The 113978-nt window shown below is 71.0% G+C and carries 109 protein-coding genes and 1 pseudogene (1 of these 110 running past the window's edge); 74 read left to right on the forward strand and 36 right to left on the reverse strand.

Annotated elements, in window-relative coordinates:
• The first annotated feature begins 1151 nt into the window (after window positions 1-1151).
• From H7X46_RS07705 to H7X46_RS07715, 3 genes are all read left to right on the forward strand, one after another.
• Window positions 1152-1808, forward strand: a complete 657-nt coding sequence (locus tag H7X46_RS07705) for a GAF and ANTAR domain-containing protein (RefSeq protein ID WP_370588652.1) — start codon at window positions 1152-1154, stop codon at window positions 1806-1808.
• Between the two features lie 171 nt (window positions 1809-1979).
• Window positions 1980-2618, forward strand: coding sequence for a GAF and ANTAR domain-containing protein (locus H7X46_RS07710; protein WP_186358747.1), 639 nt, complete (start codon window positions 1980-1982; stop codon window positions 2616-2618).
• A gap of 431 nt (window positions 2619-3049) precedes the next feature.
• Window positions 3050-3931, forward strand: coding sequence for a thermonuclease family protein (locus H7X46_RS07715; protein ID WP_186358748.1), 882 nt, complete (start codon window positions 3050-3052; stop codon window positions 3929-3931).
• 372 nt (window positions 3932-4303) lie between these two features.
• Here H7X46_RS07715 and H7X46_RS07720 read toward each other — a convergent pair whose 3' ends face one another.
• The 4 genes from H7X46_RS07720 to H7X46_RS29450 form a co-directional block, all read right to left on the reverse strand.
• A complete protein-coding gene (locus tag H7X46_RS07720) occupies window positions 4304-4483 on the reverse strand; it encodes a hypothetical protein (protein WP_186358749.1) in 180 nt (59 codons plus the stop codon).
• 119 nt (window positions 4484-4602) lie between these two features.
• Complete coding sequence (locus H7X46_RS07725) at window positions 4603-5436, reverse strand: GAF domain-containing protein (RefSeq protein WP_186358750.1); 834 nt, start codon at window positions 5434-5436, stop codon at window positions 4603-4605.
• Between the two features lie 821 nt (window positions 5437-6257).
• Window positions 6258-6653: an STAS domain-containing protein gene (locus tag H7X46_RS07730; protein WP_186358751.1), complete on the reverse strand. Its 396-nt coding sequence runs from the start codon at window positions 6651-6653 to the stop codon at window positions 6258-6260.
• A gap of 126 nt (window positions 6654-6779) precedes the next feature.
• Window positions 6780-6905 (reverse strand): hypothetical protein, encoded by a 126-nt coding sequence (locus tag H7X46_RS29450; protein ID WP_255426093.1) that lies wholly within the window; start codon window positions 6903-6905, stop codon window positions 6780-6782.
• 1006 nt (window positions 6906-7911) lie between these two features.
• Here H7X46_RS29450 and H7X46_RS07735 point away from each other — a divergent pair.
• Window positions 7912-8397, forward strand: coding sequence for an SPW repeat protein (locus H7X46_RS07735; protein ID WP_186358752.1), 486 nt, complete (start codon window positions 7912-7914; stop codon window positions 8395-8397).
• A gap of 161 nt (window positions 8398-8558) precedes the next feature.
• Here H7X46_RS07735 and H7X46_RS07740 read toward each other — a convergent pair whose 3' ends face one another.
• Window positions 8559-10133 carry a DUF6777 domain-containing protein gene (locus tag H7X46_RS07740; protein WP_186358753.1) on the reverse strand — a complete coding sequence of 525 codons (1575 nt, stop codon included), beginning with the start codon at window positions 10131-10133 and terminating at the stop codon, window positions 8559-8561.
• A gap of 613 nt (window positions 10134-10746) precedes the next feature.
• Between H7X46_RS07740 and H7X46_RS07745 the strand changes: the two genes are divergently transcribed.
• The 5 genes from H7X46_RS07745 (at window position 10747) to H7X46_RS07765 (ending at window position 16366) form a co-directional block, all read left to right on the forward strand.
• Window positions 10747-11523: a GAF and ANTAR domain-containing protein gene (locus H7X46_RS07745; protein ID WP_186358754.1), complete on the forward strand. Its 777-nt coding sequence runs from the start codon at window positions 10747-10749 to the stop codon at window positions 11521-11523.
• Between the two features lie 1315 nt (window positions 11524-12838).
• The gene (locus H7X46_RS07750) at window positions 12839-14407 is read left to right on the forward strand and encodes a S8 family serine peptidase (protein WP_186358755.1); all 1569 of its coding nucleotides are present in this window, start codon (window positions 12839-12841) and stop codon (window positions 14405-14407) included.
• A gap of 30 nt (window positions 14408-14437) precedes the next feature.
• The gene (locus H7X46_RS07755; protein WP_186358756.1) at window positions 14438-14842 is read left to right on the forward strand and encodes a hypothetical protein; all 405 of its coding nucleotides are present in this window, start codon (window positions 14438-14440) and stop codon (window positions 14840-14842) included.
• Complete coding sequence (locus tag H7X46_RS07760) at window positions 14826-15452, forward strand: hypothetical protein (RefSeq protein ID WP_186358757.1); 627 nt, start codon at window positions 14826-14828, stop codon at window positions 15450-15452. Before H7X46_RS07755 ends, H7X46_RS07760 begins: the two co-directional genes overlap by 17 nt.
• Window positions 15453-16180: 728 nt before the next feature.
• Window positions 16181-16366 carry a hypothetical protein gene (locus H7X46_RS07765; RefSeq protein ID WP_186358758.1) on the forward strand — a complete coding sequence of 62 codons (186 nt, stop codon included), beginning with the start codon at window positions 16181-16183 and terminating at the stop codon, window positions 16364-16366.
• A 376-nt stretch (window positions 16367-16742) separates the two neighbouring features.
• Here the strand turns inward: H7X46_RS07765 and H7X46_RS07770 are convergent, their stop codons facing one another.
• The 6 genes from H7X46_RS07770 to H7X46_RS07790 all read right to left on the reverse strand — a co-directional run bounded on the left by H7X46_RS07770 (window position 16743) and on the right by H7X46_RS07790 (window position 20489).
• Window positions 16743-17234 (reverse strand): hypothetical protein, encoded by a 492-nt coding sequence (locus tag H7X46_RS07770; RefSeq protein WP_222131228.1) that lies wholly within the window; start codon window positions 17232-17234, stop codon window positions 16743-16745.
• The gene (locus H7X46_RS29455; RefSeq protein WP_255426094.1) at window positions 17231-17365 is read right to left on the reverse strand and encodes a hypothetical protein; all 135 of its coding nucleotides are present in this window, start codon (window positions 17363-17365) and stop codon (window positions 17231-17233) included. The genes H7X46_RS07770 and H7X46_RS29455 overlap by 4 nt, the downstream gene beginning before the upstream one ends.
• The gene (locus H7X46_RS07775) at window positions 17362-18603 is read right to left on the reverse strand and encodes an RNA polymerase sigma factor (protein ID WP_186358760.1); all 1242 of its coding nucleotides are present in this window, start codon (window positions 18601-18603) and stop codon (window positions 17362-17364) included. Before H7X46_RS07775 ends, H7X46_RS29455 begins: the two co-directional genes overlap by 4 nt.
• A 21-nt stretch (window positions 18604-18624) precedes the next feature.
• Window positions 18625-19002 carry a YciI family protein gene (locus H7X46_RS07780; protein WP_186358761.1) on the reverse strand — a complete coding sequence of 126 codons (378 nt, stop codon included), beginning with the start codon at window positions 19000-19002 and terminating at the stop codon, window positions 18625-18627.
• 488 nt (window positions 19003-19490) lie between these two features.
• Window positions 19491-19889, reverse strand: coding sequence for an Lsr2 family protein (locus H7X46_RS07785; protein WP_186358762.1), 399 nt, complete (start codon window positions 19887-19889; stop codon window positions 19491-19493).
• A gap of 258 nt (window positions 19890-20147) precedes the next feature.
• Window positions 20148-20489, reverse strand: a complete 342-nt coding sequence (locus H7X46_RS07790; RefSeq protein WP_186358763.1) for a hypothetical protein — start codon at window positions 20487-20489, stop codon at window positions 20148-20150.
• 510 nt (window positions 20490-20999) lie between these two features.
• Between H7X46_RS07790 and H7X46_RS07795 the strand changes: the two genes are divergently transcribed.
• The 4 genes from H7X46_RS07795 (at window position 21000) to H7X46_RS07815 (ending at window position 22699) form a co-directional block, all read left to right on the forward strand.
• The gene (locus tag H7X46_RS07795) at window positions 21000-21401 is read left to right on the forward strand and encodes a MerR family transcriptional regulator (RefSeq protein WP_186358764.1); all 402 of its coding nucleotides are present in this window, start codon (window positions 21000-21002) and stop codon (window positions 21399-21401) included.
• Window positions 21401-21640, forward strand: a complete 240-nt coding sequence (locus tag H7X46_RS07800; protein WP_186358765.1) for a hypothetical protein — start codon at window positions 21401-21403, stop codon at window positions 21638-21640. Before H7X46_RS07795 ends, H7X46_RS07800 begins: the two co-directional genes overlap by 1 nt.
• 12 nt (window positions 21641-21652) lie before the next feature.
• Complete coding sequence (gene merB / locus H7X46_RS30560; RefSeq protein WP_222131229.1) at window positions 21653-22201, forward strand: organomercurial lyase; 549 nt, start codon at window positions 21653-21655, stop codon at window positions 22199-22201.
• A 63-nt stretch (window positions 22202-22264) separates the two neighbouring features.
• Complete coding sequence (locus tag H7X46_RS07815; RefSeq protein WP_186358766.1) at window positions 22265-22699, forward strand: CBS domain-containing protein; 435 nt, start codon at window positions 22265-22267, stop codon at window positions 22697-22699.
• 504 nt (window positions 22700-23203) lie between these two features.
• Here H7X46_RS07815 and H7X46_RS07820 read toward each other — a convergent pair.
• Window positions 23204-24196 (reverse strand): IS481 family transposase, encoded by a 993-nt coding sequence (locus tag H7X46_RS07820; RefSeq protein WP_186358767.1) that lies wholly within the window; start codon window positions 24194-24196, stop codon window positions 23204-23206.
• A gap of 431 nt (window positions 24197-24627) precedes the next feature.
• On the opposite strand from H7X46_RS07820, the gene H7X46_RS07825 reads away from it, so the two are divergent.
• From H7X46_RS07825 to H7X46_RS07835, 3 genes are read left to right on the forward strand one after another with little or no spacing between them, the layout of a single operon-like run.
• Window positions 24628-25011 (forward strand): hypothetical protein, encoded by a 384-nt coding sequence (locus H7X46_RS07825; protein WP_370588653.1) that lies wholly within the window; start codon window positions 24628-24630, stop codon window positions 25009-25011.
• Entirely contained in the window at window positions 25008-25292 is a 285-nt protein-coding gene (locus H7X46_RS07830) for a hypothetical protein (protein ID WP_222131230.1), read from the forward strand. The genes H7X46_RS07825 and H7X46_RS07830 overlap by 4 nt, the downstream gene beginning before the upstream one ends.
• Window positions 25293-25320: 28 nt before the next feature.
• Entirely contained in the window at window positions 25321-26061 is a 741-nt protein-coding gene (locus tag H7X46_RS07835; protein WP_222131231.1) for a Crp/Fnr family transcriptional regulator, read from the forward strand.
• Between the two features lie 970 nt (window positions 26062-27031).
• Here H7X46_RS07835 and H7X46_RS07840 read toward each other — a convergent pair.
• Together H7X46_RS07840 and istA are read right to left on the reverse strand one after the other, a co-directional pair.
• Entirely contained in the window at window positions 27032-27871 is an 840-nt protein-coding gene (locus H7X46_RS07840; RefSeq protein WP_186357474.1) for an ATP-binding protein, read from the reverse strand.
• Complete coding sequence (gene istA / locus H7X46_RS07845; RefSeq protein ID WP_186357473.1) at window positions 27868-29484, reverse strand: IS21 family transposase; 1617 nt, start codon at window positions 29482-29484, stop codon at window positions 27868-27870. The genes H7X46_RS07840 and istA overlap by 4 nt, the downstream gene beginning before the upstream one ends.
• 916 nt (window positions 29485-30400) lie before the next feature.
• Here istA and H7X46_RS07850 point away from each other — a divergent pair.
• Together H7X46_RS07850 and H7X46_RS07855 are read left to right on the forward strand one after the other, a co-directional pair.
• Window positions 30401-31030: a hypothetical protein gene (locus H7X46_RS07850; RefSeq protein ID WP_186358769.1), complete on the forward strand. Its 630-nt coding sequence runs from the start codon at window positions 30401-30403 to the stop codon at window positions 31028-31030.
• Between the two features lie 24 nt (window positions 31031-31054).
• Window positions 31055-32287: a cupin domain-containing protein gene (locus H7X46_RS07855; protein WP_186358770.1), complete on the forward strand. Its 1233-nt coding sequence runs from the start codon at window positions 31055-31057 to the stop codon at window positions 32285-32287.
• A 50-nt stretch (window positions 32288-32337) separates the two neighbouring features.
• Here the strand turns inward: H7X46_RS07855 and H7X46_RS07860 are convergent, their stop codons facing one another.
• The 3 genes and pseudogenes from H7X46_RS07860 to H7X46_RS07870 all read right to left on the reverse strand — a co-directional run bounded on the left by H7X46_RS07860 (window position 32338) and on the right by H7X46_RS07870 (window position 33921).
• A complete protein-coding gene (locus tag H7X46_RS07860; RefSeq protein ID WP_186358771.1) occupies window positions 32338-32724 on the reverse strand; it encodes a VOC family protein in 387 nt (128 codons plus the stop codon).
• 112 nt (window positions 32725-32836) lie between these two features.
• Window positions 32837-32995, reverse strand: a pseudogene (locus H7X46_RS07865) (sigma factor-like helix-turn-helix DNA-binding protein); the annotation flags it as partial.
• A 728-nt stretch (window positions 32996-33723) separates the two neighbouring features.
• The gene (locus H7X46_RS07870) at window positions 33724-33921 is read right to left on the reverse strand and encodes a hypothetical protein (RefSeq protein ID WP_186358772.1); all 198 of its coding nucleotides are present in this window, start codon (window positions 33919-33921) and stop codon (window positions 33724-33726) included.
• 196 nt (window positions 33922-34117) lie between these two features.
• Between H7X46_RS07870 and H7X46_RS07875 the strand changes: the two genes are divergently transcribed.
• The gene (locus H7X46_RS07875; RefSeq protein ID WP_370588654.1) at window positions 34118-34756 is read left to right on the forward strand and encodes a LysE family translocator; all 639 of its coding nucleotides are present in this window, start codon (window positions 34118-34120) and stop codon (window positions 34754-34756) included.
• A 20-nt stretch (window positions 34757-34776) separates the two neighbouring features.
• On the opposite strand, the gene H7X46_RS30565 is transcribed toward H7X46_RS07875, so the two are convergent.
• On the reverse strand, window positions 34777-35139 hold the full coding sequence (locus H7X46_RS30565) for a gamma-glutamyl-gamma-aminobutyrate hydrolase family protein (protein ID WP_186362517.1): 363 nt from the start codon (window positions 35137-35139) through the stop codon (window positions 34777-34779).
• A 1151-nt stretch (window positions 35140-36290) separates the two neighbouring features.
• On the opposite strand from H7X46_RS30565, the gene H7X46_RS29470 reads away from it, so the two are divergent.
• The 9 genes from H7X46_RS29470 (at window position 36291) to H7X46_RS29475 (ending at window position 41356) form a co-directional block, all read left to right on the forward strand.
• A complete protein-coding gene (locus H7X46_RS29470; RefSeq protein ID WP_255426095.1) occupies window positions 36291-36431 on the forward strand; it encodes a hypothetical protein in 141 nt (46 codons plus the stop codon).
• A 1259-nt stretch (window positions 36432-37690) separates the two neighbouring features.
• Window positions 37691-38233 (forward strand): hypothetical protein, encoded by a 543-nt coding sequence (locus H7X46_RS07890; RefSeq protein ID WP_186358775.1) that lies wholly within the window; start codon window positions 37691-37693, stop codon window positions 38231-38233.
• 68 nt (window positions 38234-38301) lie between these two features.
• Complete coding sequence (locus H7X46_RS07895; RefSeq protein WP_186358776.1) at window positions 38302-38574, forward strand: hypothetical protein; 273 nt, start codon at window positions 38302-38304, stop codon at window positions 38572-38574.
• Window positions 38575-38859: 285 nt separating this feature from the next.
• Window positions 38860-39249 carry a hypothetical protein gene (locus tag H7X46_RS07900; RefSeq protein ID WP_186358777.1) on the forward strand — a complete coding sequence of 130 codons (390 nt, stop codon included), beginning with the start codon at window positions 38860-38862 and terminating at the stop codon, window positions 39247-39249.
• A 44-nt stretch (window positions 39250-39293) separates the two neighbouring features.
• Window positions 39294-39611 (forward strand): HD domain-containing protein, encoded by a 318-nt coding sequence (locus tag H7X46_RS07905; protein WP_186358778.1) that lies wholly within the window; start codon window positions 39294-39296, stop codon window positions 39609-39611.
• Between the two features lie 47 nt (window positions 39612-39658).
• A complete protein-coding gene (locus H7X46_RS07910; RefSeq protein ID WP_186358779.1) occupies window positions 39659-39868 on the forward strand; it encodes a hypothetical protein in 210 nt (69 codons plus the stop codon).
• Window positions 39869-40186: 318 nt separating this feature from the next.
• On the forward strand, window positions 40187-40573 hold the full coding sequence (locus H7X46_RS07915; RefSeq protein ID WP_186358780.1) for a PASTA domain-containing protein: 387 nt from the start codon (window positions 40187-40189) through the stop codon (window positions 40571-40573).
• Window positions 40574-40577: 4 nt separating this feature from the next.
• Window positions 40578-41090, forward strand: coding sequence for a hypothetical protein (locus tag H7X46_RS07920; RefSeq protein WP_186358781.1), 513 nt, complete (start codon window positions 40578-40580; stop codon window positions 41088-41090).
• A 143-nt stretch (window positions 41091-41233) separates the two neighbouring features.
• On the forward strand, window positions 41234-41356 hold the full coding sequence (locus tag H7X46_RS29475) for a hypothetical protein (protein ID WP_255426096.1): 123 nt from the start codon (window positions 41234-41236) through the stop codon (window positions 41354-41356).
• Window positions 41357-41532: 176 nt separating this feature from the next.
• On the opposite strand, the gene H7X46_RS29040 is transcribed toward H7X46_RS29475, so the two are convergent.
• Complete coding sequence (locus tag H7X46_RS29040; RefSeq protein ID WP_222131233.1) at window positions 41533-41676, reverse strand: holin; 144 nt, start codon at window positions 41674-41676, stop codon at window positions 41533-41535.
• Between the two features lie 277 nt (window positions 41677-41953).
• On the opposite strand from H7X46_RS29040, the gene H7X46_RS07930 reads away from it, so the two are divergent.
• The 4 genes from H7X46_RS07930 (at window position 41954) to H7X46_RS07945 (ending at window position 45616) form a co-directional block, all read left to right on the forward strand.
• Window positions 41954-42826, forward strand: coding sequence for a thermonuclease family protein (locus H7X46_RS07930; RefSeq protein ID WP_186358782.1), 873 nt, complete (start codon window positions 41954-41956; stop codon window positions 42824-42826).
• Window positions 42827-43143: 317 nt separating this feature from the next.
• Window positions 43144-43560: a hypothetical protein gene (locus H7X46_RS07935; protein WP_186358783.1), complete on the forward strand. Its 417-nt coding sequence runs from the start codon at window positions 43144-43146 to the stop codon at window positions 43558-43560.
• A gap of 53 nt (window positions 43561-43613) precedes the next feature.
• On the forward strand, window positions 43614-44006 hold the full coding sequence (locus H7X46_RS07940; RefSeq protein ID WP_186358784.1) for a hypothetical protein: 393 nt from the start codon (window positions 43614-43616) through the stop codon (window positions 44004-44006).
• The gene (locus H7X46_RS07945; protein WP_186358785.1) at window positions 44003-45616 is read left to right on the forward strand and encodes a hypothetical protein; all 1614 of its coding nucleotides are present in this window, start codon (window positions 44003-44005) and stop codon (window positions 45614-45616) included. The genes H7X46_RS07940 and H7X46_RS07945 overlap by 4 nt, the downstream gene beginning before the upstream one ends.
• A gap of 1128 nt (window positions 45617-46744) precedes the next feature.
• On the opposite strand, the gene H7X46_RS07950 is transcribed toward H7X46_RS07945, so the two are convergent.
• Together H7X46_RS07950 and H7X46_RS07955 are read right to left on the reverse strand one after the other, a co-directional pair.
• Window positions 46745-47602: a hypothetical protein gene (locus H7X46_RS07950; RefSeq protein ID WP_186358786.1), complete on the reverse strand. Its 858-nt coding sequence runs from the start codon at window positions 47600-47602 to the stop codon at window positions 46745-46747.
• 71 nt (window positions 47603-47673) lie between these two features.
• Window positions 47674-47916, reverse strand: a complete 243-nt coding sequence (locus H7X46_RS07955; protein WP_186358787.1) for a hypothetical protein — start codon at window positions 47914-47916, stop codon at window positions 47674-47676.
• A 92-nt stretch (window positions 47917-48008) separates the two neighbouring features.
• Here H7X46_RS07955 and H7X46_RS07960 point away from each other — a divergent pair, with 92 nt between their 5' ends.
• On the forward strand, window positions 48009-50867 hold the full coding sequence (locus H7X46_RS07960) for a LuxR family transcriptional regulator (RefSeq protein ID WP_186358788.1): 2859 nt from the start codon (window positions 48009-48011) through the stop codon (window positions 50865-50867).
• Window positions 50868-52039: 1172 nt separating this feature from the next.
• On the opposite strand, the gene H7X46_RS07965 is transcribed toward H7X46_RS07960, so the two are convergent.
• The 3 genes from H7X46_RS07965 to H7X46_RS07975 form a co-directional block, all read right to left on the reverse strand.
• Window positions 52040-52768: a hypothetical protein gene (locus H7X46_RS07965; protein ID WP_186358789.1), complete on the reverse strand. Its 729-nt coding sequence runs from the start codon at window positions 52766-52768 to the stop codon at window positions 52040-52042.
• Window positions 52769-53990: 1222 nt separating this feature from the next.
• Window positions 53991-55583 carry a DUF6777 domain-containing protein gene (locus H7X46_RS07970; RefSeq protein WP_186358790.1) on the reverse strand — a complete coding sequence of 531 codons (1593 nt, stop codon included), beginning with the start codon at window positions 55581-55583 and terminating at the stop codon, window positions 53991-53993.
• Between the two features lie 450 nt (window positions 55584-56033).
• Window positions 56034-56696, reverse strand: coding sequence for a TetR/AcrR family transcriptional regulator (locus H7X46_RS07975; protein WP_186358791.1), 663 nt, complete (start codon window positions 56694-56696; stop codon window positions 56034-56036).
• A 141-nt stretch (window positions 56697-56837) separates the two neighbouring features.
• Between H7X46_RS07975 and H7X46_RS07980 the strand changes: the two genes are divergently transcribed.
• From H7X46_RS07980 to H7X46_RS07995, 4 genes are read left to right on the forward strand one after another with little or no spacing between them, the layout of a single operon-like run.
• Window positions 56838-57986: a saccharopine dehydrogenase family protein gene (locus H7X46_RS07980; protein ID WP_370589059.1), complete on the forward strand. Its 1149-nt coding sequence runs from the start codon at window positions 56838-56840 to the stop codon at window positions 57984-57986.
• Between the two features lie 2 nt (window positions 57987-57988).
• The gene (locus H7X46_RS07985) at window positions 57989-59512 is read left to right on the forward strand and encodes a class I adenylate-forming enzyme family protein (protein ID WP_186358793.1); all 1524 of its coding nucleotides are present in this window, start codon (window positions 57989-57991) and stop codon (window positions 59510-59512) included.
• A 15-nt stretch (window positions 59513-59527) separates the two neighbouring features.
• Window positions 59528-61603, forward strand: coding sequence for a hydantoinase/oxoprolinase family protein (locus H7X46_RS07990; protein ID WP_186358794.1), 2076 nt, complete (start codon window positions 59528-59530; stop codon window positions 61601-61603).
• Entirely contained in the window at window positions 61600-63375 is a 1776-nt protein-coding gene (locus H7X46_RS07995) for a hydantoinase B/oxoprolinase family protein (RefSeq protein WP_186358795.1), read from the forward strand. The genes H7X46_RS07990 and H7X46_RS07995 overlap by 4 nt, the downstream gene beginning before the upstream one ends.
• Window positions 63376-63946: 571 nt before the next feature.
• Here H7X46_RS07995 and H7X46_RS08000 read toward each other — a convergent pair.
• On the reverse strand, window positions 63947-64870 hold the full coding sequence (locus tag H7X46_RS08000; protein ID WP_186358796.1) for a sugar phosphate isomerase/epimerase: 924 nt from the start codon (window positions 64868-64870) through the stop codon (window positions 63947-63949).
• 181 nt (window positions 64871-65051) lie between these two features.
• Here H7X46_RS08000 and H7X46_RS08005 point away from each other — a divergent pair, with 181 nt between their 5' ends.
• From H7X46_RS08005 to H7X46_RS08035, 8 genes are all read left to right on the forward strand, one after another.
• Complete coding sequence (locus H7X46_RS08005; protein WP_186358797.1) at window positions 65052-65489, forward strand: ChaB family protein; 438 nt, start codon at window positions 65052-65054, stop codon at window positions 65487-65489.
• A gap of 172 nt (window positions 65490-65661) precedes the next feature.
• Window positions 65662-65829 (forward strand): hypothetical protein, encoded by a 168-nt coding sequence (locus H7X46_RS08010; protein WP_186358798.1) that lies wholly within the window; start codon window positions 65662-65664, stop codon window positions 65827-65829.
• A gap of 320 nt (window positions 65830-66149) precedes the next feature.
• The gene (locus H7X46_RS08015; RefSeq protein WP_186358799.1) at window positions 66150-66290 is read left to right on the forward strand and encodes a hypothetical protein; all 141 of its coding nucleotides are present in this window, start codon (window positions 66150-66152) and stop codon (window positions 66288-66290) included.
• Window positions 66287-66409, forward strand: a complete 123-nt coding sequence (locus H7X46_RS29480) for a hypothetical protein (RefSeq protein WP_255426097.1) — start codon at window positions 66287-66289, stop codon at window positions 66407-66409. Before H7X46_RS08015 ends, H7X46_RS29480 begins: the two co-directional genes overlap by 4 nt.
• 116 nt (window positions 66410-66525) lie before the next feature.
• Window positions 66526-66804 (forward strand): hypothetical protein, encoded by a 279-nt coding sequence (locus tag H7X46_RS08020; protein ID WP_186358800.1) that lies wholly within the window; start codon window positions 66526-66528, stop codon window positions 66802-66804.
• Between the two features lie 334 nt (window positions 66805-67138).
• Complete coding sequence (gene alc, locus H7X46_RS08025) at window positions 67139-68347, forward strand: allantoicase (protein WP_186358801.1); 1209 nt, start codon at window positions 67139-67141, stop codon at window positions 68345-68347.
• A gap of 29 nt (window positions 68348-68376) precedes the next feature.
• Window positions 68377-69732, forward strand: a complete 1356-nt coding sequence (gene dctA, locus H7X46_RS08030; protein ID WP_186358802.1) for a C4-dicarboxylate transporter DctA — start codon at window positions 68377-68379, stop codon at window positions 69730-69732.
• Window positions 69733-69963: 231 nt separating this feature from the next.
• Complete coding sequence (locus H7X46_RS08035; RefSeq protein ID WP_186358803.1) at window positions 69964-70641, forward strand: GntR family transcriptional regulator; 678 nt, start codon at window positions 69964-69966, stop codon at window positions 70639-70641.
• 110 nt (window positions 70642-70751) lie between these two features.
• On the opposite strand, the gene H7X46_RS29485 is transcribed toward H7X46_RS08035, so the two are convergent.
• Window positions 70752-70886, reverse strand: a complete 135-nt coding sequence (locus H7X46_RS29485; RefSeq protein WP_255426988.1) for a hypothetical protein — start codon at window positions 70884-70886, stop codon at window positions 70752-70754.
• 834 nt (window positions 70887-71720) lie between these two features.
• On the opposite strand from H7X46_RS29485, the gene H7X46_RS08040 reads away from it, so the two are divergent.
• The 3 genes from H7X46_RS08040 (at window position 71721) to H7X46_RS08045 (ending at window position 74345) form a co-directional block, all read left to right on the forward strand.
• Window positions 71721-73388: a sodium:solute symporter family protein gene (locus H7X46_RS08040; RefSeq protein ID WP_186358804.1), complete on the forward strand. Its 1668-nt coding sequence runs from the start codon at window positions 71721-71723 to the stop codon at window positions 73386-73388.
• 44 nt (window positions 73389-73432) lie between these two features.
• A complete protein-coding gene (locus tag H7X46_RS29045) occupies window positions 73433-73564 on the forward strand; it encodes a putative transporter small subunit (RefSeq protein ID WP_222131235.1) in 132 nt (43 codons plus the stop codon).
• Window positions 73565-73727: 163 nt separating this feature from the next.
• Window positions 73728-74345, forward strand: coding sequence for a sigma-70 family RNA polymerase sigma factor (locus H7X46_RS08045; RefSeq protein WP_186358805.1), 618 nt, complete (start codon window positions 73728-73730; stop codon window positions 74343-74345).
• Window positions 74346-74394: 49 nt separating this feature from the next.
• Here H7X46_RS08045 and H7X46_RS08050 read toward each other — a convergent pair whose 3' ends face one another.
• The gene (locus H7X46_RS08050) at window positions 74395-74856 is read right to left on the reverse strand and encodes an ArsI/CadI family heavy metal resistance metalloenzyme (RefSeq protein ID WP_186358806.1); all 462 of its coding nucleotides are present in this window, start codon (window positions 74854-74856) and stop codon (window positions 74395-74397) included.
• A 149-nt stretch (window positions 74857-75005) separates the two neighbouring features.
• On the opposite strand from H7X46_RS08050, the gene H7X46_RS08055 reads away from it, so the two are divergent.
• From H7X46_RS08055 to H7X46_RS08075, 5 genes are all read left to right on the forward strand, one after another.
• Window positions 75006-75851, forward strand: a complete 846-nt coding sequence (locus tag H7X46_RS08055) for a class I SAM-dependent methyltransferase (protein ID WP_186358807.1) — start codon at window positions 75006-75008, stop codon at window positions 75849-75851.
• Between the two features lie 3 nt (window positions 75852-75854).
• Window positions 75855-76580: an AzlC family ABC transporter permease gene (locus H7X46_RS08060; RefSeq protein WP_186358808.1), complete on the forward strand. Its 726-nt coding sequence runs from the start codon at window positions 75855-75857 to the stop codon at window positions 76578-76580.
• Window positions 76573-76890, forward strand: coding sequence for an AzlD domain-containing protein (locus H7X46_RS08065; protein WP_186358809.1), 318 nt, complete (start codon window positions 76573-76575; stop codon window positions 76888-76890). Before H7X46_RS08060 ends, H7X46_RS08065 begins: the two co-directional genes overlap by 8 nt.
• 64 nt (window positions 76891-76954) lie before the next feature.
• Window positions 76955-77695 (forward strand): PIG-L deacetylase family protein, encoded by a 741-nt coding sequence (locus H7X46_RS08070; protein ID WP_186358810.1) that lies wholly within the window; start codon window positions 76955-76957, stop codon window positions 77693-77695.
• A 16-nt stretch (window positions 77696-77711) separates the two neighbouring features.
• Entirely contained in the window at window positions 77712-78278 is a 567-nt protein-coding gene (locus H7X46_RS08075) for a GNAT family N-acetyltransferase (protein ID WP_186358811.1), read from the forward strand.
• A 135-nt stretch (window positions 78279-78413) separates the two neighbouring features.
• Here the strand turns inward: H7X46_RS08075 and H7X46_RS08080 are convergent, their stop codons facing one another.
• Entirely contained in the window at window positions 78414-79553 is a 1140-nt protein-coding gene (locus tag H7X46_RS08080) for a restriction endonuclease (RefSeq protein WP_370588655.1), read from the reverse strand.
• A gap of 179 nt (window positions 79554-79732) precedes the next feature.
• Between H7X46_RS08080 and H7X46_RS08085 the strand changes: the two genes are divergently transcribed.
• The 3 genes from H7X46_RS08085 to H7X46_RS08095 all read left to right on the forward strand — a co-directional run bounded on the left by H7X46_RS08085 (window position 79733) and on the right by H7X46_RS08095 (window position 82180).
• Window positions 79733-80521: an isocitrate lyase/phosphoenolpyruvate mutase family protein gene (locus tag H7X46_RS08085; RefSeq protein ID WP_186358812.1), complete on the forward strand. Its 789-nt coding sequence runs from the start codon at window positions 79733-79735 to the stop codon at window positions 80519-80521.
• Window positions 80522-80607: 86 nt separating this feature from the next.
• A complete protein-coding gene (locus H7X46_RS08090) occupies window positions 80608-81711 on the forward strand; it encodes a DUF2235 domain-containing protein (protein WP_186358813.1) in 1104 nt (367 codons plus the stop codon).
• 76 nt (window positions 81712-81787) lie between these two features.
• Window positions 81788-82180, forward strand: coding sequence for a J domain-containing protein (locus H7X46_RS08095; protein WP_186358814.1), 393 nt, complete (start codon window positions 81788-81790; stop codon window positions 82178-82180).
• A gap of 89 nt (window positions 82181-82269) precedes the next feature.
• On the opposite strand, the gene H7X46_RS08100 is transcribed toward H7X46_RS08095, so the two are convergent.
• Window positions 82270-83625 (reverse strand): MFS transporter, encoded by a 1356-nt coding sequence (locus H7X46_RS08100; protein WP_186358815.1) that lies wholly within the window; start codon window positions 83623-83625, stop codon window positions 82270-82272.
• A gap of 118 nt (window positions 83626-83743) precedes the next feature.
• A complete protein-coding gene (locus H7X46_RS08105) occupies window positions 83744-84361 on the reverse strand; it encodes a TetR/AcrR family transcriptional regulator (protein WP_186358816.1) in 618 nt (205 codons plus the stop codon).
• 159 nt (window positions 84362-84520) lie between these two features.
• Between H7X46_RS08105 and H7X46_RS08110 the strand changes: the two genes are divergently transcribed.
• From H7X46_RS08110 to H7X46_RS08155, 10 genes are all read left to right on the forward strand, one after another.
• The gene (locus H7X46_RS08110) at window positions 84521-85417 is read left to right on the forward strand and encodes a hotdog domain-containing protein (RefSeq protein ID WP_186358817.1); all 897 of its coding nucleotides are present in this window, start codon (window positions 84521-84523) and stop codon (window positions 85415-85417) included.
• Complete coding sequence (locus H7X46_RS08115; RefSeq protein ID WP_186358818.1) at window positions 85414-86235, forward strand: alpha/beta fold hydrolase; 822 nt, start codon at window positions 85414-85416, stop codon at window positions 86233-86235. The genes H7X46_RS08110 and H7X46_RS08115 overlap by 4 nt, the downstream gene beginning before the upstream one ends.
• Window positions 86232-87869: an AMP-binding protein gene (locus H7X46_RS08120; protein ID WP_186358819.1), complete on the forward strand. Its 1638-nt coding sequence runs from the start codon at window positions 86232-86234 to the stop codon at window positions 87867-87869. The genes H7X46_RS08115 and H7X46_RS08120 overlap by 4 nt, the downstream gene beginning before the upstream one ends.
• 5 nt (window positions 87870-87874) lie before the next feature.
• The gene (locus H7X46_RS08125; RefSeq protein ID WP_186362519.1) at window positions 87875-89092 is read left to right on the forward strand and encodes an acetyl-CoA C-acetyltransferase; all 1218 of its coding nucleotides are present in this window, start codon (window positions 87875-87877) and stop codon (window positions 89090-89092) included.
• On the forward strand, window positions 89089-89895 hold the full coding sequence (locus tag H7X46_RS08130) for an NAD(P)H-dependent oxidoreductase (protein WP_186358820.1): 807 nt from the start codon (window positions 89089-89091) through the stop codon (window positions 89893-89895). Before H7X46_RS08125 ends, H7X46_RS08130 begins: the two co-directional genes overlap by 4 nt.
• Window positions 89882-91057 (forward strand): acyl-CoA dehydrogenase family protein, encoded by a 1176-nt coding sequence (locus H7X46_RS08135; RefSeq protein ID WP_186358821.1) that lies wholly within the window; start codon window positions 89882-89884, stop codon window positions 91055-91057. The genes H7X46_RS08130 and H7X46_RS08135 overlap by 14 nt, the downstream gene beginning before the upstream one ends.
• Window positions 91058-91152: 95 nt before the next feature.
• A complete protein-coding gene (locus H7X46_RS08140) occupies window positions 91153-92043 on the forward strand; it encodes a LysR family transcriptional regulator (RefSeq protein ID WP_186358822.1) in 891 nt (296 codons plus the stop codon).
• A 204-nt stretch (window positions 92044-92247) separates the two neighbouring features.
• Window positions 92248-93513, forward strand: coding sequence for an MFS transporter (locus tag H7X46_RS08145; protein WP_186362520.1), 1266 nt, complete (start codon window positions 92248-92250; stop codon window positions 93511-93513).
• Window positions 93510-95297 (forward strand): acyl-CoA dehydrogenase family protein, encoded by a 1788-nt coding sequence (locus tag H7X46_RS08150; RefSeq protein WP_186358823.1) that lies wholly within the window; start codon window positions 93510-93512, stop codon window positions 95295-95297. Before H7X46_RS08145 ends, H7X46_RS08150 begins: the two co-directional genes overlap by 4 nt.
• The gene (locus H7X46_RS08155) at window positions 95290-96465 is read left to right on the forward strand and encodes a CoA transferase (RefSeq protein WP_186358824.1); all 1176 of its coding nucleotides are present in this window, start codon (window positions 95290-95292) and stop codon (window positions 96463-96465) included. Before H7X46_RS08150 ends, H7X46_RS08155 begins: the two co-directional genes overlap by 8 nt.
• A 143-nt stretch (window positions 96466-96608) precedes the next feature.
• Here H7X46_RS08155 and H7X46_RS08160 read toward each other — a convergent pair whose 3' ends face one another.
• Window positions 96609-97331: a hypothetical protein gene (locus tag H7X46_RS08160; protein ID WP_186358825.1), complete on the reverse strand. Its 723-nt coding sequence runs from the start codon at window positions 97329-97331 to the stop codon at window positions 96609-96611.
• Between the two features lie 503 nt (window positions 97332-97834).
• Between H7X46_RS08160 and H7X46_RS08165 the strand changes: the two genes are divergently transcribed.
• On the forward strand, window positions 97835-98182 hold the full coding sequence (locus tag H7X46_RS08165) for a DoxX family protein (RefSeq protein ID WP_186358826.1): 348 nt from the start codon (window positions 97835-97837) through the stop codon (window positions 98180-98182).
• Between the two features lie 39 nt (window positions 98183-98221).
• Here H7X46_RS08165 and H7X46_RS08170 read toward each other — a convergent pair whose 3' ends face one another.
• The 3 genes from H7X46_RS08170 to H7X46_RS08180 form a co-directional block, all read right to left on the reverse strand.
• The gene (locus tag H7X46_RS08170; RefSeq protein WP_186358827.1) at window positions 98222-99847 is read right to left on the reverse strand and encodes an AMP-binding protein; all 1626 of its coding nucleotides are present in this window, start codon (window positions 99845-99847) and stop codon (window positions 98222-98224) included.
• A gap of 296 nt (window positions 99848-100143) precedes the next feature.
• Window positions 100144-101091 (reverse strand): PDR/VanB family oxidoreductase, encoded by a 948-nt coding sequence (locus H7X46_RS08175; RefSeq protein WP_186358828.1) that lies wholly within the window; start codon window positions 101089-101091, stop codon window positions 100144-100146.
• Between the two features lie 32 nt (window positions 101092-101123).
• Entirely contained in the window at window positions 101124-101813 is a 690-nt protein-coding gene (locus tag H7X46_RS08180) for a hypothetical protein (protein WP_186358829.1), read from the reverse strand.
• A 202-nt stretch (window positions 101814-102015) separates the two neighbouring features.
• On the opposite strand from H7X46_RS08180, the gene H7X46_RS08185 reads away from it, so the two are divergent.
• From H7X46_RS08185 to H7X46_RS08215, 7 genes are all read left to right on the forward strand, one after another.
• Window positions 102016-102744, forward strand: a complete 729-nt coding sequence (locus H7X46_RS08185) for a GntR family transcriptional regulator (protein ID WP_186358830.1) — start codon at window positions 102016-102018, stop codon at window positions 102742-102744.
• 34 nt (window positions 102745-102778) lie between these two features.
• Window positions 102779-103741, forward strand: coding sequence for a LysR family transcriptional regulator (locus H7X46_RS08190; protein ID WP_186358831.1), 963 nt, complete (start codon window positions 102779-102781; stop codon window positions 103739-103741).
• Window positions 103742-103926: 185 nt separating this feature from the next.
• On the forward strand, window positions 103927-105333 hold the full coding sequence (locus H7X46_RS08195; RefSeq protein WP_186358832.1) for an MFS transporter: 1407 nt from the start codon (window positions 103927-103929) through the stop codon (window positions 105331-105333).
• Window positions 105334-105547: 214 nt separating this feature from the next.
• Window positions 105548-106888 (forward strand): NAD(P)/FAD-dependent oxidoreductase, encoded by a 1341-nt coding sequence (locus H7X46_RS08200; protein ID WP_186358833.1) that lies wholly within the window; start codon window positions 105548-105550, stop codon window positions 106886-106888.
• Window positions 106888-107310 carry a RidA family protein gene (locus H7X46_RS08205; protein WP_186358834.1) on the forward strand — a complete coding sequence of 141 codons (423 nt, stop codon included), beginning with the start codon at window positions 106888-106890 and terminating at the stop codon, window positions 107308-107310. Before H7X46_RS08200 ends, H7X46_RS08205 begins: the two co-directional genes overlap by 1 nt.
• Window positions 107307-107972 carry a DUF1028 domain-containing protein gene (locus H7X46_RS08210; RefSeq protein ID WP_186358835.1) on the forward strand — a complete coding sequence of 222 codons (666 nt, stop codon included), beginning with the start codon at window positions 107307-107309 and terminating at the stop codon, window positions 107970-107972. Before H7X46_RS08205 ends, H7X46_RS08210 begins: the two co-directional genes overlap by 4 nt.
• Complete coding sequence (locus tag H7X46_RS08215) at window positions 107969-109108, forward strand: M20 family metallopeptidase (RefSeq protein ID WP_186358836.1); 1140 nt, start codon at window positions 107969-107971, stop codon at window positions 109106-109108. The genes H7X46_RS08210 and H7X46_RS08215 overlap by 4 nt, the downstream gene beginning before the upstream one ends.
• Before the next feature lie 33 nt (window positions 109109-109141).
• Here the strand turns inward: H7X46_RS08215 and H7X46_RS08220 are convergent, their stop codons facing one another.
• Window positions 109142-112252: a DUF3427 domain-containing protein gene (locus H7X46_RS08220; protein ID WP_186358837.1), complete on the reverse strand. Its 3111-nt coding sequence runs from the start codon at window positions 112250-112252 to the stop codon at window positions 109142-109144.
• 25 nt (window positions 112253-112277) lie between these two features.
• Window positions 112278-113978, reverse strand: partial view of an AMP-binding protein gene (locus H7X46_RS08225; RefSeq protein ID WP_186358838.1) — the 3' portion only. Its footprint extends 834 nt past the window's final position; 1701 of the gene's 2535 nt are visible here — the last part of the coding sequence; its start codon lies beyond the right edge, outside the window — the gene reads right to left on this strand; the stop codon is at window positions 112278-112280.

Below are 113978 nucleotides of genomic sequence, written 5' to 3' on the forward strand. Positions count from 1 at the left end.
TGGGACCGGGGACGGGTCTGCCGCTGGGCTGCTGGTGAGTGATCACCGGCGGACTGGCGGGAGGCCCGGGTGTTGTCCTGGGAGGCTGATGTGGAAGCGCACGCGTGTCGGGAGCAGGGCTGAACGAACCATCAACATCTGGGCCGACCAGCGCAGCATCCACCTACTCATCAACTGCGAGGTCCTGCGCGCCGTCGCCTCACGGCTGCGCCCCGAAGACCTGCGCGATTGGGCATGCGTGCTGCCCGCCCAGCCGGTCCTCCACCCGCTCGCGGCGCCCTGCGGCGTCGACGCAACGGGCCCCCGGCGCCGCTCGAGCCGGGCGCTGCTGTCGAGGTCGACAGAACGGTGACCAAGGACGGCCGGATTCCCTCGCCGGGGCCACCCATCTGATCGGGTTCGCTTACGCCGGGCGCCGGGTCACGCTGCGGCTGGACGGCCACCTCATGCACGCCGTCATCGACAACGCGCTCGATCGACAACGCGCTCGCTGGGACCTGGCCTGCCCCATTTCACCGCCCGGCTCGCCGCGCTGCAGGGAGCCGGCCCAGCCTCGACCGCCCTGCCTCCGCCTCCACTGCCCGCCGGCTCGCTCCAGGCCATGTGCAGAGTCCACGCCAGCGGCCGGATCATGGTCGCCGGCCAGCGGATCAAGCTTGGGCCCCGCCACGCCGGGAAGCTCGTCACCGTGGTCATCGAGGACCCACCTCCGCATCCTGCACGACGGCGAAGAGCTCGCCGTCCGGCCACGACGCCGCCGCGCGCCGATCACCCGACTCCACATCACCGGCGCCGGAGTGCGCACCACGGTCGCCGGTCAAGCATCAGCTGAGAACGATCGGACAAGTCTCACCTGAGACCCCACAGCGACAGATGCGGGCCGGTCGACCGCCATTCGGCCCCAGCCCGGGTCGGGTCTGCGTCACACCCATCCTGTACTGGGCAGTAGGCGGTGACCCGGGGCGTCGCGCCGCCCTACGGTGTGTCGCCATACGGTCCCCGGGGTCGGCCGCCGTCCGGCCCAACCCCCTCGAGTACCGAGCACGGAAGGACGCATGGACCCACAGCAGGTATGGCCGCCGGATCGGACCGGTGAGCTGGCCGAGTTGTTCGTCGAGTGCGCCGACACCCTGGTGGCCGGGTTCGATCTCGTGGAGTTCCTGATCCGGCTGTGTGACCACTGTGTGCGCGTGCTCGGCGTCGACGCGGCCGGATTGTTGCTGGCCGATCCGCAGGACCGGCTGCAGGTGATGGCCGCCAGCAGCACACAGGTCTGGCAGCTCGAAGTGCTGCAGACCGAGATCGGACAGGGCCCGTGCCTGGACTGTCACCGCGCCGGCGTCGCGGTGGTCACTACCGATCTTGCCGCGGACGGCGAGCGCTGGCCGCGGTTCAGCCCGGCCTGTCGGCAGGCCGGGTTCGCCGCGGTCCACGCGCTGCCGATGCGCTACCACGACCAGGTCATCGGGGCGATGAACCTGTTCGCCCACAGCCCCGGCCCGCTGCACCCGGACTCGGTGCGAATCGCCCAAGCCCTGACCGACGTGGCCACCATCGGGCTGCTACACCATCGCGAACGCGCCGACCAGGCCACGCTGATCGGCCAGCTGCACACCGCGGTGAGTAGCCGGGTGGTCATCGAGCAGGCCAACGGGATGCTGGCCGAGCGGTTCGGCCTGACCCCTGACCAGGCGTTTCGGCTGCTGCGACAGTATGCCCGCGATCACAACCGTCGCCTCACCGACCTTGCCGCTGCCGTCGTCACCGGCCGCGAGGACCTGTACCGGCCCGAGCCCGGCAGCCGCTGACGGGACTGCTGCAGTCCCGCCGGCGTCGCCGGAGCAGCGGGACCGGCCGGCCCACTCCACCGGTGCAGCCCGACCCACGAAACTGAGCGGCGACTGCCACATATGCGCGCTGTCGTTACCCTATCCTTAGCCTCCTGACGAGTCCTTGACGCGACAAAGGGTGGCTGGGGTGTGACCGCCGATCGGTTGGTGCAGGCCTGCGTCGACACGCTGGGAGTCGACGGGGTCGCGCTGACCGCACGCGGCGACCGCGGCGAGTTCGTGCACCTGGCCGCCACCGGCCCGGCCACCGGGATCGCAGAACTGCAGCTGACCACCGGCACCGGCCCGTGCTGGGAGGCCGACGACTCCCACCGTCCCGTGCACGGGCCCGACCTGACCCGCCCGACCGAACGGGCCCGCTGGCCCGGGTTCGCCGACGCCGCCGTCGAGCACGGGGTGCGGGCGGTGTTCGCGTTCCCGCTGCTGGCCGGCGCGGTCTGCTGCGGCACCCTGCTGCTGTGCCGGCATCGTCGCGGCCCACTGACCGCCGGGCAGCTGCGGGACGGGCTGTGGTTCGCCGCCGCCGGGCTGGGGACGCTGCTCGACCTGCGCGCCGGGATCCCCACCGGCCAGCCCACCGATCCGTTCGGTGCCGGACAGGCCCAGATTTTCCAGGCCAGTGGCATGATCGCCGCCCAGATCGACGGGGGCGTCGACGAGGCCCTGGCCCGGCTGCGTGCCCATGCCTGGGCCGCGAACCGCTCCGTGGCCGAGGCCGCCGCCGACGTCCTGGCCCACCGCCTGCGGTTCGCCCCCGACTCCACCTGAACACCTCGACGGTCGGTCGGTGACGCTCGAGGTCAAGCGGTTCGGTGCCGCCCTGGCCGTGCACCACCGCTGCGCGGCGGCATGATTTGGGCTGGACGATCTCGGCGATCGCCCGGCATCTGGGGTGATCACTCACCAGCAGCCCAGCGGCAGACCCGTCCCCGGTCCCGACGCCACGCCGGAACCCGTGCTCACCTGGGGAAATTGATCTAGCAGGACCGGGGAGACTCAGTTAGCGCCATCATCCGAGCAGCATGTCGGGTCCCGAGAGATCGTTGGCGGTCCGTTCTCGGGAGATCGTCGCACGCGGCCGCCGAAGTGGTCGTTGATCCGCAGTTGTGGCGACGCGAGCAGCGATCGCGCATCCCTACCCTGGCCCCGGGAGTAGCACGCCATCACCCGACCGCTCGGACTCGGAAAGACGGTGCCCCATGGCCGACATCGCGCTCGGTTTCCAGCCTGAGACTCGCCGGGTCTACGACGCGCCGCTGCTGCGCGGGGTCGACGGCGACACGGTCAACATCGACCAGTCCGTGCGCATGGTCTCGATCGACACTCCGGAATCCCACTTCGGGGGTGCCGCGCCGACCGCGCAGGCCACCTTGAACCGGGCCCGGGAACGCCTCGAGGCCGGCGACTACGACGCGATCGGCCCGCAGCTGCGCGACTACCAGATCGCCCGGCTCACCCCGACCGCCGCCGAGCGGCACCTGAGCGCCGGTGCCCGCGCCGCGGCGGAGTTCGCCAGGATGCGCGCCGAGCGCTTGGTGATCGACCCGGTCAGCGGGGTCGGCAAGGTCGGGATCCTGGTCACCGGCGAGGTGATCGAGGAGAACGGGCGCCTGCTGGCGTACGTGACCCCATGGCTGAACAAGCCGCTCCCGCCACCGAACGACCCGCGGCGGCGCACGTTCAACCTGCAGCTGGTCGAGACCGGGTGGGCCGCGCTGTTCCTGATCTACCCGTCCCTGCCCCGGGACTCCGACCTGCGCCGAGCCGTGACCGCCGCCGAGACCGCGTGGGAGAACAAGCTCGGGGCCTGGCACGAGTTCGGCGAGGACCTGCTGCTCGGCTACGAGTACCGAGCCGGCATCAAGCTTGGCGAAGCCGACAAACCAGACCAACCCCCGGTCCCGCCCGGCGAGCGGATCGACGCTGCGTTCCGGCGGGTCTGCGTCGACCTGCGCACCCGCGAGATCCTGGGCCGCTTCGGCTACCACAAGATCGAGCCGCCATTCCGGCTCTGGTTCTGGCAGAAGGACCTCGACACGGCCCGCGAGATGTTCCAGCTCGTCGACCCCGCCATCCCCTGACCAGAACTGCCGTAGCCGCGGTTCGCGCTGGCCCGGGGCCCGCGTCGTTCGCCGCGCGGCCGGCGAATCCGGGCATCGTCGACAACTTGCTGTGGCCGCGCAGTCGACATCGCGCCCGACGATGTGCGCCGATCGAATAGTCGGCTCAGCTCCGGAGACCACGCACCGTGGGACCGTCGGTGTCGGACGCCGAGCACGGCGGTAGCCACCTCCCGCTGAGTGCGGACGGCGGGACGCCGCTCGGCGGGGCCGAGACCAGCACGGCCGGTCGGGTGGGATCCCGTCCAGGCCGAGCCGGGCCCGGGTGGCTTCGTCCCACCACGGCCCTGCCGGATCCGCGGAACGGAGCATCGTGGTTCGAGCTGGACGGGCTCACTCGGCCCGGTGTGCTGGGGTGGCGTGGTTGCGGCGGGCGAGCTCGGCCAGGTCGGCGGCGACCTCTTCACCGGCCTGGCGCCACGCGTTCGCCCGGGCGCGGGCGAAGTAGCCGCCCGGGTCGGTCAAGATCGCATCGATCTGGTCTTGGGCATCGGGGAATCTGAACCGGATCATGCTAGAACCGTCCGCTCGTGCCCGCACCATGGTCGACAGTTTCCCACGTCCCACCCGGGTGGGCAGCCCGTCCGACCGCTGAATGGGTACGGGTTGTGGCCGGCGGTACCGCGGGTGGGTCACATGATCAGTGCGGTGGCCAACAGCGTGGCCAGCACCCGGACCAGTGCCACGTCGATTCCGTCGAGCTCGCCGGGGCCGGGGGCGTCCATGCTGATCAGCCCGACCACCGTGTCCGGGGTGGCGACCGGGCCGATCAGCACGCTGCGGTAGGCCCGCTCGTCGTCCCACCAGCACGGCGGCGGCTGAACCGCGGTATCTGGGAAGTACAGCCAGGCCCCGCCGTGCGCGATGCCCAGTGCCGCCGCACCGGCGGTGGTCTCCTCGCTGAATTCCGCGGTCGGGGCTCCCGCGCGTCCGGCGAACCGTTCCGGGCGCAGCCGGGGTGGATCGTGATCGAGCGCGAAGAAGCACACTCGGGCCCGGTGCTCGCCGCCCAACCCGGCCAGTGTGGTCACCACCAGCGAGATCGCCTCGCCACGCAGCTGGGTCTTGGCCGCGCCGCGCGCCACCGTCAGCCGGCCCAGCAGGTGCACCAACGGGTCCAGGGTGTCGGACAACGCCACGCGCAGCGCCGCGCGGGCCGCTCGCGCGGCCACCGTCGCGTCGGCGCGGGCGGCGTTGGCCCGGCGGCGTTGCCACAACGGCAGCCCCACCGACACCGCGGTCAGCACCGCCCCGGACACCACCAGCACCGCCTGCAGCCGCACGCCGGACACCAGCCCCGACACCGCGGCCGCCACCCAGGCCAACACCGCCGTGACGACCACGATCGCGGCCAGGAAACGACCCTGGCCGTCCGCCCAGCCCGCGCGCCACCCCGGCCGGGCGGCGCGAGCGAGCCCGGCGTCGCCCTCACCGCCGGTCACGGCATCGTCCCGCAGCGTCACCACCAGCCCAGCATGCTCTCATCAGCCCAGACCTAGCACCCCAAAGAGCGCCTGGACTACACACAGAACGCCCGATTGGCCTAGATACGAACTCTGGACGGGCGGACATACCGGAGACGGCCGCATGCTGCACGAGCGTGGCCACCGCTTCTGCAGTGCTCGGGCCGGTTCTCACCGGTTCCAGCACGAACACCCGTCCCAGGCGAGTCCGGCCTGCTCGGCTGGTCCCCACGATGGTCGACACGCTGATGTCGGCCGGTCTATGACCTGGTCGCGGCTGTGGCGACGGACCGGGATCGACGTCGACCCGCCCTGGTGCAGCTCGCGCCTACGCCACCGTGCTGCTGCGCGCGGGCTCCCCGGTGGAGGTCGGGAACAAGGCTGCTCGGGCACGCCTCGGTGACCACCACCGGTCGCGGTCTACCGAGACCGGGGCACGCGTCGTGGCAGGCTCTCGCCGCGGGCCCCGGGTCGGTCTCCCCGGGCGCGCCGCTCGGGCCCGATCCCGCACAGCCGGCGCCCTCCGGGGCTCATCTCCTCCCGATGTCGTCGATACAGCCCGGGCACACCGGACCGGACAGCCGCCCCCCGGGTGTCGACAGCCTCCCCTGCACCGGCGCGCGGGCCGGCTCGTCGGCCGTGGCGGGCTCCCCGCCCCGCAGCGGGTCGTCCCCGCAGCGCACGCACACCGCGTCGTCGACCGCGCCGGCGGGCACCCCGCCCGCCCGGACCGCAACCCCAGCGGGCCCTGCCGGGCCGCGCGCAACCAGATCATCGCCACCTCCGCCCGTGCCAGCGGATGCGGTGCCTGCCCGAGACCACGATCAGGGCACCGGCTCCGCCGACCCGGCCCGGGCCGGCGGTACGACGACCGGGTCCGGGATGCCGGCCGGCGTGGCCTCCGCGTCGGACACAGGCGGGGCGAGCGGGGTGGGGCGTAGCCCCCGGATCCGCAGCAGGTGTCGGGTCCGGCCCAGGTGGCGCTGGGTGCGCCCGAGCACATCGAGCAGGCTCGGGTGGTAGCTGTCGACGTCGCGGCCATCGACGGTGATGTCCTCGATCCCGGCCGCCAGGACGTCGCCGATGTGCAGGCGCACCCGTCCGACCGCGGCGGCGTCGAGGTCACCGCGCAGCACGATCACCGCCTGGTCGGGGGCGTCGAAGAACGAGCCGATGAAGCTCGCCGCCCCCGGCCTGAAGTCCGCGTGGCTGTGTGCCATCGCGTCATCGCCTCCCGGAACACACTGATCGAGCAGTGGGTCGCCGGGGTCTGGGGCGACTACCTATCCGGAATGCTAGGTGATCCACATCACTGCGGTCGAGGAGGGGTGGGCGCGCACCCTGGATCAGCCCGGCAGCCATCCCAGACCCAGAAGGACCAGGATGACCAGCGCTACCAGTCCCGCCTCGATTCCCCAGCCCAGCCGGTCGATCAGCGCCGGCGGCGACGGTGGTCGCTGGTGCATCATCACGGTGGTGTCCTCGCGGCAGGCCCCGTTTCAGTTACTCCCAGCCGCCGACCGCACCAGCGCGCCGCGACCGACCCGGGCCGATGGTGCGCCCCGACCGGTCGCCCCGTACGGACGCGCTCGACGAACTGTCTGCGCGTTCGGTCTCCATGGCCATCCAGCGCGGGCCTCCGCCGCCATCCGGCCCGAGCCCCACGGTCCCGCCTCCAAGTCGAACCGCCGCCGCGTCCACCGGGCGGGGCGCCCCGGGCCGCGCTCAGGAACTGGGGTGGCGGCGTGACGCCGCGCCGCAGCGACGGTCGCGTGGCATGGACGGGGTATCAGTGAGTTCCGGTGTAGACGCCGTTCTTGTAGAAATCGACGTACCCGTCCCCGCCCTCGTCTTTGTACACGCACTGGGAATGACGCGCCCGCCGATGACGTCCGTGGAGTAGCTGCCGCCAGCGGCCTTGCACTCGCTTTTGATCGCCTACTCCGGAATTTCCTCCTCGGCGCTGGCCACTGATGCGCTCACGGTCAAAGCGGCCACCGTCATGGCGGTGGCGACGAGGATGGAACGAAGCCGCGGCATGATCATGACCACTCATTTCTCAAGGCGACCGAACGATGATTATTGGAAGGACGGCCGTTGCGGCTTCCGGCGCACAGGGGGCAGCCCCTTCCGGGCGTGAGAGTAAACCCGACACCCGCCCGCGGTGCGTGCCCGTTTGTGGGGTGGCACCGTGGCTCGATCCCCCAAGGGCATGTGGTCGGGAACGGCCACGGTGCCGGAGGTCCACGTCGTTGTGGCTCTCGACGGCGTTCGGTCAGGGGCGGCGCGAGGGAACCGTCGTCGTGATCCGCCGGGGCCGAGCCGCGGCAGCCGCGGTCGTCGCACTCGGCCCAGCGGCAGCCCGGCCAGCAACCGCCAGACCGGTCAACCATCCTCAGGAATTAGCCTCTGTCCCGCCGACATGAACAGGTCGACAATGGCTCGACCGACAGCGGTCCTCCCACGGAGGTGAGCAACATGTCCACCCCTCAGAACCCCCCGATGGCCGAACACCCCGACTTCGCCGAGGTCGCGCGGGGCCATGAGCTGCAAGAGGTCCGGATGCGCTACGAGCGCGCGGCCGAGACGGTCACCGGGCAGGTCATCGAGGGCGTGATCCTGCTGGCCGGGCTCTACCTGGCGCTGTCCGGGTGGATCGTCGGGTTCACCGGCCCCCTGCAGACCCACAACCTGATCATCGGGTTGGCGATCGCGGTGCTCGGCTTCGGGTTCGGCGCAGCCTATGGCAGTACCCACCGGCTGGCCTGGGTCTGTCCGGTGCTCGGGGTCTGGACAATCGTCGCGCTGTGGGCGGTCAGCGGCGCCGCGGGTGGCATCGGCGCGATGCTGACCAACATCCTCGCCGGGGCCGTGGTGCTGTTGGCCGGGCTCGCGCTGCTCGGCGCCCCCCGGATGGGCGGCGGAACGATACTGCGCACACGGGAGGGGCACCGCACTCGCTGACTGCAACCAGGCAACGTAGAGAAGGGCCCCTCGACCATCCCCGGTGGGAAACGGGGATGGTCGAGGGGCCCGCCTGCTGCTCGTAGCTCCCGACGCAAGTCGTGTGAGGCCTTCTTACGGCGTGCTGTCCGGGTTCGTCGGTGTCATTACGCCCTCCTTGGTCATTGTCCGTTGCCGCCGGCTGGCTGTTCCAGGCCCGCCTGGGCGCCGTCGGGCTGCTGCTCGGCACCGGGCTGCTGGTCGGGCTGCTCACCACCGGGCTGCTGCTCACCGCCGGGCTGCTGCTGGCCGTCGGGCTGCAGCTCGGCACCGGGCTGCTGGTCCGGCTGCTGCTGGACGTCGGGCTGCTGTTCGCCGTCGAGCGGCTGCTCGCCGGCGGGCTGGGCGCCGTCGGGCTGCTCGTCACCGGGCTGCAGTTCCGCCTCGGGCTGCTCGCCGGCGGGTAGCTCGTCGGGCTGCGGTGCGCCGTCGGGCTGTACGGCCAGTTGCTGGTCGCCGCCGGGCTGCTCCTCGGGCTGCGGTGCGTCGAGCTGCTGGGCACCACGTGGCTGCGGCGGTGGGGGCGAGGGCAGTCCTGCCTTCTTCTCCTTCTCCCGGGCCAGCCGGTCGAGCTCGGCGGCTTCGGCGTCGGCCTTGGTCTTGTCGGCGTCGGCCTTGTCCTTGTTCTGCGCGGCCGCACCGGCGTCCTTGATCGCGGCGACGATGCGGCTGCTCAGCCCGGTGGGGCTCGCGTCGTTGAGCTGGGCCTGGGCGGCCAGGCGCTCGAAGAAGGGCCTGGTCGGATCGTTCGCGATCGCGATGAGCCGATCCCGTTCGGCCGTGAGGTTGTCGAGACGCTGCTTGGCCTCCCGCAGCCCGGTGTCGGCGATCCGGGCCGCGGTGGCCGCGTCAGCGGCCCGCTCCTTGGCGGCGTCGGCGTCGATCCGGGCCAGCACGGCCGCCTTCACCAGCGCCGGGTCCACCTTGGTGGGCCCGGGGTTCGGGCCGGGCTTGGGCCCGGGGTTCGGGTTGGGGCCGGGGATGGGCTTGGGGTCCGGCTTGCCGGGCACCGTGATCGTCGTGCCGCCGGTGGTCAGGTTGACGAAGGTGTTGGTGACGATCTGCCTGCTGGCGGGGGTGATGACGGTGACCGCGGGATCGCGGCTGGTGCCCTGGGTCAGCGGGTTGCCGTTGTAGCACTTCACCGTGGGCTCGCCGTAGCTGTTGATGAACACCGCGGTTCCCGCTGCGAGGACCGCCGGGCGGGCGATGAACGTGCCGTCGCGGTAGCCGTGGTCGATGACCGCGGTGTTCGCCCGCAGCACGACCGGGGTGAGGCTGTCCACGAAGGCGGGGATGCCCGCCGGGGCCACTCCGAGGACCTGTGCCCACGCGGCGGCCTTGGCCGGGTCGGCCTGCAAGTTCTCGATCAACGCTGCGGCGTCGCAGGCGGGCCGGGCCGGGTCCTGCGCGTACAGGCCGGCCAGGCCACCGGACTGGGGACCGCCCGCACCCGGCACCGGGGTGATCTCCGGCTGGTCGGTGCCGACCGGGGTCATGAACGGGTTGTCTCCGGCGTAGGAGACGGCCTGGTACTCATCGCCACCGGACCAGGCAGGCAACAGGGTGGCCCCGCCGGCCGCGGCCAGCACCAGCGCGGCGACACCGGACACGATCTTGCTGCGGGTGCTGAATCCCCGCCGCGGCGGCGGGTGACCCGTCGGCATCTCGGCGGGGCCGGCGAGAAACTGATTCATCTGGTGAGTACCTTTCTCGGTGCTGAGTGAAATCGTGCGGGCCCGCGTTGCTCCGGGAGTGACCACCTCTGACGGGGGTTCCATTCGCCGAAACTCGTCGAGGACCACAACTGTTCGGCACTGATGTCGTGAAAGCCATCGGGTCACCCCCAAGGCTCCGGGTGTCGGCCCCACTTCCGGCGGTGGGTGCTCCCTACCGCCATTTGCAAAGCGGCCGCCGGAACTCGATCCGTCCTGTTTGGTTGGCCGAGATCACGGCAGCGCTGGCCGTGGCGAGGTGGTGACGGACAGTCGGGTCTCGAGGGTCGGCTCGGCTGGCGTCGCCGGCCGGTGCGGCCTTCGTGTCCCGGCGCGGCCACCCCGCGCCAGGGTCACCACGCTGTCCGCGACCACCGCCACCGGATCTGGCCGGGCCGCGGCTCTCGCGCTCTGGCCCGAAGCTGGTCGGGGAGGGCCGTGCCGGGCCTCGAATCCTCCGGTGCCGAACCGCCGGCGGCCGGGAGTGGCGGGAGGGCGGGGCCGGTGGCTAGCGTCGGGCGCGCAACCCCGTGCCCTGGTCGCGGAGAGGGGGTCTCGCGGACCGACGATCGACCACTGACAGGAGTCCGCCCGAATGCCGTCCGCCCCCTACGACAGCCTGGTCTCGGCGCTGCGGGCCGCTGCCCAGAACCTGATCTCCGACCGCGCCGTGGAACACCGCCCGGATGGGGGGATGGGCCAGATCCTGGCGGCCGCGGTCGCCACCGTCCCGGGCGCCGACGTCGGCGGTATCTCCATCACCGAGCACGGGGTGATCGACTCACCGGCGGTCACCCATGACGACGTCCGGCTGCTCAACGAGCTCCAGACCCGGCTGCACGAAGGCCCGTGCTTCACCGCCCTCGAGACCCCACCACCCGACGGGGTCATCGATGCCCAGGATCTGACCCGGGCTCCGGATGCGACCCGCTGGCCGCGGTACGCTGCGCAGGCCGTCGAGCACGGCTACCGGTCGCTGCTATCCACCGAGCTGTCGCTGCGCGGGCGCCACCGGGTCGGGATGACGCTGTATGCCCGCGAGCCAGGGGTCTTCGACGACACCGCACGCACGCTCGCCGGGCTGTCCGCGGTACAGGCCGCCCTGGTGGTCAACGGCGCCGATCGGGCCGCACACCTGCGGCGCGCCGTCGACTCCCGTGACCTGATCGGCCAGGCCAAGGGCATCCTGATGGAACGCTTCATGATCGACGCCGAGGAAGCCTTCCGGATGCTCGTGCGCGCCTCGCAGGAGACCAACGTGCGGCTCGTCGACGTGGCCCACCTGCTCACCGAGGGCGCCCTCTCCGTTCCACGCAACTCTGTGAGGAACCCGGAGAAGCCCGGCCCCAGGCGCAGTCCCGACCCGAACTGAGGTCGCGAGGATCGCACGTGGACCGGTGCGGAACCGGCCACGCTTCACGTAGGCTGCGCGGCGCGGTCGGGACCTGTCGAGCAGCTGCTCCGGTGCCCGACCGTCCAACGCCGGCGACGGCGGGGCGGGCTGGCCATCTCAACCCGCCCCGCCTCGACCGCGAGACATCCGCGGGCCACCCGCGGCCGTGGGCGGGCGTATATCTCACCGCTGGAAGGCCAAACGCCACCGTCGGCTGGTGTCGGTCGCCTGCTGAGACCAGTTGCTGGGCGGCGGAGCTCGTACGCGACCCTCAGGGAGCGGCTGTCGGTGTGGGGTCTCAGGACGCTTGTCCGATCGTCCTCAGCTGATGCTTGACCGGCGACACGTTTCCGTTGCCGTTCTCAGCGACCGGCGCGCCGATGGCCGCGAGGCTCACCCGCCCGACGAGCTTCCACCATGGGCACATCGACCGCGCGGCCGCGTGCTGACCGGCGACTGCGCGTCGACCTCATCCGAGGGACCGAGGTGTCCCCGCCCGCATCATGCGCACCGTGACAGAGGCCAACACCCGGCGTCACACTCTCGGCGCGCATGGTTATTGTGCGTGTCGGGCTCCTTCGGCGGCAGCCCACATGCCGCGTCCCCGCGCGTCCCCCTCCGGGCGGGGACGCGGTCTCACCGGGTGTACGGTCCGCCACCGCCGCGGATCGTGGACTGGGTCGGTGAGTGCCGGGGTTCATCCGGCCCGCGTTACATGACCACAGGCGTGGGCACGCTGTCGATCGCGGTCCACGCGAAGCTGACCGGTCGCGGCGACCGACTCCGCGAGCCTCCGCGCCCCCTGTGTGCTCTCCCTGTCAGTCTGCTCCCGAAGCTGCGCAGTTCCGGCTCGCCCGAGCGGGCCGCGAGCAACAGCACCGAGAGCAGCGATCCGAGCCGGTGATACACCTGCCGGACGCTCGGGTCACGTCGTAACGGTGCAACGGCGCCTCAGCGCCGGGCTCGTCGATCATCGCCCGATAGGCCGGCCGCTCGCCGACCAAAACCGGACCGTCCAGTCCGGCAAGTTCCTGCAGAAGCTTCACCCGGCGGCCGACCTCGGCGTACATCTCGTGCCTGGTGCCAGGTGGAAGCTGGCTCTGTCGTCGACGACCGACTGCGGTGGCCGGCGCATTGACCGATATGGATGTGGCGCTGATGCACGAGTCGTGCTGTACTAGTCCGGTTGCCGGACGCCGTTGCTCGAGTCGTGCACTATCCGTGACCGGCATTCTTGGGCTGTCCATCATCCAGACACTGACATGAACGGTCAGGTGGCCACTCGGATGTGAGCATGAGTGATGATTCGATACGGAGTAGTTGTCCCGACGAGTTGACCCACGATTCCCGGACTGTCGTCAGGCGTGATCCTACCCGTCTACTTCTGTGCTTTCATGATCCGCGACAGCCGGACGAGCTCGGGCGGCGCCTGCAGGAGCTCGACCTTGAGCTTGAGCCGAGCGGTGTCGCGCGAGGTGGCGAGCCGCCCACTGAGGTGGTCAACCACACGGATCGGCGATTCTGGGTGCGCTCCGCGGTCGCCGCCGAGATCGACGACGAGTGGCTCGATCAGGTCGAGCGGGTGTTCGGCCGGCAGCTCGCCTGGATCGGCGGGGTGTACTGCGACCCGCAGGTAGCGGGGCGGGGTGGCCTGCACTGCCCGCTCCCCAACGCGTTGCTCGTCGCTGATGGTGCCGATGTTGGCGATCGTCTGCGGGAAGACACCGGCGTTTCTCGCTACATGGCCGGATATCGCTACTGGACCGTCGTGGAACCGCGCGCCGTTTCCGCCTACCAGGTGCGCGCCAGCCTGTTGGAACGCGGCCGGCACGGTGTCGAGGACGTACTGTTCGATATCATGCCGCTTCTGGCGCCGTACTCGTTCGAACCGGCCGACACATTCTACCCTCCGGGGCCGCAGCCCGGCGTGCCGAGCTATCGTGGGCAATGGAACCTGTCCCGGATCCGTGCCTACGGTCCCGGGCGCACGGCGTTTGATTACGTGCCGACTGGAGCTTCCGTCACTATCGCCGTGCTTGACTCGGGGTGCGATTTGACCCATCCAGATCTGTTGTTCGCTCCCGGGGCCGGCGGGCCGAGCCAGAACGGCGACCATGGACTTGCCCCCACCTTCGCCGCCGGTCACGGCACGATGTCGGCCGGGGTCGCCGCGGCGACCACGCACAATCTCAAGGGAATCTGCGGGGTCGCCGGGTACTGGGCGAACGTGATGCCGTTGGCGTTCACCAACGTCACGGTCGCCGAGTTCAGTGCGTTGGTCGGGTTCGCCGTGAGCAACGGCGCGGACGTGCTCAATATGAGCTTCAACGTGCCCCGATGGGCGGGCCACCCGGTTACTGATCTGGCACTGACCAACGCATACAACAACAATGTGGTCGTCTGCGGATCAGCAGGAAATGACAATGGTGCGGTGACCTACCCTGCCACCCATGCCCGGGTCATCGCGGTAGGCGCGACCGATGTGAGCGACGCACGCTACTTTCGGTCTAATTTCGGGGCAGCATTATCCGTATGCGCGCCCGGCGTGGATATTCCCACGACAATGGTGCAAGGGAGCGGCAACCTCGTCGACCTCGGTCGCAGTGACTGGCTGTCCGACTTCACCGGAACCTCGGCCGCGGTTCCGCACGTCGCCGCGCTCGCAGCGATGCTGCGTTGCGCGGACCCCACCCTGACGGTGGACGAGGTGCGCAACATCATCGAAGCCACCGCTGATCGGGTACCACCGACGCCCTACTCCGGCGCGAGCTCGAACGGACCACGATCCCAGTTTCTGGGGCACGGCCGGATCAACGCCCTTGACGCGTTGCTGGCGACCCGGCCGGCGCGGCTACGCCGGTAGACCCGAGCGGGAGGACTGCCCACCATGCCGATGACCAGGCTGCACCGCGAATGGATCGATCGCGCGGTGGCCGGGCACGAGGCAGCGCTGCGTGCTCCGACCAGGCCGCTGAGTCCGATGCAGACGATGGTCCACACCATCCTGCTGGAACTCGGACGGAACAAGGAATTGTTGGCACTCGTCGACGAGTTCGTCGACTCGGCCGAACTCGTCGACGAGATACGCACCGACGGCGAGTCGGTACTCGCTGCGCGCGGCATCAGCCTGCCCGACGGCGTGTCGATGTGCGTCGTGGAGCCTGCCGGGACGCCGATTCCGGTCCTGCGATTCCGGTTTTCGGTGCGGAGCTCTGTCGTCATCGTGGACTACCATCCTGTAATGGGGGTTTCTACCCGACTGGGGATCCCGGGGAGCGCACATGGCCTACATCATTGATACGGCACTGGACGGGAAAGGAAAGTACAGCGGGAGCGCCTACTTCTTCCGAGACAGTCGTTACGTCCGTTATGGCTGGAAAGAAGGGCGCGCCATCGCCGGGCCTACCGGATTGACCGCATGGAACCTCCGGGCCCCGTTCTCGAGTGGCGTGGACGCCGCCATCAACGGGCGCGCAGAGTACGAGGGGTACGGCTATTTCTTCCGAGGGGATCAATACGTCAGCTACAACTGGTCCACCGGCGCGACGACCCAGGCGGCGTCGCTGAAACTCTGGAACCTCCCGGCCGGCTTTGTTTCCGGAATAGACGCCGCCCTGAATGGTTTCGGCCCTTTCGCAGAGTGGGCATACTTCTTCAGGGATGACCAGTACGTGCGCTACCGGTGGGCCACAGAGGCCGCAGCAGGACCGTTCCCGTTATCGGAATGGAATCTCATGGGGTTATTTCGAAATGGCGTGCATGCCGCCGTGAACGGAGAGGCCTCGTTTATCGGAAAGGCGTACTTGTTCAGGGGTCCGCGTTACGTCAGTTATGACTGGGCATCGGGCCAAGTAGATCGCGAGTCACACATCGACCTGTGGAACCTACGGGGCAGTGTGGGTGCATGACAGCGCCTCGCAGGGCGGCGCGCAGACGGATGCCCCCGTGCCGTGGCGCGTGAGCGGTCACGATCAGCGCCCACCCCTTTGGCATTGGGACTGTGACCCCGGAGTCCGGCGGCGAACGTCGGCGAACGTCGTTGTGTGGATCGTCGGTCATCATCGCCCTGACCCCGTCGCCGTGCCCGGCGTCGACCTGGCGCGGGACCACCCAACCCCTCCGGCGATTAGCAAGCCCAGCGCCGCGCGGTATGCCTGCCCGTCCTCGCCACTGGGAACTGCTCGGCGCCACCGGTGCCCCGAGCACCCCTCGGAAAGCGCAGCCTCGATATGGACGGTCGTCTCGACCTCGCCGCGGCCCGACAGTCGTCTCGTAAGGAGATCGTCTCGTAAGGAGATCGGTCAGCGGGAATGCCGTCGCGTCGTGGCCGGTCGCGGGCCGGCGGACGACACAGCCCAGACCATCCGCAACGAGTCCGGCACCGGCGCGGTGGCCCGTGTCGTGCACGCGCCGGGACGGCCGGGTGCGCGGTGTCATCCTTGGTCAGGCGATGTTCCGGTCGCGGGCGGTCAGCCGCGGGCCCGGTCATGGGGCCCTGGCTCGGGTTTCGGCCGGAGGGTCGTTCGTACGCCGGGTCAGGAAGCGTCGGTTCCCGGGCCCGGCGGTGCTCCGATGGGCGCGCTGCGTCTGATGGGGACGAATCGGGGAGTTCCGGCTGCTGTGGGCGGCGCGGACCGTGTCCTATCTCGGCGACCCCCTGAGCCTCGTGGTGCTCATGCTCTACGTGGCCGAGACCACCGGGCAAGCGCTCGCGGTGGCCGTGCTCCTGCTCGTCGGCGACGTGGTGCCGGCCCTGTTCGGGCCGCTCACCGGCGCCGTCACCGACCGGTTCGATCTGGCCAGGGCCTCTGGTGAGCCCTGAGCGCGGCGATCTTGGCTGCTCATGGTGCTGCGCTCGACTCATGACCGGGACGGTGGTGAGACGTAGGCGAGGGCCTCGCGGAGGGCGCGCTCCCACTGCTCGCGGTTGCGGCCCTCGATGACGACCCACTCGCGGAAAGTTCGCCCATTGGGGCGGAACGGTTTGCCGGCGCCGCTTTTCCACAATCTCGTCGACACGGTGGGCCGGAAGCTTGACAATGAGGTGGCCGGTGCGGCTCTCGCGCGATGCGAAAAACGCTCCCTCCGCACGAAGGCAGGGGTAACCCATCATCGTCCCGCGACGGACGGCGGGTTCGGCCAAGAGGGACTCTGTGGCGTCAAGATAGAAATCGGAGGGGTCTGACATCGGACAGTCCTCATTGTGGTCCAGAGTGGTTGGCGTGCGGTGCGGTCCGGTCTTCCCATGCCGGGCTCGGTTCGTCCATGGTCGTGCCTGCTGGTGCTGCTTCCACGGGACCGAGCTCAGCGGGGGGCCGGCGGGCGGCTCCGGTTTCGGCGTAGGACTTGAAGGACTCGAGGGCGCGGAGGCGGTTACGACGCTGCTGTCTCAGGATCATGAGCCGGTTCATCAACCGGGCGACCGCGTTGCGTGGCTCGTGGAAGAACGACCAGGTGAGCCGTGTCCGGCCGTTGTCGAGCGGCTCCAGGCGCATCAGGCTGCCGGTGTGGGCGAGCAGCTTGCCGAGACCGAAGGTGTCGGCTTCGATCACGAACGCCATCACCCGTGCAGTCTCGTCGTGGATGATGCGCCGCTCGGTGAACGTGCCCTGCTTGCGGCCGAGTTTCGCCTCGACGGTTCGTCGGCTTCCTACGCCCTCGGGCTGGTCGTGGACCTGCACCGAGATCACCGGCGGGCCCAGTTCACCAGTTGCATGCTGTCGGCGATGAGCGGCCACAACTCCGCGGTCGCCTTGTCGGTGATGATCGAGTCGGTTCCCTGGATAGGTGCCGGCAGTCCCGGCGTCGAGCTTGGGTTCATGGGTGCTCCTTCGGGTTCTGCTGGTCGGGCGCGGTGAGCTCGGCCTGTCGTCGAGACAGGAACCGTGCTTCGCAGGCCGTCGGTGCCAGTTGGGCGGCGCGGCGGTATCCCGCGGCCGCCTCGGCTATGCGGCCGAGCCGTTCCAGCATCGCGGCGCGGGAGGCGTGCAGGAGGTGGTAAGTGTCGAGCTCCGCGGCCACCCCGTCGAGCAGTTCCAGGGCGGCGGCGGGACCCGCGGTCTCGGCGACGGCGATGGCCCGGTTCAACTTCACGACGGGCGTCGGCATGAGTGCGACCAGGCGGTCGTAGAAGCGGACGATGGCCGGCCAGTCGGTGTCCTCGAACCGAGGCGCCGCGCAGTGCAGCCCGTGGATCGCAGCTTGGAGCTGGAACGGGCCCAGGTGCCCGCGGCGCAGGCAGGCGAGCACCAGCTCGTGCCCTTCGGTGATCAGAGCCCGGTCCCACCGTGACCGGTCTTGGTCGCGCAGCAGCACGATGTCACCGTCGAGCCGCCGCGCCGGGATGCGGGACTCGCACAGCAGCAGGAGCGCGAGCAGCCCGCAGGCCTCCGCTTCGTCCGGCATCAGCGCCACCAGGGCACGGGTCAGCCGGATCGCCTCGCGGCGAAGCTCACCGCTGTCCTGCGGGTCGTCCGCGCCCGCGTTGTAGATCAAATACAGCACCGCGAGCACGACACGCAGGCGGGCCGGCAGCTCGGCATCGGTCGGGACTCGATACGGGATGCCCGCGGCCTTGATCTTGTACCTGGCGCGGACCAGGCGCTTGGTCATGGTCGCCTCGCTGATCAGGAACCCGCGGGCGACCTGCGCGGGTGTCAACCCGGCAATCAAGCGCAGCGTCAGGGCGACCTGATGCTCCACCCGCAGTGCCGGGTGACAGCAGGTGAAGATGAGCCGGAGCTGATCATCGCGCATGGTCAAGGGATCCTCTCCCGTCCCGGGCGGGGACGAGCCGGCCAGCTGATCGGTCGCGACCTGCGCGAGCAGGTCGCGACCGCGCTGGTGTCGGCGCACGATGTCGATGGCCCGGTTCCGCGCCGCCGTGATGATCCATCCGGCCGGATTGGACGGGATGCCCTGCCGCGGCCAGAGGTCCACGGCGGTGACGAATGCATCCTGCACGGCGTCCTCGGCCAGCGAGATATCACCGAAGATCCGGACCAGGGTGGCCACCGCCTGGCCGTGGGCCTCCCGGAACGCCCGCTCCACCTCGTCCATCCGGCCATCCTTTGGTCGGCGTCAGTGATCCCGGATCCGGCCGGTGGCGCGGAACGGCCGGACCTCGATCGCGTGATTGGTCGCCTCCACGACCCGTTCCGCCCAGTTCAGCGCCTCGTCCAGGTTGACGGCGTTGATGATGTAGAACCCGCCGATGTGCTCTTTGGCCTCCGTGAACGGCCCGTCCGTTGTGATCTTGTCGAGGCCGGTACCGCCACGGACCACGGTCGCGGCGTCCGGACCGTGCAGGGCCCCACCGAAGACGAATGCTCCGGCGTTGTCCAGCTCGTCTTCCAGGGCGACGACCCTGGCCATGAACGACTGCATCTCCTCCGGAGTCGCCGGAGCCCCCTCAACCGTGCCCCCGGACTCGTAGACCGCCAGCAGATACTGATTCATCCGTACTCCTCGGCTCATGGACAGCGGGACCATCCCCGCTGTGACCTACTGACGAACGCGCGACGCCGATCAGGACACTCGCGGCGTAAGAATCGTGTCGAGATGTCCCGCCACTCGCGCGGGCTCGGCTCGGTTGGGTCGCACCGGCGACCATGCCGGATGCCGGCCACGGTCAGTCGCGGTGGTAGAGGTAGGTGGCCAGGGGAGCGAACACGGCGGTCAGCCCGGCGGCGGCGCTGAGCGAGACGGTCAGTTCGAGGCCCGGGACCATTCCGCCCATCAGCGTGCGAGCGGCCGTGGCCGGGGATGCTGTGAGTCCCTGCCCGATCGCCGGGGCCGCCGCGGTGGACAGGCTCGATCCGAGCGGGCTGCCGCTGACCGTCGCTCGGGCGGAACTCGGTCCGTGGCTCGCCGACCTGGGTAGCCGGCCGAGCTGCTCGCCGTGGTGCGGCGACGTGCTGCCCGCGTTCGGGCATCCTCGGGCGAGGTCAGCCGCTGAACTGCGGCGCAGTATCCTGCGTCGGCGCGTGGGACTGGTTCGCGGACTGATACGCGGCCACGACCTCGCCGGGGATACGGCCGCGCTCGGAGACTGTGAAGCCATTCTGGCGGGCCCACGCCCGCACGGCCTGATTGCGTTCCCGCGTGGCCGTACTGCTGGCGGTGCCGCCGCTGCTCCGGGGACCATGGCGCCCCCGGTGACCCGGGCGGGAGGAGATATCGCGGGCGGCCGCGACGAACGGGGCTAGCGATTCGCGAAGCGCGGTCGCGTTCGCAGCCGACAGCTCGATCTCGAAATGCGTACCGTCGACGGCGAACGGGACGGTTTCGACGGCCTCATCTCCGGTGAGGTCGTCGACGAGTCGGACGGTCTGAATCTTCGCCACTGTCTCTTCCGTTTGCTGCGGGGGAGGGCCTGAGGATATCAAGATTGTCGGGCCGCAGCGCTCGTTGCACACGATGTGATGGCCGCTGGGGCGGCCGCCGACTGTGCACATGATCGCTCGAACGCCGGGGCTCGCCATTCCGGTGGGCTTGGCCGCCTGCGCGGCCTGCGCCGGGGCGGCGCGTCTCTGAACACGACGACGCGCCGACGAACACGGGCGACCTCGCGGACGGGCCTGCCTCTTGGTGATCCAGGCTCGTCAGCCTCGCGGCCGGTGAGGTCGTCGAGGCGACCGATGATCTGGATCCGTGCCGTGATCGCGCACCCGTGGTGCGGGGACGGGCACCGAGACGGCCGAATCCGGCGCGGCGTTGCGATCGCCGTCCCGATTCACGCCGGTAGCGGTGAAGGTGCCGGTGATGGCGCGCGCGACCGGACTTCCGGCGTGGTGGGCGAGAAAGGCTGCGAGGGCCCGTAGGGCGTCGATGGCCTGCTGTTCGCGGTCGATCCACTCGGTGGTCTCGGCCGACTGCGCGGCGTGGGCGGCGGTCCGCAGCCGCCGGGATAGGGCGAATCCGGCGGTGATGACGGGATCGGGCATCGGTGCTTCCTCATTCCCGGTCGAAATGGATGCCGGGAGTGTGCCGCAGCACCACGACAGATCCGGGGCCGCCGTGTGTCAGGACGGCGGTGTGCTCGCAATCGATCACAGCTGGATGAGAACGAAATCGTCGAGCTGGCTCAGCGGTCCGGTTCGGGAGGCTGGTCTGGTACCTGAGGGTGCTCGCTGCCGGCTCGACGAGGGTCGGGGACGTCGAGTTCGGGTGCGGCCGATGGTGTGCTGACCAGGCGGTCTAACAGGGCTTGCAACGGTGCGGTGTCGCCGCGGTGTGCCGCTTGACAGGCGGCGATGTTGGCCTCGGGGTCGATGGTCTCCCACCGGATGCCCTGAGCGAGCTGTCCTCTCTCACTGAAGTTGGCACCTGCGCAGTGCTCTGAGCTGCACGGAGTCAGGTTCAGTGAGACGAGCCGTCGACGGGTTGTCTTATGAAGCTGGTCCCGCTGGAAAGGGCTTGACCCGGTACTCGGGTACTGGGTTCATTCTGGGCGTGTGCGCACGAGTGAGGTGGCTGCCCAAGCGCGGGTGAACCCGCAGACGCTCCGGTATTACGAGCGCCGTGGGTTGCTCCCGGAGCCGGAGCGGTCGGCGTCGGGCTACCGGGCCTACCGTCCGCAGGCGGTGCGTCTGGTGCGGTTCATCAAGCGGGCACAGGACCTCGGCTTCACCCTCGACGACGCCGAAGCCCTGTTGCATCTCGGCGATGGCGGCCCGGATAGTTGCGTGGCCGCACGGGAACTTGCAACGGCGAAGATCGCGGACCTGGATAGGCGAATCGCGGACCTGCAGGCGATCCGGACGGCGCTGGGCCACTTGGTGGAGACCTGTGAGCAACCGCGTGACCGGCGGGAGTGCCCGATCCTGCTCGAGATCACCAGCGACGACGAGGACTGATGGTGGACACCAGCCAGGGACCTCTGCGGATCGAGTTGCGCGAGACCGGGCGGGACGGGATCGCCGCGCGGCAGGCGAGGCTGCCGGCGACGACCCGGCAGGTGCACCGCGCGGTGCTGAGCGCCTTCTTGACGACCGGACAGGCTCCACATCGCGGCGACCTGGGGCTGGTCGAGGGCATCGATGTGGTGGCAGCACTCCGCCAGCTCGACGAGGCCGACCTGGTCCACACAGATTGAGCACGCGTCGCTGTGGCGTATCCGTTCTCCGGGATTCCTACCGCCCACGTGGTGCGGCTTGACGATGTGGCACCGGTGCACGCCATGTGCGCGATCGACGCGCTGGGCCTGCCGCTGATGACCGGCCGGGACGGGGTGATCGAGTCGGTCGATCCGGGTGACGGACGACCAATCCGAGTGGAGCGTCGCGGCGCGAGCTGGCACTGGTCACCGGCGGAGAGCGTGCCGCGCGGGCCGCACGACGGTCGCCGTCGCGCGGGACGGCGAGGCCCGGCTGGTCGTCGCCGACACGGTCAAGCCAACGACGATCCCCGCCACCGCACACACGTCGTGGCCGCAGTCGCCGACCGGCGTGCGGCGATGAGCACGATCGGCTATCCGGCGCTGCGCCGGTTGCTTGAAGACGGGGCCCAGCTGGTCGAGGTGCTCCCGGCCGACGAGTACGCCGAGATGCACCTGCCAGGCGCCGTGAACTTCCCGCTCAAGACGCTCGATGCCGCCAGCGCCGCGGACCTCGACCACTCCCGTCCCGTCGTCGTCTACTGCTGGGACGGACTTTGAGACATGAGCCCACGAGCCGCGTGCCGGCTCGACGGTCTCGGCTTCACCCAGGTATACGACTACATGCCGGGCAAGGTCGATTGGCTCGCCCGCAACCTGCCGGTCGAGGGCACCGACGCCGGCGCACCGATCATCGGCCGAGATCTGCGCAACGACGCCGTCATCGCCGCGCCCAACGAATCGATCGCCGACGTGCGCGCCCGGGTCATGGCGTCACCGCAGAGTTTCGCGTTGGTCACCACGGCCGATCGCATCCTGCTCGGCCGGCTGCGCGGCAGCCAGCTCGACCACGTCGACCCAGCCGCGGTGGCCGCCGAGGTGATGGAAGCTGGCCCCTCCACCCTTCGTCCGCACGAACCGGCGGACACGGTTCGATCGCACCTGGTCGGCAAGGGCCTGACCTACGCGATCGTGACCGACCCGGACGGTCGGCTCCTGGGCACCGTGAACACCGACGACCTGATCCGGTCCTCGGCCGGCCCTCAGGAGCACCGATGACCGACGCAGAAGCAGCCCGACCCGAGGGCGCACCATCGACAGCATGCTGGTGCTGTGGCGGCGACTTCGCCGAAGCCGAGCTCGTCCGGCTCGGCCAGCACCCTGAGGCCGGAATCTGCCTAGACTGCGCGGTCTGGGTCAAGCGCCGGGCCACGACCCGCCGCCACGAACAGCGCCCATCGTTCCGTGGCCGACTACACGCCGGTCTGGACAGCATCCGGAACGCCGTGATCGCCCGCGGCGGGCACGAGCGCGGCGCACTCGGTGTGCTCCTGCGTCGAGTCGATCGCTGGCTGCCATAGCCGTCGGGACTACGTGATCCCGGCGTGGCTCGGCCGCGGATACGCCGGCGCCGACCAGTCCGGGACGACCAAAGGCTCTACCCGCATGCCGTTGGGCGCTCTGGCCCAGCTGCGGGCACTAACTAGCGTGGATGGCCAGAGGCGGTCGCATGGACCCGGACGACATCGGCCACGAGATTCGGCGAGCGCAAGCCGAGTTCTACTAGCTGTACTGATCGGACAGGTTGGTCAACCTGTTGATCGGAGGCAGACCGCCGATGGCGGTGTGGGGCCTGTGGTGGTTGTACTCGTGTAGCCATCCCGGTAACGCCTTTCGGCGCTGGGACTCGCCGGTGTAGAGCCGGGCGAAGGCCCAGCCGTCGGCCAGGGTGCGGTGGAAGCGCTCGATCTTCCCGTTCGTCTGGGGCAGGTAGGGGCGCGTCCGTTTCGCGGTGATGCCCAGCTCGGCGCATGCGTCTTTCCAGGCGTGGGACTTGTAGGCCGACCCGTTGTCCGAGTGCACTCGGCGCACGGTGACCCCGCGGGCGGCGAACCAGGCCACCGCGTGGGCCAAGACCTCGATGGCGGTGGCGGCGGTCTCGTCGTCGTGGATCTCGGCGTAGGCGAGGCGGGAGTGGTCATCGAGCACGGTGTGCACGAAGCAGGTGCCCATCTTCGGGCCGCGGTGGTGGTTGCGCGGCTTACCCGGGGTCGCGGCCCGGTTGCGCTCGCCCTGGACCCGTCCGACATAGCGCCAGCCACCACCGTCGGGGATGTTGCCCAGCTTCTTCACATCCACGTGCAGCAGGTCCCCCGGGGCGGGGTGCTCGTAGCGGCGCACCGGCGCACCGGTCGCGCGGTCGACATGACCAAGGCGATTGATCCGGCAGCTCACCAGCACCCGGTGCACGGTCGAGGGAGCACACCCGACCCGATCGGCGATCTGGACCGGGCCGAGGCGCTTCTTCCAGCGCAGGTGCACGATCCGGCGCACCACCGGCGCCGGCGTCGCCCGCGGCATGTGGTGCGGGCGACTCGAGCGGTCGGCCATCGCCTCCGGGCCTCCGAGGCGGTAACGGTCGGCCCAGCGTTTCGCGGTCGGCCAGGACACCTGGAACCGGGCCGCGGCCTGAGCGACCGGCACGTGCTGATCGACGATCAGGCGCGCCAGGCGCAGCCTGCCTCGTTCGGTCAGTGGCGCGTTAACGTGGACCACGAGGACCTCCGGTGGTCGGGGTGGGTGCCGTCAGACAGCTCCACACCAACCACGGGAGGTCCTCCCCGTTCAAGATCAGTCAGATCGTGTCGTCACACGACCTCAACCAACGTCTCCGATCAGTACAACTAGCTCATCGCTGCGGCCACGCCCACTGACCTCCGCCGCCGACGATTGGTGCAAACACTGTGCGGCTGGCGCTGATTCGAGATCTTCGCTCGGGGCGACCACGTCCTCGGTGGTGGCCGCCACCGTTCGCCCGGACCGGTGGGCCTCGCCGTTGTGTAACGCAGGTCACCGACTCCCGGCGGGGATCGGACGATGCTCACGGGCCCGTGGTCGGCAGGAGGCGGGCCAGGGTCGGGAGGTTTCTGATGGCGGCAAGCGTGTGGACCGGCACCGGTGTGGTGGCTCGGGGCTGGAAGGGGGTCGTGGCCGGGCTGGCCGGCGGGATCGTGTTCGGGATCTTGATGGCGATGATGGGGATGATGTCGACGATCGCGATGATGGTCGGTTCGTCCAGCCCGGTGGTGGGCTGGCTGGTGCACCTGGTCATCTCGGCGTTCTACGGCGCGGTGTTCGCAGAGATCGTGCCCGCCACGCTCGGCACGGGCGGCGTTCTGGGGGCCGGCGCGGTCTACGGGATCGTGCTGTGGGTGATCGGTCCGCTGTTGATCATGCCGGCCGTGATGGGGATGCCGCTGTTCATGTTCAACACGACCACCATGATGAGCCTGATCGGCCACCTCGTGTACGGCGTGATCGTCGCGGGCGTGCTGGTGCCGCTGCGCCGGCGCAGCACAGCTCACGCGTGACGGCGCAGCACTCCTCGCGCGTGACCAGGGCAATCGCGCTGCGAGTGGTCGTGTCGGCCAGATGCGCCACCTGCCGGTACGCGCTCGAGCTGGTGGACGCGGTACGCCGGCTACGTCCACGACAGGCGGTGGAAGTGATCGACCTCGACGACGACCGGACCGTCACCGTGCCGGGCGGGGTTGTCGGCACGCCCACCTTCCTGCTCGGCGAGCAGGTGGTGTCGCTGGGCAACCCCACCCTCGAGGACCTGCTCGCTACCGTGGATTCGATGACGCGGTGACGACGATGTCACGGAAGGTTGGCAGAGCGTGGGCGACGACCATTTCTGCCTGTCCGAGGTCGCGCTGTTCCGCGACCTGTCCCGGCAGGAGATGGAAGCGATGGCCGCGGCGGCACCGATGCGCACCGTGCCGTCGGGTGAGATCGTCTACGACCCGGCGCGCCCGGTGAGCGTGCTGTTCATCGTCAAGTCCGGCAGGTTCCGGCTGTTCCGGACAGTTCCTGACGGCCGGACGGTCACCACGGCGCTGTCGGGGCCGGGTTCGGTGTTCGGCGAGATGGACCTGCTCGGGCTGCGGATGGGAGCCACCTGGGCGGAAGCCATGCAGGGAGGTGACCTGTGTCTGATGAGTCGGGCGGATGTTCGCCGCCTGCTGCTGTCGGATGCCCGCATCGCGACCCGCATCGCGGAGCAGCTCGGGGCCCGCATCGCCGAACTCGAGGACAGGCTGGCCGATCAGGTCGGTAAGACGGTCGTCGAGCGCGTCGCGCACACGCTGTGTTCGCTGGCGGGGCCGGCCCCGTCCGGATCGGAGGCCGACCCGATCCGGCTGACCCACGGGCAGCTGGCCGGACTGGTAGGTGCCACCCGCGAGCGCACCACCACCGCGCTGGGCGAGCTCGCCGGGCACGGGCTGGTCTCGCTCTACCGGGGCAAGATCCGGATCCGGGACCGGGCCCGGCTCGCCGCCACGGCCGACGGATTGCCGCACATCGCGGACCAACCAGACGGAGGCGTCCGCTGGTTGCGGGGATTCCTCCAGAAATGATCACCCCTCGGCTCTCGGCTCGTCCGAGGGGTGCCGGTCGCCGTGCTCAGGGGTGGTTGTGCCGTGTTCGTCCGTGACCAGCCAGCCGACGCCTCGAGGTGAAATGTACACAGTGAGCGGGCCGGCTTCGGCGGAGCCGGGACCTCGAATTCTCCGCCACGACGGTCGACGGTGCTCCGTTCGACGCCGCATCGTTGGGCGGGACGCGGGTGGTGTGGTGGTTCCGGGCGCCGTGATATCGCGCGCGAGGGCTCATCGTTAGCCCACAGTCACCCTCGTGCGGCCACACCCCATGGGGTGCCTCCACTGGCTAACGATCAAGGCAAGAACGGGGACCGTGGCTACTGGGGAGAGGCAACGCCTCCGGATCGTCAATCGCCTCAAAGCCGACAGTTCGGGCCTTCTCGGCAGCATACGATGTGCGCGACCCCCTCACGTGTCTGTCGACTGCATGCGCGCTGCTGGAGGTGCTGAACGCGCACTCGGTGCACTGCCAGGAGGCCAACCTCGACGACGTCGACGGTGACGGTTCCTGAGCGGTTATCGGCGTTCGTGCCCGCACGTCGCTGCTCGATCGGGCGCCCGGTGTCGCGCCGGTGGCGCGGGGGCCTGCGCGGAGATCGAGTTCGCGGTCGCGACCGACCGCGCTGGCCCAGGCCAAGGCTTGGCATGGCAACGCTGGCGCTTCTCCGATCGACCGTTCCCACCCGAGGATCGCTCCGAGCCCGCGCCGGTTGATGCGAGAAGCAGCTCCGCGACCAGCGGGGTCGCAGCTCCACCGATCACGGCACCGAGCTGATAGCCCGGGGACGCGCCGCTGTAGCGGACCTCGGGCTCGAACAGCTCGCCGAAGAAATGCCGCCATGGTGTCGCGTGCCAGCAAGAAGGGACCACCGGTCTGCCACGAGCTAGGGACCACGTCGGCGGTCGCGGGCCGTGTGATGCAGGGTGGCCGTGGCGGGTCGGGAGGTCAACTCTGCTCGGCGGTTTCGTCGGCCGCGGAGCGGCCGGCGGGGACGGGTTTCTGGCGTTGCCGGTAGCTCTCGCCCTCGACGACGAGCTCGTAGGCGGCCGACTGGAGCCGGTCGATGGCGGACTGGGCCAGCAGCGGATCGGCCATCATGGTGACCATCTCGCTGGGGTCGCGGTTGCTGGTGGTGATCGTCGAGGCGTGCCGGTGGCGTTCGACGACGAGTTCGTAGAAGTCGCTGGTGTCGGTGCTCCCGAGCGGGTGCAGGGCGAAGTCGTCGAGGATGAGCAGCTCGACGCGGTGCAGCTTGCGCAGCTCGTCGTCGTGGGTGCCGTCCAGGCGGGCCGCGCGCAGGCGTTTGAACAGCTTGTCGGCGCGCTCGAAGTGCACCGAGTAGCGGCGGCGGACCGCGGCGTGCCCGAGCGCGGTGGCCAGGAACGTCTTCCCGACCCCGACCGGGCCCATGATCAGCGCGTTGTGGGCGTCGGTGAGGAAGCGCAGCGAGCACAGCTCCGACCACAGCTGTCGGTCGAAGGCGACCGGGCTGGTGTCGTCCCAGGCTTCGAGCACCATGTTCGGGTCGAGCCCGGCGCGCGCGGCGCGCAGAGTGGTGGCCTGGCGGTCACGGCGGCCGACCTCGTCGGCGAGCAGCATCTCCAGGAAGTCGTGGTGGGCCAGATGCTGGGTGCGGGCCAGGGCGAGGCGCTCCGGGAGGGTGTCGAGCAGGCGGCCGAGCTTGAGCCGGCGCATCAACTCCTTGAGCTCGGCCGAGACCTCCACCCGTTGTGGCGCCCCGCTGCCGGCGGCGCGGGTGGCTGGCTTCGGGGTTCGGCTGGTCATGAGGGCCGCCGGCTGCTGGAGTTGGTGCTGAACTCGTCGGCGTCGCGGACGAACCGGCCCGCGGCCGGCACCACCGAACCGGTCGCGCCCGCATCGCCGGTGGCCGCTGGGCCGGCCCCCTCGCGGTGCTGGTCGTCGCCTTGCTGGTGGTGGAGTCCGCGGGCGAGCATGCGCTCGATGAGCCCGACGTTGATCACCTCGACCTCCAGCGCCCGAGCGCAGGCCGTGTCCAGATCCTGAGCGCCGTGGCGGCGGGCCAGCCCGAGCAGCCGGTAGACCTGCCGCATCTTCGTCCAGGGCAGCGGGTGCTCGAGCACCGCGGCGGCGAAGGCGCCGACGTTCGGCCCGTAGGTCTCGGCCCGGCGGGCGAGCCCGTCCAGATCACGCAGCGCGTAGGCGGACACCTCGGTGGGCAGATCGGCCGGGTCGGTGTGCCGCCGTCCCGGTGCTTGGCGGGGATGGACCTTGAGCAGCTGCCCGCGGTGGTAGAGCTTGACCGTGTTCGCGTCCGCGCGGGCCAGAATCCGCTGCCCGATCAGCTCGCCGGGCACCGAATAGAGCCCGCGGGCCACCTCGACGTGGCGGTCCCGGGCGACCTTGGGGCGAGTGAAGCTCGGGACCGCGAACGGCGCGCTCGGCGCCGGGCCCAGCAGCGGGGCCTCCTCGGCGGCGAACACCTCCCCGGGACGCGCCCGGGTGCTGCCGTGGATCCTCCTGCCGGCCACGTGGGTACACCAGTGGACGGCGCGTGCCCGGCAGTCGGCCAGGTCGACGAACTGTTCGCCGGCGAAGAAGTTGCCGCGCACGTACTGCACCGCCCGCTCGACACGGGGCTTGTCCTGCGGGTGTCGCACCCGGGTCGGGTCGATCGCGAACCCGCGGTGCTGGGCGTACTCCCGGAACGCGTCGTTGAACCGCGGGAACAGCGCATCCGCACGATCCACTACCGGGGCCAGGTTGTCCGGGATGACCACGGCGAACACTCCACCGAAGAACGCCCACGCGGCGTCGAACCCGGCGATCACCTCGTCCTGGGTCTGTCGGTGGGCGGGGAACACGAACAGGTGCCGCGAGTAGACCGCAGTGAAGATCAACCCGTGGGTCACTCGCCGGTTGCCGCGGGCCGGGTCCGGGATCAGCCCGAGCCGTCCGAAGTCGACCTGCACCTCCACGCCCGGCTCGCCGTCGACCACCGGGACGGTCGCGCGACGGCGACCGAATCCCAGCTCGGCGACCGCGAAGCGGTGCAGCGTGCGATACGGCACCGTCACCCCGCGGCGTTCGAGCAGCACGTGCACCTTGACCAAGCTCAGCCCGTCGCCCAGCCAGCCGGCGATCCGTTCTCGCTCACCGGCGATGATCTCCCAGGAGGTTCCGGTGCCCCGCGGTCGCGCCGGGCGCACGGCGGCCACCACCGTCCCGAGCAGCTCGTCGGTGAGTTGGCCCGGCCCGCCGTCGCGGTCGAGTCCGGCGGCCTTGCCGGCCTCGACGTAGCGGCGGACCGTCTTGCGGTCCACCCCGGCCAGCGTGGTCACCGCCCGCAGCGACTGGCCGTCCAGCCATAGCCGCAGGATCTCCTTGACTTCGATCACGGACACCTCCCGGTAGCTCATGCGGTCGACCACAGCGGCCGCACGACCTACCGGAGGGGAGCCACGCCGAGGTGGTCCCATCACTGGCAAACAGGTGGTCCCATGCTCGTGGCAGAACTACGCCTCAGCCGGTCCCATGATCGTGGCAAGCGACAGCCATGGGCCCGTACATCATCGCGAGCAGAATCAGTCCGAGACCATGGCCGCGTCCGTGCCGGTGCCCGGCGTACTCCGTGGGGGTGCTCTTGCCCCTGGTCAGGTCCCAGATGCTGTCCCCCAGGGCGATCGAACAGCCTGGGGGACCCGTTCAGCCAGCCGCGCTGGCGTCCACCACGGAGGACACAGTAAATGGACGACGCCACGCGGCTGCGGGCGGTGGCCCGGACTCCCGCACGACGCGGCCTCCTCCCGCACGTTCACCGACGCAACCGGTCCCGGTCGCCGCGGCCGACAGCACCGCCGGGGCGCTTCCCCCGCCCCCGGGTGTGCCGGCCGCGGCGCGGGACGACGCTAACACAGAATCGAACAGACGTTCCCTTCGAACGGGTGACGGCGGCCGCCCGGGGCCGGCTCTGGCCGGGTGCGGTTTGGTGACGCCCGCAGGGCGAGCAGACCGGGCGCGTTCCGTTACGCGATACCGGGCGACATTCGGCGGTCCGCCCTCGCTGGGTGGCCAGCCCTTGCTGGGTTGGCCGGCGTCCCGGAAATCGAGTGTCCGCTTGCCACCGCGACGTGGCGCGTCGCGGCCTGTGGGCCCCCTGGTCCACACCTAGATCGGCGACAGCCCTACCCCGACCGCTGTGCCCGCCGGCCTCGAAGAGGGTCGGCTGCGGCCGTTTGTAACAGCGCCTCCTCGCTGTTCGAGTCAGTCAGCACGCAAGGGACGAGCAGGACCGAGCGATGAGATTCGTACTACCCGGCGGCTGAGGAGGTTGCAATGCCTGAGGATGGCAAGGTTCAGGGGCAGTACACTCTCGGAAACGACGATATTCACGTGCAATACCGCAATAAGCAGGACCTCGTACGTCAAGCAATTAGTTTCGCCCAGTCACGGGCCGACGATTCGGTTTCGCCCGACGGGGCTATCACCATGCCGGCGCGGTCATTTCGGATGGTTGTGGAAGCATTGCGGATGACGTACAAGACTCTTGGTGAGACGATTCACCAGGATCTGAGCGCGACCACCGCGCCTCCATCGGCGACGGCCCATGCTACGAGCGACAAAGGGCTCGGGCCGGCGGTTAGTCACGCGGAGGCAGAAGTCTTGACCCGGTTCAATTCTGGCAAACCAAGAGCGCGGGAGGCTCTGAGGCAAGCCACGCTCCATTCAGAGTACAACGAGGATGCATTCCGCCACGGGGACCAAATCTCCATCCCCTTGAAGGCGTTCCAAGATATATCCGCAGCACTAATTGAGAGCAACGACCTCATGTCCGACATCCTGCGGGACCAAAGACTTCTAGCTGAGTTGAGAACCTTGGAGTCATCAGGTCCGCGGCCCGATCATGGTGACTATGGCTCGAATTGGGACCCGTGGAACACGGGGGACTGGTTCACAACCCACTGACCCTATCCCGCGAATCTGGAGGAGATGGTGGAGTCAGCGTCATCGGCGGCGCTGGAACGGATAATCTCGCCGCACACAGTCGCCGAATTCATTTCAAAATACTGGGAGCAGACTCACCTGCATGTTCCTCACGAGGGTAATCCACTCCTCAGGAGGTACCTGACCGAGCTAGTATCGGTTGACGACATCGACTATTTCTTGGCCACGATCTGCGGTGCCGGTCCGCAACGGTGGGATTCGCTTCGCCTCAGCCAGAACGGGACGCCGATTCCGCCCGCGGAGTTTCAATTCAACGAGCGCGCGGGATTCGCGACGTTCGACATCAACCGGATCCTATCGCTGTACCGCAACGGCGCAACGCTGATCGTGAACAGTGTTCAGCAGACCCTGTTCCCCGTCGCGACACTGTGCAACGAACTGGCCGGTTTCTTCGGCGTGCGCGTCTTGGCGAATGTCTATATAACGCCGCCGTCCGGACAGGGATTCCCTGCCCATCACGACAACCACGACGTGTTCCTCCTGCAGGTCCTCGGCGAAAAACATTGGACGCTCTACGGGTCGCCAGTTCCATTGAGTCGCTGGCCCGGCCGAGCTGACGTGCGGGACGCCCCAAGAGAAGTAGCCCGGGACCGGCTTTGCCTTAGGGCGGGCGAAGCGCTCTACATGCCGCGCGGTCTCGTTCACGAAGGAACCGCGTCGGAGGCGACCTCTTTTCATTTGACAATCGGGATTCATCCCTACACGTGGGCGCAACTGCTGATCGACGTGGTGTCAGAGGTCCAACGCGAGGACGTCGAATTTCGGCGCTCAGTCGCACCACAGCTCGCAGCCATCGGGGATGGAGAGGGGTTGGAAGAGATCGTGGCGAAACTGTCAGGGCGCCTCCGCGATGGAAGCCGACTCGCCCGGGTTGTGAATCAAAAGATGGCCGAGGTTGCCTGCGGCCCAGGTCCGGTACCGGCTCACGGACGTTTCCGCAGGCTGGTTGACCCTCCGGGAGTCACGCTCACGACCCTGCTTCATGTGCCTCGCGATGAGGAGGTCGAGATTCACACGAGCGAGGATGGGATCGAGGTGATCTCCCGCGACAAAGTTGTTACGCTTCCGGGGTTCGCACTACCACAGGTTCAGGCGCTTTTCTCCGGAGCGCCGACCTGCGCGGCGGCCCTGCCCACGGGGCTGGACGACGAAGGGAAGTTGGTTCTAGTCCGACGACTAGCCCGCGAAGGTCTGCTCGAGGCAGAAGTCAGCGGATGACTTGGCGCGCCGGCCGTGTCCCCGTCAAAGGATCGACGAACGGCACGGTGCTAGCTCGGCCCACGGAGATCGGCTCCCGCGGGCTGCCACAGCTGGATCGGATTGCCTTCTGGATCGTGCAGCTGTGCGAATCGGCCGTTGGGGTACTCGCTGGCGTCGACGGCGACCTCGATCCCTGCGGCGCGAAGTTGGCTGACCATCGCGTCCAGGTCCGCGACCCGGAAGTTGATCGCCCACGCGTGCTCCGGCCCGCCGAAATGGCAGGAATCGGCCGGCATGGCGGCGAACACGGTCGGACCGGCTTGCTGCCACCACGAGGACACCTCGTAGGACTCTGGTGCCGGGTCAACGCCGAGATGCTCGGCGTACCACCGACTGAGGCGGTCCGGATCCGCGGCGCGGAAGAACACCCCACCCACCCCTGTCACCCGCTCCACCGCGGCTCCCTCCTGCCACCGAGCCGTTCACCGGAAACTTGCCACCAGCCCGGCCGGACGACACGGTCTGGCCGGGCTGGTGGCAAGGTTCTCTACTCCGCCGAGGAAGTCGACCGCGAGACCGTTGCTGGTACTTCGGAGGCAGGTCCGAGCTCAACGCCGACCGCACCGTGTTCCGGGAGATCTGCAGCCGACGAGCGATCTCACTGATCGACACGCCCTCGGCCCGATGCAGCCGGCGGATCTCCGCCCAGTCCTCCACCTTGATCACCCTCCTCACGATCTCGGAGGGTGGTCACTTTTCAGCCGTCGACACCTGCTCAGTCTTCACCCGTCGTCGACAGGAGGAACCAGTTGGAATGGGACGGAGTCCGCAGCCTTGTCTCACCGAAGTTGGTTCCGGTGGAAGCGCGCCGATGGACGGACTTGCAGTGCACTCGCCCGAGACTCGCGGCGAAGGAGGAGGATGTCCTGTCTCATTGAAGCTGGCACCTCCGCGATGCTCTGAACTGCGTGGAGCCAGGGGGCGGACACACCGGTCGATTACGTGCCGGGACGGCGACCACAGTCGGTGCACCGTCTGGTTCGGGCGTGGAAAGACGTCGAGGTGCGGTGCGGACGCGGCTTGTCGTGGCGGAGCTGCAGGCAGTTGCCGTGCGGTGGAATCCACACCTCCGCGTCGTCGTGTCCGTCCCCGCGCGGCCACCAGTTCTGCACGGGTGCGGAGTCCGGCGCCGCCGTCGCGGTTCGGACATCCTCGCTGGCCTGGCTCAGGTTCTGTGGGCCGTGCGCGAGCAGTCCCGACGCGCGCACTCGGTGAGGAGCTCGGCGGCGACTCGCGACAGCGTGATCACACGGGGTTCCGGGTCGGCGGCGCCGCCGAGCACCTGGTGCAGGCCCCACTCGAGATGTCCGGCGACCAGCCCGGTGGCCAGGTCCTGGCCGTGCCGGTCGGGTTCCGGGTCGGTGCGGGCGGCGAGCTCCTCGAAGGTGAGCTGGTCACCCCAGGTGGGTCATCAGGTCACCACCGTTGACGTTGCGTTCTCCGTCGTCTTTTTGGAGCTGGGTCCAGGCCACGAAGAGCGCGAGGATCCACCGATCGGCGTCGCGGCGGTGTTCAAATGGCATCTGGGGTGTGGGCTCCGGGGTGGCGCAGCTGCAGGAGGGCGTCACGTTGCCGAGCGCGGGCCGGCGCATGGCGGGCTTGCTGATGGCGGTGGAGCATCGAGAGCAGGCCCTCCGGGATGGTGGTGTCGGTGTCCGGCCTCGGTGAGCTCACCGTGTCGGTTCCATGCGCTGTAGGCCCACCCGAGGCGCGCCCGGGCCAACCAAACACGGGCAGACCTCGAACATCGGACTCGACACCGCAGGCGAGATGACAGAGGCTTCGGACGTGGATCACCGACTCGTCGCCTTCGCCTCCGCCGCAGCGATCATCATCGTCGTGCCGGGCCCCAGCGTTGTCTTCACCGTCGGACGCGCGCTCGCGGTGGGTCGGTCCGCTGCGCTCTCCACCGTCGCGGGAAACGCGGTCGGTGTCTTCCTGCAGGTACTCGGGGTTGCGGTCGGTGTAGGCCAGGTCATCGCGCAGTCGGCCGCGGCCTTCACCGTGCTGAAGCTGGTGGGCGCTGCCTACCTCGTCCATCTCGGATTGACAGCCGTCCGCCGCAGGCACGATCTGGTCCGAGCGATCACCGCATCCGACGACTGCGGGCGCCGTATCGGTCGGCTTCGTAGCGGTCTCGACGGACTGGTCGTCGGCGTGACGAACCCCAAGTCGGTCGTGTTCTTCGTTGCCTTCCTGCCGCAGTTCGTCGACGTCGGTGGGTCGGTCTTCGCTCAGGTAGTGGTACTCGGTGCCATCTTCGTGATGCTCGCGCTGGTGCTGGACAGCGCGTGGGCGCTCGCGGCCGGCTCAGCCCGCACCTGGCTCGTCTCGTCGCCCCGACGCAGCGCGGCCGTCGGCGGCGTCGGTGGGCTCGCCATGATCGGTGTCGGTGTCGGCGTCGCGACAGCCGGGCCGGCCCAGTAGCGAGTCGTCCGCGGCCCCGGTCAAGAACACCGAGGCCGTCCGGGCAGTTGGGCTCCTCCACTGCCGCCGGCGGGTGGACGTCGTGCCAGCCGACTCGCGATCGGCCCAAGTGGGCGGGTCGTGCCGCCGAGTGCCTCGGCGAGCAGCTGGGCGCCGAAACAGATCGCCAGGATCGGGGTTCCAGCCTCGTGCGCCTGGCGGAGGAAGGCGGTCTCGGCGGCGGCCCAGGCGCGGATGCGCTCGCGGGGCCAGGGCGCTCCAAGCGTCATGATCAGGTCCCCATGTCTGGGGGGTCGGGGAAGCTGACCTCGACGTCCGGGGGTGTCGAAACGGTCGGCCGAGACGACGGTGAGCCTGGCATGCGCGCCACTTTCGTGAGACATGGCTTCGCGGACGCGGTGCCGCGGACCGGCGTCGGCAAGCAGGACAAGAAGGTGCTGCGGGCGAAGTACAGCGACCTCTACGGCGATGCCTGAGTTCTGCTGAGTAGGTGCCGTCCGTTGCCGGCCGAGCGCCATTCCTGACCACCGCTTGAGTCCGCCACAACGGCTGAGGACCTGACAGCGCGTTTCCCGAACCTCGACTGGCGGATCACACCGGGCAGCTCCTCGCCGCTGACCGACGGCGCGTCCGCCGTGCTGATCACGAGCGAGCGGCGCACGCCGAACAGATCGCCAGTATCGGGACTCCAACCTCGTACGCGTGGCGGAGGGAGGCAGTCTCGGTGGCGGCCCAGGCGCGGATGCGCTCGCGGGGCCAGGGGGCTCCGAGCGTGATGATCAGATCCCATGGCTGGGGGCGGGGAAGGTGACGTCGACGCCCGGGGTGTCGAAACGGTCGGCCGAGACGACGGTGAGCCAGTCGAGGTCGATGTCGCGGCTGTGCAGCGCGAGTTCGAGCAGACCCAGCCCGGCGAGGTGATCGTGGCCGATTACCAGGGCTCGTCAGGTGGTCACTCTCGGAATCTACTGCGCTATAGGCAGAGCTCCCTCCGGAGCGGCCGTGGGCGGAGGCTGGAGATGAGCGATGCCGAGGAGAACAACGGGGGTCGTCTGGCCGGGGTTGAGACGTGCCGATGGTCGACGTTGTCGAGACCGACGCAACGTCCTTCCTCGCATTCTCCAGTCATTTGATCCTGGCGGGCCCCCGGCATCACCATCGGTGAGACACGCATCAGATCGGTGAGACGCCGCATCAGGTCCAGCGAAGTCGCATCAGATCCGCTGAGGCAGGACAACAGCAGCGAGCCAGCAGAGGCTCGATCGTGTCGTACCTGCTACGCGCCAGAACCAACATTATGTCGCGTAGCGCCCATCCACCGGACAGTGCCGCTATCGGTCATCATCTGGGGAGGTGTTCGGACAGACTCGGGGCGTCTGCATGAGGCGCGACTTGTCATGGCGGGTGGAGCCGGAGTATGCCGGCGGTAATCGTCAGTCGCGGCGGCCGTGTGCTGGTCGCTGAGCAGGTTCGTCGGGGCCTCGGCTGCGCCCGGGTCGAGGCTGATGTTGTCGGTCGAGGATGGCGTGTAGTGATGGAGAGTCTGGAGCAGTTGATGGCTCGGATCCGGCGCGAGGTCGCCGAGTCCTGGACCGGGCCCGCCGACACCTCCGCCGCGGAGGAGCTGATCAGCGACCGGCGCGCCGAGGCCGCCGCCGAGGACGAGCAGCAGTGAGTCCTCCGATCCCCGCTCACCGCCTCCGGCGGTGAGCGTCCAGTGGTGCTCGACGTGTCCGCGGTGCTGGCCTGCCTGGCTGCGTGACGAACCGGTGCCGTCGTGGTCGCCGGCCACCTCCACGCTGCGATGATCTCGGCGGTGAACCTCTCCGAAGTCCACCAGAGTCTCGCCGAGCGTGGTGTCGCCGCCGGCTGCACCCGGCGGGTCCTCGTCGTGTGCCGGTAGCCGGTTGAGGTATCACCGGCGTGTCGACGAGCATCGGGTGTGATCGTGTGTCAGGCCCGGTCGAACGCGCCGGTCTGGAGTGCGTGGCGGTAGAGGTGTTCTTCGATCCATCGGTCGGCGCTACACCGCCCGCGTGCGGTCGGTGGCCGCTGCGGGTCTGCGGGGACGACGACGGTCGCGGTGGTGCCCGCTTTGGCCGTGGTGACCAGCCCGACGCCGTGGAGGGCGCAGTCGAGCCGTTCCGGATCGTTGTCGGTGACGGTGCTGCTGGTGAGGACGGCGCTGGGTCCGAACCCGCTCCAGCGGGTGGCCGCGGTGATGCTGGTGCGCAGGCGGCGTCGGGTGTCGGGGAACAGCGTGCCGGTCAGGGTGAGCGCCGGTGCCGGGGCGGGGTAGTCGGCCCATTCCCAGGTCGCCAGGGTGTCTTCGTCGAGCTCGGGCGGGTTCCCGTCGATCTGACGGCGGGTGCGAAACCTGCCGGGCGAGCGTGACGATCGGCCAGAGCCTCAGGCCGAACAGGCTTACCGCGGGCAGGGTCGTACCCGTCCAGCCCAGACCCGACACCGCGGCGCGGGCGGCGACGTCGTCGACCGGAATCCGCCATGGGGAGAGTCTCTCGTCCTTCGCCGGCAGTGCTGGGCTGTGTGCCGGTGATCAGCGATTCGCGTCCGACGGAACAGTGCTCCGGTAGCTCACAGTCGATACCCGGTGCCGCGGTGCGCACGTTGCCGATCTCCACGTCGCGGTCGCCTGCCGGTGCCTGTGGTGCGCTCAGGGCCGCGCGGCCTGGTGTTGGGTCGGACCGCCGGTGGCGGGGCCTGTCGGCCCGGTGGCTTCGCACGGCCGGTCTCACGGTCAAGGGCGCTGCGCTGGCGCTCCGCGTCGCCTTCGGCGACCGGCCTGCGGCCGGCCCTTGACCGTGAGCCTCGCCGGCCGTGCCGGGACGCCCGAAGGGGCGGCGGGGAACAGCGCCCCGCCACCCCTTACGGGGTTCCCGGGCCGACAGGCCCACCGAGATGTGGGAGGCCAGCATGGCGCACAGCGGCGAGCACACCACCGACCCGCAGGGCATCGACGGCGCCGATGCGGGCGAGGCCCGGCAGGGCGTGGCCGGGGCGGTGGAGGTGCTCGGGATGGTGGTGCGGGTGGCCGGGCCGGTGGCCTGCCGGGTGGATATGCGGTTCGCCGGGACCCCGCAGCGGCAGTTGGGGCTCTCGATGGGCCCGGTGTTGATCTATCTGCAGAGCCAGTACACCGCGGCGCGGGTCGCGCGCCAGTGGCGCTCGGCGGCGCCGTTGGTGGCCTCGCTGCCGACGGTGTTGGCCGGGCGGCGTCGGGGGGTAATGACTGCGGGTGGGCCGTGGTCGACCGCGACGATGATCCGGCTGGGTGGGGCGCCGACGGTGTCCGGGGGCCTGGTCGAGCCTCGGCCGGGGTCGGAGGCGGCGGTGGTGTTGCGGATGCGGGTCGGTCCGTTGGTGTGGGAGTTGTGCGACGCCGCGGCCTACACGGCCACGGTGAGGGGGTGGACGCTGGCTGCGCAAATGCTGGCGGTGGACGGCGACGACCTGTAACCCCGGGGTTGTGGATAACTTGGGCCCGGCTGCTGGCGTGGCCGGGCCCGCCCTGTCACCGTGCAGGCATGCGATGGCGGGTCGGGGTGCTGCGGCCGGACGCGGAGAACGTCGACTGGACGGCCACCGGGCAGGCGCCCGAGTGGGTGGTGGCGCGGCGCCGGGCGCTGGACGCGCTGGCGGCGCTGATCACCGGGGAGGGTCGGTGTCAGGAGTACCGGCTGCTGGTTGACACGGTGCCGGTCGTGGTGTGGCCGGGCATCACCGACGACGGCACCCTGGACGTCCGCGGGATCGACGACGTCCTGCCCGCCGACCGCTACGGCGCCCCGTGCCCGTGAGGCCCACCCGTCGTCTCGTGCTCGTCGGGTGGCGATGCGCTCAGGGCCGCGCAGGGCCGAGCGGTCGTGCGGACACCTCCGGCGGCCGAGATCCCACCGTGTCGTGATCGGGCTCGGACCTGGCGGTGCGTGTGCCTGTCCCCGCCAAGGGCGTGGCACGCGGCCGGTGCACCCGTGCCGGCCGAACGGTCCGCGAGCCCGTCGTGGGCTCCGCGGGGTTCGCGTTCGCGAACGGGATGTTGCGATCGGCCGCGCACCGGGTGAGGGGTGCGGATCCTGGCCGGCATGGGTGGTGTTCGGTTCTGGCTGGCCGCGGGTGCGGCCTGCGTGCTGGTCGTGCTGGTCCCGGCCGGCGCGGCGTCGGCCCAGGAGGTGGGGGAGCCGGACTTCGGCACCCATCCCGGCCGGTATCTGGTCGACTCGGCGATCTATGCCGAGTCGGTCGATGGCTGGCGGTGTCATCTGGTCGACGACTGCCGCACCGAGCAGCGGTTCGGTGGCGATCCCGCACCGATCGCCTGGCCGGCCCGCGGGCAGCGGGTGGAGGTCTCGTGCCGGTTCGGGGCCTACTACCTGGTCACCACCGAGCACGGGATACGGGGCTGGTCACCGGCCCGCGAGATCGACTCGCCGTGGCGGCAGTGGCCCTGCACCGCACTGGACTGGATGTGGTGAACCCCGAACACGGGCCCGGCCCGGATGATGTGAGGGAGACGGGAGTGCGCGCAGGCTCCGCGCGGGACCTGGCCCGCCGACATCTGGCCGGGGCGTTGCCGCGCCGCTGGCGCCACGTCCAGGGTGTCGCCCGCCGCGCCGAGGCCGTCGCCGGCCACCTCGGCGACGCCGAGGGTGCGGTGTTGGTGGCGTGGCTGCACGACGTCGGCTACGCCCCGTCCCTGGCCGTGATGGGGTTTCATCCGCTCGACGGCGCGGTCGCCCTGCGCGAGCTCGGGGCCGGCGAGCGAGTTTGCGGTCTGGTCCTCGACGACGTCCAGGCCGCGCTCGAGCGCCGCGGCCGCGGCGAGATCGAGGCCTGACCGGTGCTCGAGCTCGTCGCCGCGCTCGTCGTGTCCAGCGGCTCGCTGTGGGCCACCGGGATCGTGGCCAGCGTGGTCTACGTGCCCACCTGCTGGAGTGGCCGTTCGCGTTCTGCTGGTGTTGCCACGGCAAGGGGAAGCACTTCCGGCGCGGCGGGAAGCTGTTCCGCGACTGCGAGATCTGCGCGAGCCGCGGCCGGCGCTTCCGGGTGGAGGCCTTGCTGTTCGCACGGGCCCGCTCGGGCCGGGACGAGTAGGCCCGCTTGCCGCTACATCCCAGGTCAAAGCCGTGATCATCGGCTAGCGCCGCTGCTTGACCAAGCGGGGTCCGGTGCTTGATCGGTACGCGCCCGAGCCGGGCGGTGGGGCGGGCTGTAGAGGGTCTTAACCCGCCCCGACCTCGACCGCCTGACGCCCCGGGGCCGCCGGGCGGCCGTGCCAAGTAGGTACCTCGCATGGCTCAGGTGAAACAGACTCGCGCCCATCTCCGAGCATGGGCGAGACCCCCTTTGTAACGCCCGGTGGCGTTCTGCCGCTGAAGCGTTCGCACACCTACAGACGGAAGGCCTCACCTGATGCGCAAGATCGCCCTGCTCCCCATCGCCCTGATCGCCGCGGCCGCACTGGCCGGCTGCGGTTCCAGTGCGGAGGAGAGCTTCGAGGAGGGCTTCCGGGCCGGGCAGCAGAACGCGGCCCCGACGACGGCCGCCGCGGCTGCGTCCCCCACGGCTCCGCCGGTCACCGACGTGACCATCCCGGACGTCGAGGGCAAGAACGGTGCGATCGCCCTCGACGAGCTCGAGCAGGCCGGCCTGACCAACGTGCAGCCGGCCTCGCGCGACAAGGAAGACAAAGTCGTGCTGAACGCGGCGAACTGGACGGTGACGAAGATCGAGCCTGGCGCCGGCGAGACGGTCCGGTCGGACTCCACCGTCGTCGTCACGATGACGAAGCAGGGCTGAGGTCGTGACCACGCCGCCGCCACCCGGGGTCGACCCGGGCCCCGTCCCGCCTTCGTGGGCCCCCGGATACCAGCCGCCGACCCCGCGCCGGAAAGCGTGGCCCTGGGCGGCCGGCGGCTCGGTCGCACTGCTGCTCGTCCTCGCGGCGGTCACGGGCCTGATGCTCGGCAAGGCGAGGTCGACCGTGCGCGGGTCGGTGGTCGGCTCCGGCATGTCGACCTCGATCTTCGATCCGTCGGCCTTCTATCCGGTCGCCGGCGGCGAGTGCAGGGGGCAGGGCGGATACAGCGACATCCGTGGCGGCGCCACCGTCACGGTGTACGACGCCGAGGGCGGCGTCGTCGGGACCGGGCAGCTCGAGCCGGGGGCCGGCAGCTATGGGCAGTGCACGTTCTTCTTCGAGGTCCGGGACGTGCCGCGGAGCGACTTCTATTTGGTCGAGGTCTCGCACCGGGGGAAGGTTCCCTACAGCGCGGCAGAGGTCGCGGAAGGGATCCGGATGTCGATCGGATCCTGAACGACCGGAACGGTTGGCGACAGGTACTCGCTAGGCTGTTTGGGCGAGCGCTGGAGCTGTCGGGCGGGGTCGCTACTGTCCGCCGTCATGAGTGAACTTGACAACAGGGCGCTGAAATCGCGACCCAGGAGGAAGTCCTCCAGATGATCAAGCGGCTGGCCCCGAACGTGAACGATGTCTACCGAGCGCGTCAACTGGCCGAGGCCTACGCGCTGGCAACCGGCGAGATCAGCACGATCCACAACACCGCGGTCAAGACCTCCTGAATGATGCGGAAACGACGACGAGCGCCCCGCCCCGTGAGTCCGGAGGCCGTCCGCTTCTCGTTCGGGGAGCGGACGGGTCCGTGATCGATGTAGGGCGGGCGCGGGCTGCTCGACACAAGCGACGCGGTGCCCGGGCTCAACGGCCGGCGCGGACACGATCGACGTGAGCACGCTGATCACGGCGGCGCCGGGGGCGACCCCGAGCGCGAACCCCAGTCGACGGACAGCAGGTCGAACGCGACGTCGCCGACCAGCCAGATCGACAGCAGCGCCTGGGCTGCCGTCTTCAGGGCCCGCTCGGCGGCGTCCTTCCAGAACACGACGGTGCACAGGCCACTGTGCCTTTTCCGAATCCGGGGCGGCCCGGTGGGGGCCGTGTCGGGTGTGTGCGGTGCCCTTGGCAGCCGCCGAGCCGCGGGCCCGGCGGCGACACCGGGGTGGCTCGGCGAGCGGTACCGGCACGCCCGGTGGCCGGCCGGGCCCGGTGGGTGACGATCACCAGTTGTGACGACGCCCCCGGGCCCGGTGGTTGTCTACGTTGGTCGCGGCTCGACCATCAGACGTGGACGCTCAGAGCGGGAAGAGATGGTGCCCCCGATGGTGGAGATCGCGTTCGGGTTCCGGCCCGAGACCCGGCGGGTCTATGACGCGCCGCTGCTGCGTGGCGTGGACGGGGACACGGTCAACATCGATCAGTCGGTGCGGATGGTCTCGATCGACACCCCGGAAACCCACGTCGGCGGCAGCGCCCCCACCGCACAGGCCACGTTGGAGCGGTGCCGGCAGCGGCTCGAGACCGGCGTCTACGACGTCATCGATGCGGGGTTGCGGGCGCATCTGCTGGCCCGGCTGACCGCGGATGCGGCGGCCCGGCACCTGGCCGCCGGGGCGCGGGCGGGGCAGGAGTTCGCCCGGATGCGCGCTGAGCGCCTGGTCATCGACCCGGTCACGGGGGTGGGGAAGGTCGGGGTCGTGGTGACCGGGGAGGTGATCGAGGAGAACGGGCGGCTGCTGGCGTATGTCACCCCGTGGCTCAAGGCGCCGTTGCCGCCGCCGGAGGATCCGCGGCGGCGGACGTTCAACCTGCAGCTGGTCGAGACCGGCTGGGCCGCGTTGTTTCCGATCTATCCGTCGCTGCCCCGGGATGCGGACCTGACCCGCGCCATGCACGCCGCCGAGACCGCCTGGGCACAGAAGCTCGGCGCGTGGGCCGAGTTCGGAGCGGATCTGCTGCTGGGTTATGAGTACCGGGCTTGTCTCAAGCTCGGTGCCGTCGACCGCCCCGACGAGGCCCCGGTCGAGCCGGGCGAGCGTGTCGAGCAGGCCTTCCGGCGGGTCTGTGTCGACGTGCGCACTCGCACGATCCTGGGTCGCTTCGGCTACCACCAGATTGACCCCCCGTACCGGCTCTGGGTCTGGCAGGACGACCTCGACGAGGCCCGCCGAGTCCTGCAGCTCGTCGAACCCTGAGCTCCCGCCGACGTCCGACCAGCAGCCGGCCTGCTCCGTCCGGTCGCACCGGCGTCACAGAGCGAGGCCCTCGCTGCCTGCGACCGCCCGCGGCATGAGCGCCCTGTACAGCCTCGCGATCGAGGCCGGTCGGCCGCGCCCGCGCATCATGCCGCCTCGCTGCGATGCAAGAAGGCCAGCGCATCAACCACACACCGGTGGCGACGACGGCACCCGCCAACTGCGCCGGTGTCGTGGCGTTCCCCTCAACCCACACACCGCGTCTGCGTTGCTCGCAGAATATTGCGATCATCGCAAATCTGAGTACCGTCCGGGCCATGAGCGATGACGTATTCGCAGCGCTTGCGGCGTTGGCGTGTCCGGACCCGGTGGCGGTGGATCCGCCGGAGGCGTGGGCCGATCTGGCCGACGAGGTGGCCCGGGAACGGGCCGAGTTGGCCGACGAGCTGCGCAGCCAATGGGAGGTGGCCCCGGACCCGGTGGATCCGTTGTTGGCCGAGCTGGCCGCGGCGCGGCGGCAGGAGCTGGCGGCGCAGCGGCACAAGCGGCTGCTGGTGGCCTATGCCCGGGAGTTCAGCTCGCCGGGCCGGACCCGGCCGTACACCCTCGAGCAGCTCGCCGCCGCGGCCGGGATGTCGATCTCGGGGGTGCGGACCGCCTACGACGGCGACGACATCGACACCGTCGCCCGCGCCACCGGCGCCCACCGCCACCCATCCCGGGACGGCTCGTGAACCCCGCCCCGACCCACACCCCCGGTACACCCGCCGGGACGGGTACGGCGACGGTGGCTGAGCTGCGGGCCCGGCGGGACCGGCTACGAACTGAGCTGGCCGAGGTGACCGCGCAGCGCCGACAGGTCGAGGCCACCGCCGGCCGGGGCGTGGAGTGGGAACGAGCGATCGCGGTCGTACGGCGGGACCGGGACTCGGGCCGCTCGCCGCTGCTGCTACGCCAACGGGCGGTGTTCGAGCAGGTGATGGCCCAGTTCGAGCAGGTCGAGTACCTGATCGCCCGGCTGGCCACCCGCCTGTCCGACCCCGACGCCGACGTGGGGGAGCGCCGCCGGGGCCAGGCGGCCTGCGAGCGCGGCCTGGCCGCCATCCAGTGCCTGGTCGACACCCTGCGCGCCACCCCACCCGACGCCGCTGACGGTGTCCGGGGGAGGGGTGCGCGGTGAGCCGGGGCAAGCACGCCCGCCGCCGCGCGAACCGGAACCGGGCCACCCTCGAAGGCGAGGTCGCCGCCCTGACCGCCCAGCTGGTCCGGGAACGCAAGCGCCTCGACCAGGCCCGGGCCGGGGCGCGGCGCGCCGACACCGCGCAGGCGCGGCTCACGGCCGAGACCGCGGCGGCGGCAAGGGTGATGGCCCCGGTCGAGGCCGAGGCCACGCAGACCGCCGCCGCCGTGGGGCCGGCGTGCACAGTGTTGACCGAGGCGGCCCGGGAGCTGGCCCGCTGCGATGCCCGCCTGTCCCGCGCCGCAGGTCGGAGTGCGGACCCGGCGCGGCTGCGCACCGCCCTGAACACCGGGGTACGCGCGCACCTCGACTCGGTGCACCGCAGCGCCCCGTTGGAGTATCACCACGCCGCGTTCCGACGCCGCCGCGGTGTCGACACCCCGCTGTGCCGAACCCTGAACGTGGGCGGGTGGATCCCACCCGAGATCGCCGGCACCGACCACGACCGGATCGCCGCCCACATGGCCTCCCGGGCCGGCGAGCACACCCGCGCTGCGCTGTGGTGTTGGGCGGTGCCGCCATGGATGGGCCTGCCCGACGGCACCGACGCCCCGGGGCGCCGCACCGCACTCGGCGCCACCACCACCGGTGCCCCCGACCTGCCCGACGGCGAGTTCGGTGGCCGGCTCCGGGCCGGCGCCGTGGTGGGCACGCCGTGGCGGCACCGCCCCCTGGTCGCACTCCCAGAAGATGCGGTGGATCTGGCGTACTGGTATCGGCGCAGCGCCTGGACCCAGAACTGGCACCCGCACACCCGGCCGGTGCCGTTCTGGCTCGGTGACGAGCACGCCCACGGGTTTCCCCGCTCCCAACCGCTGCCGCCGGGCACCGACCGGCGGCTGCCCTTCCCCGCGGTGATCGTGGTGTTCGAATCCGGCTGGCAGCTGCCCGCCCGCCACCCCGACCCGCCCGACACCCGCGCCCCAACCGGACTCCTCTACGCCCGCGGACACGGCCCCACGACCCCGCCGCTGGAACAACCCCTCTACCGGCTTGCCCCCGGCACCCGCCGCGACGAGCTCGCCACCCCCCTCGAGTTGGTCGACCGTTACGGGGCCACCGTGGAAGGGCTGATCTTCACCGCCGACCCCGACGGCCACCCCACCGACGAGTTCGCCTGGTGCCTGGCCATCCACCACCCCTGGGGCCTCCCCCTGGGCCGGATCACCATCCCCGCCTCCCGCCGAGCCACCCACTGGACCACCGCCATCGACAACACCCTCGCCGGCGTCTGCCTCGCCCACTTCCACCCCACCGCGACCAGCACAGGTTCGCCCGGCGCGGACCCGTCGTCCGCCAACGCCGAGCCGCACGCACGCGACGACGCCGACGTCCACGTCCTCGACATCGCAGCAACATCACCCACCACTGGCTCGCACCGGACACCAGCACACGCGGCTGGGCGGGCGGCCCACCTGCGTCGCGCGACCTGGCGCTACCAGCCGGTCGGCCCCGGCCGACAACACCGACGCTGGACCTGGGTCCGCGCCACCATCGTCGGGGGCCGGGCTTCGTCGCGCTCGACGGTGTACCGACTCACTGATACGTAGTAGGCGTGGGTGCGGGCCGGCGCTCCGACGCCCTCGTGACGCCAGCGGACAGAGGCGGCGCGCCCTTCGCGCGAGAACGCCATCGTGACGGCTTGCGGGTGCGGCTGATCCGGCCGGGCGGCGCCCCTCGGCCCCGGATCCGCAGCAGGTGTCGGGTCCGACCCACCGGCATCCCGAACCCGAGCGATGTACCGCCGCCACCCCGGGCCGAGACGGCCCCCGAGCCGGTGCCCTGATCGTCGTCTCGGACGGGGGTACCAGACAAGCGCTGGCACGGGCTGAGGTGGCGATGACCTGGCTGCTCCGACCGGCCGTGTGCCCCGGTGGGCTGGCCGGCCGCGCTCGACGAACCTGTCCACGGGTTCCGGATCTCCACTTCGTGGAAGGGCCGCTTCGGTGCCTTCCGACACCGTCGGGCCCCGTGAGCGGCGGCTCCCGCGAGCAGTCGAGGATTCGTTGCGCCATACTGCGGCCTGCAGCCGGGGCCGTGCAGTAAGCGAGCCCCCTCATCATCAGTGTTGTTGATATGGGCTTTGTGACTAGCCACAGACCCAGGCTGCTGGGCGTGGCCGTACTGCACTGCCTGCCCGGATCGAGGCCGACGCCGCCAAGGAGCGCGCCGCCGACGCCGCCACCGCGGCCCGGGTCGCCGATACGGGGCTGAGGGAGGCCAAGCAGCGTCTCGACAATCTCAAGGCCGAACGGGATCGGCTCATTGCGATCGCGAACGATCCGACCAGGCCCTTCATCGAGCGCCTGGCCGCCCGAGCCCAGCTCAACGACCCGAGCCCCACCGGGCTGAGTGGCCGCATCGTCACCGCCACCAAGGACGCGGGCGCGGCCGCACGGAACAAGGACCAGGCCGACGCCACCAAGGCTGCGGCCGAAAAGGAGGCCGCCCAGACCGACCAGATCGCCCAGGGGAAGGAGAAGGATGTGGGACTGAAATCGCCGCCCCTGCGCCGCGCCGTGGAACCACCTCGACCAGGAATAGCGCGGTGGGCTCGGCAAGGTCCGCACTCGGCCACTCGGCCCGGTGTGCCCCCCTTTTGCTGTGCACCCAGCAGCACCGGTCAGCAACTTCGGGGAAGCACACCCGACCGGCCCGGCGGCTGGACTGCCCGCTCGCTAGGGGAGCTGTTCCAGCGTGCCGTCCACGACGAGCGTGGCGTTCTCGTTGTCGAGGAAGCCGTCGACGAACGGGTCGGCGCCGACGAGGCGCACTTTTCTTGTCGCACTGTCCAGCGGTCTGCCCGTGTGGCTGCCCGCCGTACCGGTGGTCAGTGTGATCGGGAGCTTCGAGTCGCCGGCCGGGAACGGCAGGTCGAAGAGCAGGGTGATGGAGAGCAGTATCGCTCCGGTGTTCTTTGTGAACGTGCCGTTCCCGCCGGCGATCCGGCTGACGACGACCGGGCCGTTGTCGGTCTGCACCGTGATGTCGGGGAACGAGCTGACGCTGACCGTCGTGCGTGGGCCGTTGAACAGCAGTCCGATCGACACCGGCACCGTGAACGGGCCGGGAGCCCGGCTGCTGCTCGTGGTCAGGGTCGCGGTGCCGTTGAGTTTGGTGGCCAGCGTGTCGGATCGGCGGATCTCGAAGTGCATGTCGTAGGTCATGTGTTCGTTGCTGGCACGGACCCGGTGCGTTCCGATGCCATCGGTTGCGGGGCTGAAGGTCCGGGTGAAGCCGGGGAGGACGTCGTCACCGCTTGTGGTGTCGTTCTCGATGCCGGTGACGCGGATGCTCAGGCTGCTCGCGGTCGTGACGAAGACCGACCGGTTGATGGCCGTCGTGCCGCGTCCGAGGTTGTCGTCTACGAAACTCTGGCTCTGCCCGTTGGCCGTGAGCGTGAACCTCGCTTCCGCCTCAGTACCGGGATCACTGATGGCGAGGACGTCGATCCGGGTGAATCGCACTTCCAGACCGATGCTGGTTGCTGTGGCGGTGGGTGTTGGAGTCTCGAGCAGGTCGCTGCGCTGTTGCATGTACTTCTCCTCCTGTGGGGCGTCCGTGCTCCTGCGAGATTTGGAGCGTCGGGCGTCGTGGGCGTCCCGGCCTACGGGATGGTGATCTCGCGGACTTCGACGATCTCGGTGCGGTCGGCGACGAACGTCGGTAGCAACCCGGCGGCCGATGCCGCGTTCTCGGCGTCGACCGTCCAGCACACTCGGTGGGTCCCGGTCAGGCAGGATGCGAGGGCGGGAGCCTTCCGCAGCGGGCTGTCGAAGCCTCGCCACGAGGCGAAGACGGACTGGCACTCGTCCGGTTGGTGGCGGTGCCAGAGAGCGAACCGACGCATACCCGACTGTCTCGTCCGTCGGGGTGCCTCCGGTATGCGGAGAATCCCTGATCCGGTAGCGCCCCGGGCCTGAGTCACGCGACCATGGCCTGGTGGGCGAGCGTGGTCGCCTCGTCGGACGAGCGAGCGAACTCGCCCAGATCGACGGGGTTGTCGAGCGGGTCGCCGCCGGATTCGGGGGCGGCCTGGTCGTCTCCGGAGCGCCGGGGATCGGAAAAACGAGCCTGCTCGGCGAGCTGGGAGCGCGAGCCGAGGCGCGGGGTTGGCTGGTGCTCGACGGGCGGGCCAGCGAGTTCGAGCAGAACGAGCCGTTTGCCGTGTTCCGGGACGCGCTCGATGCCTACCTCGGCTCGCTGGATGCTGGGATGCGGGCGGGGCTGCACCGGCTGCCCGCGCTCGCGGCGATCTTCCCCGGCCTCTCGGACCGGGGCGCGGCCGGTTCGCCGGTCGACCGGTTGTCCGCGCACGCCGCCCTGCGTGAGGTGCTCGCTCGGCTCGTCGGGGACCAGCCCGTGCTGCTCCTGCTCGACGACATGCACTGGGCGGACGGTTCCTCTGTGGACCTGTTCGGCTACCTGTTGCGGCGCCCGCCCCAGGGCCCGTTCCTACTGGCCGGGGCGTTGCGGTCGGGCCAGTGCCCGCCGCGGATGCGGATGGCGCTCGATGCCGCCGCACCGGTCGGCCGTCTCGTCGAGCTTCGTCTCGGCGCGTTGAGGCGCGCCGACGTGAGCCGGCTGCTCCGCGGATTCGACGAGGACGCCATCGACGCGCTCTACGCCGAGTGCGGCGGCAACCCCTTCTACCTGCACGCTGTTTCCGCGTACACCGGACCGGTTCGGGTGCACGCCGGGAGCACGACCGAGGTCCCCCCGGCCGTAATCGCGGCTGTGGCCTCCGAACTCCGCGCGCTGTCCGTGACCGGCCGGCGGGCCGCGGGGGCGGCCGCCGTCGCGGGCGACCCCTTCGACGTCGGCCTGGCCGCCGCGATCGCCCGGGTCGGCGTTGAGGAGTTCCTCGGTGCGGTGGACGAGCTGGTCGGCAAGGCCGTGATCGAGCCCACCGATGTCCCGGCTCGTTTCCGGTTCCGCCACCCGATCGTCCGTCGCGCGGTCTACGAGGGTTGCGGGCAAGGCTGGCGGATCGCGGCGCACGCCCGTGCCGCCGCAGTCCTCGGCGAGCAGGGGTTCTCCGCGCTGCACCGCGCGCACCATCTCGCGCGCAGCGCCGCCGTCGGCGACCTCGATGCCGTCGCGCTGCTTGCCGAGGCCGGCCACGCGGCCGCCCCGGCCGCTCCCGCGGAGGCCGCGCACTGGTTCGAGACCGCGGTCGGTCTCCTGCCCGACGGTCCGGAGCACGTCACACGCCGGATGGAGCTGCTCGCACCGCTGGCGCTCACCTCGGGCGCGGCCGGGCGGATCGAACCCAGCCGGGCGGCCGTCGACGAGCTGCTTGCGCTCGTTCCCGTTGAGCAGACCCCCGCCCGAGTGCAGCTCGTCGTGCTCCGGGCGTTTCTCGACCACGTCGCGGGCCGCCACGACGCCGCCCAGAGGATCATTGAGTGGGAGCAGGCCCGGGTGCCTCCGCACCAGCACGCCGAGCACGCCGTGCTGGAGGCCCACCTCGCGATCAGTGCGTTCGTCCGGGCTGACGACCGGGCCTTGGCCGCACACGGGACTCGGGCACTCGTAGGCGCCCGCAACGCCGGACGCGGACCGCTGCTGGCACTCGCGGCCGCGCTCGCCGCTCTCGGGGAGTACTTCGCCGGGCACCTCGACGCGGCCACCGCGGAGCTGGCGGAGGCGGCGGCGCTGGTCGACGCGATGCCGGACGAGGTGCTCGCCACGCAGCTGGATGCGCCGCTGATGCTTGCCACCACCGAGTTCAACCTCGACCGGCACACCGATGCGATCCGGCACTGCAGCCGCGGGCTCGAGCTGGCCATCGCGACCGGCCAGGTCCTGATGGTGCCGTGGCTGTACCTGACCCGAGCCTTGTCGCGGGCCTACACCGGCGACCTGGACTCTGCGCTGGCCGACGCCTCGACCTCCTACGACGCGAGTGTCATGAGCGGGAACAGCTTCACCGTCAGCCTTGCACTCGGGCTCACCGGCTGGATGCACCTGTGGCGCGACGAGCTCGGAGCCGCGCGTCAATGCCTCGACGAGGCGCTGCGGACATGCGCCTCCGTCCCCGCGGTGACGAGCACTGGCGGCGTGCGGCTCTTCCACGCCGAGACGATGCTGGAGACCGGTCACGCCGGCCAGGTGCCCGAGCTCCTGGTGGCCGGGGGGTCCCTGCCGCAGCGCCCGTGGCGAGGGCGGGCCTACCAGGTGCTCGTCCGGGCCGCACTCGTGGCTGGAGACCGCGCCGCGGCACGATCATGGCTGACTCGAGCGTGGGGCGAGCTCGGTGACGTCGCGGTCGACGCCCGCCAGACGGACCTCTGGCACGCGGAGGCAATGGTGCTGATCGACGCCGGCGCAGGGCCGGCCGCGGTGGCGGCCGCGCGGCGTGCCGTCGAGCTGGCCGACCGGGGCGGCGTCCCCGTGGAGGCCGGCCGGGCGCGCACGCTCGCCGGCCGTGCGCTCGTACTCGCCGGCGAACGGGCAGCGGGTGTGGAACTTCTCCAGTGCGCCGAGCGTGACCTCGCCGCGCTCGGCGCGTACCGCTACCGGGCCGAGGCGGTCCGCGAGCTGCGTCGGCTGGGCCGCCGGGTACGACGCCCGGTAGGGGCCGAGGCGACGGTCTCCACGCTGTCCGGGCGCGAGCACGAGGTCGCGCTGCTCGTGGCGCGGGGTCAGTCGAACCGACAGATCGCCACGCAGCTCGTGCTCAGCGAGAAGACCGTCGAGGCGCACGTGACCGCCGTGCTGCGCAAGCTCGGCGTGCCCAGCCGCGCAGCGGTCGGCGCAGCCGTTCTCGGCGGCGCCGACGTCCCGGCTCCTTGGTGACGGCTTCCCGCCCGCGAGGACTCACGTCCACCGCCGGCGCGGCGCCCTCACCAGGTGGGCCGTTTGTCGTGCGCGGGCTGGGCGATGCGCGAGCCGGACCGCCGCGCAGCGCATCGCCTCGGGTGGCGCCGCCTATCAGAGGACACGACGAGGACCACCACAGACCAGCGACGCGACGAGGCCCAGATTGTCCTTCCGGGTCGGTCGGGGCCTCGACGAACGCGTCGCCGAGACCCTCGGCCGGATCCGCGCACTCGATGAACTGACCGCGGCTCTGCTGCACGAGGACGACATCGCCCGGGCGGACGTGCTGCCCGGCGTTGTGAAGACGCATCCGCCGATCGTCGAGCTGCTCATCGAGCAACGGCAGGACGACGGGTCGGTGAGCCGTGGCAGACCAGCGATCGCCGCTGCCTCGGCAAGACCACCATGGCCCTGCTCGCCCCCGTCCCCACCGAGGAGGTGGCCAGCCGAGCTCATCACGGCACGATCCGACCTCCAGAGGACCCCGCGAGCGACTTACCCCACCCGAGGGGACGCCATCGTGTGTGGCGGAGGTGATGGGAAGTTGAGCCACGCACCGGGCGGAGGCCGTGTCGCAGCCCGACTCACCGGCTTGGTGCCGTCAGGAGGTGCATCGTCGAGGGTATGCCAACGCTTCGGCCGGTCTGTACTGATCTTGGTCGAGCACGGCTCGACATCTACATCGCTCGTGACCAGGATCGATGTGGACCGCTGACCACCGGTGACGACCATCGCAGAGCCCACCGGGGATCGGTCAGGTCGTCGGTGGGCTCCCGACCCGCCCACATCAGTGCAGGTCAGCAGCTTGTGATCAGTACTGGCCTGCGGGTAGCAGCTCAGCGCCTCGCTGCCGCTCAGCACCCGGCTGCTGATCCGGCTGCGGCTGGCCGTCGGGCTGCTGTTCACCGCCGAGCGGCTGCGCCACCGGGCTGCTCGTCACCGGGCGCAGACAAGACCAAGGCGCTCGATACCGTGAGCCCGCCGGCCGCGACAACTGTGGCGACCCAGCGGGGCATGTTCCTCACCGATCCGGCGAGCGGTACCGGTGGTGCTGACGGCCCAGCCGTAGAACATCCAGGCCTGACTGGCGCCGTCGGGAGCTCGCGGCTCCTCCCGGCGGTCGGCCGCGGAGAGTCATCGGCCGTGTGCTATCCGGTGGGGTCGGTGTGCTCGGGCCAGTCCTGCTGGTCGGTGGGCTCCCCCGAGCTCGAACGGAACTGCGCCTCGTGGCCGCCGACGGACGTGTCCTCAAAGTCGGCAGCGGAGAACAGAGATGCGTCGTTCGCCTCGGAGGATGCGGCGGTCTGGCCACCGCCGTCGTCCGACGCCGTGCCGGTGCTCGTGTCGTGCTGGTTGGTCTCCCGCTGGAACACCGAACCGTCCTGGGCTGTGCCTGCGCCCCGGCCGGGGTCCGGCCCGGCCGGCTCGACGATGTCCCGCCCCGGCCCGTACCAATCGATCCGGCCTTCCTCGCCATCTGGCCCGTCCGGGACCCGCCAGTCCGGGCGCTCGACCTCCGCCACGCCATTCGGGAACTCCGGCACACGGGCGCCGTGCCCCTCGAGCAGGCGGTCCGGCATCGGGTCGTCCCGGTCGCCGGTCGGGGCGAACGGTTCGGCGCCGAGCGCGGCGTTCCCGACGGTCGTAGCGGCGAACGACTCGGTCGGCGGGCTCCCGAACGGGGACGGACCCGTCGTGGGGATCGGCGTCAGCATTCCGTCCGTGTCGCGGGTGTCGCCTCCCGCCGGAGTGGTGCCGGGCGCCGTCGTGTGGAACGGTACCGCTGAGGTGCCGGTCGGCTCCCGGGTCCCGTGCACCACGTGCGGGCCGAACCCGAACATCTTCCCGACACTCTGGAAGAAATCGCCGAGGCCCATCGTCGTCGCCTCCGGATCCGTCGGAGCGGCGTCCGGCCGCACCGGTTGTGAATGCTCGAACGTTGCTCCCCGGAGGTTCTGAGAGCAAGCGGCATCGTCAGGATCGGGTACGGCCGGCGTGCGAGCCCGCACAGGTTCGGTAGATCATCCACGGCCTGGGACGTCACGGCCTCCCGTTCAAGGATCGGAGACGTGGGGCGGGCAGTAACGGGTCGGCCTCCCGGCAGGCGGCCTCAGCCGCGTCGGCGGCGGATGGCCCCGGGTCTTGTGGGTGAGCCTTGTGCCCGTCCAGCGACGATTGGCGCGGACTCGGAGCGTGACCGGCGTCTGTCAGCAGCGTCGGGTTCTCGGGCGTCGATACCGAGGTTTACGACCTTTGCGGTGTCGCTGCGGAGAAGCCGCTGGTCGCAGGTGGAAGCGGTCAGGGTGCCGTTTTGCTGCTGCACCACGGCGAGTTCGTCGCGCGCTCTGGTCGCTGCGACATACACCAACGACCGTGTGCGCAGTTCGGCGTCGGCGCGTTCGGTCTGGGCGAGCTCGGAGGCGCGCTGTCGTTCCGCTGCGGACTGCGTGCCGACGTCGGCGAGAACGAGCTAGGAGTACTCCATGCCCTTAGCGTGGTGCGTCGGTTATCACCGCTACAGGTCCCGGTCGGGGTGTCGCGGTCGAGGGGCGGCGCCGGCCATCCTGGCCGGTTCGCCCGCGTCGATCTCGACGGCGGCCGTCCCGGTGAGTTTGGTCAAGGCTGTGATACCTCAGTGAGCGGCGACGGGTTACGACAGATCGTCTATCGACGACTTGCCTCGGCGTGACACCACTCATGACACGAACTCGAGTTAAAGGACGTGGCGTCCACCCTCTGCCGAGGACGATGCGGCGAATGTCGTCGCAGGTCGTGGCCGTGGTGGAGGTCGTCAGCGCTCTTTACACCCGAGCGGTCGCAGGTTCGAACCCTGCCGCGCCCACCAGCACAGCGGCCCTTCCCCCGCATCGTGGGCCGCTAGGCACTGCCCCGGGTTCATTCGACCCGATCTCGGTAGGTGGTTCAGGCCGCGTGGGCGGTCCTTGGGGCCACGTGACCGGAGTATGCAGAACGGGCCCCTCGTGGCTCCGGTCCGACAACCGGAGCCACGAGGGGCCCTCTCGTTCTGTGCTGCTGATGCGGGAGGCGGCTGCCCCGCCGGGACGGAACCTCCTCAGATCGAGTTGTCGGGCGAGGTCATCACTGGCCGTCTCCTCCGGCGGGCTGCTCCGGTCGGGGCTCCTGCTGGCCGGGCTGCTCACCGGCGGCCTGCTCACCGCCGGCCTGTCCGCCGGGCTGCTGCCCACCGCCGGGTTCGTGCCCACCGCCGGGCTGCGGCTCGCCGCCGGGCTCCTGGCCACCGCCGGGCTGCTGCTCGCCGCCGGCCTGCTGCTCGCCGCCCGCAATCTGCTCGCCGTTGGGCTGCTGCTCGCCGGCAACGAGCTGCTCGCCGTCGGGTTCCTGCGCTCCGGGCTGCTGCTCGCCGGCCAGCTGCTGGTCCGGCTGCTGTTCGTCGGGCTGCTGTTCGGCGGGCTGCTGGACGAGGTCGGGTTGTGCCGGGTCCGGCTGCTGCGGGCCGAGCAGCTGCTGGGCGTCACGCTGTTGCGGCGTGGCGGGCGGCGACGGCAGCCCGGCCTTCTTCTCCTTCTCCCGTGCCTGCCGGTCGAGCTCGGCGGCTTCGGCGTCGGTCTTGGTCTTCTCGGCGTCGGCCTTGTCCTTGTTCTGTGCGGCCGCGCCGGCATCCTTGAGCGCGGTGACGATGCGGCTGCTGAGCCCGTTGGGGCCGTTGTCGTTGAGCTGGGCCTGAGCGGCCAGTCGATCGAGCAGGGGCTTGGTCGGGTCGTTGGCGATCGCGATGAGCCGCTGCTGTTCGGCGCGCAGGTTGTCCAGGCGTTGGCGAGCCTCGCGCAGCCCGGTGTCGGCGATCCGGGCCGCCGTGGCCGCGTCGGCGGCCCGCGCCTTGGCGGCGTCGGCCTCCACGCGGGCCAGCACGGCCGCCTTCACCAGGGCCGGATCGATCTTGGCCCCCGGTCCTGGGCCCGGCCCGGGGTTGGGGTTCGGCCCGGGGTTGGGTCGGGGGTTCGGGTTGGGGTTCGGGCCGGGGACGGGCTTCGGGTCCGGCTTCCCGGGCACCGCGACCACGGCACCCGTGGTGATGTTGACGAAGGTGTTGGTCGTGATCGGGGTCCGCGCCGGGGCGATGACGGTGACCTCGGGATCGCTGCTGGTGCCCTGGGTCAACGGGTTGCCGTTGTAGCACTTCACGGTCGGCTCACCGTAGCTGTTGATGAACACCGCGGTTCCCGGTGCGAGCACTGCCGGGCGGGCCACGAACGTGCCGTCGCGGTAGCCGTGGTCGACGACCGCGGTGTCGGCCCGCAGCACGACCGGGGTGAGGCTGTCCACGAACGCGGGGATGCCGGCCGGGGCGACCCCGAGCACCTGCGCCCAGGCGGCCGCCTTGGCCGGGTCGGCCTGCAGATTGGCGATCAACGCGGCGGCATCGCAGGCCGGTCGGGCCGGGTCCTGGGCGTACAGGCCGGGTGTGCCGCCCGCTTGTGGCCCACCGGCGGCCACGGAAGTGATCTCGGGCTGGTCGGTGCCGACCGGGGTCATGAACGGGTTGTCCCCGGCGTAGGAGACGGGCTGGAGCTCCTCACCCCCGGACCACCCGACGGTGGCCAGCGCCGCCCCGCCGCCCGCCGCCAGTACCACGGCGGCGACACCGGCGACGATCTTGCTGCGCGTACTGAACCCGGGCCGAGGCGGCGGATGAGGATGAGCGGTCGGCATTCCGTAGTGCTGTGCGGCAGGATCGCCAGGCGGGTAATTCATCTCGGCTCACTTCTCGGTGTTGTCCGAATCGTTGTTGGCCACGGGCTGTTCCGAGAGCGATTGCCGTGTTCATACGGACTTCGCCGGCCGAAACTTCCTCGTGAGATGCCCAACTGTTCGGCAGTGATGTTGGTGTAGCCATCGGGTCACCCCCCGAGCTCGGGGTGGTGGCACCACTCCTGACGGCGGAGTTGTCCCTACCGCCCCTGCAATTCCTGATCTCTGGAACGTAAACCGGAGCCCGAACGTGGTCCTGGACGAGTGCGCGGTCCCGGTACGAACTGCCCCGAGGAAGTACGGCACGGAGACGACGGACGGCCCGACGGGACCGGGCATCAATCACCTCGACCGCCTACACGCGATCGCCCACACACGAGTGCCGGGAACGCCCTGCAGGGCGTCGACGGGTCAGCTCGTTGCCGGGCGCATGCCGACCATGCGTTCGGCGAGGGAGACGTAGTGCGCCGCGATCTCCGCAGGCTCCAGTCGCCCCTCGGGTCGGTACCAGCTCACCACCTGCTCGCACATGGTGATCAGGGCGAACGCCGTGACGGTGACGTCGTCGAGCAGGAAACAACCCGCCTGTACACCACTGCGCAGGATCGCGCGGTACTCCTCCAGCACGGTCCGCTGCAGTGCGGTGATCTGCTTCCGATGGTCTGCGGTCAGGGCGCGACCGAGCTGGGCGGCCCGGATCATGATCTCGTAGCGTTCCACGTCGGACCGCCAGCTCAGCTGGAACAGCACGTGGTTGCGCACCATCTCGCGGAGGCGGTCGTCCGGGGAGCGGTCCTTGTCGACGGACGCGGCGTCGACGAAGCGTGCGAGGTAGTCCTCGATGATCGAGAAGAGGATCTCCTCCTTCGAGGCGAAATGCCAGTACAGCGCCGGAGCCTTGATGTCCAGCTGTCGAGCGATCGCCGCGACCGTGGTGCGCTCGTAGCCGTTCTCCGCGAACATCTTCCGGGCGACGTCGAGCACGCGCTCACGGGTGCTCTGCACGTCCCCGGAGGCAGTCGCCGAACGCTCCGACCCCACCGCGTCCACGCCTGCCGGCCGCCCCTTCGTCATGCACGCAACGTACGTGCTCGCCCGACGTCGCGGCACCGGCAGGGTTGACAGCCGCCATCGGGCACTCCATTCTCCGTGTGCCCTTAACGGTATTAAAGAAGATCAATCTTCGGGTGGAGGCACCAGGTGCGTGCGGTCGTCGTGGGCGGGGCAGGATGGATGGGGAGCACGGCGGCGAGGACGGCTGCCGCGTTCCCGGAGTTCGCCGAGATCGTGATCGCGGACCGCAACCGCGGCGAGGCCGAACGCGTTGCCGACCACATCGGCCCGAAGGCCCGCGCCGTCGCGTTCGACGCCGACCGCGACGACCCCGGCGAGCTCCTCGACGGCTGCTGGGGCGTGCTCAGCACGCTCGGCCCGTTCACCCGCTTCGGGACGCGCATCCTGGCTGCGGCGATCGAGGCCGGTTGCCGGTACGTCGACATCAACGACGACTGGGAGCCGACGCTCGACGCACTGGAACTCGACGCCCGGGCCCGCGACCGAGGGGTCACCGCCCTGATCGGAATGGGCGCGAGCCCCGGGGTCACGAACCTCCTGGCCGTCCGCGCCGGCCGGGAGCTCGACGAGACCGAGGAGCTCATGACCGGCTGGGCCCTGGCGGGCACCAGCCCGGAGGTTCCAGGGAGCGGACCGAGTGCAGCGATGCTCCACTTCGTCCACCAGTGCACCGGGACGATCCCCGTGGTCGAAAACGGCGACTGGCGCGACGTGTCCCCGTTCCAGGTCGTGTCGCTCGATTACCCCGGGATCGGCGAGATCCGGACGAGGACGATCGGGCATCCGGAGGTCGTCACGCTTCCGCGGGCGTTCCCCGGTCTGCGACGCTGCGCGAACCTGATGTCCGGGCCCGAATGGTATTTCGAGCGGGTCCACGAGGTCCTGGCCCGGGTCGAGGCCCGGACGCTCACCGACACCGAAGCGGCGGTGCAACTCGACCAACCGCAGGCCCGTCCCGCCGACGCGCCGCCGACCGTCCGTACGCCCACGTTGTGGGCCTGGGCTTCCGGAGTCCGCGATGGTCGACCCACCACGGTCGGCGCGGGCCTCACCCGGTGGCCCGCCGGAAAGATGGCCGGGTCGACCGGGATCCCGGCCGCGATCGGCCTGCGGCTCCTCGCGCGGGGGGACATCACCGCAACCGGCGTGGTCACCCCCGAGACGGCCGTCCCGGCCGATGCCTTCTTCGCCGAGTTCGATCCGTTCTGCACCCAGCCGGACGGGACCGACGGTGCTCTCGTCTCGGTGACGCGCGGTGAGGTGACCGCGATGCCGCAGGGGAGTCGCTGACCATGGTGGACACACTGACCGGCTACGTCGATGCCTGGGCCCGGCACACCCCGGACGCGATCGTCCTCAGCGAGGCGGGGACCGAGCTCGGCTACGCCGCCCTGCAGCGGCGGATCGACCAGGACGCGGGCAGGCTGCGCGCGCTCGGCGTGGCCCGCGGCGACCGTGTCGCCCTGGCAGGCGTCAACACGATCGACTGGGTGTGCGCGTTCCTCGGTGCCCTACGGCTGGGTGCCGTCATCGTCCCGCTGAACTCGCGACTCGGCGCGGGGCAGATCCGGCCGTTGCTCGATCTCCTCGAACCTGCCGTCGTTCTCGCGGACGACACCCAGGAGCCGTTGCTCGAGAGCCTGCCGCCCGGAACGGTTCCGGTGTACCGCATCTCCGGGAGCGGCGACATGGCCGGCCGGTTCGCGCACGTCCGACCGGAACCGCTGCCCCCGCCGGACATCCGGCCCGAGGACCCCGCCCTGCTCGCGTTCACCTCCGGTACCACCGGAGCCCCCAAAGCCGCGATCATCTCGCACGGTTCGCTGCTGGCCTCAGCGCGCAGCTTCCGTCCCCACCTGCGCCTGACGGCCGCATCACGGACCACGGTCCTGGTTCCGCTGTTCCACAACACGGGCTACGTGGACCAGCTCGCCCACATGATCGTCGTCGGTGGGCAGGTCGATCTCGTCCGTCGGTTCGGCCGCAGCGACGCGATCACGGCGATGACCCGACGGCCGCCCGACTACCTGGCGATGGTGCCCAGCATCCTGCGCATGCTCATGCTCACCCCGGAAGCGGACACGGTGTTCCGCGACTGCACGGTGATCGTGCTGGGCGGTGCCGCGTTGCCCGCGGCATGGAGTGCCGAGATGCGCGCTCGTTGGCCGGAGATCCGGATCCTGTCGGGCTACGGGCTCACCGAGTTCACCTCGGGGAGCCACGTGCTCCCCGCCGAGATGCTGGGCGCCCACCCCGATGCCGTCGGCTACCCGCTCGACGGCGTCGGGTGCACCGTCCGCGCGGTGGACGGCACCCCCTGCCGCCCGGGCGAGCCGGGTGAGGTGTGGCTGCGGGGACCGATGCGGATGACCGGCTACTGGCGCCGCCCGGACGCCACGGCCGCCGCGCTCTCCGGCGAATGGCTTCGAACCGGTGATCTCGGGACGGTCGACGCCGACGGACTGCTGAGACTGCACGGCCGGATCAACCAGGTGATCAACCGCGGCGGCGAGAAGATCCTCCCCGGTGAACTGGAGGACCTGCTGAGCGCCTCCGACGCCGTCGCCGAGGTCGCCGTCGTCGGACTCCCGGATCCGCTGCTCGGCGAGCGCGTCGCCGCTGCCGTGGTGCTCAAGTCCGGGCGACGCCTCGACACCGGCCCGTTGCTGCGCCTCCTCGACGGGAACGTGCCGGACTACGCGATCCCCGAGACCGTCGTCGCGGTCGACGAACTGCCGCGCAACCCGACCGGGAAGGTGGACCGGGCAGGCACCGCCGAGCTGCTCCGCCACCGCGCCGACCTCTCCACCACCTGATCCGGAGGAACCTCCATGGGCACACGCATCACCGTCGACACCGGTGGCACCTTCACCGACGTCGTCGTCGCGGACGGCTCGGGCTCACTGTCCCTCGGCAAGGCACTCACCGATCAGCAGCGCATCTCCACCAGCATCCGCGAGGGCCTCGCGGCCGCCTGCGAGCCGCTGGGGCGCTCCGCGGACGACGTGCTCCGGGAGGCGGACGTCTTCGTCTATGCCACCACCCGCGCGACCAACGCCATTCTGGAGGGGACGACGGCACGCACCGCGCTGCTGACGACGGCGGGCTTTCCCGACGTCCTCGTCCTGCGCGAGGGCGGACGCAGCGACGCGTTCGACTTCACCGTGCCGTTCCCCGAGCCGTACATCCCGCGGCGGCTGACCTTCGAGATCACCGAGCGGATCGGCGCCGAAGGCGGGGTGGTCCGCGAGCTCGACGAGGCAGCGGCGGTCGAGACCATCCGCGGCCTCGCCGAGCGGGGCGTGGAGGCCGTCGCGGTCTGCCTGCTGTGGTCCATCGCGAACCCGGCCCACGAGGTGCGGCTCGGGGAGCTCCTCGCCGAGCACCTGCCGGGCGTGCCGGTGACGCTCTCGCACAGGCTCAACCCGATCCTGCGGGAGTACCGCCGCGCCTCGGCGACCGCGATCGACGCCTCGCTCAAGCCACTCATGCAGGCCCACCTCGCCGGCCTCGAGCAGGACCTGCGCGCGCACGGATTCGGCGGTGAGCTGATGGCCGCGACATCCTTCGGCGGTGTGATGCACGTCGGTGACCTGGCCGAGCGGCCCATCTACAGTGCCCGCTCGGGGCCGTCGATGGCGCCGGTTGCCGGCCGCGCCTACGCGGGCGAGCAGGCGGCTCGTCACGATGTCATCGTCTGCGACACCGGTGGGACGTCGTTCGACGTGAGCCTCGTGCACAACGGCGAGATCGTCTTCACCAGGGAGACCTGGCTCGGCGGCACCTACTCCGGCCACCTCACCGGGCTCGCATCGGTCGACGCGCGCAGCATCGGGGCGGGCGGCGGATCGATCGCCTGGGTCGACCCGGGAGGGCTGCTGCGCGTCGGTCCGCGCAGCGCCGGCTCCGAACCCGGTCCCGCCGCCTACGGCCGTGGCGGAACCCTGCCGACGGTCACCGACGCGGCGACGGTGCTCGGCTACCTCAACCCGGACACGTTCCACGCAGGCCGGATGCGACTCGACGCCGACGCGGCCCGCGCCGCCGTCGGCAAGCTGGGCGCCGAGCTCGGCCTCGACACCGAAGCATGCGCGGCGGCGATCTTCGCCATCGCGAACGAGCACATGGTCCGGGCCATCCAGGAGCTGACGGTCAACGAGGGCGTCGATCCCCGCGACGGGCTCGTCGTCGCCGGGGGTGGCGCGGGTGGCCTCAACACCGTGGCCATCATGCGCGAGCTCGGTTGCCGCCGGGTTCTCGTGCCGCGCACCGCGGGCGGGCTGAGCGCGTGCGGCGCGCAGTTCTCCGACATCATCCAGGAGTACTCGGCCACCCGGCCGACGTCATCGGCCGCGTTCGACTTCGACGGCGTCGAGGCGGTACTGGCGGGGCTGCGCCGTCGGGCACAGGACGCGGTCGTCGGACTGCAGGCGCGTGGTTACACCAAGTCCCGGATGCAGCTGGCGGTCGAGGCGCGCTACCAGCAGCAGAACTGGGAGATCGAGGTTGTCCTGCCGTCGACCGGGATCGCCTCGGCCTCGGACGTGGACGCGCTCGTCACGGCCTTCCACGACGAGCACGAGCGCCTCTTCATGGTCCGCGACCCCGACTCGCCCGTCGAATGCCTCGTCTGGCGGCTGCGGCTGGTGATGGAAACCGGCGCCCCGGCTCCCGCCGCCACGCCCGTCGAAGGTCCGGTCGAGGCCGCCGTTCACGCGCGCAGGCCCGCGGTGTTCGACGGGAGCGTGCACGACACCGCCGTCGTGGCCGGGACCGACCTGCGCCCCGGCAACACCCTCGCCGGCCCGGCCGTCATCGAGGAACCCACGACCACGATCGTCCTGCCGCCCGGCGCGACGGCCGTGGTCACCGCCACCGGCGACTACCTGATCGAGGTCGGATCATGACGCACACCGTCGAGGACCCCACCCTGCTCGCGATCCTCGCCAACCGGCTCGAGGCGATCGGACGCGAGATGACCAACACGATGCTGCGCACCGCCCGGTCGGCGGTCATCGGCACGGCCAGGGACTTCTCCTGCTCGATCGTCACGGGGGACGACCGGCTGCTGGCCTCCAGCGCCGGGCTTCCGGTCCACATCTTCGGGTCCCACCTGCAGTCGGCCGCGATGCGGGAGCTGCATCCGGATCTCCGCGACGGCGACGCCTACCTGCACAACGACCCGTACCTGGGCAACACCCACCACGCCGACCACACCATCCTGGTGCCGGTCTTCGTCGACGGGGAGCACCTGTTCACGGCCGTCGCGAAGGCCCACCAGGCCGACATCGGCAACTCGCAACCCACCACGTACATGCCGTTCGCCCGCGACGTCTACGAAGAGGGCGCGATCAGCTTCCCCTGCGTCCGTATCCAGCGCGACCGGACCGACATCGCGGAGATCATCCGGATGGCGCGCAGGCGCATCCGGGTCCCCGGGGTGTGGTACGGCGACTACCTTGCCGCGTTGGGCGCGGCCCGTATCGGGGAACGACGGCTCCAGGAGCTCGTCGAGCGCTACGGCGCGGACACGATCCGGCAGTTCGTCGAGAGCTGGTTCGACTACTCCGAGCGTCGGATGCGGGAGGGCCTTCGGGCCATTCCCTCCGGTCGCTACGTCGGGCGGGCGACCCACGATCCCGTTCCGGGCGTCGAGGAGGGCGTGCCGGTCACCGTCATCGCGGACGTCGACGCCGAGCACGGCCACGTCGTGATCGACCTGCGGGACAACCCCGACTGCGTGCCTGCCGGGCTGAACCAGAGCGAGGCGACCGCCACCAACAGCGTCGTCACGGGCCTGTTCAACGTGCTCGACAGCGACATCCCGCACAACGCGGGCAGCTTCCGCTGCATCGAGGTGCTCCTGCGGGAGAACTGCGTGGTCGGCATCCCGCTCCACCCCACCTCCTGCTCGATGGCGACCACCAACGTGGCCGACCGGCTGGTGAACGCGACCCAGGCCGCGTTCGCCGACGTCGGCGGCCGCGGGCTCGCGCACGGCGGAGCGGCCATGGGCGCGGAGTTCGGCGTCATCTCGGGTACCGATCCGCGCCGGGGCGACGGGCCGTACGTCAACCAGATCGTGCTGGGCAACAACGGCGGTGGGGCGGCCGCGGACACCGACGGCTGGCTGACCCTCGCCCTGCCGGTGACCGGCGGGGTGCTGAACCGCGACTCGGTCGAGGTGATCGAGGAGAAGTACCCGGTGCTCGTCGAGTCCCTCCGCTTGATCACCGACGGCGGCGGCGCCGGCCGGCGGCGAGGCGCACCACCCGCCGAGGTCGTCTACGGACCCCGCGAGTCACCGATGTTCGTGGCGTTCGCCGGCGACGGCGCCCACAACCCGGCGAAGGGCGTGTGCGGAGCCCGGGACGGGCTCGCTGCCACGGCCCAGGTCCTCGGCCGGACGGCGGAACCGATCGACATCCCGACCATCGGCGTCGAGCAGCTCGTCCCCGGCGAGCGCCTGCGGGCGAACGCCGCGGGCGGCGGAGGATACGGCGACCCGCTCGACCGCGAACCCGAACTGGTCCGCACCGATGTGCTCGAAGGCTGGGTGTCCAGCACCGCCGCGCACGACGTCTACGGGGTGGTCCTGACCGGGGGCATCGACGACGAGACCCTGGCCGTCGACCGACCCGCGACCACCGAGCTCCGCCGACGACGCCGACCGTCCTGACCTCACACGTCCGGTCCCAGCTCGGTCACGTTGGACCTCCTCTTCTCCGCGTTGCGGGAACGACGCTTGACAGCGTGTGATGTCCGTCGCAGGATTGGTCAATCGACTCAGTCGTGTGGCCAAGCTTGGGTGGGCGTCGAGTGGACCGGACGAGTTCCCCGAAGTCGGAAGGGCCGGATGACCGAAGTGACGCCGTCCATCGGGACGTCACCTGCGGGTACCGCAGGTACCGACCTCAGGATCGAGGACGGTGCGAGCTCGGTCGTGCGGCTACCGACCGGTGCGCCGGTGAACCCGAGTGGAGGCCCCTGGGCAGGCTGGATCGCCATCACGTCGTCATGGCCACCGGTGGTCGGGGGCCGGTCGGCACGGTTCCGATCCGATGCCGTCGAGGGAGAGCAGCTGAGATGGTGATGGCCGAGAAGGCGTCCGGATCCGCGCAGAAGGGCACTGAGTCGTCGGCGCCGGTACGGCAGGTCTGACGGCGGCCACCGTGACCGGTGAACGTGGCCGTCGGCCGACATTCGCCCCCGGATCCGGACCGGACCCGGCCGGCCGGGTCGCCGCGCCGTCACCCCTCGACGGTGATCAGCGGACGCAGCGTGCGGTGGCCGAGTTCGATCCCGGTGCGCACCTGCTCGGGGCCATCGCCCCACACCGGGTCCTCGTGCTCGATGGACACGACGCCGTCGTAGCCGCCCTCGTGCAGCACGTCGACCAACCGGCGCCAGTCGATCTCTCCGAGGCCGGTCGCCCGGTAGCGCCACCACGGCTCACCCGGTTCGCCGGCTCCCTCGACCGCGCCGGGGTAGCCGTACCGGTCACGGACGTCCGGGAACGTCTCGACATCCTTGGCCTCGACATGGCGGACCCGGTGGACGTGGGGACGCAGCGCGGCGATCGGGTCGATGCCCAGCGGCGGCAGGTGGGACGGGTCGAAGTTCAGCCACAGACCGAGGTCGAAGGCCCACTCCCAGAGCTGGGGCGAGTACGCCAGGTTGCCGGGGTAGCCGTCGGGGTGCCAGTCCGGTTTGGGGCAGTTCTCGACCATGAGGTCGACCCCGAGCTCGCCCGCGTGCTCCACGAGCGGGGTGAGCACCGTCTCCGCGTCGGCGAGGTCGGCGGCGACACCGACGGACGGGTTGCGGCCCACGAACATGCTGACCGGGGCACCGCCGAGGTCAGCGGCCGCGTCGATGCACGCGTGGAGGTGGCGGTGCACCCGGGCGCGGCGCGCGGGGTCGGGGTGCAGCGGGTTGTCGTTGTAGGCCAGGGCCGACAACGTCAGATCGTGGCGGCCGAACAGGCTGCGCACCCGCTCAGCCGTGCCGGGATCGCACCGCGTCGCATCCAGATGGGTCGCCGCGCCCGGTTCGGTCGAGCCCGCCGGCCACGCCGCCACCTGCAGCGCCTGCAACCCAGAGTCCTCCGCCCAGCGGGCGAGATCCTCCAGCCGCTCGTCGGGTAGCGCTGCTGTCAACATGCCCACACGCATGCACGACCACCTCCTGGTCGGGGCTACCCGCACCGGCGCGCTCCGCACCTCCCCGCGACCGTGGCGCCGTCCGTGATCTGTCCTCGGGCAGGGCGCAGTCGCCGACGTCCTTCGTCCGAGCGACTCACGGCCGCGGCACCGGGTACCCGCCCGCGACACCGACCTCGAAGAGGTGGGGCAGATGCCGGGCAAGCACGAGCAGGCCGAACAGATGCGCGACGACGTTCCGTCGACGATCGCGCGTTCGGACGACAAGGCCGTGCGCACCTACAAGAAGGCGTTCGAGTCGGCGGAGGACACCTACGGCAGCGGCGAGCGCGCACGTCGCACGGCGTTCTCGGCGTTGAAGCACACGCACGAGAAGGTCGGAGACCACTGGGAGCCCAAGGAGGGCGCGGGTCCGTCCGACCCGCAGGCCGAGAAGGGCGCCGGCGAGGTCCGCCGCGGCGACAGCAGCGAGACGGCATCCGGGGTGGACACGAACGCCGCGAAGGATCATCTCGTCGACGTCGCCGAGCGCCTGGGCATCCAGACCCCGCAGAACCTGAAGAAGCCGGACCTCGTCGCCGCGATCGAGAAGGCCAACGCCGGCGCGACCCGCAGGGCCCGTGAGCGCTAGCCGGCCGGCGCCAGGTCCGGGTATGACGACGTCGACCCGCCCTCGCAGACCAGCCGCCCGGGCGCGGTCAGCTGCCTGCAACTGGTGAGGCAGTGTCGGAGCGGTCCCGCGCGGGTACGACGAGGCCGACCAGAAGACCAGCATCGACGAAGGCAGGACACACATGGGACTGATGGACAAGCTGCGTGAGATCTTCAACCGCCCGAGCCGGGCTCCGGAGACCGCGGGGCCCAGAGTCGTCGACGAGCCCGACGCCAAGAGCACCCCGTCCCGCGCCGCCACCACCGACGAGCGCACCGTCGGCACCGATACCCGCGTCCGGCGCGACGAAGCGCGCTGACGACTCCTCGCCACCGGGGCCGCGGCCCACGAAGCCACGCGGCCGGCGGCCCAGCGGCCTTGCTCGGCGACGTCGACGGGCTCGACACCGCCGGGAGTGCGAGCGCCGTCTCGGCGACCAGTTTCTGGAGTGGGACCTCGCCATGTCAGGCCGGGGTGCGGGCATCGTCGATCAGAGGTCGCCAGGCGGCGCGGACCCAGGGGGGCGCGCGTGGGTCGGGTCCAACCGCCTTGTCACGACATCCTGAAAGGGGTCGCCGAGTAGCTCGAACTCGGCTCCGGCCCGGACACCCGGGCACCGGGAGGGCCGCGGGCGGGCTGTTGCTCGTGCTGGCGGTCGTCGTCGCGTTCGCCGTCCGTCGGCTGTGGCGCGGTCTGCGACGGTTCGTCGGGAACAACCAGCATCTCCTCAACCGCGCCCGCGACGAGCTGCAGACCCGGAACATGTGCGCGCGAGCATGACAGCGGGCACCGACCGGGACGTCCGAGCGCTGGGCGAGTCCACCTCGGACGGCGCCGCGGCCCTCCGCGCGGGTATCGAGTTCCTGCAGGCGCAGGTCCGCAGCCGCCCCGATCAATGATGAACGTGTTTCGCGCGGCCGAGCGGAGCGCGAAATGGAACTCGGTATTGAGCCGCCCGACGAGAGGTAGGTCGCCCGCGTCGATGGCTTGACGGCATTCGACGAGCGAGAGCGTCATGTTCTCGATGTCGTCGCCCGGCCCACAGGTCCTCGATGTGCAGTGTCGCCGGGCCCTCGTGCACGCCGATGTCGGCGATCTGGCCATCGGAGCGGACCAGGTCCGCAGCCAGCCCGAAGGCTGCCAGAACCTGGGTGTTCCGTCGCCACCGGACAACGGGGTGCCGGTCGTCGGAAGCACGCAGCTTCCGAGCTCCGACGGCTGTCATGTCCAGGTAGCCGTTACGCAGGGTGCAGATTCGGGCCGTGCCGGCGTTCTCGCCAACCTGTCGTGGTGACCGTCGGCCTGAGCTCTCCCGGTTTACCGGAGTCCGGTGCGGAGGCGTCCTGCACCGAGGCCAGCCACAGCGCGCCTTCCCCGATGACCAGCCGCGTGAGACCGGCGCCCCAGTCGTTCCGGCGACGGTGACCCGCCGGGCTGACGACCAGATCACCACGAGATCCGTTGCGGTTGCAGGCAACCAGTGTATACACGCCGCCCGTTGACGAGTCGGACAATACTCGGCGACTATCCGTGTCATCTGCGCAGCCGAGTTGCATACCCGGTCCGCAGTGACACTCGCCGCTTCACATGTGCACCGGTGCACATCCACTCGGAATGAGGGCCAGAGCATGACCGACTTCACCGACCTCGTCGACATGGCGTCACGCAAAATCGGCGGCCGGGTGGTGTCCACGAACGACGAGTTCTTCGTCGAGAAGGAAAACCTCATCAAACCGGAGGCTCCGGTCTCGTGCAAGGGAATTTCCGGGAATCGAGGCGGTGTCTACGACGGGTGGGAGACGCGCCGTCGCCGGCAGCCGGGACACGACTGGGTCATCGTGCGTCTCGGGGCGCCCGGAGTCATCGACGGGGTCGTGGTCGACACCGCGTTCTTCCGGGGGAACTACCCTGACCGGATCTCGATCGACGCCTACGGCTTCGAGGACGGTGTCTCCGACGAGGAAGTCAACGATCCGGCCGTCGACTGGGTCCGCATCGTCCCCGAGACGAGCTGTCAGGGAGACACCGAGAACCAGTTCGGAGTCACCGACGACCGCCGATACACGCACGTAAGGCTCAATATTCACCCGGACGGCGGTGTCGCCCGACTCCGGGTGTACGGACACGTGATTCCGGACCCCCGCCATCTCGACCGCATCTCGTCCGATCTGGCGGCCGTGGAGAACGGTGCCGTCGTCGTCGACGCCAGCGACAAGTTCTTCAACCCTGCCGACAACGTGATCATGCCGGGGACGGCGCGCACCACGAAGGACGGCTGGGAGACCAAGCGCCGGCGTGACGACGGGCACGACTGGCTGGTGGTGCAGCTGGCTGCGCCGGGACACATCCGGCAGGCCATCGTCGACACGTCCCGCTACATCGGCAACGCTCCCGACCGCTGCTCCCTGCAGGGGTGTGACGCGACCCGCGACGATGTCGACGACCCGACCGCATGGTGGGAGTTGTTGCCCGCCACCGCAGTGCAGCCGGACACCATCCACCGGATTCCGGTCCGGGGACCGGATCGTCAGGTCACGCACGTGCGACTCAACATCCTCCCCGACGGTGGCCTCGCCCGGCTCCGGCTGGTCGGCTACGCCACCGACACCGGACGAGCCCACCTCGGTACCCGGTGGTTCGACCATCTGCCCGAGCATCAGGCGACGCGGGTCCTCACCGATCTGGGGCTCACCGAGGGTCACGCAGGGACGCTCGTCGCCGCGCGCCCGTCCGGTGACACCGGCGCGGTGCTGTCCGCGCTGGACGAGATGGCCCCCGAGCTCGACGATGCGCTGGTGACCGCGATCCGAGAGCTGCTGCTCGGCCCCCGTACGTGAAGCCCGGTCGGCGAAGGAGGTCAGAGACGATGTCCATTCCCGAAGGCTCCACGGGCCGAAAGAAGCAGCCCTTCTATCGGTCGCTCTTCTTCCAGGTAATAGCAGGGTTGATCCTCGGCCTCGTGGTCGGGTTCCTCTGGCCGGCGTTCGGTTCGGCACTCAAGCCACTCGGCGACGGATTCATCAACCTCATCAAGATGATCGTCGCGCCGCTGGTCTTCTGCGTCGTCGTCACCGGAATCGCCGGAACCAGTGACATGGCGGCATTGCGGAGGATCGGGGTGAAGGCCCTGATCTACTTCGAGGTCGTCACGACGATCGCGCTCGTCCTCGGCCTCGTCATCGCCGAGGTCTTTGCGCCCGGTCGGGGCATGCACATCGACCCGCGCACCCTCGACGCCGGTGCCGTCGAGGAGAAGACCGGCGGCGCGGAGCTGAGCGCGGGGCAGTTCATCCTCGACATCATCCCGGTGAGCGTCGTGGACTCGTTCGCGCAGAACAACCTCCTGCAGGTGCTGCTGTTCTCGTTGATCAGTGGTGTCGCCCTGGTGGCGCTCGGCGACCGTGGCAAGCCGTTCATGACTCTCCTGCAGAGTTTCCAGGAACTGATCTTCCAGATCGTCGGCTATGTGATGAAATTGGCGCCCCTCGCGACGTTCGGGGTGGCCGCGTTCACCGTCGGCGAGTACGGCGTGGACTCGCTGCTCGGCTTCGGGAAGATGATCGGGACGTTCTATGTCGCGGTTGCCGCATTCCTGGTGTTCCTGGCCGTGCTGGTGCGACTCACGGTCGGTGTCGGCCTGTTTCGCGTGGTCAACTACGTGCGCGAGGAAGTCGCCCTCGCCGCGTTCACCGGTTCGTCGGAAGCGGTCCTTCCCCAGCTGACGGAGAAGTTGGAGCGGGCGGGCTGTTCCCGATCGGTCGTCGGGATCGTCCTGCCCGCAGGTTACTCGTTCAACCTGGACGGGGCCTCGCTCTTTCTCACCGCATCGGTGGTGTTCCTGGCCCAGGCTCTCGATGTCGACCTGACACTCACCCAGCAGGTGACCATCATTCTGGTCGCCATCGTCACGTCGAAGGGAATGGCGGGTGTGGCCGGCTCGGCCTTTGTCGCGCTGACCGCGACACTGGGCGTGGTCGGCGGAATTCCGGCGGCCGCGGCGGCGCTGATCCTCGGACCCGACCGGATCATCGGCAAGGGTCGCACCGCGACGAACACCATCGGGTACGTGATCGCGACGCTGGTGATCGCGCGATGGGAAAAGCAGCTGGATCGGGAGCAGCTCCGGAAGGCCCTCAGCCGTCGTCCGCAACCGGAACAGGCAGTCCAGCCCGATAGCGGTACTCCTGCAACCGCTGACGTGGCGAGCTCGTCCGATCGATGATTCTGTATCGGGCCACCCGGCACGCCACCTGCCGGGTGGCCCGTGGACGAGACCGAACGCCGGACGCAACGGCAGGTCGCGCCGGCGTCGGTCCTGATCGGGCTACGCAAGTGGTGAACACAGGTCGGCTCCTCCAGTGCCGCAGCGCTACGCTTGCTCCCCGAGTGAAGTACGGCATAGAATTGCCCGATTCGGATGCGACTGCAGCGATGCAACGTCCAGGAGGCACTGGTGGGAGCCGATCGGTTCACTATGCCGGCGCCGCCGGACAAGGCCACCGCGTTGCGCGATTGGGTGCGGTCCGAGATTCGCGCACGGATTTCCGACGGGCGGCTCCAGCCCGGGGAGCGAGTGCTGGAGCGAGAAGTCTGCGAAGGCCTCATGGTCTCGCGTGTTCCGGTACGGGAAGCGATCAGGTTGCTGGAGGCGGACGGGTACCTGCGCGTCGTCCCTAATCGAGGTGTCGTTGTCAACGAACTCACCCCCGACGAGATCGAGCAGATCTTCGACGTCCGCGAGGCGCTCGAAACGCTGGCGGCACGCCTTGCCGCGCGACATTCGGACCAGGGTGACATCGAGAACATGACGCTCTTGCTCGTCGAATGCCGTCAGGCCATCGACGCGGGCGACCTGGCGCTCGTGGGGCGGCTCAACGCGGAGTTTCATTTCGCGCTGCGTTCGGCCGCGCGAAACAAGTTCATCATTGATCGTGAGGAACCACTCATCGGTCGCCTGCACTGGGTGTTCCAGCGCAGCCCCGATCCGGAACGGGTCTGGCGCGGGCACCGTTCGTTGCTCGACGCCGTCATCGCGGGGGACGAGGAAGCCGCGGCGGCTGCGGCTGTCCTGGACAACGAGCACAACCGACAGATCGCTCTCACCAGGGTGCGGGCAGAACCGCGAGCGTAACCGCTGGATTCGCCGGCCTACGCTTCCTTGTTCTCATCGACTGGCGCCGACGGCCGGACTGCCGCGGCGAGAGGGAGAGACCGGCCGTGGCGTTGTCGGCGCCCGGCTGTTCAGCGCTTGCCGCGGAACCGCGACAGCATCTGCTGGGCCTTGGCCCGGTTGCGCGGGTCGCTCGCCATCCGCTTGGCCTGCTCGGTGTACTTGCGTCCCTGCGGGCTCTTCAGGAACGCCTGGATTCGCTGCACGATGCCTGCCATCTCGACCTCCACCTGACCGGGCGCCGCCGCGGATCGGGACGTCCGACACCCGAGTGTGCCTGACCGGGCAGTGGAGTGCGCGAGCCGGCACCGTCCCGCACAGCGGGTGCACCGTGTGGTGTCGTCCGCCGGCCCTCCTCATGGCCCGGGCCGGCGGGGTGCTGATCCGGCGGCCACGCCGAGACAGCGGTCGACATCACCCGGCTGGCCGGCCTGCGGTCCGGTCGGCTGGCGCAGGTTAACGACGTCCGCCTGTAGTGGACAACGTGCGTTCAGGTCTGGACGGCGATTGGCCGCACGGTGAGCGGGTGGAACGGCCACACGAGCCGTCCGGCGTCGTGACCAGGGAGGCACTGTCGCGGCCGGCAAGATTCATCCTCTGTTCGACGCGCTCGCGGTGGTCACCGCACGGAAGTCGGCTGTAAAGGGTTGTCATCTGTGGGTGAACACGGTCTACTCACAAGGCGTATCGGATGTGGCCGCGCTCACGCACGGCATCGATGCCCACGCCCTTCGGAGGTCCAGAGATGTCGACCGGCGAGGCCCTCAGCTCGACGACCCCGGCTGCGACGCCGTCATCCACGAGCCCGAAACGACCTCGACGAGGACCAGGCCGGCCCGGTCGTTTCCAGCCGTGTCGGTCTGCGGTGCGGGTCAGGGGAGGTGGCCTCGCGGTCACGTCAGGGAGCTCGGCGCTGCTCCGGCGTGGCCACGGAACGTCGTGTTGACGACGACGTCCCGATGGCGGGCGGATCGATGCCGGCGACCGACAGCCGCATCGACCGTCCTGTCGGAGTTCGGCATCGACAGCGGGGATGACGCATGGACTTGGTGAGGTTCAACGGGCCGACCACGATCGTGATTCTGGTCGGGTTCTTCGGCGCGATGCTGTATGTCGTCCGGAAGATCGCCAAGAAGCAGGAAGATGCCGATGCCTACATGACGGCCGGCAACCGTGTCGGGTTCGGGATCTCGGCGGGCAGCATGACCGCGACCTGGATCTGGGCGTCGTCGATGTACGCATCGGCGACCTCGGGATATCTCTACGGGGTGTCCGGCCCGATCCACTACGGGTTGTGGGGTGCCCTGATGATCCTCTTCATCTACCCCTTCGGACGCAGGATCCGAGCGGTGGCACCGAAGGCGCACACGCTGGCCGAGGTGATGTATGCCCGGCACGGGCGTTCGAGCCAGCTGATGCTCGCGGCCTCCAACGTGGTCGGAAGCGTGATCAGCCTGACGTCGAACCTGATCGCCGGAGGTGTGCTGATCGGCCTGCTGACCCCGCTCGGGTTCACCCAGGGCGTCGTTTCGATCGCAATCGGGTTGCTCGTCTACACGGTGTGGTCCGGCTTCCGTGCCTCGGTGCTGACCGACTTCATCCAGGTCGTCGCAATGCTCGGGGTGGTGATCGTGCTCATCCCGGCGGTCTTCTACCTCGCCGGCTTCCCGGACGCGTTCTCGTCCGGCGCAGGCAACGTGAGCCCGGAGCAGAGCAACTTCTTCTCCAGCGAGGCGTTCCTGCAGCAGGGCGCGCCCTACATTGCGGCGGTGCTCGCCTACGCGATCGGTAACCAGACGATCGCGCAACGCCTCTTCGCGGTCCGCGAGGACCTCATCCGGAGGACGTTCGTGACGGCCACGCTCGGCTACGGCGGGACGGTGATCGGGATGGGCATGTTCGGGGTGATGGCGCTGTACCTGGGCATGGAGCCGCTGGACGGCGACCCGAACAACATCATCCCCCAGCTGGCGGCGACCTACCTGCCGGTCGGGCTCCTGGTCGGATTCTTCGTCCTGATCATCGGGTCGCTGTGCTCCACCGGGGATTCGGACCTGTCGGCGCTTTCCTCGATCGCGATGGCCGACATCTACGGGCAGAACATCGCGGGGAAGGACAAGGCGAATCCCCGTGTGATGCTGCTGATCGGGCGGCTGACGATGGTGGCGGCGACCGCGGTGGCGCTGGTGTTCGCCAGCATGCAGCTCGACATCCTGGACATGCTGGTCTTCGTCGGTGCGCTCTGGGGTGCGCTGGTGTTCCCGGTGATCGCCAGCTTCTACTGGGGGAAGGTGACGAACGCGGCCTTCACGACTGCTGTGCTCGTGGCCCTGGTGTTGTTCATCCCGATCCGCTTCCAACTCGTCGACCTCGGCGGTGGGCTCTGGCTCGCGGTCGACGTTCTCGCCATCGTCGGAGTGGGGGTCGTCGCGGGGCTGATGGCGTTCGGCTTCTTCGGGCTGCGGGCCGGCAAGGTCGTCGGGACCGCGGCGGCGCTCGTGGTCACGCCGTTCGCGTTCGGCGCCGTGCACGAGTACCACGTCCTGTCGGCGTCACTGATCGCCTATGCGGTGAGCACCGTCGTGTGTTTCCTGATGTCGGTCAGGTCCGGCCAGTCGTTCGACTTCGCGGTCATCAAGCGCGTGACCGGAAACTTCGACGAGAAGGAGGCGCTGAAGCCTCGCGAGGACCCCCTGCCCGATCCCTGACCACCCGGACCCGGACGCGGTCCGAGGGAGAAACGGAGCACCGAATGGACGTCATCTGGCTGAGTGGCTACGTGCTGGTCTGGCCGGCGCTGGTCGCAGGCATCCTGTTCGTCATCTCCCGGGCCTTCATCACCGAATGGCGAGAAGCGCGCCGCGAAGGGCGAGACATCATCTGACACGGAGGTGCGGCGGCCCCGGGCCCCGGGTGCGGGCCGGGAGCCGATCGACGGCCACATCCTGGCGCCGGGGATCGGGCCACGCGCTCGGCGTTGCGTCCCCGCCGGGCTACCGTCGTCAGTACGGCGGGGCGCCTGCGGTGGGCGCCGGGGCGGTGACGACATGGACACGACCGCGACGACGACCGCGTCCTCGGACGCGGGGGAGCGGCTGACCGAGCAGGCCTGGCGGGATGTGATCGCGCAGCTGCGCGCCTTCGTCCGGCGGCGCATCGCCGACCCGGACCGCGCCGACGACCTGGTCGGGGAGATCCTGCTGCGGGTCCACCAGGGTATCGGCACGGTCGACGACCGCGAGCGGCTCGCGCACTGGGTGTTCCGGGTGGCCCGCAACGCGGTCATCGACGAGTACCGCCGCGGCGGGCGCGACCGCGAACGCCTGGTGCCGGAGCAGGTCGAGGCGACCGACGACGGCCCCGTGCCCGGGGACGAGGACCCGGACGCGGCGCTGGGGGAGCTGTCGCACTGCCTGCGCCCGCTGCTCGTGGGGCTGCCGCCGGACCAGCGGCGGGCGGTGGAGCTGATCGATCTCGATGGGTGGCCGCAGGCCCGCGCGGCGCGCAGCGAGGGTGTCTCGCTGTCCGGGATGAAGTCCCGCGTGCAGCGCGGCCGGCGCCGGCTCGCAGACCTGCTCGGGCAGTGTTGCGCGCTCACCCTGGACGCCCGCGGCGTGCCCATGGACTACGCGCCGTCGCGGCCCTGCGACTGCGGGAACTCCTGAGCGCGTCGGGGCGGCGGCCGGCCACCGGCCGGCCGCCGCCCGCGTCCGGTCAGCCGCAGCAGGTGCTGTCGGCGGTGTCCCGGGCGGCACAGCTCACCGCGCACACGGACGTGCTCGCGCCGTCCGGGTTCGACGGGTCGTCGTCGGTGACGGCGTAGTACTCCCACCAACCGTGCGGGACGTCCGGCGCGGCGACGAACACCTTGTCCTGCACCGCGTGGCAGCACACGTCCTGCTCGGCGACGGTCGTGTCCAACCCGGCGGCGGTGAACCGGGCGAGCGCGGCGGTGACGTCGCCGGCGGTGGGGGCCTCGACACCGAGGTGGTTGAGCCGCTCGGGCGCACCGGGGTTCTCGATGAGCACGAGCTTGAGCGGCGGGTCGGTGACGACGAAGTTGGCGTACCCGGCGCGCACCTTGTGCGGTGGCACGCCGAACAGCCGGGTGTAGAAGGCGGTCGCCTCGCCGATGTCGTCGACGTTGAGCGCGAGCTGGATCCGCGTGCCGGTCATGGTCGGAACTCCTTGGTCGAGAGGGCTTGCCGAACGCCCCTCATGACGCGTGCGCGGCCGGCAGGACGCATCCCGCCCGGGTGCTGCGTCCCGTCGACGCGGACGTCGTCAGTCACGGGGTCATCGGCACACGACCCTGGGAGGACCAGATGACGACCACGACCCCCGAGCAGGACGCCGACCGGGCCCTGAAGGCGAAGCACCGGGCGCTGTGGGCGGCGGGCGACTACCCGCGGATCGCGACCGAGCTGATCCCGCAGTTCGGCCCGCTGCTCGTTGACGCAGCCGGTGTCCGTCCGGGGCAGCGGGTGCTCGACGTCGCTGCCGGCACGGGCAACGCCGCCGTCCCGGCCGCGGAGCGCGGCGCCGTGGTGACGGCGTCGGACCTGACCCCCGAGCTGTTCGAGGCCGGCCGCCGGACCGCCGGCGAGCGCGGTGTCGACCTGGAGTGGGTGGAGGCCGACGCCGAGGCGCTGCCGTTCCCCGACGACGCGTACGACGTCGTGCTGTCCAGTGTGGGCGCGATGTTCGCGCCGCGGCACCAGGTCGTCGCCGACGAGCTCGTGCGGGTCACGGCGCCGGGCGGCACGATCGCGATGATCAACTGGACGCCGGACGGCTTCATCGGGCAGCTGTTCCGCACGATGGCGCCGTACGCGCCGCCGCCCCCGCCCGGCGCGAGCCCGCCGCCGCTGTGGGGCGACGAGGGACACGTGCGGGAGCTGTTCGGCGACCGCGTCACCGACCTGCGGGCCCGGCGCGCCCGGATCGTCATGCAGCACGACGGGGACCCGGCCGGGTTCCGCGACTACTGGAAGCAGCACTACGGCCCGACGATCGCGGTGTACCGGTTCAACGCCGACCGGCCGGACCGGGTGGCCGACCTCGACCGCGACTTCCTGGCGTTCCTCACCGACCGGAACCGCGGCACCACCGGCCGCGCGACGTACGACGCCGAGTACCTGGTCGTCACCGCGCGCAAGCGGGAGGGGTGACCGATGTCCCGGCTGCCCGCCTCGGCACCGGCGGCGTCGGTCGAGTGGCCCGCGGCGCGCGCGGGCAGCCGGGACGCCGTCGCGGTGATCGTCGCGTACACGCCGTTCGGGATGGCGCTCGGCGCCACCCTGGCGGCGGGCGGCGTGGACCCGCTCGTCGCATGGGCGTCGTCGCCGCTGCTGTTCGGCGGCGCCGCCCAGCTGCTCGCCGTGCAGATGCTCGGCTCCGGGGCGAGTGCCCCGGTCGTCGTCGCGGCCGCGCTCGTGGTCAACGCCCGGATGCTGCTGTACAGCGCCTCGCTGGCCCCGCACGCCCGTGACTGGCCCGCGCGGTGGCGCTGGCCGGCCGCCTACCTGCTGGCCGACCCGGTGTACGCCCTGGCGATCGCCCGGTTCGGCCGTCCCGACGGCGGCGGGGGACCGCGCGCCCGGCTGGCCTACTACCTGGGGGTCGGGCTGACCTTGTGGCCCGCCTGGCAGCTGATCACCGCCGCCGGGACCGTGCTGGCCGGCGCGCTGCCCGCCGCCGTCCCGCTCGAGCTCGCCGGGCCGCTGACGTTCCTGCTCCTGCTGCTGCCCATGCTCGCGAGCCGGGCGGCCTACGGCGCCGCGGCCGTCGGCGCGGGCGTCGCCGTCGCGGCCTCCGGCCTCCCGCTGGGGCTCGGCGTGCTGGCCGGAGCCGCGGCGGGGACGGCCGCCGGCGCGATGCTGGAGGCCCACGATGCGTGAGCTGCTCGTCCTCGTCGCGATCGGGCTCGGCACCTACGCGTTGCGCGCGGCGTTCCTGGTGACCTCCCGGGCCGCACCGCCGGCGCCGGCCCGGCTGCTGCCGCACGTCGGGCCGGCGGTGCTCGCCGCGATCACGCTGCCCGCCCTGCTGGCCCCGCGCGGCGTCGTCGGCGGCGCGGAGAGCCTGCCCGCACTCGTCGCCGCGGCCCTCACCTGGCTGCTGTGGCGTCGCACCGCCCGGCTGCCGGTCGCGCTCTTCGGCGGGCTCGGAGCCTGGTGGCTCGCCGTCGCCGCCGTCGCCGCGTTCTGACCCCGGGTGCATCCCCGAACCCGCCCCGTCGTCAGACAGGGCCCGTGACTACCAGGAGGATCCGATGAACCCGCACCTCGACCCGATGCCCGACGACTGGGACCGCGCACTGGCCGTCGTCGCCCATCCCGACGATCTCGAGTACGGCGCCGCGAGCGCGGTCGCGCGCTGGACCCGCGCCGGCAAGACCGTCGCCTACGTCATCGTCACCGACGGCGAGGCCGGAATCGACGGGATCGCCCCGGGCGACGCCGCGGTCCTGCGGCAGAAGGAGCAGCTCGCGAGCGCCGCGATCGTCGGCGTCTCGGACGTGACCTTCCTGCACCACCCCGACGGGGTCGTGCGGTACGGCCCCGAGCTGCGCCGCGACATCGCCCGCCACGTCCGCCGGACCCGCCCCGACATCGTGCTCAGCACGACCAGCGAGCTGACCTTCCGCATGGGCGGGCGGCGGCTCCTCAACCAGGCCGACCACCGCACCGTCGGCGTCGCCGCGCTCGACGCCGCCCGCGATGCCGGCAATCGGTGGATCTTCCCGGAGCTGCTCGACGACGGTCTCGACGCGTGGGCAGGCACTGCCGACGCCTACCTGTTCGGGTCCGGCTCACCGAGCCACGGCGTCGACGTCGGTGACGGCCTCGCGGCCGGTGTCGAGTCGCTCCGCGCGCACCGCGCCTACCTCGACGGCCTCGGCCGCGACTTCGACCCCGACCAGTTCCTGCGCCACGTCACCGCCGCCGCCGGCGAGCGGCTCGGCGTCCCGCACGCCGTCGCGTTCGAGCGCATCGGCCTGCACGGCATCTGAGAACCCGGAGGACCCGATGCACCGACCCACCAGGAGCGCGCCCGCCGACACCGCCCGGATCGCCCTGCGCGACCTGCGGCCCGACGAGGCCGGCCTGCTCGACACGCTCATGGCCGGGCTGTCGCCCCGCAGCCGCTACCTGCGGTTCCACACCCCGACGCCCGCGCTCAGCACCCGGATGCGCCGTGCCCTGCTCGACGTCGACGGCCACGACCGCGTCGCACTGGTCGCCGAGACCGACGCCGGCACCCCGGTCGGGATCGCCCGTGCCATCCGCGACCACCGGCACCCGGACGAGGCCGAGATCGCCGTCGCGGTCGTCGACGCCTGGCACCGGCGCGGCGTCGGCCGGCGGCTCCTCACCGCCCTCGCCGAGCGGGCCCGCGCCGGAGGCGTGCGCCGGCTGACCGCCCGCGTCCTGCCGGAGAACGCCGCCGCGCTCGGGCTCGTCCGCGACCTGTTCCCGGTCACGGTCACCCGCCGGGACGACGACGCGCTCGTCCTCACCGCCGTGCTCGACACCGGGCGGCCCGACGACTGGACGATCACGATGGACGACATCCTCGCCGACCTCGCGGCATGAACCTGGCGATCGTCAGTGTCGTTCAGGCGGAGCGGATCGGATTCGGTGTCCATCCCGACCGAGCAGAACGGGTGCGCCACCGCCACCGACCACCCCCTTCGGTGTCACCTTGCTGCGGATTCGGTCAACCCCAGGTCATCCGGCCGTGCTCTCGCGGCCCAGGTATGTCGCAACGGACTTTCTCAGGGTGTCGGCGTGGGTGTAGATGTCCTGAGCCGAGTCGATCGCATGCCGGGTCTCGGTCTTGTTCTCGTCGAACACGCCGAGGTACTTCTGGGTGCGGTTGAACCAGAGCCGGGCGATCGGCTTGCGGTTGTTGTCATCGAGCAGGATGCCGAAGTAGGTCTGGGTGTCGCGGGCAGCGACCCGGTCGACCGAGACCTCGCTGCACACGATCGCCCGCACGATCTGGAAACCCTCGATCTCGTCGTCGGTGGTGACGACAACTCTGGTCGGCTTCGGCCCCTCGGCATCGTCGGGTTCGTCCTCGACAGCGGCGGCGATGGTGGTGGTGCGCTCCGGTACGGGCGCTGTGGATGTCGCAGTGACGGTGTCGGCTCCGTTGCCGAGCGCCGTCTTCAGGCGCTCGTTGACCTGCTCGTTCAGGAACTGGGTCGCGGCCTTCGGGACAAGGACCTCGAACTGCTCGCGGACCTTGGAAGTCACGTTCTTCTCATAGACCCGGGAGGCGAAGAACTTGATCCACTCAAGGCTGGGGTTGCGGAACTCGGCGGCCAGGGCGCGTTTGATCTGGCCGATGTACTTGAGCTCGCCGGCGGCGTTGATGACCGAGTCGAGGTCGAACGACTCCTTGGTCAGCTTCGCGAGCTCGGGGAGCAGGGTCGTGTCGACGGCGGCGAGATCGAGGACGAGGAAGGGCTTCTCGTCCATCTTGTTGGGTGCGTCGAGGTCGGTATAGAACTCGAAGCACTCGCCATTGGTCAGGACTGCGACGCGGGCGTTGGTGACCGCGAAGTAGCGGAACAGCTGCGAGGAGTGCTCGATCCTGAGCGGCTCGGCGACCTTCTTGGCCTCCACCAGGATCTGGACCTGGCCACCGTGCACCAGGGCGTAGTCGATCTTTTCCCCCTTCTTCACGCCGACGTCGGCGGTGAACTCCGGGATGACCTCCGAGGGATTGAAGACGTCGTAGCCCAGCACGGAGCCGATGAACGGCATCACGAACGCGTTCTTGGTCGCCTCCTCGGTCTCGATGGCGGCCTTCTGCTGACGGACCTTGTTCGCCAGGTCGTAGACGCGATCGTTGATGCTCACCGGGTCTCCCTCCATCCGCGCGAGGCCCCGACGGTGAGGGCCTGTCGCAGAGTGGTCGGTCACACGGGCAGTATGTGTTACGTCACTGTCCGTTCATCACCAAGACTGGTGAGGGTGATCGGTCGGTGGCCGCGGAACTCAGGGGACGGCACGGCGGGCAGCCCCGTAACGTCCCGCCCATGTCGAAGATCGCCGAGACCTTCCGGGCCCTGCACGTGCCGGGGCGCCCGCTGCTCATGCCCAACCCGTGGGATGCCGGATCGGCCCGCCTACTCACCTCCCTCGGCTTCGGGGCACTCGCGACCACCAGCGGCGGGCACGCGGGCACCCTGGGCCGCCTCGACGGCCAGGTCGCCCGTGACGAGGCGCTCGCGCACGCCGCCGAGCTCGTCGCGGCCGTCGACGTGCCGGTCTCGGCGGACCTGGAGAACGGCTTCGGTCCCGATCTCGACGCCGTGCGCCGCACCGTGCAGGGGGCGGCCGGTGTGGGACTCGCGGGCTGCTCGATCGAGGACTTCGACCCCGAGGCGGGCCTCTACCCGATCGACGTCGCCGCGGAGCGCGTCGCGGCCGCGGTGGGCGAGGCCGACGGCATGGTGATCACCGCGCGAGCGGAGAACCACCTCCGCGGCCACCCCGACCTGGACGACACCATCGCCCGCCTGCGCGCCTACGCCGATGCGGGCGCCGACGTCGTCTACGCGCCGGGGCTGGCCGAGCTCGCCGACATCGAACGGGTCGTCGGATCGGTCGATCGCCCGGTGAACGTCCTGGTGCACGCGGCGGCCCCCACGGTCGCCGAGCTGGCGTCGGTGGGTGTGGCGCGGATCTCGGTGGGCAGCGCGTTCTTCCACGTGGCGATGGGTGCGCTGGCCCGGGCGGGGCATGAGCTGCTGGAGGAGGGCACCTACGGCTACTCGGGCGTGGCGGCCGACGGCCGTCGCGAGTCGACCGCCGCGTTCTCGTGAACCTCGCCGGGCCGGGGAGCGGGTAACGATCGCCCCCTCCGCGCGAGCACCCCGGTGTCCGCCCCTCCGGGACCTGGTGGTCGATCATGCAGCTCGCAGTGTTCATGGACGGTACGTGGAACGACCCGGCCGACGACACCAACGTCGACCAGCTCGCCGGCCGGATGCCCGAGGTCGAGCGGGGACCCGGCGGCCGAGGACAGCGGACGCACTACATCAAAGGGGTCGGGAACGGCCCCTGGGACCGGCTGCGCGGCGGCATCCTCGGCCGCGGTGTCGACGACAACATCCGTGAGGGCTACGCGTTCATCGTCGACAACCACCGGCCCGGTGACCAGATCTTCCTCGTCGGGTACAGCCGCGGAGCGTTCACGGCGCGCAGCCTGGCCGGGATGATCACGAAGTGCGGGCTGATCCCGCCGGACGTTCTCGGCGCGGACGCCGTGTTCGAGCGGTATCGCGACCGCGCCCGGCCGGGCCTGCGGGAGATGCAGCACGACGAGGACGATCCCGGCCGGCGCACGGACCAGGACCGGACGGTGCTGGCGCACGCGCGGCTCGAGCGCATCCGCTTCATCGGCGTCTTCGACACCGTCGGCAGCCTCGGCATCCCGGGCGACATCGGGAAGGTCTTCGCCCGCAGGTACCAGTTCCACAACACCGCCCTGAGCGGATACGTCGACATCGCCCGGCACGCGGTCGCCATCGACGAGAACCGTCCCGAGTTCGAGCCGACGCTCTGGACCGCCGTCCCGATCCCGATTCCGGGTCACCACACCTCGATCGAGCAGCGGTGGTTCGTCGGCGCCCACTCCGACGTCGGCGGCGGTGGGGAGCGAGCCCGGGAGCGTGCCCCGCTGTCGGCGCTGGCCCGCGAGTGGATCGCGGACGAGGCCCGGACGGCCGGTCTGCACGTCGAGGCGCCTCGGGCACCGCTCACCGGTGACGAGTGGAGGTCGCCGTACCGGGGCTCGTTCGCGACGTGGCTGCGTGCCCTCACCTGGCTCGCGCCGTGGCGCAGGCCGTACCTGCGTCCGGTGCACACCTCCGAGGGAGAGAAGCTCGCCCCGTCGGTGCTGCAGCGGTGGAACGGCGATCCCGCGTACCGGCCGCGGAACCCCAACCTCGCCCCGTGGGTGAAACGGCTGTCGACGGGCGGGGGAGCCCGGCCGCCCGGCGGACACGTGTGAGTGACGCGGGATCGGGGTAGAAACGGGGTCAGCAACTGACTGCTGCGTGCCGGCGGCGCGGAGCGCGGAGGCGCAGATGGCTGATCGGGAACCGGACCTCTACGAGGTGCTCGGTGTTCGCCCGGACGCGGACGCCGACGAGCTCAGCCGCGCCTACCGCCGCCGGCTGCGCCAGCTGCATCCCGACACGCGAGCTGGCCAGGGGGCGGGCCCCGCCGCGGACGACCGGGACGGGCTCGCCCGGGTCCTCGACGCCTACGAGGTCCTGCGGGACCCGCAGCGCCGCGCCGACTACGACGCCGAACGTGCCGCCCGGGCCCGCCGCAGCCCACCGCCACGCGATCCCCGGTACCGGTACCGGGCCGACGGGACACCCGTCCCGGGCTACCGGCCGCCGGCCCGCTCCCGGCGGGTGGTGGTCGACCTCGGGTTCGTGCGCCTGAGGATCGATCTCGGCGACCTGCCTTAGGCAACGCACTCGCCGGCGCCCCTCGGCAACGTCCCGACCTCGCAACCGTGGCGATCGACCTGCCGATCAGCGTGGTGGGCGGGCCCGGATCAGTCGCCGGAGGGTGTCCGCTCCGTGGCGACCGGCCCGGACGACGTCTCGTAGAGGTCGCGCCGGAACCGCTCGCGGATCGTCACGACCGAGATGAAGGTGAGCACGGCGCACGCCACGATGTAGGCCGACACCGACCACGAACCACCGGTCGCGGCGAGCAGCGCGGTCATGACGAACGGGGCGAGGCCGCCCGCGAAGACCGAAGCGAACTGGTAGCCGAGCGAGGCACCCGAGAAGCGGACGTCGGCCGGGAACATCTCGGCGTACAGCGTCGCCTGCGGGCCGTACATCGTCGCGTGGATGGTGAACGCGACCAGCAGGCCGAGGAACACCAGCGGGACCGAGCCCGAGTCGACCAGCCAGAACAGCGGGAACGCGAAGAGTCCCATCAGGACGGTGCCGATGAGGTACAGCTTCTTGCGGGAGCCCATGCGGTCGGTGAGCGCGCCGAAGAACGGCATGCTGACGACCTGGGTGAGGCCGGCGATCATCACGCACCAGAGGATCGCGGTGCGTGACATCCCGACGCTGGTCGTCGCGTAGCTGAGGATGCCGCTGATCAGGATGTAGAAAGTTGCGTTCACGACGAAGAACGCACCGGCCGCCTGCAGGATCTCCCGACCGTGCCGGCGGACGGCCTCGACCAGCGGCGCCTTGCGCAGTCCGGCCTCGCGCTTCGATGCGGCGGACTGCTGTTGCATCTGCCGGAACACCGGGGTGTCCTCGATCTTCAGCTGCACGTAGGCGCCGATCGCGACCAGCACGAGCCCGGACAGGAACGGGATACGCCAGCCCCACGCGGCGAACTGTGCGTCGGTGAGCGTGGAGGAGAGTACGAGGAAGAACAGGTTGCCGGCGACGGCGCCGACGATCGCTCCGGTCTGGACCAGGCTGCCGAAGAAGCCGCGCCGCTCGACCGGCGCGTGCTCGGTCAGCAGCAGCGCCGCACCGCCCCACTGGGCGCCGACCCCGAGACCCTGCACGAGCCGGGCCACCACCAGCAGCACCGGTGCCCAGATGCCGATCGAACCGTAGCCGGGCAGCACGCCGATCGCGAACGTCGCCACCCCCATGAGCAGCATCGACGCGACCAGGGGCGGCTTGCGGCCGAAGCGGTCACCGACGTGGCCGGCGATGACGCCGCCGAGCGGCCGGGCGACGAACCCGACCGCGAACGTCGCGAACGAGGCCAGCGTCCCGGCCACCGGGCTCACCGAGGGGAAGAACAGCGGCCCGAACACCAGCGCGGCGGCCGTGGCGTAGATCAGGAAGTCGAACCACTCGAGTGCGGTCGCGAACACGGCGGCCGTGGCGAGCCTGCCCATCCTCGCCGGTGGTGCGTGCTGGTCCATGCGGAGCCCACCTCCAGGCCGCTGCGGTGCGGCCGTGCAGCGCCGGCCACGAGCGGCTCGGCAAAGGTACGAACGATCGTTCAGGAACGTAGCGAGCGACCTCCGCCGGGGCAAGGGGTCAGCGTGGGAGTGGACCCTCCAGGAGGGCCAGCGCGAACCGCGCGTACTGCTCGGCGAGCTGCCCGCGGCTGAGTGGTCCGTCCGGCCGGTACCAGGCCGCGATCGCGCCGACGGCACTCAGGATGGCGCGGGCGGCGTCGTCGGCGTAGGGCGTGCGGAAGGTCCCGTCGCCCGCGCCCTGGGTGATGATCCGTTCGAAGACGGCCTGGGTGGCGTCCCGGTCGACGACGAGCGCGGCCCGGTCCACCGGGTCGAGGTAGCGCACCTCGTTGGTGGACACCAGCATCGCGACCTGGTGGTCGACCACGAAACCCACGTACGACCGGACGGCCTCGCGCAGCCGGGACGGCGGGTCGTCCCCGGCATGGTCGACCGCCTCGGCCACCCGCCGCTGCAGTTCGTCGTTGGCGTGCCGCAGCACCGACGCGAGCAGCTTCGACTTCGAGGGGAAGTAGTTGTAGAGGTTCGAGAGGCTGGTGCTCGCACCCTTCGCGACGTCGCGCATGGAGGCGCCGTTGAATCCCTTGGTCCCGAATGCGTGCAGTGCGGCGTTGAGGATCGCCGCCTCGTTCCCGCGGCCGGTGTCGGCGACCAAGGCCGCAGAACGGGTGTTCATGTGAGCCAGGGTAGCCCACCGGAGGTTGCGCCCCGGTGCGGCTTGACCCCGCTGTGAGGCCCGGTCTAGCGTGATTCGTAAGAACGTTCGTTCGTGTTCGCGTCGGCGACACGACGGGACGGCGCCGCCCGTGACGGCCGGGGCCGGAGAGGACGATCCATGACGAACGGCACCACCGTCGGTGCGCCCGCGCCACCGGAGTCCCCGCCCCGGACCGGGCACTGGTTCGAGGACTTCGCGGTCGGGCAGGTCTTCACCGGCCCGCCGCGCACGTTCGGCCCCGACGTCGTCGCGGCGTTCGCCGAGATCAGCGGCGACCGGGCTGCCCTGCACACCGAGCACGGCCACACCCCGGACGGGCGGCCGCTGGTCCACGGCCCGCTCGGCGAGGCCGGCTTCTTCGGCTGGCACCACGAGCTCGGCCTCTCCGAGCACGTCGAGGCCGCCCTCGACACGCGCTGGGAGTACCTCGCCCCGATCCACGTCGGGGACACCGTCACCTACGAGATGACCGTGGTGCGGGCCCGGCGCACCTCGGCGCTGCGCAACGGCGTGGTCGGCCGGTCCGTCGTCGTGCGCAACCAGGACGGCGCCGTCGTCCAGCGGGGGCGCACGTCCGCTCTGGTCACCGCGCGCGCCGCCGTCGACGACCACGCCGACCGGGTCGGCCGGGCGTTCGCGACCACCGGGTGGGCACGCGCACTCGGGGATCGGCTGGACGCGTCGGGCCCGTTCACCCGGGCCACCGCGACGTGGGACGGCACGATCGGGCTGCGGATCGGCGACGACGTGGTGCAGTTCCGCGTCTACCGTGGCCGGGTGCTCGAGTGCGGGCGCCGCACCCCGCACGGCCCCACGTTCGTCCTCGGTGCCTCCGACCTGACGTGGGTGCAGCTGTTGACCGGCCCGGTGAACGACTTCACCGCGCGGACCATGCGGGACGAGTTCACCACCGACGGTGACGCCTACGAGTACCTCCGGATGACCGCCGCCCTCGTCGCACTGGTCGACGAGGCCCGGGCTCTCGCCGGGGCCTGCGGGAAGGACGACCGATGAGGGCCGACTACGTCGAGGTGGGCGGCACGCGCACGTTCGTGCTCTCCGAGGGGGAGGGGCCGGGCGTGGTGTGCCTGCACACCGCGGGCCAGAACGGGGTCCAGTGGCGCGACACCCAGTCCGCGCTGGCCGCCCGCGGCTACCGGGTGGTCGTCCCCGACCTGCCCGGACACGGCCGGTCGGAGCCTGCGTCGGGCGGGCCGGTCCGCGATCTCGCGGACTACGCGTCCTGGTGCGAGGAGCTGGTCGGCGCGCTCGGGATGGAGCGGCCGTTCGTGGTCGGCTGCTCGATCGGCGGCGCGATCGCCCTGCAGCTGGCGGTGCGCTGCGGCGACCGGCTCGCAGGGGCGGTCGCGATGGCCGCGCACGGCGGGACCGACACGCCGGGCCTGAGCGTGCGGGGCCTGGAGCGCGAGCTCAGCGACACCGCCGCACCGAGCCGCTCGGACCGCACCTACTTCGGCACGCTCGCCGTGGTGGGCAGCGGGGTGCCGGCCGCGCGTGCCGAGCTGATCGCGCGCATGCACCGCCGGGAGGACCCCGAGATCTCCACCAGCGACCTCATCGGCTGGGCGACCCACGACGTCCGGGACGGGCTCGGCGGGGTCGCCTGCCCGGTCCGGCTCGTGGTCGGATCGGACGACCTGTGGGTGGACCCGGCCGACGCCCGCCGTGCCGCCGACGCGATCCCCGACGCCCGGTACACGCTGCTCGACGGCATCGGGCACTACCCGATGGAGGAGCTCGACGACTTCGCCGCGATCCTCGACGGCTGGCTGCGCGAGCTGGCCGCCCGGCCGGCGGGGGTGACCGCATGAGCCGCGAGACCCTGACCGGACTGCTCACCGACACCGTCGCCGGCGCACCCGGCTCGGTCGTGGTCGTCGACGGTGGCCCCGAGCCGCGCCGGGTGACCCGCGACGAGCTGTGGCGGCGCACCGTCGCCCTGCGGGACGACCTGCGCGGTCGCGGGGTCGGGGAGGGCGACTGCGTCGGGGTGTGGCTGCCGAACTGGTCCGACGCCGTCGTCGCCCAGTTCGCGGCCGCCGCGCTCGGGGCGCACGTCATCGGCATCAACACCCGCTACGGTGTCGCCGACGTCGTCCACGTCCTGCGGCACGCCCGCCCGGCGGTCGTGCTCGTCGCGCACGGGTTCCTAAGCCTCGACCTCGCCGCGACGCTGCACGCCGCTGTCTCCGAGGCCGGGGTCGCGGCACCGTCGGTCGGGGTCGTCACCGGTCCCGGAGCCGCCCCGGCGACCGACACCGACGCGGCCGGCTACGACGTGGGCGCCGGCGCGTGGGTGCCGGCACCGCCCGCGTCCGGTGCCCTGGACCTGACGGCGCTGTCGGGCGCACCGGACGCGCTCGCCGTGGCGTTCACGACGTCCGGCTCGACCGGGATGCCCAAGCTCGCCGCCCACCTCGGCAGCGCGGTCGCCGCGCACGCCCGCCACGTCGCCGCGGCCGGCCGCTGGGACGCCGGTTCGGTCAGCCTGGTCGTGCTCCCGCTGTCCGGCGTGTTCGGCTACGTCCCGGCGATGACGGCGATCGCGGCCGGTGGCGCGGCGCTGCTGGAGCCGGTGTTCGACACCGGGCTCGTGTTGGCGCACATGGCCGAGTTCGCCGTGACCCACCTGGCCTGCGCCGACGACGTCGCCGGCCGGCTGATGGCGCAGTGGCGCGATGGCCCGGTCGATCTCGATGCATGGCGCATGCTGCTGATCGGCGACTTCTACGGCAACTCGATGCAGGTGTCGGCGTGGGCGGAGGACGAGACCGGCACCCCGGCGCTGGGTATCTACGGCTCGAGCGAGGTGTTCGCGCTGACCTCGTTCTGGCGCGAGCACGACCCGGTCCCGGCCCGGCGGCGCGCCGGCGGGCGGCCGGTCTCCGCCGGGATCGAGGTGCGGGCCGCCGACCCGGTCACCGGCGGGCCCTCGCCGGACGGCGAGCCGGGCGAGCTGCAGTTCCGGGGTTACCACGTCGTCGACGCCTACCTCGGCGACGACGGGTCGATCCGGGCGCGCTCGTTCACCGACGACGGCTGGTTCCGCTCCGGCGACCTCGGGTCGGTGCACCCGGACGGCTCATTCGACTACCTGTGCCGGATGGGGGACTCGCTGCGCCTGCGGGGGTTCCTGGTCGAGCCCGCGGAGATCGAGACGCGGCTGGCGGAGCACCCCGCGGTGGCCCGCACCAAGGTCGTCGGCGTCACCGCCGACGGCGACACCCGGGCGGTCGCGTTCGTGGAAGCGGTGCCCGGGAGCGACCCGGACCCGGCCGCGCTGCGGGACTGGTGCGCGTCGGCGCTGGCCCGGTTCAAGGTCCCCGACTCGGTGCACGTGATCGACGAGATGCCGACGACGGTCGGCACGAACGGTTCGAAGATCCGGGCGGACGCGCTGCGCGAGCTCGCCCGGCAGTTGACGACCCGGGAGGCCCGGCCGTGAACGCGCTGTCCGACGTGGTGATCTGCGACCCGGTACGCACGCCGGTCGGCGCCGACGGCGGGGTGTTCGCCGGTCTCACCGCCGCCGACCTCGCCACCCACGCGCTGCGGGGGCTGCGGTCGCGGACCGGCCTCGGCGAGGGCGACGTCGACGATGTCGTGCTCGGCTACTGCTACCCGACCAGCGAGGCACCGGCGATCGGCCGAGTCGCGGCGCTGAACGCCGGGCTCGGGGTCGGCGTCGGCGGGATGCAGCTCGACCGGCGCTGCGGCTCCGGGCTGCAGGCGATCCTGCAGGCCGCGCTGACCGTCGGCCAGGGCTGGGCCGACGTCGTCGTCGCAGGTGGGGTGGAGGCGATGAGCCAGGCCGAGTACTACGCGCTCGGCCTGAAGAAGGGGATCCGGGCCGACGAGCTGACCCTGGTCAACCGGATCGCCCGCGGCCGCACGACGGCGGGCGGCACCGACTTCCCGGTCCCCGGCGGCATGCTGGAGACGGCGGAGAACCTGCGCGCCGAGTATCGGATCGGCCGGACGGAGCAGGACGAGTTCGCGCTGGCGTCGCAGGAGAAGGCTGTCGCCGCGACGAAGGAGGGCCGGTTCGCCGACGAGATCGTGCCGGTGACGGTGCCCGGCACCCGTCGCACGCCGGAGACGACGGTGACGCTCGACGAGCACCCCCGGCCCGGCCTCACGATGGACGACCTGGCCCGGCTGCGGCCGGTGCGCGGCGACGTCGACCCGGACGCCACCGTCACCGCGGGCAACGCCTGCGGGCAGAGCGACGGCGCCGCAGCCTGCGTCGTCACTACGACCGGCCGGGCGGCGGAGCTCGGCCTGACCCCGTACCTGCGGATCGTGTCGTCCGCGCTGGCGGGGGTACCGCCGCGCACGATGGGCATCGGCCCGGTCCCCGCCGTCGCGCGGGCGCTCGACCGGGCCGGGCTGACGCTGGCCGACATCGACCTGATCGAGATCAACGAGGCGTTCGCCGCGCAGGTCATCGCGTGCCTGCGGGAGTGGCGGTTCACCCCGGCCGATGACGAGCGGCTCAACGTGAACGGCTCCGGGATCTCGCTCGGCCACCCCGCGGGTGCCACCGGCGGGCGGATCCTCGCGACGCTGGCCCACGAGATGCGCCGGCGCGGCAGCCGCTACGGCATCGAGACCATGTGCATGGGCGGCGGCCAGGGGCTGGCGGCGATCGTGGAGCGTGTCGGATGAACGTGCTGTGGGTCTTCGCCCATCCCGAGCCGCGCTCGCTCGGCGGCGCGCTGCGCGACGACGCGGTCCGGGCCCTCGAGGCGGCCGGGCACTCGGTCACGCACTCGGACCTGTACGCCATGGACTGGAACGCGGTCGTGACCGCCGCCGACTACGGCCACGACCCGGCGGAGCGGTTCCGGGTCGGGCCCGTGTCCGGCACCGCGCTGGAACGCGGGACGCTGAGCGATGACGTGCTCGCCGAGCAGGACAAGATCAAGTCGGCGGACGCCGTCGTCCTCCAGTTCCCGCTCTGGTGGTACTCGGTGCCGGCGATCCTCAAGGGCTGGATCGACCGCGTCTTCGTGAAGGACTTCGCCTACGGGATCGCCGACCCGCAGCACCCGGGCCGCACGCTGCGTTACGGCGACGGCAACCTCGCAGGCCGGCGGGCACTCGTCGTCACCACGGCAGGCGGGCGGGAGGCGGCACTCGGACCGCGCGGCGTGAACGGCGACCTCGACGAGCTGCTGTTCCCGCTCACCCACGGGACGCTGTTCTACGTGGGCATGGACGTGCTGCCGACGGTCGCGGTGCCCGGCGCCAACCGGGTGTCCGACGACGAGTTCCGGGCCGCGGCGGCGCGCCTTCGCGAGCGGGTACTCGCGATCCCGGACACCGAGCCGATCGCGTTCCGCAGCCAGAACGGCGGCGACTACGACGACGACCTGGTCCTGCGCGACCACCACGCCCCCGGCCGCACCGGGCTCGGCGTGCACGTCGCACCGGCCCCGACCCGCAGGAGCGACGATGACGGCCACTGAGGCACCAGGGCCCTTCCTCACCGAGGACCGCTTGGCGATCCGCGACCTGGCGCGCGAGTTCGCCACCAAGGAGGTCCTGCCGGTCGCGAACGAGCTCGACCCGGTGCAGGGCGAGATTCCGATGGAGCTCCGCGCGAAGATGGCCGAGCTGGGCTTCTTCGGGATCCTGATCCCGGAGGAGTACGGCGGCCTGGGGCTCGGGCTGTCCGAGTACGCCGTCGTCGTCGAGGAACTGGCCCGGGCCTGGATGAGCGTGGCCAGCCTGATCGCCCGCGGCCAGCAGTTCACGGCCGGGTTCGACGAGGGCCAGCGCCGCCGCTACCTGCCGGCGATGGCACGGGGCGAATTCCTCAGCGCGTTCGCGCTGTCCGAGGCCGAGGCCGGCTCCGACGTCGCGAACCTGAGCTGTCGGGCCACCCCGGACGGCGACGGCTGGCGGATCGACGGCCAGAAGATGTGGTGCACGTTCGCCGACGGCTCCGACTACCTGCAGGTGTTCGCCCGGACCTCGCCGGTCGATCCGGCGCACCGCTCCCGCGGCGTGACCTGCTTCCTGATGCCCAAGCAGCGGGGCACGCTCCCCGATGGCGTGACCGGCACGCCGGTGCGCAAGATCGGTTACCACGGCTGGAAGACCTGGGAGCTGTCGTTCGACGGCGCCATGGCCCGCGAGGTCGTGGGGGAGGTCGGACAGGGCTTCCGGATCGCGATGGGTGATCTCGACACGGCCCGGATCCACACCGCCGCCCGCGCGATCGGTCTGGCCCGCGGAGCGCTGGAGGACGCGATCGCCTACGCCGGTCAGCGCGTCCAGTTCGGACGCCCGATCGGGGAGAACCAGGCGATCCGGTTCACGATCGCGGACATGGCGGCGCAGATCGAGGCGTCGCGGGCGTTGATGTACCAGGTCTGCACGGCCGTCGACGCGGGCATGCCCAGCCCGGTGCAGGCGTCGATGGTCAAGCTCGTCGCCTCCGAGATGGCGGAGCGGGTGACGAGCTCGGGCGTGCAGATCCACGGCGGTGCGGGGTACACCTCGGACTTCCCGGCCGAGCGCTACTGGCGCGACGCCCGCCTGACGAAGATCTTCGAGGGGACGTCCGAGATCCAGATGCGGATCATCTCCGACGCGTTGCTGGGGCGCCCGGAGGCGCGGGCCTGAGCTGGCCGCCTTCCGGCCATTGCCTCAGCCGCGGCCTCCCCGGTGCCGCGCGGTACGGTCCCCATCCTGGTGGGCGGGTCCGGCCGGGAGGACACGTGGAGCTGCGACAGCTGGTCGCGTTCGTCGCAGTGGGCGAGGAACTGCACTTCGGACGCGCGGCGGCCCGCCTGCACGTCGCCCAGTCCCCGCTCAGCCGCCAGATCCGGGCTCTCGAACGCCGGCTCGGGACGACGCTGTTCGAACGCAGCACGCGCAGCGTCCGGCTCACCGCCGAGGGTGAGGCGCTGTTGCACCACGCCCGCCGTGTACTCGACGAGGTCGCGCTCGCGGAGCGGTCGGTCCGGGCCGCGGGGGAGGGCGCGGTGGGCCGGGTCAGCATCGGCTTCGCCGGCGCGAGCAGCTACGACGTCCTCCCGCGGCTGACCCGCGCGGTGACGTCCGACCTCCCCGGCGTCGAGCTCGTCCTGCAGGGACAGACGTACTCCGGGCAGGCGCTGAACGAGGTCGCCGACTCCGAGCTCGACATCGGGTTCGTCGCGATGCCGGTCCGCGCCGGCATCAGCGCCCGGGTGGTGCGACTCGAGACGCTCACGGTGGCCCTGCCGGACACCCACCCGCTGGCGGCGCGGGAGTCCGTCGCGCTTCCGGAACTTGCGGGGGAGTCGTTCGTGTCGTTCCCGGCCGGCCGTGGTTCGGCCGTGCGCGCCACCGCCGACCGGGCCTGCTTCGACGCGGGATTCACGCCGCGGGTGGCTCAGGAGGTTCCCGACTCGTACACGCTCCTCACGCTGGTCGGGGCCGAGGTCGGGGTGGCACTGGTGGTCTCGTCGGCGCGGCGGATCCGCACCGACCATGTCGTGTTCCGGCCGATCGGCGACGGGGCGCCCGTCATGCCGATCGCGCTCGCGTGGCGTGCGGACAACCCGTCGCGGGCGGTGCGCGCCGTCCTCTCCGTCGCCGAACGCGTCCTGCCGACTCCTACCTGACACCACTATGCCCGATCAGGTCTCAGTGCGTGCCTGAAAAGGTCCTTGACCGGCCATAATGCGCGTTGCCACAGTCGTGGCACTCCTCCTTCCGCGCGTTCGCCGGCGAGCGTTCGTGGCCGAGGACCGTCCGCGACAAGGAAGTCAGGGATGACCGAACCAGCAGATCCGGTACGGACGAACGAGACCGCGGCCCCGGACGGGATGCCCCGCGAGGCGAAGAAGGCCGGGGTCACCGCTTTCATCGGAACCACCGTCGAATGGTTCGACTTCTACATCTACGGGACCGCGTCGGCGTTGGTCTTCGGCAGGCTGTTCTTCCCCGAGATGACGCCGGCGATCGGCACGCTGGCCGCGTTCGGCACCTTCTGGGTCGGGTTCCTCGCCCGCCCGCTGGGCGGCGTGATCTTCGGTCACATCGGTGACCGGATCGGCCGCAAGAAGGCGCTGATCACGACGCTGACGATGATGGCCGTCGCGACGACGGGTGTCGGGTTGCTGCCGACCTATGCGCAGATCGGCATCGCTGCGCCCGTCCTGCTGATCGTGCTGCGCATGATCCAGGGCGTGGCGATGGGCGGTGAGTGGGGCGGCGCGGTCCTGATCGCCACCGAGTACGCCCCGCGGCACAAGAGGATCCTCTACGGGGCGTTCGCCCAGCAGGGCTCGCCGGTGGGCAACCTGCTGGCGACCGTCTCGTTCCTCGGGATCGCCCAGCTGTCCGAGCCGGCGTTCGAGTCGTGGGGCTGGCGGGTTCCGTTCCTGTCCTCGCTGGTTCTCCTCATGGTCGGGCTGTTCATCCGCCTGCGCATGGCCGAGACCCCGGAGATGACCCGGCTGCTGGAGTCGAAGCGCACGGCGAAGCTCCCGATCCGGGACGTGCTGCGCCATCACCGCCTGCTCGTCGCGCTGGGTGTCGGCGCGGGCGCGGCCGGCGTCGCGATCACCTACGTGAAGACGACCTTCGCGCTGTCCTGGGCCACCACCGAGCTGACGTTCGACCGCAGCACGTTCCTCACCGTCATCACCGTCGCCCTGGTCGTCCAGGTGGTCGTCCAGCCCTTCGGTGCCGTGCTCGCGAGCCGGATCGATCTCCGGCGCGCGGTCCTGTGGATGCTGTTGCCCGAGATCGTGCTGCTGCCCCTGATGTTCGTCCTGCTGCAGACCGGGTCGACCGGGCTGGCGATGATCGGCATGGCACTCGCGACCGTCCCGCACGCGATGTTCTACGCGGCGCTGGCCGGGATCCTGTCCGAGGTCTTCCCGGTCGACGTCCGGTACACGGCCACCTCGCTCGCCTACCAGCTCTGCACGACGATCTTCGCGGGCACCGCGCCGCTGGCGTCGCAGACGCTGCTCACCGCGACCGGCTCCATCTGGGCCGTCGTCGGGCTCGGTCTCGGGTTCGTCCTCGTCTCGATCGTCTGCACCGGTGCGCTGATCCGCCGCAGCACCTGGTCGACCGCGTGACCACCACGCCGTACCGCTCGGAAGGAACGCTCGTGAACTACGCCGACCGGGACCCCGCGCTCAAGCCGATGCTCGACCGCGTGCTGTCCACGGAGGACCGCAACCGGCTCGAGCCGCTGCTCGACGCGATGGGCACCGCCGCACCGGCCGAGGTCGACCCCCTCGCCCGGACCGCCGACCGCCATCCCCCGCGGCACGTGCCGTTCTCCCCGTCCGGCGACCGGATCGACGACGTCGAGTTCCACCCGGCCTACGACGGCCTGACCGCGATCGCCTTCCACCGGTTCGGGCTGGCGGCGATGTCGCACCGCGCCGGGGTCAACGGGTGGCCCGGGCGCGCGCCGCACGTCGTCAAGTACGCGCTGTCGTACCTGTTCGTGCAGGCCGAGTTCGGTGTCGCCTGCCCGCTGTCCATGACGGACTCGGCAGCCCGGATCCTGCGGCTCTTCGACCCGGACCGGTTCGCCGCCGAGATCGACGCGCTGAGCTCGACGGATCCGGCTTCGGCCGCGACCGGGGCGATGTTCATGACCGAGATCGACGGCGGCACCGACGTGGGCCGGACCGCCACCGAGGCCACCGACCACGGCAGCCACTGGACCTTGCGCGGACGCAAGTGGTTCTGCTCGAACGTCACCGCCGACGTGATCCTCACCCTGGCCCGGGTGCCGGGGCAGGGTGAGGGCACCCGAGGCCTCGGGATGTTCCTGGTCCCGCGACGCCGGCCGGACGGCAGCCGCAACGCGATCCGGATCGACCGCCTCAAGGACAAGCTCGGCACCCGGTCGATGGCCAGCGGCGAGGTCACGCTCGACGACGCCTGGGCGCAGCCGGTCGGGGACCTCTCCCGTGGCTTCCGGCAGATGGCCGAGATGGTCAACGTCTCGCGGCTGTCGAACGCCATGCGTTCCGCCGCGATCATGCGCCGGGCGGTGCGCGAGGCGGTCGACCACACCCGGGCGCGCATCGTGTCCGGCCGGGCGCTGTTCGACCAGTCCCTCATGCGGGCCACCCTGCTCCCGCTGCTGCTCGACAGCGAGGCCGCGCTGGCGCTGGTGCTGGAGTGTGCCGACCGGCTGGACGCCGCCGACGCGGTCACCTTCGCCGACCCCGGCAGCGCCGGACCGTCCGTCGACGACGACCGGGCCCGCTCGCTGATCCGGGTCCTCACGCCGTTGGCCAAGTACACGGTGTGCAAGCGGGCCCGCTGGGTGACCGGCGAGACGATGGAGATCCGCGGCGGCAACGGCTACATCGAGGACTGGGTCGAACCCCGCCTGCTGCGCGACGCGCACCTCGGATCGATCTGGGAGGGCTCGTCGAACGTGATCGCCCTCGACATCCTCCGCTGCCTGCGCAAGGACGGCGCACACCGGCTGCTGGCCGCGACCTACACCGCCCGGCTCGACGGACTCGGGCACGAGCTCACGGCCACCGCGGCGCGCCGGCTGGCCGAGCGGTGGGCCCGGCTCGCGGCCGCCGCGGACCGCCTCCTGGGACGGCCCGCCGACGAGCAGGAGATCGGCATCGCCGGGTGGGCCACCGACGTCGCCCACACCCTGATGGCCACGCTCCTGCTCGAACAGGCCGAGTACCGGATCGGCGTCACCGGCGACCACCGTGCGCTGCTCGTCGCCGAGGCCGTCCTGCACCGGCTCGACGACCCGGCCGCGACCCCGGGTGCCGCGCTGCGACATCTCGGCGAGATCGCCGACGGCGACCCGCTGCCCCAGCCGGTGCGGCTGCCGGACGTGCCGGCTCAGGGAGGATTGACCCGTGTCTGAGTCACCCCGCACCGCACGGCCGCTGGCCGGCATCCGCGTCGTCGACCTGTCCAAGATCCTCGCCGGGCCCTACGTCGGCATGACCCTGGCCGACCTCGGGGCCGACGTGATCAAGGTCGAGCACCCCGACGGCGGGGACCCGACCCGGCAGTGGGGCCCGCCGTTCCAGGGGGAGGACGCCACCTACTACCTCGCGACCAACCGCAACAAGCGCTCGGTGACCGTCGATCTCAAGTCCGAGGCCGGCCGGGACACGGTGGACCGGTTGCTGCGCGAGGCCGACGTCGTCGTGGAGAACTTCCGGCCGGGAAGCAGCCTGCAACGGCTGTACGACTACCGGGACCTGTCCGAGCGGCATCCGCACCTGATCGTGCTGCACATCTCGGCGTTCGGCGACCACGGTCCGATGCGCGACGAGCCCGGCTACGACATGGTCGCCCAGGCCGCGGCCGGGTTGATGTCCCTGACCGGGGAGCCCGACGGCCCGCCGGTGAAGGCCGGCTACGCGATGGGTGACCTGGGGGCCGCCCTGTTCGGGGCGATCGGGGTGCTGTCCGCGCTGGTCGAACGGGCCCGCACCGGGCTCGGGCAGTACCTGACGACGTCGTTGTACGAGACGCAGCTCGCGCTGCACATCAACTGGGCGACCGGCTACTTCGCCACGGGGCAGACGCCGCACCGGCTCGGGTCCGGGCACCCGAACCTGGTGCCGTACCAGGCGTTCCCGGCGGCGGACGGGTACGTGGTGATCGCCGTCGGCAACGACTCGTTGTGGACACGGCTGTGCGGAGTCCTCGACCGCGCGGCGCTGGCGGACGACCCGCGCTTCCGCACCAACGCCGACCGGGTGACCAACCGGGACGACCTGGTCGCGCTGATCGAGGACGCGCTGGCCGCGCGGACCGTCGCCGAGTGGTGCGCGGTGCTGCAGGAGGCCGGGGTGCCGGCCGCGCCGATCCGGGACCTGCACGAGGTCTACACCAGTCCGCACACCGAGGCACTCGGCATCGTCTCGACGGTCGAGCACCCGACCGCGGGCCCGATCCGCCAGGTCGGGTTCCCGGTGAACTACCACGGCCGGCGTCCCGAGGTCCGGACGGCGCCGCCCCTGCTCGGCCAGCACACCGACGACGTGTGGGAGGAGCTGCACGCCCGATCGGGGGAGTAGCGCTGCCACGCGGTGGTCGCCAGCAGGCAAGAAGCGCTGGATCGTGAACCTGCTCAGCGCCGGTCCTCGCCGATCGAGCTCGGACCGCGGTCAGATCCCAGGTTGTACCCGACGCCCCCGGAGCGCGGCGGGCGACGCTGCGGTCATTCCGGAGCGGCCGGGCCGTCTCGCGGTTCGGACGGCTGCGGGGGAGGGGGTGCCCGCAGCCGTGCCGCGATCCTCTGTCGGTGGGGGTCGTCGGCGATCCAGCGGCGGGTGCGGTCGTCCTCGTCGATGGCCGCGAGGATGCGGGTTCGGTGTTCGGTGCGGAGCTGCGCCCACCCGGCGTCCGCGGCGCGCAGCGCGTAGAACTGCTCGTTCCCGGATGCCGAGCTGCGAATGGAGCGGACGATCGCCGCACCGTCGGCCAGGGAGGCGTTGCCGGCCATGGCCGCCAGAGCGACGGTCCGGTCCTCGCTGCCCCCGTCGAGCAGGGTGCTGATCTGCGTCGCCGTGAACTCGCCGGCGTTGGCGCCGGCCTCGACGGCGGCGAGCAGTGCGTCGAAGACCGCGGCGCGGCGCTGGGCGGAGGGGACGAGGCGGCGGACCGCCGAGAGTCCGGTCGCCGACGACTGCAATGTCGCGTTCAGCTCGCCCAACGAGCGACGGAGGTAGTCCTCGATGTAGGCCAGCGGGGCCAGGAGGAGCACCGAGGCACCGACCTCGACGAGGACCGACTGCCACCAGCCGTCGAGCGGAGCGGCGCCGAGCATGAGGCCGACTCCGGCGAGGACGCTCGCGGCGATCACGACGAGGCGCGACGCCGACGGTCGCCACGGCACCCGCCTGCTGGCGGCCGACGAGCTGTACGAGTCCCGTGAGGACAACCATCCACTCCCTCCCGGGGCATACGTACCGCCCCAGATCGGTGAGCACCTGCATACCGACCGTAGCAACGTGACCCACACGTGTGGTCACCGTCGGCGGCGAGTGCGTACCCGCCGGCGGCTCGGTCGCCACGGAGGTGAGCAGCCCGTCGACGACCTCCCATCGCGGACGGTCCGGACGTGTCGAAGCCCGCGATGATCGACGGTTGTGGAGTGCAGCGACCGGCTCGCGAGCGTTCCGCTCCTGAACCGTCGATCATGGGGTGGTTCTCGAGATCGACATCGCGTCCCGGGTGCGGCGACGACCCGGTCGGGCACGAGACCGATGCGAGCCCGACCACCGATGAGCGCGTCGTGCTCAGCTGGCGCCCAGCAGGGGGTTCCCGCAACAGAGGGGCGTGGAGGCGTCTGCTCTGTCGCCTGCCTGTCACATCCGGTCCGTGCGCGGTGTCGGAGATACAGGCGCGTCGACGCCGAGCACGAGACCGAAAGGGACTCCACCGATGAGCATCACCGCAACCGTCGTCGTCCTCGTGACCGCAGCGTGGGTCGGGTTCTCGGCCTACGCGGTCTACACCCGCCAGGCGTGGGTGGTCGACAACCTCGCCGACTACGGCGTCCCCCGGAGCTGGTGGGTCTGGCTCGGGTCGGCGAAGGCGCTCGGCGCGGCCGGCCTCGTGGTCGGGCTGTGGATCCCGGGAATCGGTGTGGCCGCCGCGACCGGTCTGGCCCTGTACTTCGTGGGTGCCGTCCTCACCGTTCTTCGCGCTCGGGCCTTCTCCCACGTCCCCTTCCCGCTGCTGTACCTCGCACCGGTCGTGCTGGCAGGCATCGTGACGGCCGGCGCATGACGCGGCGACCTCCGCCTGCCTCGAGACCTGTGGGGCCGATCAGGAGGACACCGACCGGGATCCTGGTGCTCCCTGCCGGAGCAGGAAGCGCTGGATCTTGCCGCTCGGGGTCTTCGGCAGCGCGTCGGTGAAGTGGACGGTGCGCGGGTAGGCGTGCTTGGCGTAGTTGTCCTTGACCAGCTGCTGGAGCTCGCGTTCGAGCTCCAGCGTGCCCTCGGCGCCCGGGGTGAGCACGACGTGGGCTTCGAGCACCTCGCCGCGCAGCGGGTCGGGCCGGCCGACGGCGGCCGCCTCGGCCACGGCGGGGTGGCTGAGCAGCACGGTCTCCACCTCGAACGGGCCGATCCGGTAGCCGGCCATGAGGATCACGTCGTCGTCCCGCGCGGAGAAGTGGAAGAAGCCGTCCTCGTCCTGGGTCGCGGTGTCCCCGGTCAGGTACCAGCGGCCGTCGTCGCTGAAGCGGGACGACCCGGTGGCCCGCGCGTAGCCGCGGAAGCTGGCCAGCGGGCTGTTCGGGACGTCCACGGCCACCTGCCCGACCGTTCCGGCCGGTGCGGGTGTGGTGCTGTCGTCGGCGAGGATCGCGACGCTCCAGCCGGGGAACGGCCGGCCCATCGACCCCGGGCGGACCGGTTCACGGATCTCGCCGGCCCAGCCGTTCCCGATCATCATGCCCTGCTCGGTCTGGCCGTAGTGGTCCCGGACGGTCACCCCGAGCGCCGACTCGGCCCAGGCCGGGACGTCCGGGGTGAGCGGCTCGCCCGCCGATGACAGGCACCGCAGCTCCAGGCCGGGCGGCACCGGCTGCCCGCGCAGGCTGCGGTAGACCGTCGGCGCGGCAGCGAAGTTGGTGACCCGGAACCGGTCGAGCACCCGCCAGGTGGTCGCCGGGGCGAAGGGGGCGTGCAGCAGCAGGCTGCGCCGGCCCGCTGCCAGCGGGCCGAGCACGGCGTAGTAGAGGCCGTAGGCCCATCCCGGGTCGGCGGCGTTCCAGTAGACGTCGTCCGCGCGCAGGTCGAGGCCGAGCTCCAGGTAGCCCAGGATCCCGGCGAGCGCGTGCACCGGGACCTGCACGGCCTTGGGGGCGCCGGTGGTGCCGGAGGTGAATAGCTCGATCAGCACGCCGTCCGGACCGAGGGCGGCCGGCTCGACCTCGTCGCCGCCGTGCCGGGCCAGGAGCTCGTGGAAGTCGTCGTGGCCGCCTGCCGGCCCGCCGACGACGACCAGGCGCGGCCCCTGCCCCGGATCCCCGACGAGCTGGTCGAGCTTGGCGCGCTGGTCGGCGTCGGTGACGACGACCTTCGCACCACTGGCACCGACCCGCAGCTCGATGGCCGGCGGTGCGAACGCGGTGAACAGCGGGACGTGGATCGCGCCGCGCCGCCAGATGCCCAGCAGGGCCACGACGAGCTCGGCGGACTTGCCCATCAGCACCGCGACGGCGTCGCCCGGACCCACGCCCAGCCCGGCCAGCGCGGCCGCGAACTTCGTCGACTCCGTGCGGAGCTCGCCGTAGGTGAGGTCACGGGAGCCGAGGTCCGGTTCGATCACCGTGAACGCCACCGCGTCGGCGGGGTGGCTGTCGCAGAGCAGGTCGGCCGCGGAGGAGCCGGGCCGGGAGAAGTGCCGGACCAGCTCGTCGACGCGGGTACGCGGGTCGGACATCGGTGATCGGCCTCCGGGTGCGGCGGGTGTCGGGCGCGCGGAGCGGCCGTCGGCATCACCTCGATGCTGATCCGCGTCGCGTCCGGAGGCGAGTCTTGGCCATGGAGGCCGTCCAGGACAACCGTGCGGGCCGTCGATCCGACGCAGCTCTGATATCGCTGTCAGGTTTTGGCGGCGACCGACTGAGAGAACGGATTGCACGATGATGGCTCCGAGTTCGCCCACTCCTGCTCGAGCTCACCGGCGACAGTTCCCGAGGAACGGCAGCGACGTCGGCACCGTGCCGCCGAGGTCCGTCACAGGTCCAGAACGAGGATGCCGCCGCGGGCCCGGGAGACGCACGGCAGCATCACATCGCCGCGGTCGCGCTCGTCGTCGGACAGGACGTCGTCCTGATGGTCCAGCTCGCCCGAGCACACCCGCACCTGGCAGGTGCCGCAGATCCCGGCTCGGCAGGAGTTCTCCACGGCGATGCCCGCGCTCTCGATGACGTCCAGCAGCGGCACGTGCTCGGGCACCGTCAGGCGCACCCCGCTGCGCCGGAGGACGACGTCGAACGCGCCGCCCCCGCCGGTGACGGGCGGAGCGCTGAACCGCTCGCGATGCAGGGTCCCGGCCGGCCAGTGCGCGGACGCCCGTTCAACCGCGGAGATCAGCGCCTCCGGGCCGCAGCAGTAGACGACCGAGTGCTCGCCCGGCGCGCCTCCGAGGGGCGTCACGAGATCGAGCAACCCGGACTCGTCCTGGGGGACGATCTGGAGCTCGCCACCCGGGACCGCGCGGAGCTCGTCGACGAATGCCATGGAGTTCCGGGACCGACCGCCGTACAACGCCGTCCACGGCCGGTTCAGCGCCGCGACCCGGCGGAGCATCGGCAGGATCGGCGTGATGCCGATCCCGCCGGCGACGAAGACGTAGCGATCGGCGTCGACGAGCGGGAAATGGTTGCGCGGGCCGCGTACCGGGAGCCTGTCCCCGGCGCGAACGAGGTCGTGGACCCGTTGCGAGCCGCCGCGGCCCGCGGCCTCGCGCAGCACGGCGATCCGCCACCGGCCGGAGTCGTCAGGGTCCCCGCAGAGGGAGTACTGCCGGACGAACCCGGCGCCGAGATCGACGTCGATGTGCGCGCCGGGGGCCCAGGACGGCAGCGTCATCCCGCCCGCCGCGGCGAGCGTGATCGCCACGACGTCCGTGGCGCAGGGCTGGACGGACTCGACGGCGACCGTGGTCCAGGTACCGGTCATCGTGCCTTCCGGGGTGTGTCGGGCCGGAGCACTCAGGCCCCGGCGGCGCCGACCGACTCTGGGGTGAAGGTCTTCCACGCGATGTCGCGCATGCCCCGCATCGCGCGGAGGACCTCGTCGCGGTCGTGGTCGTCCGCGACGTAGGTCGAGAGCATCTGGAGTCCGAGCCCGACGTGGAACTTCTCGTCGGTCTCGATCCGCTTGTAGATCCGCACGACCTCGTCGAGGCCGTGTCGCTCCGCGCCGCGGAAGGTCGGCTCGAAGCTGCCGGACGCCGAGGTCTCGGAGAGGTTCCACGCCGCGATCGCGGCGAGGGGATGGCGGTCCAGGCACTGCCAGAGGAATGCGCTCCACGGCTCGGCCTCGGCCGGGACGGACGTGGGCACGGTGCCACCGAGGGACTCGATGGCCTTTCCGACCATGTCGTAGTGCTCGGCCTCCTGGAAGGACTGCTTCGCGAGCAGCGTGATGTGCCGGCGCTGGAAGCGCATGCCATAGCGGGCGATCTCCTCGTTCAGCAGGTACACGTAGTCGATCTCTCGCCAGCAGCGCGGAGCGAGCCATGCCGCGAGCCGTGCCGGGTCCGGGGCCTCGTCGTAGGAGGCGAAGAACGCCTCGGTCGCCGTCGCGGTCGCCTCAACGACCGAGTCGAGCAGCTCATCGATCTCCGCGCGGATCGGTTCCAGGCCGTCACCGCCACGCACGTTCCGCACATCGACCATGTCGTCCTCCGGTTCGTTGGATCCGTGTATCCATGGATACAATCTGGCGGCGTGCTGGCTGTCAAGACCGGGCTGATACGAAGGAGCGCGATGACTCGGCCCTGCCACGTCGACGGGCGCGCCCGGGATACGGGTGTGGCGGGGCACGGGATCGCCGCTCGTCCGGCACGGGCTGCCTACGATGACGGGATGTGAGAGCCAGATGAGCGACGGCATCGTGCACCCGGGGGCCGGGCTCCAAGCCCCGAGCAGCTACGCGGACCAGATCGCCCGGATCCTCGAGGGTGAGATCCTGGGTGGCCGCTACGCGCGCGGGGAACACCTCCAGCAGGACGAGGTCTGCCGACGGTTCGGTGTCAGCCGCACGCCGGCCCGCGAGGCGCTGCGCAAGCTGCAGGCCCTCAACCTGGTCGAGCTCATCCCGAACCGAGGAGCCCGGGTCCGGGTGCCGACCCTTCGCGAGCTCGAGGAGGTCTACCAGGTCCGCGCCGAGCTCGAGGGGTTCGCCGCCGAGCTCGCGGCCGGGGCGACCGACCCCGCGATCACGCGTCGGTTGCGGGAGGCGCAGCAGGCGCTGGCCGACCTCCTGCCCGCGGCCGTCGCCGCCCTGGACGGCACGGACGAGGATGCCGGTGAGCGGTTGCGCCATTTCAACGACAGCTTCCACGGTGTCATCCACGACGCCGGCGGGAACCGGCGGCTCGGGCAGATGATCCAGGAACTGCACCGGTACTTCCCGAAGGACACGGTGCGGCTGGCCGTCCGGACTCCGGAGGCCCTCCGGGCTCTCTACCTGGACGACCACGACGTCGTCCTGGACCGGATCGCGAACGGGCTCGGTGCGCAGGCCCGGGTGGCGATGCGTGACCACATCCTGCGGTCCCAGTCGCTGTTGATCGACTACCTGCGTGCGCACGGGCTCGGGGCCTGACGTTCGCGATGGACGCCGAGCACCGGGGAATGTCGTGACCAGGCAGCCGGACGTGACCCTCACGCAGCTCCGGTACTTCGTGGAGGCGGCCTCGGTGCTGAGCATGACCAAGGCAGCCGAGGAGCTGCGGGTGGCCCAGTCGGCGGTGTCCGCGGCGGTGGCCCAGCTGGAGCGCCAGGTGGGGACACCGTTGTTCATCCGCCAGCATGCCCGCGGCCTGGTGCTGACCGCAGCAGGGGAGGAGCTGCTGCGCGACGTGCGCGGGTTGCTCGCGCACGTCGGCGAGGTGCTGGACGCGGCGCGTGGCCGCGGGGACGATGTTCGCGGCCGGATCAAGGTGGCCTGCATGGTCACCCTCGTCCCCTTCGTGCTGCCCGATCTGCTCGCGGAACTGAGCGGTCGCTGCCCCGGGCTGGAAGTTGAGGTGCTCGAGCTCGAGGCGGCCGCGGTGAGCGCCGCACTGCGCAGCGGCGCGGTCGAGGTCGCCATCACCTACGACCTCGGACTCGGGCCGGGAGTCCGACGGGAGGTCATCGCCGAGGCCCCGCCGTACGTGGTCCTGCCGCCCGGGCACCCGCTCACGGACCGGCCGGAGGTGCGGTTGAGCGACCTGGCCGACGAACCGATGGTGCTGCTGGACCTCCCGCACAGCCGCGAGTACTTCCGCGAGCTGCTGGGGACGGCCGGAGCCCAGCCGCGGATTGCCTACCGGTCGGCCAGCGTCGAGGCGGTACGCGGAATGGTCGCGCGGGGGCTCGGGTTCTCTCTGCTCAACCAGCAGCCGGTGCTGGACGGGACCTACAGCGGTGGGCGCGTCGAGGCGCGGCCGATCGCCGATGACGGCGTCCCGGCGCTGTCGGTCGTCGTGGCGTGGATGGAGTCGGTGCGGCGCACCGCGCGCGCACGCGCCGTCACCGACACCGCCCGCGAGGTCGTGCGGCGGCTCCGCTCGGCCACCGGGCGCCCGGGCCCCAGCCGGGGCGGCTCGCAGTCCTGACCCTCGGATCGAGGCGTCATATGCATCGAGGAAACCGATGCACCGAACATATTATCTCTGTTTGATCGATCCCTAAGGCCTGCATAGCGTCGCCTCGCGAACAGCCGCCGCGGTCCGGAGCTGTTCACGGCAGGGTCGCCGGGCGCGGGCCTGTCGTCGTCTCGCGATGCCCCGCTGGAGGACCCGTGTCCGAGCCCACCCCACCTCCCACCACTGACGCCGCGCTCGATGCGGCCGTCCAGGTCGATCCCGCCTCGCTGCGCCGGAGCGTGGCCGCCGGCGCGATCGGCGTCTTCGTCCATTGGTTCGACTGGGCCGTCTACGCGTACCTCGCCACGACCATCGCGACGGTGTTCTTCCCGTCGGAGAGCGAGGTCGCCGGCGTGCTGTCCGTGTTCGCCGTGTTCGCCGTGTCGTTCGGAATCCGCCCGCTCGGCGCGCTGGTGCTAGGCCCGCTCGGCGACCGGATCGGCCGGCGGCGCACGCTCTCGATCGTCATCATCGTCATGTCGGTCGCGACGCTCGCGATCGGACTGCTGCCCGGGTACGCGACGATCGGGATCGCGGCGCCGATTCTGCTGGTGGCCCTCCGTCTGGTGCAGGGTTTCGCCGCCGGCGGTGAGTTCGGCAGTGCCGCCAGCTTCCTGGCCGAGTACTCGCCCCGCACCCGGCGCGCGTTCGGGGTGAGCTGGCTCGAGGTCGGATCGCTGCTTGGGTTCCTCGCCGGATCGTTCGCGTTCTACCTGCTCTCGGTCTCGTTGACCGACGATCAGATCACCTCGTGGGGGTGGCGGCTCCCGTTCCTGATAGCGGCACCCATGGGCGTGATCGGCTACATCATCCGGACGAAGATCGAGGACACCCCGGAGTATCGGACGCTCGAGGCGACCGGCTCGGTGCCGCGCAGCCCGGTCAGGGAACTCTTCCGCACGAACGTGCGGCAGATGCTGCAGGCCGCCGGCCTCATGACGATGATGCACGTGCTGTTCTACGCGGTGCTCACCTACCTGGTGACCTACCAGACCGACCACCTGGGGCACTCGGCCGAGAGCGCCGCCCTGCTCTCCACGTTCGCCTCGATGCTCGGGTTGATCCTGGTGCCCGCGTTCGGGCTGCTGTCCGACCGGGTTGGGCGCAAGCCCGTCATGGTCGGAGCCGCCGGCGCGCTGCTGGTCGCGGCGACGCCCGCCTACCTGCTGATGCAGGCGGGAATGATCGGCACTGTCGTCGCGGCGCTCGGCTTGGCCGTGATCCTCTCGGCGATCCTCGCGACCCACGCCGTCTGGTCCGCCGAGATCTTCCCGACCCGGACTCGCCAGGGCGGTCTGTCGATCGCCTACAACGTCACCGCCGCGCTGTTCGCCGGCACCGTCCCGTTCTTCATGACCGTTCTCATCTCCGCCACCGGAAGCCTGATCGTCCCCGGTCCTTACCTGATGGTCGCCGCGGCGCTCGGGCTGGCCGCCGCACTGAGCATGCGGGAGACGGCGGGCAGCAGCCTGCTCCGTGCGCAGGACCTGGGCGCCGCCGCTCCCGGGGAGGCATCGACGGTGCCGCCGACCCGGGCGTCCGCCGACGGCGTGACGTCCTGAGGTACGCCTTTGCATCAGCTCACATGATGCAAAGGTTCGAAAACATCCACTGGTCTGTTCTATCGAGACCCCCCAGACTCGGTGCATCGGCGTCCCGTCCGGGCACTCCGCCCCTCCGCCGGTGCCACCCGTCGACCTGGACGTCATCGCGGCGGGAGGCATGGCGACGTCCTGCGGGAGCGAGCGCGTCGTGATCACTGGAACGGAGGTTGAGATGGCGCACCATGAGACCGAGGTCCTCGTCGTGGGCGGAGGTCAGGCCGGCGTGGCCATGAGCGAGCATCTGGGTGCACGCGGGATCGGACACCTGGTGCTCGAACGCGATCGGATCGCCGAGCGCTGGCGGACGGGCCGCTGGGACTCACTCGTGGCGAACGGTCCGGCGTGGCACGACCGCTTTCCGGGGCTCGAGTTCAGCGGCGTCGATCCCGACGGGTTCGCCTCGAAAGACCAGGTCGCGGACTACTTCGCCGCCTACGCTGAGAAGATCGCCGCACCGGTCCGCTGCGGTGTGGAGGTCCGGCGGGTGCGGAAGCACGTCGGGCGCCCCGGTTTCCGGGTCGAGACCTCGGAGGGGACGGTCGACGCGCGCCATGTCGTGGCCGCGACCGGACCGTTCCAGAAGCCGGCAGTCCCCCCGGTTGTTCCGCGGGACGCGGGTCTGCTGCAGGTCCACTCGAGTTCCTACCGCAACCCGGAGCAGCTACCCGCGGGCGCCGTGCTCGTCGTCGGGGCGGGATCGTCGGGCGTCCAGATCGCGGACGAGCTGCGGCGCTCCGGCCGGACCGTCTACCTCTCGGTCGGTCCGCACGACCGGCCCCCGCGCCGATACCGGGGACGGGACTTCTGCTGGTGGCTCGGGGTCCTCAACAAGTGGGACGCGGTGGCGCCCCCCAGGGGGGCGGAACACGTCACCATCGCGGTTAGCGGAGCCGACGGAGGGCGGACCGTCGACTTCCGGGCGCTCGCGGCCGGTGGGATCACCCTGGTGGGCATGACCCGTGCGTTCGCCGACGGCCGGATGCGGTTCGCGGCGGACCTGCGCGACAACATCGCCGGCGGGGACGCCGGCTACTTGGCGATGCTCGACGAGGCCGACGCGTATGTCGCGCGCAACGGGCTCGACCTGCCGGAGGAACCGGAGGCCCGCGCGTTCGGGCCGGAGCCGGACTGCGTGCTCGACCCGCTTACCGAACTCGACGTGGCGACCGCCGGAGTCACCTCGATCGTCTGGGCGACGGGGTTCGTCTCCGACTACGGCTGGCTGGAGGTCGACGCATTCGACGAGGCCGGCCGGCCGCAGCACGCCCGCGGCGTGTCCACCGAGCCAGGCGTCTACTTCCTCGGCCTGCCCTGGCAGTCGCGACGCGGATCGAGCTTCATCTGGGGGGTCTGGCACGACGCCGCGTACGTGGCCGACCACATCATGATCCAGCGCAGCTACCTCGCGTACCCCGGTGTCGCCGACCCGCTCCGCCCGCGTCGGCCGAGCACCGGCGCCGCCCGGCCTGACCATGACACCGCGTGCACCGTCACGACCACTGGAGCAGCCTGATGCCGACCCACACCCGGATCCGTCCGTTCAACACCCGCGACACCTATCCTGAGCAGAACCTCGACAACGACCTGTGCCAGGCCGTCGTCGCCGGCAACACGGTCTATGTCCGCGGCCAGATCGGCCAGGACCTCGACACCAGCGAGTCGGTCGGGATCGGCGACGTCGGAACCCAGGCCGAGCAGGCGATGGCGAACATCGACATGCTGCTCCGCGAGGCGGGCAGCCGGATGGAACACCTGGTCAAGCTGACCATCTACCTGGTCGACCCGCGCTACCGGGAGACCGTCTACCAGACCGTGGGGCGCTGGACCAAGGGGGTCCACCCGATCTCCACCGGTGTCGTGGTGTCCGCGCTAGCCCGTCCGGAGTGGCTCTGCGAGATCGATGCGATCGCCGTCATCCCGGAGGCCGACCGATGACCTTCTCCATCGTTGCCCGGCACGAGGGGCGGTTCGGTATGGCCGTCAGCTCCTCCAGTCCCGCGGTCGCCGCTCGCTGCGTGCACCTGCGGCCCGGCGTCGGGGCCGCCGCGTCGCAGAACGTCACCGACCCCCGGCTGGGCGGGCGGACCCTCGACCGGCTGGCCGTGCACGGCGACGCCGGACGGGCGTTGAAGGAGGTCGGGGCGAACGCCACCGACCTGGAGTACCGCCAGCTGACAGCGGTCGGACCGGCGGGCCCGGCCGCCTGGTTCAGCGGGGAACACACCCTCGGTACCCACGGTGCGGCGCTCGGCCCGCACTCGGTTGCCGCCGGCAACATGCTCGTGAGCACCGACCTGCCGACGATCATGGTCGAGGCGTTCGAGTCCGCCACGGGAGAGTTCGAGGAGCGGTTGCTCGCCGCACTGAGGGCCGGGCACGAGGCGGGCGGTGAGGAGGGGCCGGTGCACTCGGCTGGCCTAGCCGTCGTCGCGGACGTGGAGTGGCGGGTGACCGACCTGCGGGTCGACTGGGCCGACGCACCGATCGACCGCCTGGCCGAGGCCGTGGAGACCTGGTTGCCACAGCGTGACGACTACGTCCGACGTGCGCTGCACCCAGCGAGCGCGCCGTCGTACGGCGTCCCGGGGGACCTGTGATCCGCGAGAAGGCTGCGGTCCGCACCGCCGTGGACCGGGCGGCCGACGAGCTGGTCGGATTGTCGACCGCGTTGCACGCACGGCCCGAGACCGCGTGGGAGGAGCACCACGCCGCGGAGACGGTGCCGGAGCTGCTCGACCGTCGCGGGTTCACCGTGACCCCGGCCTACCTGGGGCTGGAGACCGCGTTCCTCGCCCGGTACGGCGCGGGGCCGCTGCGGATCGCCCTGTGCGCCGAGTACGACGCGCTGCCGGGACTCGGACACGCCTGCGGACACAACCTCATCGCTGCGTCGTCGGTCGGTGCCGCCCTCGGTCTGGCCGAGGTGGCCGATGCAATCGGCCTGACCGTCGAGGTGTACGGCACCCCGGCCGAGGAAGGTGGCGGCGGCAAGATCGAGATGCTGGACCGCGGCGCGTTCCGCGACGTCGACCTCGCGATGATGGTTCACCCGGCACCGGTCGACGTCGCCGAGGCGCGGCCGTTCGCGGTCAGCCACTCCCGGATCTCCTACGGCGGCCGGTCCGCGCACGCTGCGGCATATCCCGAGGACGGCGTGAACGCGGCTGACGCGTTCACCGTCGCCCAGGTCGCCATCGGCCTGCTGCGCCAGCAGCTCCCGACGAGCTCGCGGGTGCACGGGATCGTCACCTCCGCAGGCTCGGCACCCAACGCAATCCCCGAGAGCTCTGTGGGGCGGTGGTACGTGCGTGCGGAGAGCCTGGCCGAGCTGGCCGCGATCGAGCCGAAAGTGCTGCGGTGCTTTGAGGCGGGCGCCCTGGCCACCGGCTGCACGTTGGAGGTGGAGGCCGAGAGCAAGCCCTACGCCGAGTTCCGCACCGACACGCGCACGTTGGAGCACTACCGGGCCAACGCCCTGGAGCTCGGCCGCGAGTTCGCGCCGGGCGGCCTGGCCGGCCGGATGAACCGAGCGTCCACCGACATGGGCAACGTGTCCCAGGTCGTCCCGGCGATCCACCCGTACATCGGGATCGGATCGCTACCCGCGACCAACCACCAGAGGGAGTTCGCCGCGCACTGCATCGGGGCGGAGGCCGAGCGGGCGTTGCTCGACGGCGCGGTCGCGTTGGCCTGGACGGCGGTGGACCGGGCACGCGAGGGAGGCCGGTCGTGATGGTGCAACGGGCCGCCGCCGGGTGCCGACTCGCTACGACGCGACGACGCTCGCCGCCCGGAATGTTTCCCCCGGCATCGCCCGCCGCAACTTCCAGGTGATCGCGATCGGCTTGCTGCCCTCATGCGAGACGTAGTCACAGGCGCCGAGGCAGAGGAACGGCGCGCCGGGGCCGATGTCGTCGGCCGGCGAGTCACGCACGAACAGCACGACGTGGCTGCCCTGTTCTCGATGCATGAGGTACCGCCGCCCCATCCCGGTCTCCGGTGACGCGGCGTTCTGAGACTCCCAGTGGAACACGTCAGGCTGCAGGGCGAAGTCGCGATACATCGTCGTGGGTGAGAAGTCGCGCTCGGTCTTGCGCAGGTTGACCAGCAGCGCGTCGACCCGGGGACCGTCGGCCCATACGACGCCGCTGGCGTGCCCGGCGGCCTTTCGAGCCAGGGACGCCCAGTCCAGCGCCGCGAGGATCTCCTCCCGGCGGTAGTGAGCGTGGCTGCGGAGCGGTACGTGCTGCAGCCCCTCACCCAGCGATCGGGGCAGGTGCCGGGCCTGATCGAGGGTGTAGGCGGTGAGTTCGCGGATCTCCGCACACACCGCGGGGTGGCGCCGGAGGTGGTCGAATCCGGCCGCGTAGCTGCCGAACCCACCCCGGTCGGGCCAGATCTGGAAGAACAGCATCCGCGCCAGTCGCTGATCGCGCTCGGTCAAGTCGGTGTACGCCGGCCCCTCCGGGTCGGCGACGCGGGCGTACACCTCGGCGCGTTCGGGGTCGTCGACGTGGCTGAGGTTCGCCAGCCGACGCAGCAGGGCGGTCTCGTCGGGGCCGGCGGCCGGGACGGTCAGCCCGGAGTCGCGGCAGAGCGCCGTCCACGACCCCTTGCTCCGGTACACGTCGGATAGCTCCCCGCCTGACGCCCGCAGGTAGCGCGCGAGCCCGGGCTCGCCGTGCGAGCGGACATCGGCCACGAGATCCTTCCGGGACAAACGCAGCCGGTTGCGGACGTTGTCGAGCACGATCTGCTGTGCCACCGGGTCGAGCACCATCGCCGAACCGGACGGCAGGTACGGGAAGCCGTCCTCGACGTCCCGTACGACCCCGGTCCGGCTGCTCCCGGTCAGCGCCCGGTAGCGCAGGTCGAATCGGAACTCACGGCGTTGCTGGCCGATGAAGTCGAGGACGGTCAGCACGGCCTTGTCCGGCGCCCGGCGCAGCCCGCGACCGAGTTGCTGCAGGAAGATCGTTGCGCTCTGGGTGGGGCGCAGCAGGAGCACCGTGTCGACCTCGGGGACGTCGAGGCCCTCGTTGAAGACATCGACCGCGAACAGGCAGTTCACCTCGCGATCGCGCAGCCGCCGGAGCGCGTCGTCGCGGTCGTCGCGAGCGGTCCGGCCGCTCACCGCCTCGCTCGGGATACCGGCTGCGGTGAACACCCGCGCCATGTACTCGGCGTGTGCGACCGACACGCAGAACCCGAGTGCGCGCATCGCGCTGACGTCGGTGACCTTGGCCCGGGTCTCGCGGATGATCTTTGCAGCCCGGGCGTCGTTGCCAGTGTAGAGCGTGTCGAGGGCGCTGGCGTCGTAGCTGCCACGCGTCCACTCGACGCCCCGCAGGTCGACGTCGTCGGCGAGACCGAAATAGTGGAACGGCACCAGCAGGTCGGCCGCGAGCGCGTCCCAGAGCCGCAGCTCGGCGGCGCTACGGCCGTCGAAGAAGCGATCGCGGACGTCCACGCCGTCGGAGCGCTCCGGTGTCGCGGTCAGGCCGAGCAGCTCCGCCGGCCGCAGGTGATCCAGCAGCCGGCGGTAGGTTGCGGCTTCGGCGTGGTGGAACTCGTCGATGACGACGACGTCGAAGTGGTCGGCGGGGATGTTCTCCACGCCGTAGGCGGCGAGGGACTGCACGGACGCGAACACGTGGGTCCACCGTGTGGGCCGGGCACCGCCGACGTACTTCTCCCCGAACGCACCATCGGCGAGCACCGCCCGGTACGTGCGCAGCGACTGGTCCAGGATCTCCCTGCGGTGGGCGACGAACAGCAACCTCGGATGCGCGGCGCGCAGACGCTGGTAGTCGAGGGCGGCGACGACCGTCTTCCCGGTCCCGGTCGCCGCGATCACGAGGTTGCGGTGCCGGTCGTGAACCTCCCGCTCGGTGTCGAGCGCCTCGAGGAGCTGCTCCTGGTGCGGGAACGGCCGGACCTCGAGCCCGATCAGAGGGGTGTCGGCCTGCCGGGACCTTCCGAGCGCGTCCGCGAGCCGCTGCGAGTCCGCGGGGACGGCCGGGTCGTAGGAGACGAAGTCCGGTGCGTTCCAGTAGGTGTCGAACGTGGAGGTGAACTTGCGGATCAGGTCGGGCGTCGCGACCGACGAGAGACGGACGTTCCATTCCAGGCCGTCGACCAGCGCGGAGCGGGAGAGGTTCGAGCTTCCGACGAAGGCGGTATCGAAGCCGGAGTCGCGGCGGAACAGCCACGCCTTGGCGTGCAGGCGGGTCGTCGCACTCGCATAGTTGATCTTCACCTCGGCGCCGTGGCGCTGCACCAGCTCGTCGACCGCGCGTTGATCGGTGGCGCCCATGTAGGTCGTGGTGATCACCCGGAACGGGACTCCGCGCTCCCGCAGCACGTCGAGCTCGCGCTCCAGCAGGCGGATGCCGTGCCACCGGATGAACGCGCACAGCAGATCGACGCGGTCGGCGCTGGCCAGCTCCGACCGCAGCGCGGAATGTAGCTTCGGTTCACCCGCCGCGTTCGTGAACAGGGCCGCGTCCGACAAGGGAGTGAGCGGCCGGCGAACCTCGTGGACGCCGGGAAGGACCTCTCGGGTGAGCGCGATGAGCTGTTGCAGGTCCTCGTGAAGCTGCTCGTCGTGCTCCACGAGCCCCATCAGCTGGTTGACCAGCTCGACGCGCTGCGGGGCATCGCGCTCGGCGAGCGCGTGCTCGACGACTGCGGCCACGTGCCGGGCCAGCACCCGCGGCTGGACGGCCGCGTCGATGTCGTCCCAGCGTGGAGTCAGGTCGGTGACCTCGGCGAGCGCAGCCTCGAGCCGGGTGGTGCGCAGGCGTTCGTGTGCCCCGGCGCGCAGTGGTTCGGACACGCTTCCCCGTCCGTCGTCGTTCACGATCGGGTGCAGCATGCCGTGCAGCTACGACAGGTCTCGCTCAGGGCGTTCCTTGCCGCCGGCGGCCCGTGAGTGGTTGGGAGGCCCCTGACCCGACGAACCACTCACGGGCGCGGAGCGCGAGCCGGCACGCCAGCCACGCACCCACCCCGACGACCAGGCAGGCCAGGACGACCACGGGCCCGGGCAGGTGCGCGTGCAGCGCGGCCAGCACCGCGTAGTGCGTCAGGTAGATCGTCAGCGACGCCCCGGCCACCAGCGCGGTCAGCTTGGCGAGGGCGTGCGGGAGCAGCATCCGGTCGACACCCAGGATCAGGGCCACCCCGAGCACGAGCACGGCCGTGCGGGTCGGGTCGGAGAACCCGCCGGGCACGACGAAGGGGAGCAGGCCCAGCACCGCGAGCCGGCGGCCGGGGGTGTCGGCCCGCTGGGCCAGCCAGCCCAGGGTGAAGATCCAGAACACCTGCTGGGGGGCGAACGGACCGACCGTGAACCCGTTGACCGGCCCGGCCCACGGCCGCATCAGCAGCCCGGCGACCAGCGCGCCGGCGGCGAACCCGAACGGCACGCGGCGCTCGGCCCGGCGCACCGGGGGCAGCGCGAACACGGCCGCCAGCACGAGCAGGATCTGCAGCAGCGACTCGACGAACCAGTAGCCGGTGAGCTCCGGGTCCACCACGACGTTGGCGAGCAGCAGGTTGTGCAGCCCCACGTCGTCCTCGACCGCGGCCCGCCAGGACAGCCACAGCACGGTGGGCACCGCGATCCGCAGCGCGGTGCCGAGCAGCCGCCGCGACACCACCCCGGTGGCCGGGGTGAACCGGGCGAACGACCAGCCCGCCAGCGCCAGCAGCAGGTGCGCCCCGCCCAGCACGGCCACCGGGCCGACGTGCGCCACCAGCACGAGCACGATGCCGACCGCGCGCAGCAGCACCGGGGTCTCGACCGGTCGCACCTTGCGCCGCCGGCGGGCCGCGCCCTCCAGCTCGGCGACCGTGCGCCCGGGCCAGTCGGCGGGCGGGTCACCGAGGATCTCGGTCAGCGCGGTCGACATCTGCACGTAGCGCAGCGAGTCGCCGCCCAGGTCGCGGAAGGTCGCGTCACCGGGGACGTCGGCGAGCCCGAACACGCGGGCGAACGCGGCCCGCACGGAGCCGTCGCCTTGGTCGCCGGTGTGCCCGGCGAGCCGCTGCACGGCCGGGCGGTCGACCTTGCCGGTGTCGGTGTACGGCAGCGCGTCGAGCGCGACCCCGTGCACGGCGTCGGGCGGCAGGCCGAGCCGGACCGCGGTGTCCGCGGCGACGGGGCCCGCGTCGGCGCCGACGACGCCGAGCAGCAGCCGGCTGTCGTCCCCGGTCGCCAGGGCGGTGACCCCGCGCGCGGCGAGGGTGCGTTCGACGTCGTCGAGGTCGATGCGCACCCCGAACAGCTTCACGAACCGGCTGAGCCGGCCGGCGAGCTCGTAGAGCCCGTCCGGGCCCCGGCGGGCCAGGTCACCGGTGGCCAGCGCCTCGACCTCCCGGCCCCGGGCCAGGTCGGCGGGCTCCCGGGCGTACCCGAACATGACGTTCGGGCCCCGGTAGATCAGCTCGCCGAGGCCGGGTCCGGCGCCGTCGGCCGGGGCGAGCTCGAAGTCCCCGCCCGGGATCGGGACGCCGATCGCCTCCGGCCGGGACTCCGCCAGGTCCGGCGGCAGGTAGGCCATCCGCGCGGTCGCCTCGGTCTGGCCGTACATCACGAA

The organism is Pseudonocardia sp. C8 (assembly GCF_014267175.1).
Classification (GTDB): Bacteria; Actinomycetota; Actinomycetes; order Mycobacteriales; family Pseudonocardiaceae; genus Pseudonocardia.

Coding starts and splice junctions, on each gene's coding strand:
- H7X46_RS07915 (WP_186358780.1), top strand. CDS start 40,187: ATGCGCAAGATCGCCCTGCTCCCCATCGCCCTGATCGCCGCGGCCGCA.
- H7X46_RS08055 (WP_186358807.1), top strand. CDS start 75,006: ATGACGACCACGACCCCCGAGCAGGACGCCGACCGGGCCCTGAAGGCG.
- H7X46_RS08070 (WP_186358810.1), top strand. CDS start 76,955: ATGAACCCGCACCTCGACCCGATGCCCGACGACTGGGACCGCGCACTG.
- H7X46_RS29480 (WP_255426097.1), top strand. CDS start 66,287: ATGACAGCGGGCACCGACCGGGACGTCCGAGCGCTGGGCGAGTCCACC.
- H7X46_RS07755 (WP_186358756.1), top strand. CDS start 14,438: ATGACCAGGCTGCACCGCGAATGGATCGATCGCGCGGTGGCCGGGCAC.
- H7X46_RS08075 (WP_186358811.1), top strand. CDS start 77,712: ATGCACCGACCCACCAGGAGCGCGCCCGCCGACACCGCCCGGATCGCC.
- alc (WP_186358801.1), top strand. CDS start 67,139: ATGACCGACTTCACCGACCTCGTCGACATGGCGTCACGCAAAATCGGC.
- H7X46_RS08115 (WP_186358818.1), top strand. CDS start 85,414: ATGAGGGCCGACTACGTCGAGGTGGGCGGCACGCGCACGTTCGTGCTC.
- H7X46_RS07950 (WP_186358786.1), bottom strand. CDS start 47,602: ATGCAACAGCGCAGCGACCTGCTCGAGACTCCAACACCCACCGCCACA.
- H7X46_RS08105 (WP_186358816.1), bottom strand. CDS start 84,361: ATGAACACCCGTTCTGCGGCCTTGGTCGCCGACACCGGCCGCGGGAAC.
- H7X46_RS07740 (WP_186358753.1), bottom strand. CDS start 10,133: ATGAATCAGTTTCTCGCCGGCCCCGCCGAGATGCCGACGGGTCACCCG.
- H7X46_RS08085 (WP_186358812.1), top strand. CDS start 79,733: ATGTCGAAGATCGCCGAGACCTTCCGGGCCCTGCACGTGCCGGGGCGC.
- H7X46_RS07890 (WP_186358775.1), top strand. CDS start 37,691: ATGGCGCACAGCGGCGAGCACACCACCGACCCGCAGGGCATCGACGGC.
- H7X46_RS07750 (WP_186358755.1), top strand. CDS start 12,839: ATGAGTGATGATTCGATACGGAGTAGTTGTCCCGACGAGTTGACCCAC.
- H7X46_RS07970 (WP_186358790.1), bottom strand. CDS start 55,583: ATGCCGACCGCTCATCCTCATCCGCCGCCTCGGCCCGGGTTCAGTACG.
- H7X46_RS07800 (WP_186358765.1), top strand. CDS start 21,401: ATGGTGGACACCAGCCAGGGACCTCTGCGGATCGAGTTGCGCGAGACC.
- H7X46_RS07870 (WP_186358772.1), bottom strand. CDS start 33,921: ATGCGCCGGCCCGCGCTCGGCAACGTGACGCCCTCCTGCAGCTGCGCC.
- H7X46_RS08020 (WP_186358800.1), top strand. CDS start 66,526: ATGTTCTCGATGTCGTCGCCCGGCCCACAGGTCCTCGATGTGCAGTGT.
- H7X46_RS30565 (WP_186362517.1), bottom strand. CDS start 35,139: ATGTCTCACGAAAGTGGCGCGCATGCCAGGCTCACCGTCGTCTCGGCC.
- H7X46_RS07985 (WP_186358793.1), top strand. CDS start 57,989: ATGGTGGACACACTGACCGGCTACGTCGATGCCTGGGCCCGGCACACC.
- H7X46_RS07730 (WP_186358751.1), bottom strand. CDS start 6,653: ATGGCACACAGCCACGCGGACTTCAGGCCGGGGGCGGCGAGCTTCATC.
- dctA (WP_186358802.1), top strand. CDS start 68,377: ATGTCCATTCCCGAAGGCTCCACGGGCCGAAAGAAGCAGCCCTTCTAT.
- H7X46_RS08010 (WP_186358798.1), top strand. CDS start 65,662: ATGGACAAGCTGCGTGAGATCTTCAACCGCCCGAGCCGGGCTCCGGAG.
- H7X46_RS07975 (WP_186358791.1), bottom strand. CDS start 56,696: ATGACGAAGGGGCGGCCGGCAGGCGTGGACGCGGTGGGGTCGGAGCGT.
- H7X46_RS07780 (WP_186358761.1), bottom strand. CDS start 19,002: ATGAATCAGTATCTGCTGGCGGTCTACGAGTCCGGGGGCACGGTTGAG.
- H7X46_RS07930 (WP_186358782.1), top strand. CDS start 41,954: ATGGTGGAGATCGCGTTCGGGTTCCGGCCCGAGACCCGGCGGGTCTAT.
- H7X46_RS29470 (WP_255426095.1), top strand. CDS start 36,291: ATGGAGAGTCTGGAGCAGTTGATGGCTCGGATCCGGCGCGAGGTCGCC.
- H7X46_RS07840 (WP_186357474.1), bottom strand. CDS start 27,871: ATGACCAGCCGAACCCCGAAGCCAGCCACCCGCGCCGCCGGCAGCGGG.
- H7X46_RS08005 (WP_186358797.1), top strand. CDS start 65,052: ATGCCGGGCAAGCACGAGCAGGCCGAACAGATGCGCGACGACGTTCCG.
- H7X46_RS08130 (WP_186358820.1), top strand. CDS start 89,089: ATGAACGTGCTGTGGGTCTTCGCCCATCCCGAGCCGCGCTCGCTCGGC.
- H7X46_RS08100 (WP_186358815.1), bottom strand. CDS start 83,625: ATGGACCAGCACGCACCACCGGCGAGGATGGGCAGGCTCGCCACGGCC.
- H7X46_RS08205 (WP_186358834.1), top strand. CDS start 106,888: ATGCCGACCCACACCCGGATCCGTCCGTTCAACACCCGCGACACCTAT.
- H7X46_RS07775 (WP_186358760.1), bottom strand. CDS start 18,603: ATGGACGAGGTGGAGCGGGCGTTCCGGGAGGCCCACGGCCAGGCGGTG.
- H7X46_RS07935 (WP_186358783.1), top strand. CDS start 43,144: ATGAGCGATGACGTATTCGCAGCGCTTGCGGCGTTGGCGTGTCCGGAC.
- H7X46_RS08185 (WP_186358830.1), top strand. CDS start 102,016: ATGAGCGACGGCATCGTGCACCCGGGGGCCGGGCTCCAAGCCCCGAGC.
- H7X46_RS08135 (WP_186358821.1), top strand. CDS start 89,882: ATGACGGCCACTGAGGCACCAGGGCCCTTCCTCACCGAGGACCGCTTG.
- H7X46_RS08040 (WP_186358804.1), top strand. CDS start 71,721: ATGGACTTGGTGAGGTTCAACGGGCCGACCACGATCGTGATTCTGGTC.
- H7X46_RS07895 (WP_186358776.1), top strand. CDS start 38,302: ATGCGATGGCGGGTCGGGGTGCTGCGGCCGGACGCGGAGAACGTCGAC.
- H7X46_RS07955 (WP_186358787.1), bottom strand. CDS start 47,916: ATGCGTCGGTTCGCTCTCTGGCACCGCCACCAACCGGACGAGTGCCAG.
- H7X46_RS08210 (WP_186358835.1), top strand. CDS start 107,307: ATGACCTTCTCCATCGTTGCCCGGCACGAGGGGCGGTTCGGTATGGCC.
- H7X46_RS08060 (WP_186358808.1), top strand. CDS start 75,855: ATGTCCCGGCTGCCCGCCTCGGCACCGGCGGCGTCGGTCGAGTGGCCC.
- H7X46_RS07855 (WP_186358770.1), top strand. CDS start 31,055: ATGGTGGAGTCAGCGTCATCGGCGGCGCTGGAACGGATAATCTCGCCG.
- H7X46_RS08175 (WP_186358828.1), bottom strand. CDS start 101,091: ATGACCGGTACCTGGACCACGGTCGCCGTCGAGTCCGTCCAGCCCTGC.
- H7X46_RS07850 (WP_186358769.1), top strand. CDS start 30,401: ATGCCTGAGGATGGCAAGGTTCAGGGGCAGTACACTCTCGGAAACGAC.
- H7X46_RS07715 (WP_186358748.1), top strand. CDS start 3,050: ATGGCCGACATCGCGCTCGGTTTCCAGCCTGAGACTCGCCGGGTCTAC.
- H7X46_RS07965 (WP_186358789.1), bottom strand. CDS start 52,768: ATGGGCCTCGGCGATTTCTTCCAGAGTGTCGGGAAGATGTTCGGGTTC.
- H7X46_RS08000 (WP_186358796.1), bottom strand. CDS start 64,870: ATGCGTGTGGGCATGTTGACAGCAGCGCTACCCGACGAGCGGCTGGAG.
- H7X46_RS08095 (WP_186358814.1), top strand. CDS start 81,788: ATGGCTGATCGGGAACCGGACCTCTACGAGGTGCTCGGTGTTCGCCCG.
- H7X46_RS07760 (WP_186358757.1), top strand. CDS start 14,826: ATGGCCTACATCATTGATACGGCACTGGACGGGAAAGGAAAGTACAGC.
- H7X46_RS08045 (WP_186358805.1), top strand. CDS start 73,728: ATGGACACGACCGCGACGACGACCGCGTCCTCGGACGCGGGGGAGCGG.
- H7X46_RS29045 (WP_222131235.1), top strand. CDS start 73,433: ATGGACGTCATCTGGCTGAGTGGCTACGTGCTGGTCTGGCCGGCGCTG.
- H7X46_RS08180 (WP_186358829.1), bottom strand. CDS start 101,813: ATGGTCGATGTGCGGAACGTGCGTGGCGGTGACGGCCTGGAACCGATC.
- istA (WP_186357473.1), bottom strand. CDS start 29,484: ATGAGCTACCGGGAGGTGTCCGTGATCGAAGTCAAGGAGATCCTGCGG.
- H7X46_RS07790 (WP_186358763.1), bottom strand. CDS start 20,489: ATGCCCGATCCCGTCATCACCGCCGGATTCGCCCTATCCCGGCGGCTG.
- H7X46_RS08200 (WP_186358833.1), top strand. CDS start 105,548: ATGGCGCACCATGAGACCGAGGTCCTCGTCGTGGGCGGAGGTCAGGCC.
- H7X46_RS29455 (WP_255426094.1), bottom strand. CDS start 17,365: ATGAACCCAAGCTCGACGCCGGGACTGCCGGCACCTATCCAGGGAACC.
- H7X46_RS07735 (WP_186358752.1), top strand. CDS start 7,912: ATGTCCACCCCTCAGAACCCCCCGATGGCCGAACACCCCGACTTCGCC.
- H7X46_RS07815 (WP_186358766.1), top strand. CDS start 22,265: ATGCCGGGCAAGGTCGATTGGCTCGCCCGCAACCTGCCGGTCGAGGGC.
- H7X46_RS08170 (WP_186358827.1), bottom strand. CDS start 99,847: ATGTCCGACCCGCGTACCCGCGTCGACGAGCTGGTCCGGCACTTCTCC.
- H7X46_RS08065 (WP_186358809.1), top strand. CDS start 76,573: ATGCGTGAGCTGCTCGTCCTCGTCGCGATCGGGCTCGGCACCTACGCG.
- H7X46_RS08050 (WP_186358806.1), bottom strand. CDS start 74,856: ATGACCGGCACGCGGATCCAGCTCGCGCTCAACGTCGACGACATCGGC.
- H7X46_RS29475 (WP_255426096.1), top strand. CDS start 41,234: ATGATCAAGCGGCTGGCCCCGAACGTGAACGATGTCTACCGAGCGCGT.
- H7X46_RS07745 (WP_186358754.1), top strand. CDS start 10,747: ATGCCGTCCGCCCCCTACGACAGCCTGGTCTCGGCGCTGCGGGCCGCT.
- H7X46_RS08090 (WP_186358813.1), top strand. CDS start 80,608: ATGCAGCTCGCAGTGTTCATGGACGGTACGTGGAACGACCCGGCCGAC.
- H7X46_RS07990 (WP_186358794.1), top strand. CDS start 59,528: ATGGGCACACGCATCACCGTCGACACCGGTGGCACCTTCACCGACGTC.
- H7X46_RS07720 (WP_186358749.1), bottom strand. CDS start 4,483: ATGATCCGGTTCAGATTCCCCGATGCCCAAGACCAGATCGATGCGATC.
- H7X46_RS08220 (WP_186358837.1), bottom strand. CDS start 112,252: ATGCTGCACCCGATCGTGAACGACGACGGACGGGGAAGCGTGTCCGAA.
- H7X46_RS08110 (WP_186358817.1), top strand. CDS start 84,521: ATGACGAACGGCACCACCGTCGGTGCGCCCGCGCCACCGGAGTCCCCG.
- H7X46_RS07995 (WP_186358795.1), top strand. CDS start 61,600: ATGACGCACACCGTCGAGGACCCCACCCTGCTCGCGATCCTCGCCAAC.
- H7X46_RS08165 (WP_186358826.1), top strand. CDS start 97,835: ATGAGCATCACCGCAACCGTCGTCGTCCTCGTGACCGCAGCGTGGGTC.
- H7X46_RS08120 (WP_186358819.1), top strand. CDS start 86,232: ATGAGCCGCGAGACCCTGACCGGACTGCTCACCGACACCGTCGCCGGC.
- H7X46_RS08145 (WP_186362520.1), top strand. CDS start 92,248: ATGCCCCGCGAGGCGAAGAAGGCCGGGGTCACCGCTTTCATCGGAACC.
- H7X46_RS07900 (WP_186358777.1), top strand. CDS start 38,860: ATGGGTGGTGTTCGGTTCTGGCTGGCCGCGGGTGCGGCCTGCGTGCTG.